Raw genomic sequence first — 85,138 nt, forward strand, 5'->3', positions numbered from 1 at the left:
ATTGGCATCTGTGCCATCTGATGATGTGCGTGCTTCGCGGCTCACGCCGCTCCCACAAAAACGAAGCTGATGCCAGAACTCTGACCACGGCTCTCCCCCTCGCAACAGGAGACAAACATGCGCAGCGCCACCCACACCACCTTCGGTGAACCGGCCGACGTGCTGGCACTGGGCGACAGCCCCATCCCGCAGCCCGGCCCCGGCGAAGTACGGATCAAGACCCTGCTCGCACCCATCCACAACCACGACCTGTGGACCGTACGCGGCAAGTACGGCTACAAGCCCACGCTGCCGGCAATCGGTGGCAGCGAAGCCGTAGGCATCGTCGAAGCACTGGGCGAGGGCGTGCAGGGCATCACCATCGGCCAGCGCGTCATGGCCGCCTCGGTGCACGGCACCTGGGCCGAATACTTCATCGCCCCTGCACGCATGGTCATTCCGGTGCCGGACGGCATCGCCGATGAAGCCGCAGCACAGCTGATCGCCATGCCGCTGAGCGCATTGATGCTGCTTGAATTCCTGCAGGCCGAACCGGGGCAATGGATCGTGCAGAACACCGCCAACGGCGCCGTCGGCAAGACCCTGGCCATGCTCGCCGCTGCACGCGGTGTGCACGTACTCGGACTGGTACGTCGCGATGCAGGTGTCGACGAACTCAAGGCACTCGGTATCAACAACGTGCTGTCGACAGCACAGCCGGATTGGAAGACGCACGCACAGGCACTGCTAGGCGACACGCTCGCACACGCCGCGGTCGATTCCATCGGCGGTCAGGCCAGCGCGGATCTGGTGTCACTGCTCGGTGACAACGGCATGCTGGTGTCGTTCGGCACCATGGCCGGCGAAGCCATGCAGATTCCCTCCGGCGACCTGATCTTCAAGCAGGCCACGGTGAAGGGCTTCTGGGGCAGCAAGGTAAGCCAGCAGATGTCGGTGGAGAACAAGCGTCGCCTTGTCGGCGAACTGCTGCAGCGTGTGTTGAGTGGTGAGTTGGAACTACCGGTGCAGGCCATCTACGAGCTGGCTGATGTTGCTGAAGCGGCTACTGCAAGCCTGCTGCCTGGGCGTAAGGGAAAAGTACTGTTACGTCCGTGAAGGGGCCAGCTTGGATCAAAAAAGCCACGCAGACATGCTGCGTGGTCTTTCCGGTTCTGAGGCCATCGGCTGTCGCTTTCGATATCCGCTGGTGGCGGTATTGCCTCTTGTCAGGGCTGAGCGGAAATGTGGCTATTCGCGGATTCTGTCGCGTAGCTCGGTGGCAATCCGATATGCGATCACATCGGCATTCTCACTCAAGGGCGGAAGATGGATGCCGCCTTCGCCGCCGACATGAGCGGGCCCTCCAATGTCTTCATCCCAGAGTGATCCATCATCGTTGATTGCAAAGTAGCGGTCCTTGCTCAGATCGTGACCCAGTAGCCGCGAAAAATGCATCCAAACCCAAGCTTGTTCTGGCGTTTGCTCATGGGTGCTGATCAGTTCCTGCATAGCGTGAATATCGCCTTCTTCTGCTGAAATGGTGAGCCAGTACTTCAACTTCGCCATATCGCCATGTTCTGCGGCGAACTCAGTCATGCTGATTGGATCCATTGACTCATCTGGATCCCGCTCGAGTATTGCTGGATTTCCATAGCGTTCAGCGGCTTGTGTGAGTGCACGGATGTCCCCGTCTCTGGCGGCAGCAAACAAGTGGTAACGGTACTTCTCTTCAACGCGCAACGGGGCGGCATCGATGTCCGAGAAGCTGACGTAAGCCACTGTCCACGTGCCTTCGCGCTTTACCTGACGCCGAAGCCGCGCTTGTTCATCACCATAGAACTCAGCCTCATCTTCGAGCAGTTTGGCTATGGCTAGATGGGCGCTGGTTACACCACGTATTGCAGCTGCCTCCAAACCGCTGCGCAAAATCGGCTGTTCTTCATTTGCGACCCTGCAGAGGTAGTTCAAAACCCATTCCAGGGGGCTTGATTCGTCCTCGTCTGGATAGCCTTGACCATCGATTGTTCTTATTAGCTCTTCAAATCGCAGCAATGCGTAGCCAGACTCAAGCAGGAAATCGGGCAGAGCTTTGGTGACTTTTGGGATGTCGACAGTAGGGACGCGAAGTTCCAAGCATCGCGCCCGCAGAAGGTTCTCACTGGGCCGAGTTCCCGTTGCACGAAAAGGGGCGTCGCACCAGATGGCGTCATGCTGGAATGCAGCAAGTGTCTTATATCCGGTCGCGGCGGCGAGAAGTTCGTGTATGTGGCTACGCTTGATCGATGAAACGCCACGCGCCTCCAAGTAGGCGTGTGCCTGGTAGGCCATTTCTTTGATGCTCATGATCCGTCCTCGTTGTCCAAGCTGAACCGGTCAGAGCGCACACGTTTAAAACACCGGCAGCTGGGCCAGAAGAAGGAGTGAACAGCATGATGTCAAACCTGTTTTTGCTCGTGTGCAAGCAAGGCGGGCGCCGCAGATAGCTTATACGTGTTCGGGTTGAGACTTTCAATCAACCAGCCGTAAGGGCAGTGGGCGGGTTCTCTAACCCCGAAACCGCTCAAGAACCCCCGCCGGATAATCCCGCTGGAACGGCAGATCCTTGCGGTGCGCGTAGCCGATGTAGCAATCACAACGCTGGTTCGGGCAGCCACGCGGTCGCAGCTGGGCCGCAAAGCTACCGTCGTACAGGTTGCCCAGCGGCTCGGCGACGAAGTGGCAGCGTTTGACGTTGCCATCGCCATCCACCGACACCACGTTCTCGCCGGTGAGGCAGGGGGCGCCCAGGCTTGCCGAGGGTTCGAGGTTGAACAGGAAGTGCGGGTCCACGCGTTGCAGCTGCTGGATCTCGGCATCGCTGTAATAACCGACAGGGCGCTCGTCGTAGGCGTTGATCCACATCGGCACCTCGTCCGGCAGCTCCTCACGCAGCAGCTGGATCTCTTCCAGATGCTCACGCATCGCCACCATGCCAACCGTGTAACGCACGCCGCGCCGGGCCAGTTCATTGCAGCGGGCGAGGAAAGCGGCGCGGGTTACCTGCCCCGGGTGGTAGGTGCACCACAGCGCGAAGCTGTCGAGATTGACCTCATCCAGCCAGCGCGTGCCGATGCACAGGTTGGTCTGAATCACCACCCGGCGGACATGCGGCATATGGCTGAGCTGCACCATCGCGTCGCGGTAATGACGGCGCACCAATCCCTCGCCCCACGGCGTGAACAGCACCGACAACTCCATCGTCTGCCGCTCCGCCCAGTCGACGAAGCGTGCAAGGTCCTCGGCGTCGCGGCGCAGGGCGGCGCGGGTGTCGTAGGTCTTGGCGAAGGGGCAGTACGGGCAGTCGTAGTTGCAACTGCTCAGGCGCCCGCGATAGAGGATGGAAAGATGCATGTGCGGCTCAATCCAATTGGTAGTCGCGCATGCGCTCGGCTACGCCGGCGGAGATCAGCCACGGACCGATGGTGTCGGCGCGGGCAAGACCAGTATCGTTCAAAGCAACCAGTGCATCCTCGCGCGTGGCCAAACCCTGCTCGAACAATTCGTCCAGCTGCGGCAGGTCGTCGAAGCACTCCGTGCCGAAGCGTTCGCGATACTGCGCGAGATCCAGGCCCGGCTGCGCCAGCAGTGACTGGATCACGAAGCGGCGGCGGCGCTCGTCCTCATCCAACCGCACGCCGTAATCGATGTGGGCGAAGGAAGCCTCATCGCGTTCCAGGTAGTGCGCAAGAATATCCGCCACCGAGCGCCGGCTGACGCCGTACTCGCTGGAGTAGTGCAGGCCGCTGGTATACGAGCGGGCGCCGCAGCCGATGCCGACCATGCCGTCGCTCTGGCAGCAGTACGCCGGTCCGCCGGAATCAGGCGCGTTGGCTGCGCGGAACATGCGCATTGATACCTGCTCATAGCCCGCGGCAAGCAGGCGCTCGCGGCCGGCTTCGTACAGGGCCAGGCGGTTGTCCACCGACTCGGGATGAATGACGAAAGCGCGCTTGCCGCCTTCCTTCGCACCGATGCGGTCCAGCCCGGTATGTGGGCGCACGTACAGCGGGTAGAGGTAGAGCTCTTCCGGCTGGAAGGCGAGGGCGCTGTCGATCGAGGTCAGGAAGCTGGCCACAGTCTGCCCCGCGATGCCGTAGATCAGGTCCAGGTTGAGCGTTGGAATGCCTGCCGCACGAATCTGCGCGATGGCTTCCTCGACCACCGCGCGTTGCTGCGGACGCACCAACGAGCGCACTTCCGCATCACTGAAGCTCTGGATGCCCATGCTGACGCGGTCGATGCCGGCGTCGCGGCAGATCTTCATCTTCGCCGCGTCCACGGTTTCCGGTGACACCTCGATGCCAGCAGGAATCGAATGCAGGTCGATGTTGGCGTGGCGCTGCACGAAGTCGAACAGCCGCTGCAGCTGCGGCGCATCCAGATAGGTAGGTGTGCCACCGCCCAGCGCGAAGCGCACGAAGCGGTGCTCGCCCAAAGCGTCGGCAGTTACCCGCAACTGCTTTTCCATCTGCGCCAGATAGGCTTCCACCTGCGCCGGCGCCGGCCGCGCCATTGCGAACAGATTGCAGAAGCCGCAGCGGTAGCTGCAGAACGGCACGTGCAGGTACAGGAACAACGCATCGCGCGGTTCACTTGCCCAGGCATCGGCAAGCAGCGGCGGCTGGGTGATCGGCCGGTACGCGGACTTGTGCGGGTAGGAGTAGGAATAGGCCTGGTAGGGTTCGAGCCGCAACAGCTCTGACAAACGATGGGCGGTCATGGGCTCAACACAAAATGCGCATAGGGGACGTTCATCACCGTCTCGTGGGCGAGGCGGTGGCCGTGGAAGCCATCCTCGCCGTAAGCGGTGCCATGGTCGGAACAGATGATCACGAAGGCCGGCCCGCGCGCGCGCAAGGCCGCGAACAACGCCGCCAACTCGCCATCGACGTAGCGCAGCGCGGCACAGTGGCTGTCCAGTCCATCCGCGTCGCAGCCGGGCAGGTAGTGCCGGTTCGGCTGGTGGATGGCCGATACGTTGATGAAGAGGAAGCAGCGCTGGTCGCCCGCTGCCTGCAGGCGCTCGCAGGCCAGTGCCACCTGGCGTTCGGTGGAGTCGACCGCGGTCACGCCGAGCTCGGGCTGCCAGTGGCTTTCCTCGAACAGGCCCGGCAGTTGCGAGCCCAGCGCATTGCGACGGTTGAAGAAGCCGACGCCGCCGATGCAGATGCTGCGGTAGCCCTGGTCACGGAAGCCACCGACGATATCGGCACGGCCGGAGAACACGAACGTCTCCGGCACGATGGTCTCGCTGCCTTCAAACTCCAACGCGAACAGGCGCGGATGCGGACCTGGCCGCGCAGGCGTGGGCAGGAAGCCGGCAAAGAACGCCGAGTGCGCCGCGTAGGTGAAGCTGCCCGGCGTATGCCGCAGCTCCCAGCCATCGGCCGGCAGGTGCGGAGCAAGCACCGGCAGCTCGCCGCGCTCGAAGCAGCGTTGGGCCGCATCGAAGCGCAGGGCGTCCAGGGTGATCATCACCACGTCATGGCTGCCGACGATGCGGTGCATGTCGGGCAAGCGGGTCTCAAGCATGGGCGTACTCGTTGATGGCAGAACGCGCAGGCGACAACAGCGCCTGGTCTTCGTAGGTGGTGCGCCCGTCATGGCGCAGGTCCAGCAGCAGGTCGCCGAAGCCATTGGCTTCCAGCACCCAGCTGCGCGTGCCGCGCACGATCAGGTCGAAGCCGATCATGCGGCTGGCGGGGAATGTAGCCGCGGCCTTCACCGTGGCAGCTTGCAGATGGCTGATGGCATTCGCATCCAACAGCGCGTCCAGCTGCGTGCGCGCATTGCCCAGGTGCAGATTGGTCAGCGCGCCCGCGCTCATCCGCGCCACCCGCTGCCGTGGCTGGCCATCGAGTGCGACCACGCGCACGTCATAACGGCGGCCATCGCTGCCCGGCACGGTCGGCTTGGGAATCCAGCGCTCGATGTAGGCGCCTTGTTCGGCCAGCAAGTCCACCAATCGTGCGATATCGCCGTGCCGGTCGTAACGGCGCTGCCGCAGCGAATTGAACACCCGCCAGCGGCCGTCCTGTTCCACCAGCTCCGCCGAGCCATAGGCCACCTCGCGGCCATCGCGGTTGCGCGCGTAAGCCAGCACGCCCGCGCCGGACGAACCGTAGCGGGCCTTGATGAAGACGCGCTCGCAGGCCACATCGCGCAGCCGCGCGCACAGATCCTCGTAGCCGCTGATCGCCCTGAACAACGGCGGCACCGCCACGCCTGCATCGGCAAGCCCGTGCTGGCAGCGGAGCTTGTCCGACATGCAGGCCAGATCGGCTGGTGCATTGAGGTAACGCGGCCCCGCTGGAAGCGACGCCAGCACATCGGCAAAGCCGGCATACCAGAACTGCTGATGCACCAGCTCGCCATGCGCGGCAGGCAAGGGCGCATCGCAGGCCGCGCCGGACAACTTCCAGCCACGCAGCACCAAGGCCTTATGCAGCGCAGGCGCTTCGCCGGGTGACTCCAGCTTGACGATGGCACCGGGCGCCTGCGCGAGTGCCTCAAGCAGACGCGCAGGCTCGGCGAGCAGGGTTTCGTAATCGAACACATGCGCGGCAGGCGCGCCCTGATCGTGCAGGGCACGCTGCAGCCACCTGATACGGCGGCTGCCGCGCGGGCCGATCAACAGCCAATTGGCCATCTTCGCCTTACTCGGACACCGCCACGTAGCGGTCGCCGTCGTCTTCTTCTTCCGGATCGTCCAGCACCACCGCGCACGGCAGCGCCTGCAGCTTCTGCTGCCAGGCCGCGGAAATGTAGTGGTGGCTCAGGTCGATGCGCTGCAGGCTGCCCAGGTTCGGGCTCTCGCACAGCGCCTGCGCGCCGACGTCGCCGATGGTGCCCAGCGACAGGTCCAGCGTCTGCAGCGTGCCCAGCCACGGCTCACCGGCCAGCCACACCGCCAGTTCGTCGCTGATCATGGCATTGCGCAGGCCCAGGTACTGCAGGCGCTCCGGCCCGATCGCCGACAACAGGCGCTGGTAGACCGCCACATCGCCATCGAAGCCGTAACCATCATCGCCAAGCCACAGCTCAAGATGGCGCAGGGTCGGCAGCGTGGAGTTGGCGATGGCAATGACGATCTCGTTCGGCAAGCCGCCGCTCTCGATCGCCAGTTCCTGCAGCGACGCATGCGTGAAGGGCTGCAGTTCAAGTTCGGAGGTGCCACGGATACGCAGCGACTCCAGGCCCGGGAAGGCCTCCAGCAGTGGGTTGTAGGAGATCTGGTTGATCCACGACATCTCGCAGTCTTCGTAGGTCATGTCGCCCACGAACAGTGCCTTCAGGTTGCCCAGCTCGGCACGGCGCGCAATCAGTCCATCGATCAGGCCCTGCGGGCCATCACTGGAAGCCTCATCCCATGCACCGATGACCAGCACTTCAATCGACTTTGGATCAACCTGCTCGAAGAAATTGGCCAGCAGTTCTTCCTGGCTCTCGTCGCTGTCGTATTCCTGCATCAAGCGGTAAGCGACATCGCCGGCTACGGCTGAGCCACCCATCTTGAAGTCAACGACTTTCTTGCCACGATAAACCTGCGTGTATTCGCCAATGGTCACGGTACGTCCTTGCCGGAATGGGTGCCGTAGCATAACCGAGAGGGTAGTGATGCTGGCAGCAACGCATCACGTTCGATGGAAGGCATACAGCCTTAGCCATTCCGTAACCATGCTGTGCTAACGCAGCAATCAAGCGCAAACAAGTGAGCAGAAGAACCAAGCGAAGCCAGCTCAACCCCCTCCCTTGCGCAAAGCGCAGGGGAGGGCCGGGGAGGGGTGCTCTACGCAGTAACCCAGCAGATCAAGCACCCCAGGTTCGCAGCTAACGCAGCTCCTACAAAAAGCCAACCAGCAAACCAGCAACTAAAAGCGAAGCCAGCTCCAGCCCCCTCCCTTGCGCGCAGCGCAGGGGAGGGTTGGGGAGGGGTGCTCTTCGCAGTAACCCAGCAGATCAAGCGCCCAAGCTTCGCAGCTAACGCACCTCCCACAAAACCAAACAACCAGCTTCAGACCTACAACGAACTACAAACAGCCACATAGTTCCCCTGGCTGATATTCAAATACTTGACCCCGTTGTAGTACTTGTACCCAACCCCCATCACCCGATGCCCACTCTCGGTAGGGAACACCACAAACTCATACTCATCCCCAAACAGCGGATCAGCAGGTGTAAAGCTCAAATTGACCTTGTCACCAAGATCATCGTGCTTCCGCTTCCAGGTCATCTTCCCCTGCAAGTCCTCGCCCAGCAGTTTCACCTGCGCCCGCTGCGTCTTGGTGTCCCAGGAAATCAATTCCGGGCCAATCGAATCACCCTCGATCTTGCAGATGGTCGTTTCGGCAAAAGCAGGCGCAGCAACGCCCAGCAGAAGAAGGGGAGCCAGGCGAGATGGTTTGAATCGCATTGAGTATGTCCAGTAGTTCGGGCCAGCGTTGCTCCGCAACGCCGTGCCGCGTTGTACCAGACACACCCAGTTGAAAGCCATCGCCAAAGCCACCGGCGCGATCACCCCGCCAGATACGCATCCGTAGCAACAACCCGCCCATACCCGAACTCAAACGACGCCATCATCGCCGCATGCACCTGGGCAGCCGGCGCCACAACGCCATTGAATTCCAGGTCACGCGTAGCGCAGGCGTCGTGCAGCACGGTGACCGCATAGCCCATGTCGGCGGACGCACGCACCACCGCATCCACGCACATATGGCTCATCGCACCAATCACCACCACGTCCTCGATCCCGCGCGCCTCAAGCTGCTGCTTCAGATCGGTATCGCGGAACGAATTGACGTGGTTCTTGACGATCACCGGCTCATCGACGAAGGGCGCGACAGCGGCCATGATCTGCACCCCGTCCGAGCCCGGCACGAAGATCGGCGCATCACTGCTGGCGGATTCATGGCGGACATGCAGCACCGGCACACCCTTGGTCCGCGCATCGGCAATCACGCGCACCGCATTGGCGGTGGCGGCATCAATGCCCACCAAAGGCAGCTTGCCGCTGGCAAGGTATTCATTCTGAAGATCGACGACGATAATGGCGCGCTTGCTCATGTACGGCTCCCTGATGGGTGGTTGAATGGTGTGGGAGAAGTTTCCGCGACCGGCCTGCCACCACGAAGAGGCGCTACCGACATTCTTGAGGGCTGTACCGACAGATGCGCACCGACGGTCACATCCAAGTGGGAATCCTGCTGTATCCCGGCGCCCAGCTGGCGGCGGTGCTCGGCCTGACCGACCTGTTCGACCTGGCCGGCCGGCTCGCCAGTGAACGCGCCGCCCCCGCCGCCCCCGAACTGCAGGTCACACACTGGTGCATCGAATCGCCCGGCCAAGCGCCGCAGGCCGTCTACAGCTCAAGCCAGTCGCCAAGCGGCACACCGCAGGTAATGATCCTGCCGCCCAGCATGCAGCCGCCGATTTCCACCGAAGCCGCCGCGCCCTACCTGGGCTGGTTGCGCGCATTGCACGACGACGGCACCACGCTCGCATCGGTCTGTGCCGGCGCATTCCTGCTGGCCGAAACCGGGCGCCTGGCCGGCCGCACCATCACCACCAACTGGCAATACGCCGAGCTGCTGGCCGCGCGCTTTCCGGACGTGACGCTGGACGTGGACCAGATGCTCATCGACGGCGGCGACATCTTCAGCGCAGGCGGCGCCATGGCCTGGACCGACCTCGGCCTGCGGCTGGTGGACCGCTACCTTGGCGCCGCAGTGATGCTGGATGTCGCACGCACGCTGTTGATCGATCCGCCCGGACGCCAACAGCGCTACTACAGCAGTTTCTCGCCACGCCTGACGCACGGCGACGCCGCAGTGCTGGCCGTGCAGCAATGGCTGCACGACACCCATGCCAAGCTGGTCGCATCCGCCGAACTCGCACAACGTGCAGGGCTGGAAGAGCGCACCTTCCTGCGCCGCTTCCAGAAAGCCACCGGCATGACCTCCACCGAATACTGCCAACGCGTACGCGTGGCCCGCGCACGCGAGATGCTGCAGACCAGTAACGTGCCGCTGGAGCGGATCGCCTGGGACGTGGGCTACAGCGACCCGGGTTCGTTCCGGAAGGTGTTCAGCAGAGTTGTGGGGTTGTCGCCGGGGGACTATCGGAGGCGGTTTGGTGGTGGGTGATTGAGGAGTGGCGAGCAGAGTAAAAAGTCCGCCCTATTTTTGATGTTTTTGGCGGTAGCTTCCTTGTGCTCCTTGGACCACTTTCGGCCAGAAGCAGCCATGCTCCCGAATGCTGGCCGGATTCAAATCGAGGCTGTTCAAAATTCCGCCTACACAAGAATCTATCCGCGCTCAACTGTGGACGCACCTTGTATTGTGCATCTAACTGATCGTTCCAGCTGAGGAATAAAAGGCGGATGAAATGGAAAATGAATCCGCCCTTCTTTCTCATCTTCCATTCCACAGGTCTTACCTGAGGGATTCCAAGCTGCACCACTCTTGCGACGAGAGGATTGCGCGATTAGCTGATGAGGCGGCGCACTCGCCGCATTACGAATGCCCGCCTCCGTGTCGGATCTACTTACTCATAGCCTGGTAGTGCTCCGCATACCCACACTCTTCAAAAATCAACCTCAGGCCTTCTTTGAAAACATTATGATCAAACTCCTTAATGTCAAAAATGTTCTGACCCAAGGAGTGTGATTCTCGGTTCATGTACCTGTAGAAGGTCGTGAATTTGTCACTCGACAGGGCTGGCTTTTGGAAAACGTTATTGAAATCTTTCTTTTGAACGAAGTTGAAGAAATACTCGACGATGTTTCGCATGCAATTAGCGATCAGCGCCGGTGGTGATGCCTGGTCCTTTATGATCGACCAATAGGATTGGTAGTCATTCTGGATCTCCTCATACTTCATTGGAACTACAGTGCTTCCGTTTGTATTCTTGAAAATTCTGAATAGTTGCTGTGTCTCCGCACGCTTCTCTTTATTTGTGTGCGTTAGCTCGTAGAAGAAGTACAGGCTATGGGTGAGAACAAACACCTGTGCGTAAATTTTATCGTTAATGAAATGCCTCTTGATCAGCTGCCCAATATTGAACACGTAGAGGTGAGAAAGGCTAGAAATGGGGTCGTCAATCACAACCACTTTTGGCTGAGGCACCGCAGTGGCGGTCTTCTGTCCTTTGCAAAGCTCCATGAAGTAAAGGAAACTAATAACCGTTTTCTCCCCCTCGCTCAGAGAGTGAAATGCATTCGCTTGATCGGTAGCCCTGGAAACTCGATAGAAATTCTCACCGTATGGCACCACAGAGAATCCATCGATACCAATCTCTACCAGCCCAGCGTTGATGTTTTCAATTGACTCTTCGATGTTGACCGTTTGCTTTCGGAGAGTAGCAATTTTGTTGATAGAGGCTGCAACATCAGCGTCGATCTTTGTGGTTTCTTGGCGTATTTTTTCAGCCTCATCTTTGAGGTCTGAAGCCGATTGGGAGCAGGTAGAAATTGTCTGATCATAATCCCAGCGCATCAGCTTCCAAAAGCGCGATCTTATGTCTTCTCGAGTTCTCTTCTTGTTCGCCAGCTTGTCGTTATGTGCTTCAATCAGCACGTTCAGGCGGCCGATCAAGTCATTGATCACGTCGACGGAGGACTGGGTGTCGGTGAGGGTAACTGATGTGCTCGGGCTTTTGATTTTGTTGCCAATGTGCAGAATATTTTCGCGGATTGATGCTTTCAAAGCCTCGCAGGCAATGCTCCAGGCCTCCACAAGTTTTTTGCTGGCAAGCGGAGAGTTTGAAATATCTTGAAGACTCAGGCCAGAGGTTAGCGCCTCATAGCGAATCTTGATTGACTCCAGCTGCTTAACATCTTGCTCATAGCCTTCATCGAAGACTTGACGGATGGAATCGATGATGTTTTTAGTTATCGTTTCTTTCTGGCAGAAAGGGCAGGCTTGAGGATCCTTATCATCAGAAATGTACTGGAGCCCTTGCTTCACCCAATCAGAATTGCGAGTTTTAGTGATGAACTCTGCAACTGAACCTTCTTGGCTGCCGACAATGATTTTCGACCAAAGGGAATCCCCTTCGATGGTCAGCCAGCCAGCCGAAAGGGTTGGAATTTTCGTGAATGGAACTGCACTCTCGCCTTCAATGGACGACGCCTCAGCCTTTAGGTCATCTATGGTGTAACTAGGTGCATTTTCCGGAAGAGGTAATCCAATAATATGTTGGAAGAGAAGTTCTGTTCTTTTGAGGCCTTCAAGGCAAAACTCCAGAACGCGATCCCCGCCCGTGAAATTCGTCTTGATCTCCCAGACTTTTCCGCTTGCTTTGATCTTTTCTTGATCGAGTCTTTCCGCGTTTTCATTGGCCCGCTTTGAATTCTCTTGCTGAACGGTCAGATGCTTCTCCAGCTCTTTCGTCTCGGCTTCGATTTGCTGGAGTGCTACCTTGTTCTCTTTGGAGAGCGTGAAAATTCCTTTTAAATTATCATCTTCGTAAAAGTAGTCGTTGAGGAAGCTTTGGTTGTATACCAAAATTTCACATGGCTGACTGGTTCTCAGGCTGCATTTAGCAAACCGAGTTTCGGTATGGTTATACAAAAATTCGGAGATGGTGCTCTTACCTGCACCATTTAGCCCGTAGATTAGAGACGTCTTGTTGGCGAGAGATAGAGTGGACTTGGATTTGTAACTGGTGACGCCATCAATGTTCAATTCCGTGATCACAACCTTGCTCCTGAGTGCTAAGTGGTTTTGCGCCATCCCTGTTGGCGAGAAGGAGTGCAGACGATCCAAGAACGGCCTGCTACACCGACCTTACCCGTCTCCTGTCAATGATGACCAAATTGCCGAAAATGCTCCCGATCCCTGCATGCCGTTCCCGTCAATCTTGACTCTGAAGACTGCCTTTGTCCCATTTGTGCCTGTTGCGACCGACAGCTATGGGTCGGCTGCGGCCCATACTACGTACTGCGACTAGGAGCAGGCTTTCGACACCTACGCTAAGCCGCACCGCGAAGCGGCGTCGGTTTGAATGAACTGTTAGAACTCACCAGAGCACCATGCCCCTGGCGCCAGAAGAAAGATTGCGAGCAAAATCCCAGAAGCGTTCAAAGCTGTGCTCGAATTCCCAGTTGATTCCATCCGCCTCATGGAAGCCACCTTCTATAAATTTGTCGAAACTAATAGCTTCAGCTCTTACAGGCTCCGAGTGAAAGACGGCTTTCGTCTGGCTAACGTAAACGTTGTGGCATCCGTTCTTTCGTAAAGTGCCGTCGGATTTAGTTGGAAGCCCAACTAAAGAAAGCGATGCCACATCCACTAACCAAGTCTGTGAAAGCAAGTCGGGGTCCTTCTTGAGTTCTGAAGTGCTCCCGACCAATGGAAAGGCGTAAAAGACAGACCGCGAGTAAGATTTGACCTGATTCCGTAGCGCGCTAAGCTGATCGTGAGGTGCGAGAAAAACTCGCTCCTTCGACTTGAGAAGGCGGTTTGATGCTTTGAACTGAAAGATCAGTAGCCGGCCGCCTAGCTTCGTGCATGCATCGAATCCTGCCTTTGCTTCCTGTTTCTGGGTGAGTCCAAACCAAAGTATCTGTTGTTTTGCGCCGAGCAGTCTTGACGCCTGAGCGCAAATGTTTAGTTCTAACGTCTTCTCGGAGAGCTTCATTTAATATCAACTTCCTTGTGAGTTCCAGTTTCGTAGCGAACGGATCTTTGACTCCGGGTATATGAATTAACGACAAGGCACACTATTGTGGCCATTCCCCCGGTACAACTCGATCTTAGTGCGGCAGGGTCTGGCTAACAAGCCAGCGTATAACCGGACCCAGCAGTAGGCTCGACGCCTGCACCGATGACCGTTATGGGTTGGAAGGGGACGTTGGTCTGAGTGCGTTACTATTGGTGCCCTTACGTTTCTGCATATTTCCTGTCTTCCTTTGGAATTCGACGCTTGCCGCATGACTTCCAAATTATTAGTAGGCAGGCCTAGCAGCGGTGGGTTGGTGGTTGCAGCCCTGATGCCCGGCTATCGCGCGCTATCAGGTCTCTTTCTTCATTTCTGCGAGATGCAGTTCCCTGAGATAAAGAAATAGAGGTAGTGCCAGGGACGGACCAATCACGATGGTGGACAGCGGCAACCACAGACGGCGTATCCCCAGCCTGCGTCCTTCGACGCAAATGAGTGCGATGGTCGCAAGTCCCGAAATGAGGACGTCCGTCCAAGCAAAAGCTGCAATGTTGCTGGATGTCGCCTGTTGCAGCAGGAGCGGAACATTGAGGCCGTTGGCGGAAAGCCATGGCACAAACTGGGCGAGGGGCAGGGCGGTGCCTGCGATGCAGAGAAGTAGGTAAACAAACCGCATGTTGCTCTCCGGCTGATTCGATTGGTTGTCTCTGGTGTCGATTATCGCTTGGACCAAGGAAACTTGGGCCTTGGTCAGCGGCGAGCTCGGGAGTTTCAGCGCGATCAAGGCGGGCCAGTCCGCAATTATTCCTGGACCCCGTAAGAGCCCAGCGACACCAGCCAGCACCTAAGCGCGCTCAGCCCGCAATCCCCCATTACCGATGGACATTCCCGCCATCCCAACTCACTGGCATTCTGTCGCCTGCTCATCAGGGGATGAAAGTCGATGTTTCGATCTGTTGTTCTTGCGGCTGCACTATTTGCAGCGCTTCCCGCGCGCGCGGAGCTGGCTTTCGAGGCGCCGGTGGCCTGCGCTGATGCGGATTCGTCTCCTGCGCTGAAGGGCAGTCTCTGTGTCACGACCCATGTTTCGCTGCGGCACGAATCGCCCGCCGATGGTTCGCTGAAGCTGTTCGTGCGGTGGTTTCCTGCCGAGACGGCGGAGCGGCGCGGGGAGGTTTGGTTGTTGGCCGGTGGGCCTGGTGAGTCCGGGGCGTCCTTGTATCCGGTGGTTGCGACGTTCCGGCGTGCGTTTCCCGGTTATGACCTGGTGATTCCGGATCACCGTGGCGTGGGTCGGTCGGCGCGCATCTGTCCGGTGCAGGAGGCGGCGGACAGTGCCGATGGTGTTGCGTTGGCTGGGGACGAGTGGGGTGGCTGCATTGGCGCGATGTATGCGGATGCGGCGCGCACGCAGGCGTTCTCGGTGACCGAGGCGGCGCAGGATCTTGCGCTGCTGATGTCGCGCTATCGCGGCAGTGGGCCGACCTATCTGTACGGGGTGTCGTATGGCACGCAGCTGGCCTTGCGTGCGCTGCAGGTGGCGCCGATGCCGCTGGATGGTTTGATCCTGGATGGGTTGGTGCCGCTGGAGACCACCGAGCAGTGGGACCTGAGCCGGCGCACGGCGCTGGTGGATGCAGTGGGGCGTGTGGTGCTGGGCGAGCAGAAGGTGGCGGTCTATCAGCGTGTGCTGGCCGCTGCGCCGACGGCGCCGTGGAAGGACGCGGTGCCGGGTGGTGATCTGCGCCGGTTGTTGGGCTCGCTGCTGAACTTCCCTGCGTTGCGTGCGCGTATTCCGGACATCGTGGATGGGCTGGCGGTGGACGATACGTCCGCGTTGCTGGCGACGGTAGCGGAGCTGAAGACGGCGATGGCCGGGATGGGGCAGGGCGGTAACAACCAGCCTTCGTTGCCGCTGGTGATGTTGATCTCGGCGTCGGAGAACAATGCGCGGCCGGGGCTTACGCGGGAGCTGGTGGAGCAGGAGGCTGCTGGGGCTTTGTTTGTCAGTGCAATCCCCGGGTTTCTGGTGGGGACGCCTGTGCCTGCTTATGCCAAGGATGCGTGGTTTGGGAAGTCGCCTGGGGTGCTACCGAGGACTTTGGTTGTGCATGGGACGCTGGATCCGAATACGGCGTATGCGGGGGCGGTGGAGCATGCGGCTGTGCTGGGGAAGGCTGGGGAGGTGAGCTTCAGTACGGTGGAGGGTGGGGCGCATTTGCTGTCTTACTTTGCGCCTGGGTGTTTTGTTGAGGCGGTTGGGGTGTTTGTTGCGGGTGGGGAGGTTGGTGGTGGGTGTGTTGAGCGGTGAGTTGGTTGGGTTTTGTTGGTGAGTTTGGTTGGGGGGCTGGAGGTTTGGGGTTGGTGGTTTTGTTCTGCCCTCACCCCAACCCCTCTCCCGCTGGCGGGAGAGGGGCTTTGGTCATGTGGGTTTGGGGCTATCCGGTTGTGTCACAGATTGCTGGGTTGGGGCGTGTTGGCTCCAGCGTTAGTCGCTGCACATCCGAGAACAACTGCTCTACCGGCATGCCGTAGGGCGCGAACAAACGCAGCCGTCCTTGGCGGTCGAATACGTAGCCGCCTGCGGTGTGGCTCATCGAGTAGGCACCGGGGTGCTTGCCTTCTTCGCGGTCGTAGAAGGCTTTGAACGATGCTGCCATTGCGGCCAGTTGCGCATCGTCACCAACCAGCGCTGTCGCAGTCGGGTCAAACGCTTTTACATAAGTCTCGGCAACAGCAGGCGTGTCGCGGGCCGGGTCTACGGTGACGAAGATCACCTGCAGTTTGTCGGCGTCCGAGCCCATCAGGTGCTTTACGCGGTTCAACTCCACCATGGTGGTGGGGCAGACGTCGGGGCAGCTGGTGAAGCCGAAGAACAAATAGGTCACTTTGCCGTTGAGGTCGGCCGGGCTGCGGCTTATGCCTGTGCTGTCTGGCATCGTCCATTGCTGGCCGAGTGCTTCGCAGGCGATGTCCTTGCCGTAGAAATCCACCTTGGGTTTTGCGGCGCAGGCGACCAGCAGCAGGGTGGCGGCGCTTATCGCGATGGTGGACAGGTGCAGTTTGCGGGCCAGTGCGGCGAGGCCGGTGGCGGGGGTGTTGGTGCGGGACATGGCTATGGTCGATGAAGGACGGACAGCCGAACTACATGCAACGGGCCGGCAGTGTGTGCCGGCCCGTTGCGTGCGTCAGTTGACCATCATGTGGAAGTGCATGCTCCAGATGATCCAGATGGAGAGCGCTACCACGATGAAAAGAATGACCAGGGTGAAAACAAAACTGGCCAGGTTCCAGCCGCCCTCCGAGGAGCGGTTCATGTGCAGGAAGTACACCAGCTGCACGATGATCTGCACGACGGCAAAGCCGACCAGCAGGGCCATCGTCAGTGGCCGCGACAGCGTTGGGTTCATCACCAGCATGAAGGGGATGACGGTGAGCACGGCGCAGATCACGAAGCCGATCAGGTAGGACTTGGTGGAGCCATGTCCGCTGCCGGCGCGGGAGGTGTCGTTGTCGGACATGTTCAGAACACTCCAATCAGATAGACAAAGGTGAAGACGCAGATCCAGACCAGGTCCAGGAAGTGCCAGAACAGGCTCAGGCAGGAGATGCGGGTGACGTTGGTCGGGGTGAGCCCGCGGCGCTTCACCTGGTGCATTACCACCGCCATCCAGATCAGGCCGCTGGCCACGTGCAGGCCGTGCGTGCCAACCAGCGCGAAGAACGCGGACAGGTAGGCGCTGGTGGTGGGGCCGGCGCCAATGTGGATCAGGTGGTTGAACTCATACACTTCCATGCCGATGAAGCCGGCACCGAGTGCGAAGGTCACGCCCAGCCAGGTCAGCACCGCGCGTTTGTCCTGGCGGTGCATCGCCAGCACGGCCTGGCCGTAGGTGATGCTGGAAACCAGCAGCAGGAAGGTCTCCACCAGCACGAACGGCAGCGAGAACAGCTCGGCACCGGTCGGGCCGCCTGCATACGCGTTGCTGAGCACCGCGTAGGAGGCGAACAGTGAGCCGAACAGCACCAGATCGGACATGAGGTAGACCCACATGCCGAAGACCTTCATGCCGCCCTGGTCGTGGCCATGGTCGTCATGGCTGTGCTCGGCCGCCTGTGCGTTGTCTACGGCGACGTTGGACATGATGTTCATGCAATCACCCTGTGCTGCTTGAGCTTGTTCTGGTGTTGGTTCTCGATGGCGGCCACTTCTTCGGCGCTGACGTAGTAATCCACGTCCTCGTCGTAGGAGCGCACGATCAAGGTGACGATCATCGCCACGAAGCTCGCACCGGCCAGCCACCAGATGTGCCAGATCAGGGCGAAGCACAGTGCCAGGATCCAGATGTTGAGGATCAGCGGCACCCCGGTGTTGCGCGGCATGTGGATCGGCGCGTAGTGCTTGGGCGGCTTGGGCAGGCCTTGCTTCTTGGCTTCGTGGAAGGCGTCCAGGGTGTCGGCCTTGGGCACCACGGCGAAGTTGTAGAACGGCGGCGGCGAGGGCGTCTGCCATTCCAGCGTGCGCGCATTCCACGGGTCGCCGGTGATGTCCTGGTTCTGCTTGCGGTCGCGGATGCTGACGTAGATCTGCACCAGCATCAGCACGATGCCTGCGAGCACGAACAGCGCGCCGACGAAGGCGGCAATCAGGTAGGGCGTCCACGCCGGGTTGTCGTACTGGTTCATGCGCCGGGTCATGCCCATGAAACCGAGCATGTACAGCGGCATGAAGGCCAGGTAGAAGCCGATGATCCAGCAGGCGAACGACCACTTGCCCAGGCGCTCGTTGAGGGTGAAACCGAACACCTTCGGGAACCAGTAGACGAAGCCGGCCAGGTAGCCGAACAGCGCGCCACCGATGATGGTGTTGTGGAAGTGGGCGACCAGGAACAGGCTGTTGTGCAGCAGGAAGTCCGCGCCCGGGATGGCCAGCAGCACGCCGGTCATGCCGCCGATGGTGAAGGTGACCAGGAAAGCGATGGTCCACAGCATCGGCACGCTGAACTCGACGCGGCCACCGTACATGGTGAACAGCCAGGTGAAGATTTTCACGCCGGTCGGGATCGCGATGATCATCGTCATGATGCCGAAGAAGGCATTGACGCTGGCGCCGGAGCCCATGGTGAAGAAGTGGTGCAGCCACACCACGAACGACAGGATGCCGATCGCCAGCGTTGCACCCACCATCGACTTGTAGCCGAACAGCTTCTTGCGCGAGAACGTGGCGGTGATCTCGGAGAAGATACCGAACGCCGGCAATACCAGGATGTACACCTCCGGGTGGCCCCAGGCCCACACCAGGTTGACGTACATCATCGGGTTGCCACCCAGGTCATTGGTGTAGAAGTTGAAGTCCAGGTAGCGGTCCAGGGTGAGCGCGCCGAGGGCGACGGTCAGGATCGGGAACGCAGCGATGATGATCACGCTGGTGACCAGCACGGTCCAGGTGAACACCGGCATCTTCATCAAGGTCATGCCCGGCGCACGCATGCGCAGGATGGTGATGAACAGGTTGACGCCGGTCAGCAACGTGCCGACACCAGAGGCCTGCAACGCCCAGATGTAGTAATCAACACCTACCCCTGGACTGAACTCGATGCCAGACAACGGCGGATACGCCACCCAGCCGGTCATCGCGAACTCGCCAAGGCCCAGCGAGATCATCATCAGCGCGGCGCCGACCACGAAGATCCAGAAGCTGAAAGCATTGAGGAAGGGGAAGGCCATGTCGCGCGCGCCGATCTGCAGCGGCACCACGATGTTCATCAGGCCCACCACGAACGGTGTGGCCACGAAGAAGATCATGATCACGCCATGCGCGGTGAAGATCTGGTCGTAGTGCTCGGGTGGCAGGAAGCCATCACTGCCCGGGCCGGCCGCGGCCAGCTGCGCGCGCATCATCAGTGCATCGGCAAAGCCGCGCACCAGCATCACCAGCGCCACCACGATGTACATGATGCCGATCTTCTTGTGGTCAACCGTGGTGAACCAGTCGCGCCACAGCACGCCCCACAGCTTGAAATAGGTCACCGCGCCGAGCAGCGCAACGCCGCCCAGCACCATGCCCAACAATGTCACCACGACGATCGGGTCGTGCAACGGCACGGCGTCCCACGTCAACTTACCGAACATGCTCATTACTCCTGGGAGGCCTTGGGTTCTGCGTTGTGGCCCGACGTGGCCGCGGTGTTCTCACCCACGCCGATGAATTGGTCGATGACCTTCTTGAACAGCAGCGGCTCGACGCTGGCGAAGTGGCGCACCGGCTCTTTGCGAGTTGGTGCGGCCAGACGCTTGAATTCGTCGAAGCTAAGTTGATCCGGCGACTGCCGCACCTGCGCAACCCAGTCATCGAACTGCTGCTGGCTCATCGCGGTGGCGACGAACTTCATGTTGGAGAAGCCATGTCCGCTGTAATTGCCAGACATGCCGTCGAACTTGCCGGGCTCGTTGGCCACCAGATGCAGCTGCGTGCGCATGCCGGCCATCGCATAGATCTGCCCACCCAACTGCGGGATGAAGAAGGTATTCATCGTCGAGTTGGAGGTGATGTCGAAGGCCAGCTGCTGCCCGGCCGGGAAGTTGAGCTGGTTGACCGTGGCGATGCCCAGGTCCGGGTAGACGAACACCCACTTCCAGTCGGTGGCGATCACTTCCACGTGTAGCGGCTCGCCGGGAATATCCAGCGGCTTGTAAGGGTCAAGCTCGTGGGTGGATTTCCACACGATGACCGCCAGCACGGCGACGATGATCAGGGGCACGCCCCAGACCACGATTTCCACCTTGGTGGAGTGCGCCCAATCGGGCATGTACCTGGCCTTGGTATTGCCGGAGCGGTAGCGCCAGGCAAACACGAAGGTCAGCACGATGGCCGGTATCACCACGATCAGCATCAAGGCGATGCAGATGATGATCAGGTCGCGCTGGGCAATGCCCACGTCGCCCTTGGAGTCCAGTAGTACCCAGTTGCAGCCAGACAGGCCCACGCATGCCAAAGCGGCCAGCGCTGGGCGGATGCGTTTCCAGCAGATATTCATTGAAGGTCGACCCTGTTGAAGGAGCTCTTGAGCGGGGACCGCCGATGCCCGGCGCATGGGCCGGGAGCGGCTACACTGTCCGTACGGCGGTGCCTACAAAAGGATTGCCGATCCAGTCAAGTCCATACAAGATACATCATTGTATGGGTTGGTGCACGTACAACGCAGGGAAGGTTCACCCGATGCAGCAGCCAGCCGCAGGCCGACGCCTGAAAAAACCGAACCGGACCTGGGTCCGTCCCTTCGCCGAGGGCAGTGGCCCGCTCTACCTGCAGATTGCCCAGCAGGTACGCGATGCCGTGGACGATGGCGTGCTGCAACCCGGCGACCGCCTGCCGCCGCAACGCGATCTGGCCCAGCTGATGGGCGTGGACCTGACCACGGTCACCCGCGCCTACGCCGAGCTGCGCCAGTCCGATCTGCTCGACGCGCAGGGCGCCGGTGGCACCTTCATCGCCATGTCCGCCGGCAACAGCGCCACCTCGGTGGACCTGAGCATGAACATCCCGCCGCTGCTGGGCAGCAGCCCGTTCGCGCAGAGCATGGAGCGCGGCTTCCAGCAGCTCAGCCAGCAGCTCGGGCAGGGCGAGTTGATGAGTTACCACGTAGGCGCCGGCTCCCGCGATGACCGTGCCGCCGCCGTGCAGTGGCTGGCGCCGATCCTCGGCAACGTCTCCGCCGAGCGGGTGGTGATCTGCCCCGGCGCGCAGGCCGCGCTATGCGCCATCGTGCTGGCCAAGACCCAGCCGGGTGAGCTGATCGCCGCCGAACAGCTTACCTATCCGGGCCTGCTGGCTGCCGCGCGTGTGCTGCAGCGGGGCATCGTCTCCATCGCCATGGACGCCGAAGGCATGCTCCCGGACGCGCTGGAAGCCGCCTGCCAGCAGCGCAAGCCGGCCCTGATCTACCTGATCCCGACCATCCAGAACCCGACCACCGCGACCATGTCGCAGGCTCGGCGTGCCGCCATCCTGGCGATTGCACGCCGCCATGGCGTGACGGTGGTGGAGGACGATCCGTACTGGCTGCTGGCCGCCGATGCGGCACCGCCGCTGGCGGTGGATAGCCACCCGGATGCCCCGGTCTACTACGTTTCCACCCTGTCCAAGTGCCTGGCGCCGGGCCTGCGCACCGCCTATCTGGTGGTGCCGCCGGGCGAGCCGATGGAGCCGCTGCTGGACGCCCTGCGCTCGATCGCGCTGATGCCGACCCAGTCGATGGTGGCGGTGGCCTCGCACTGGATCCGCAGCGGCCAGGCCGATGAGATGGTGCGCCGCTTCCAGCAGGAGCTGCGCCAGCGCCAGCAGATTGCCGCGCGCATCCTGCCCAAGCCCTATCAGGCGCACCCGTCCGGCCTGCATGTGTGGCTGCCGCTGCCACCAAGGCTTGACCAGTACCGGCTGATCCAGGCCGCGCAGGCGCAGGGCCTGGGCATCGCCAGCTCGGAGTCCTTCAGCATCGAGGAGCAGGCCGGCAATGCCATCCGCCTGTCTTTGGGCGGGGCAGTCGACCAGCACAGTCTGGCGGCGGCTTTGACCAGGCTGACCGAGGTCATCTCGGCTGCGCCTGAGACGCGGACACAGGCCATCGTTTAACCGGCCTCCGGTCATATCCATACAAAAGTGATACATTGCTTATCTTGTATGGATATGCGGGTAGCTGCTGTGCGTCGGGACAAGCTGAAGTTTCATCTGGTGATGCTGGGTTGCGCCGGTTTCGTGGTGCTGGCGCTGGCGTCGCTGGTCTATGTCTGCTCGCGGCCGCAGACCGCCGACGTGCAGGCCAGTGAGCGCGCGGCCATCGACCAATGCCTGCAACGCAGCCGCGCACCGGAGCGCACCGAGATCTACCGCCGTGCCCAGGCCGATTCCTGCGCCGAGATGCTGGAACAGTACGAGCACAAGTTCGGTGCGGACTCTGCCTCGTGAGCCCGCCCAACGGCGCATCGCCGCGCAGGCGCGGGATGCGGCTGTGGATCGCGGCGGGCTGTGTGCTGATGGCCGGTATTGCGATAGCGCTATGGCAGTACTTCGGCCTCAGTGCGCAGGCCACATTCGCCGAGCAGGCCATCGTCTTCGACGACACCCAGCTCAAGCTGCCGTCGGAACTGGCCGGCGCCAACGGCCGCATCCGCGTCGTGCATTTCTGGGACCCGGCCTGCAAGGTCTGCAACCGCGAAACCGGCGCGCATCTGAGCTACCTGATCAGCATGTACCGTCGCGCCAACATCGATTTCTATGCGGTGCGCCGGCCGGGCACGACGGGTGAGCTCCCCGAGTATCTACGTGGTCGTCTGACGGAACTGCCGACGATTGAAGGCGCCGAACATATCCCGGCCAGCCCTGCAGTTGCGATCTGGGACAGGCAAGGGCATCTGGCCTACGCCGGCCCGTACAGCATTGGCATGGTCTGCAATTCGGCCAATAGTTTTGTCGAGCCGATTCTCGACAAGCTGGTCGATGGCCAGACGGTGCGCCCACGCGGATTGCTGGCGGTGGGCTGTTACTGCCCTTGGCAAAGCAAGCCTTGATCTACTGCTGATGAATCTGCAGGCGCGCCAGCGTGCGTGGACGTTTTGTCCGCGCACAAAAAACAGCGGGCACCCGCTCCAACCGACCGATGGTTGTGAGCAGGCACCCGCCGCTGATGCAAACAATACGTGGCTACATCGTCCATACATGGTGCGACAGGATGTCGCAGTTTTTGCCGGTAAACATGGGGTTTGGCGATGAACTGGATGGACAGCGCGCTGCGCAGCAACGGCCCGATCTACCTGCGCATCGTCAACAGCATCGAGCGCAGCATGAACACCGGCGAGCTGGTGCCCGGCCATCGGTTGCCATCGCAGCGCGCATTGGCCAAGCAGCTCGGCATCGACCTGACCACGGTGACGCGCGCCTTCGATGAAGCGCGCCGACGCGGCCTGATCGAAGCGCGTGGACCACAAGGCAGTTTCATCGCACCACCGAAAGCCGCCTTCGGGCAACCGGTGGATCTGAGCATGAACGTGCCGCCGGTACCGGATGCATTGGCCTTGAACGATGCCTTGCGACGTGGCGCTGCCGCGGTGCTTGCGCGCAGCAATGCGCCCAACCTGATGACGTATCACCTGGCCGGCGGCAGCCCGACCGACAGGCATGCGGCGATCAGCTGGTTGCAGCCGATGCTGGGTGATGTTGTCGATACGGCACTGGTGGTGGCGGAGGGCGCTCAGTCGGCGCTGGCCTCGATCCTGATCAGCCAGACCCAGGAAGGCGAGGTGATTCTTTGCGATCACCTTGTGTATCCCGGTCTGCTGCAGGTCGCCAAGTCGCTGGGTCGGCGCCTGCTGCCGGTCGATGGCGATGCAGATGGAATGTGCCCGGATGCGCTTGAGCGCGCTTCACGGCAGAGCGGCGCACGCGTGGTGTACCTAAATCCCACCTGCAACAACCCAGCTGCGCTGACGATTCCGCCGCAACGTCGGGTTGCGTTGGCGCGTGTGCTGCAACGGCTGGAGCTGTTGGCTATCGAAGATGATCCTTATTGGCATCATGCTACGGAGAAGCCAACGCCGATTGCTGCGTTGGCACCGGCGCATGTGTATTACGTATCAACCTTGTCGAAGGCGATCAGCCCCGGTCTGCGTACAGCCTTTGTTCGTTGTCCGTCGGAGCGACACGCTGAAGAACTGGCGACCGCACTGCGATCGATCTGCTTGATGGGCCACCCGCTGGTGATGGCGCTGGTCAGCCAACTGCTGTTGGACGGATCGGCAACCGCATTGTTGGGGCAGGTGCTGGAAGAAGCGCGCGAACGCACTGCGCTGGCAGCACATCTGCTGGTGCCTTCGTTGAAGGTACAAGCAGCCGGCTTACATGCCTGGTGCACCGTCCCCGAACCATGGACCGATGCCAGCTTTGTGCGCGCCGCCCAGCTGCAGGGCCTGGCGATCTCGCCTTCATCGGCATTCAGACCGGATGGCGCACAGCGCAGTCGAGGCTTTCGGCTGTCACTGGGGCAAGCAAGCAATAGACGCCAACTGCAAAGCGCCTTGCGCCGCATCAACCAACTGGTCGATGCCCCAGATTCAAGCAGCGCGGCATAAACCCGTAGTGCCGAGCCATGCTCGGCAGGGGCCTTACAAGCAATGCTGCAACGGTAGTGCCGAGCCATGCTCGGCAAGGGCATTACAAGCAATGCTGCAGCTGTAGTGCCGAGCCATGCTCGGCAGGGGCATTACAAGCAGTGCTGCAACGGTAGTGCCGAGCCATGCTCGGCAAGGGCATTACAAGCAATGCTGCAGCTGTAGCGCCGAGCCATGCTCGGCAGGGGCATTACAAGCAATGCTGCAACGGTAGTGCCGAGCCATGCTCGGCAGGGGCATTACAAGCAATGTTGTAGGGGCGGCATAAGCCGCGAAGCCAGTGATGCGTCAGCCGCCGCGCAATCGCGAACTGCACCCCTCCCCAACCCTCCCCTTGCCTGCGGCAAAGGGAGGGGGCAAGAGCGCGCTTCGCTCGGTTACAGTTTGGGTTGCGGCTTAACCGCATACGCACCAAACGTGCTGCCGATGAATCCACCTGCGGTGTCGGTACTGAGCAAGCTCGCATCCAGCGCTTCGCCAACACGTTGCCATTGCCCTGGCTGTGGTGAGAACCATGCCTGCGCACGTGCTCCATCCAGGGTGAATCTCAGGCCGGTGTTATCGCCAGCGCCGCTTAGCTCCTTCTGCGCCAACAGCGTTCCTGTCTCCGGGGATTCCCGGCCAGCACGCAGATACAGAACTATCCGACGCACGCCCTTGCTGGCTTCAATGCCAAGCACATAGTGATAGCGCTCGTTCTGCAGCAAGGCCAATCCGGCCAACTCGCCGTCGGCCACAGATGCTGCAGACAACTGCATGTCCAGGGTCGCGCGGTGGTGCTGCAGACGATGTCCTAAATAGTGGGCCTGTTCTTCCGCACCCTCTACGCCCAGCGGCGTCATGCCTGCTTGTAGTTTCAAACCGCCAGCGCCCATGCTGAACCAAGCGCTCTTTGGCGGATGCAAGGTCAGCCATTGCGGCGGTAACTTCGCGTCACTGAAGTTCTCTGTCCAATTGGATACAGCGCTATCAGTGACAGTCGCGCTCGCCCCTGCAATCTGCGGCCGCGGCAGCTGTAGTGGTACGCCAGCGCCACGCGGCAGCACCTGCGGCCAGCCATCTTGCCATTGCACCGGCAGCAGGAAGGTTTCGCGGCCAAGATTGTATTGATTGCCGCGGTAGGGGCGGGTAGCGAGGAATACCGTCCACCAGCTGCCGTCGGCCAACTGCACGAACTGCGCATGTCCGGCCGAGGTCACCGGGCCGGCGCGCTTGGGATCGAGGTCGCGCTGGGTCAACACCGGATTGTTGGGGCCAGCCTGATACGGACCCGTCAGGTTGCGGCTGCGCCAGATCATCTGCGCATGCTGTTCGCCGGTGCCGCCTTCGGCGGCGGTCAGGTAATACCAGCCGTCGTGCTTGAAGATATGCGGGCCCTCTATGTGCTCGGGCTTGCTGGCGGGGTCTGCGCCGCCATCTACCAGCAGTCGCCGCTCGGCAATGGCCTTGCCACTGGCCAGATCAATCTGCTGCAGCCAGATCGCGCGATGGCCGTCGTAGCGCAGCTCGCCATCAGGAACGTCGTTGTGCACCACCCAGGCGCTGCCATCGGTATCGAAGAACAGGGAAGGGTCGATCCCGCGCACCTGCAGCCAGACCGGATCGGACCATGGCCCGGCCGGGTTGTCGGCGTGGATCAGGAAGTTGCCGCCGTCGCAGTAGAAGCAGGTGTTGACGATGTAAAACCGACCATCGTTATGACTGATGGAGGCGGCGAACAGGCCGCGGGTGAGCTCGTCCTTGCCGTAGTTGATCTGGCTGGGGCGATCGATGGCATTGCCGATCTGTGTCCAGTTCACCAGGTCGCGGCTGTGGTGAATCGGCAGTCCGGGGAAGTAGCCGAACGTGGAGTTGACCAGATAGAAGTCATCGCCAGCGCGCACGATCGATGGGTCCGGGTAAAAGCCGGGCAGTATTGGATTGCGATAGTTTCCGGCTGCAAGCGGAGCGTGCAGGTCGTTGCCCTGGTAGCTGATTGAATGCACCAGCACTTCGGCATTGCTGGCCGGTGCCAGCAGGCAGAGCAACATCCACAGCAGGCGGCTACGCATCGGCGGCTTTGTCCAAGCTTGGAGAAGCCTTGGAATCTAGCAGCTACCGGCAGCGATGGTGGCGAGGTGTCTGCGGGTTGTCTGGCAGTGCTAGGGGCGAAACCGGGGTGGGGCGGGGGGGGGTGGTGGGAGGCCACCCCCCGCCCCCCGCGGGGGGATAGCCCCCCGAGCCACCCGGGGGTGGTGGGGGGGGGGGGGGGGGGGGGTGGTGGGGGGGGGGTGGGGGCCCCCCGGGGGTTGGGGGGGGTTTTCTTACAAAACCCCCCTCTCCCACCCCGGTTTTACTCAGCCCGCCTTGAACACCTTGCGCTTGCCGGTCAATACCTTTTCCGAGGGGGTGAGCTTGGCCACGCCCGGGATCAGGAAGTCGGTGGCGGTCTGCCCGAAGCGGATCTTGGAAGCCAGCCAGAGCGGCATCTTGCCGCGGCCGGTCCAGGTGTTCCAACGGTTCTCGGGATCGCGATATTTCGGTTTCACTTTCGGCCCCTTGCGGCGGCCGGCCTTGCCCTTCGGCGCGACGGCATCTGCGCCGGGGCCGAACAGTTCTTCGATCGTATAGCCGGTCTGCTTGGCCAATGCGGTGAGTTTGCGCCTGACCTTTTCCGCAGGTTGACGTTGGGTGAGCGCTTTGTGCCTGTCCTGTGCGGCGCGGATGAGAGTGTTGAGCTCTCGAAGATCAAGGGGGGTTAGGTCGATACTCATGGCGTAAGCGTCAGTTCTTGGCCCCGGGGTGTCAAGCCGCCGCTGTAAGTTACCGGTGGCGGCAGCGCGCTGGTTGGGGTCTGGATTGCTGCCCAAAGGGGGGGCGCTGGCCGGCCCGCCCGCTGTAGTCCGGGTGAGCGCAGCGCGACCGCGGCCGTTGGCGGACTGCAGTATCGGTACACGGCTGCCCCCGGGTGCGCTGTGCTTGCCCGGGCTACCTCAATGCTGACGACGGCGCACAAAAAACCCGATGGCAGCGGTCTGGCATCGGGTTTCGAGCGACTCAAGTGCAGGTTTTGCAACGCTCAGCGGTGATTGCGAGAAAGCACCATCGAGTACGCAAACCGGCCCGGCGGGTGCAGGCTGGTCGCGACCAGCAGCAAGCGGCCGTTGGCATCGCGGTAACGGCGCTGCACGCGCATTGCCGGCTCGCTCTTCTTGATGTCGAGCAGCTTGGCGTCGCCGGCATCGAAGGACGCCGCATCGAACACCTGCTCCACCCGCGACAGCTTGGTCGGGTCTAGGAACTTGGCCAGCGCCCGCGCGGCGCCAGCCACTTCCAGCAGTTTCTCGGTCGGTACACCGGTGCGCACCGGGATCAGCATCTCGGTAACGGCGATCGGTTCGCGGCTCTGTTCTTCCAGGCGCAGGCAGTGCAGGCGCAGGTATTCCTTGCCTTCGTGGATGTCCAGGCGCTGCGCCATCAGCGGGTCGGCCAGCTTGCGCTCGGTTTCCAGTACCTGCAGGCGGGTGCTGTTGCCGTACTGCATCAGCAGGTCGACGGTGTCGATCTCGTGCTCGTAACGCATTGCCGAGTTCTGTGCGATCACCCGCGTGCCAGCGCCGGGCCGGCGCTGCACCAGGCCGGCGCTGATCAGCTGCGCCAAGGCTGCGCGCGCGGTGTGGCGGCTGACGCTGAAGCGTTCGCACAACTCCAGCTCGGTGGGTAGCAAGGTACCAACGGCGTACTCGCCCTTCTCGATTGCCGCCTGCAGTAGATCGCCCAGTTCGGCATAGCGGGGCTTGCTGCGTCGCGTACCAGTCATATGTACAGATCCTTGTTCAAAGTCTGAGCGAGAGTTCCTGCCAGCTGCGCTGCAGGGGTTCACGGTGTTTGGGTGCGGCGATGGCGATCAGGGCCTGGGCCCGTGCATGGACGTCGAGATGGCGTAGATCAGCTACGCCATGTTCGCTGACGATGCAGTCGGCATCTACGCGGGCAAGGCTTACGGGACCGGCGGCTAGCATCGGCACGATCCTGCTTTCGCCCTTGGGGGTACTGGCAGGGAGTGCAATGATGCCGCGACCAGCGGTCGATTGGCGAGCGCCTTGCAGGAAATCAGGCAGGCCGCCCACGCCACTCAGTTGGCGTCCAGACAGGAACTCACCGTTCACCTGGCCCAGCAGGTCCACCGATAACGCGCTGTTGATGGCGGTCAGGCGCGGGATACCGCCCAGTACGTTGTGGTCGTGGGTGTGGCCAACCTCGCGGAAGCTGATGCTGCGCGGGGCGATGTCGTACAGCGCCTGTGTACCCAGCGCGACACCGGCCACCACTGCATTTGGTGCCGGCGACAGTGCGCCGGATTCGAGCAGGCCCAGCAGGCCATCGGAGACCATGCCGCTGTGGATGCGCAGATTGCGCCGCTCGCGCACCGCGCGCAGCACGGCCGATTGCAGTCGGCCCAAGCCCAGTTGCAACGTCGCGCCGTCGTCTACCAAGGTAGCAACCTGCGCGGCCACTGCATCCATGGCGGCATCGGCGGGCGGATCAGGGATATCCAGCAAGGGTGCATCCTGCTCGATGGCTGCAGTAATCCGCGACAAGGGAATCGAGGGCCCGCGCGTGCGCGGCATGCGTGGGTTGATATGCGCCAGGATGCGGGTCGCGCGCGGCCACGCCGCCGGGGTGAAGTCGCAGGCAATGCCCAGCGAACAGTTGCCGTCCTCGTCCGGCGGTGCCACCTGCACCAGCACGGTGTCGAAGGCCACACTTTCGCGCAGCCAGCGCCAGGTGGCGGTATAGGTCATCGGCAGGTAATCAACGCGGCCATCCAGCCAGGAACTGCGCAGATCGCTGCTCAGGAAAATCGTGCGCTGGCGTGCCTGCGGGTGCAGCCCGGCAAAGTCGAAGGTGTTGACCGTGGGGATGTGCACGCCGGTGAAACGCAGTCCGCCGCAGCGCTCGGCGCCGCTGCGCAGCCAGTGTTCAAACAGCAGCGAATGGCCGGCACAGCCGGGCGCGAAGACTTCGGGTCCTTGCGCGAGGTAGTCGAAGAAAGTGTCGGCATCCAGAATTCGGGGCATGGGGCTGATTGCGGCGTTCGGGAAACGGATCATATGATATGTCCGGACAAAGTCGGTTATGCTCTTTTCACGCGTTTGCTGTTCCCACCACCCCGAACCCGCTGTTGCGGGCCCGCACCGAGACCTCATCGCGCGATGACCACGCCTGCTGCCAGCCTTACCGAACAGCTCGCCCAGCGCCTGCAACGGCCGGTAGATAATGCCGCCCGTGAGCGTGCCGCATTGCTGCTGGTCGACTGGCTGGGCTGCGCCTTGGCCGCCCTGCGCTATCCGATTGCGACGCAGCTGCGCGCAGTGGTGCAGGCACAGGCCAGCGGCAACGTGGTTGCCTTGGGCGCGGGCCGGCGCAGTGCCGCTGATGCCTTGCTGCTCAATGCCGCGCTCGCCAATGTGCTGGAAATGGACGATGTGCACCGCGGTGCCATCCTGCATCCCGGCCCGGTCGTCATCCCGGTCGCGCTGGCTGCGGCACAGGCTGAAGGCGCGGATGCGACGGTGCTGCTTGATGCCATCGTGCGTGGCTATGAAGCGACCATCCGGGTTGGCCGTGCGTTGGGAAAGGCGCATTACCGCTATTGGCATCCGACTTCGACTGCTGGCGCCTTTGGCGCTGCCGCAGCCGCTGCATCAGTGCTGCGCCTGCCAGCTGATTCGCTGGCCGATGCGCTGGGCAATGCCGGCAGCCGTACAGGCGGGCTGTGGCAGATGCGCCATGAGCCGGTGCCGACCAAGTCATTGCACAACGCCGAAGCCGCACGCAGTGGCTGGCTGGCGGCGCAGTTGGCGCTGGCTGGCATGCGTGGGCCGCGCAGGATACTGGAAGGCGAGCAGGGACTGTTTGCCGCCACCGCGCCGGATGCCGTGCCGGAACTGGTGGTTGCCGACGAAGATGATTGGTTGATCCACAGCACCAGCCTGAAGCCGTGGCCGGCCTGCCGCCATGCACACCCGGCAATCGATGCGATGCTGGATGCGATGGCGCAGCTCGATGTCGCAGACATTGCGCAGATTGAACGCATCGAAGTACGTACCTATGCCGAAGCCCTGCGCTTCTGCGACCGCGCCCAGCCGCAGACCGAGCTGGAGGCCAAGTTCAGCCTGCAGCACGCGCTGGCCTCGATCCTGGTCAACGGCCGGCCGCAACTTGATCACTACACCGCCGAAGCCTGCAGCGATGCCGAGTTGGCGCCGTGGCGGCAGCGCATCGAGTTGATCGAGGATGCGGCCTGTAGCCAGCGTTTCCCCGTGCATTACGGCGCCGGCGTGCAGCTGTGGCTGGCCGATGGCCGCAGCGTGCAGGCCGAGCGCATCGACGCCTGGGGCGACCCGGAATGTCCGATGTCGGCCGAGGACGTGCTGGCCAAGGCGCTGGCCTTGGCGAAGTGGGGTGGCGTATCGGCAGGTTTGGCGCAACCCCTCTTTGGGCAGGTGCAGGTGCTGGCCAATGGCGGCAGTCTGGACGCCTTGAACGCCATGTTGGCGCGGGTGGCCTGATGCGATTGACCGAAGCACTGTTGCAGCATGCAAGCACGCTGCGTTTTGAAGACCTTTCCGCCGAGGCTGTCGCGGCTACGCGGGTCTTCGTGATGGATTCGATGGCAGTGGGCATCTCGGGCTCGGGCCCGCAGGTTCCCCTGACCCAGACGGTGCGCCGCAGTGCCGCCAGCTATGGTGCTGGCAATGCCGCGCGGGTCTGGGTGACCGGCGAAGCGATGCCCGCAGCCAGCGCCGCGATGGTCAACGGCTACCAGATCCACAGCCAGGAATTTGATTGCGTACATATGCCAGCGGTGGTGCATCCGCTGGCGGTGATTCAATCGGCCTTGATTGCTGCTGCCGAGCAACGCGCAAACGTCGATGGGGTGGCGGTCGATGGCAAGGCCTTGATCACCGCGCTCAATGTCGCGGTCGATGTAGCGACTTTGATCGGCATCAGTGGCCGCGCGCCGATGCGCTTCTTCCGCCCCTCGATGTGCGGTGCCTTGGGCGCAGCTGCAGGCATCGCGCACCTGCATGGTGCAGACGAAGAACTGCTACGGCGCGCGCTGGGCCTGACCTACAGCCACCTGTCCGGCACCATGCAGGCGCATGTGGAGGGCTCGCCGACGTTGGCGTTGCAGGTCGCGCTTAACGCGCGCGCTGCCTTGAGCTGCTGGGAGTTGGCGCGCAATGGCTTTCCGGCACCGCGCGAGATGCTGGAAGGGCCCTTCGGCTACCTGCCGCTGATCGAGGGCGAATTCGACGTCGGACCATCGCTGCAGAAACTGGCCGCGCGTGAAGCGCAGATCCTCACCGTGAGCCACAAGGTGTTCCCGACCGGCGGTGCCGCGCATGCCGCGCAGGACATGCTGATGGAGCTGCGCCAGCAGCACGGTCTGAACCTGGACAACGTCGCCAGCATCGAACTGCAGGCACCGCCGCTGGTGCGCCGCCTGGTTGGCCGCAGCTATCAGACCGCGATGGAAACCAGTTACGCCCGGCTTTGCCTGCCGTTCCTGCTCGGCACCGTTTTGCTGGATGGCAAGGTCGGCTTGTCCGCCTATGCGCCAGACAAGCTCGCCGATGCGCAGCTGGCCGCGTTCGCCAACCAGGTCAGTCTGGTGCCGAACCATTGCGAAGATCCCAATGCCTTGGTGCCGCAATCGATGACGGTCACCCTGCGCGACGGCCGCGTGCTGCACAACCATCGCGATGCCGCCATCGGCTCGCCGCAACGGCCGCTGTCACGCGCCCAGCAACTGGAAAAGTTCCACCACTGCCTTGACCACGCCGCGCGTCCCTTCGATGCCGGCCACCGTGCTGCCCTGATCTCCCACTTCGACCATCTGCAGGACATCGACGATGTCAGGCAGCTGGTCGACCTGCTGATTGTCGAGACCCCATGACCTACGCCACCTATTTCGAATCCTTCGATGTCAAGGAGCTGCTTCAGCAGTTCCCGCTGGACCAGGCCTTCACCGACAAGTTCAAGAACATCAGCCGCGAGGAGCTGCGCGCCGAGCAGAACGCGATGTTCCTGCGCTGCGTGGCACGCGCCTGGCAGATTCCGTTCTATCAGCGCCTGTGGGGCAACGCTGGGATCACCCAGGACGACATCCAGAGCCTGGACGACATCACCAAGCTGCCGGTATTCGGCAAGCACGAGATCATGGCCTCGGTCGAAGCCAACCCGCCGCTGGGTGACTTCCACGGTTGGCAGGACGGCACCGAAGCCGGCAACAAGCCGCTGGTCTTCCACACCACCTCCGGCACTACCGGCCGCCCGCAGCCGCTGGTGTTCTCGCCGCATTCGCGCGAAGTGCAGAGCCTGCTGTTGGCGCGCCTGTACCGTTGGCAGGGCATGCAGCCCGGCGACGTGGTGCACTCGGTCTATGGCCACGGCATGATCAATGGCGGCCACTATGTTCGCGAAGCAGTGACGCATTACACGCAGGCACTGTTCTGCTCGGCCGGCACCGGTATCGAGATGCGTTCGGCGCAGCAGGTGCAGCTGATGAAGAGCATGGGCACCAACGTCATTGTTGGATTTGCCGACTACATCAAGAAGCTGGCCGACGTGGCCCGCGAGAACGGTCTGGTGCCGGGCAAGGACATCCCGGTGCGGATGATCTGCGGTCACTTGGGTCGCGAATCGCGCGAATCGCTGTCGGCGGCCTGGGGCGGCGTCGAACTGTACGACTGGTACGGCGTGGGTGACACCGGCGCGATTGCCGGCCAGGGCCCGGATCAGGATGGTCTGTACCTGATGGAAGACGCGCAGTACGTCGAAATCCTCGACGTGGATAGCGGTGAACTGGTGGCCGATGGTGGCACCGGCGACATGGTGGTCACCTGCCTGTACAAGGACGACATCTACCCGATTATCCGCTTCAATACCCATGACGTGACCCGTGTGCTGACCACGCCGTCGCCGCTGGGCATGAACCTGCGTCGCATCGAGGGCTTCCTCGGCCGCAGCGACAACATGGTCAAGATTCGCGGCATCAATGTATTCCCGCAGGCAATGGCGCCAGTGTTGGAAGAACACGCCTCGTTCGCCGGCGAGTTCATCTGCGTTGCCAGCCGCGACGACGGTGGCCGCGATGATCTGGCCGTGCACGTGGAAACCCGTGGTGCGCTGGATGACGCACAGCTGGCCGCGGAGTTCGCCGCGTTGCTGCGCCAGCGCCTCGGTGTTGAAATGAGCATCGTGCTTGCCGCGCCGGGCGCGCTGGCAGCGCTGACCGGTATCGAAGTACGACAGAAGCCGGTGCGCCTGATCGACAAACGTTTCGCTTGAGGAAGACCGCGTGAGCAAGGCCGATGCGCAGTTGTTGAGCTTGGATCTGACTGCGCAGGCGGCCTTGCTGGCCGCTGGTGAGGTCAGTTGTACCGAACTGATCGAGCAGCAGTTGGCAGCCATCGCTGCCAGCCAGGCGCAGATCAACAGCTATATCCATGTCGATGCGGAAGGCGCATTGGCTGCGGCCGCGCAGTCCCAGCAACGTCGCCAACGTGGCTTGGCGCGTCCTTTGGAAGGCCTGCCAGTCGCGGTCAAAGACAATATCGACGTGGCCGGTATGGTCACTACCGCCGGCATGGAAACCCGCCGTCACAGCGCGGCGGCCAGCACCGACAATCCGGCCGTGGCCGCATTGCGCGCTGCCGGTGCGGTGATCGTCGGCAAGCTCAACATGCACGAAGCGGCGATGGGCGCCGACAACGACAACCCGTTTTACGGCGCCTGCCATAATCCGCATCGGCCCGGTTATACGCCGGGCGGTTCCAGCGGCGGCAGCGGTGCTGCGGTGGCGGCTGGTTTGTGCGCGGCGGCGTTGGGCACCGACACCATGGGCTCGGTGCGCATCCCGGCCAGCTATTGCGGCGTGGTCGGGCTCAAGCCGAGCTGGGGCGCAATCAGTACACGCGGCACGGTGGCCTTGTGCCGGCGGTTGGACCATATCGGCCCGTTGACGCGTTCGGCGCGCGATCTGCGCTTGCTGCTGCAGCTGATGACTGGCTTCGATCCGGACTGCGCGCAGTCGCGCTTCGTCCAATACCTGCCCGCTGACAAGTCGGCGCTGCGCATCGGTGTGGTCGATCTGTTTGATGCCGCCGAGGTTGCGCCCGATGTGCAGACAGCATTCGAGGATGGCCTGCGCGTGCTGGTTGGTTTGGGCCATCAGTTGAAGCCTTTGCCGGCACCGGCCTTCCCATCTGCCCGCGCACGCCGCGCTGGCTTGTTGATGAGCGAGGCCGAACTGCTGGTCGAGCACGCCGATGCCTGGGCCGGCGACCGCAGCAAGTTCTCGCCACTGCTGGTCAAACTGATGTCCTGGGCAGAAGGCCGCAGCGCTGCCGAACTCGCCGCCGCTTCGCAACTGGCCGACCGTGGCCAGGTGCAGCTGCAGCAGTGGTTGGCGCAATGCGACGTAGTGGTGATGCCGACTGCGCCGCAACGCGCATTCGCATTCGGCAACCCGGCCCCGGCCAGCCAGGCCGATCTCACCGCCTATGCCAACCTGGCCGGCAACCCAGCCTTGTCCGTGCCCTTGCCGGTAGCTGCAGGCGAATTGCCTGCAGGCATGCAGCTGATCGGCAATATCGGCGACGAACTCACGCTGATTGCGCTGGCAGAGGCCTTCCAGCAAGCCATTGGCTGGCAGCCCGTGCTGCCCGATGCCTGCAAAACCTGGTGGCCGAAATGAACCTGCTCGACGGCGTTCGCGTTCTCGACCTGTCGCGCATCCTCGCCGGTCCCTGGGCCACGCAGGTGCTGGCCGACTTCGGCGCCGACGTGATCAAGGTCGAGCGCCCAGGCGTGGGTGACGACACCCGCAGTTGGGGGCCGCCGTATTTGCAGGATGCCGAGGGCAATGACAGCAGCGAGTCCGCGTACTACCTGTGCGCCAACCGCGGCAAGCGCTCGCTGGCGATCGATTTCACCACCGCCGAAGGGCAGGCGCTGCTGCGCGAGCTGGTCGTGCATTGCGACGTGCTGGTTGAGAACTACAAGGTCGGTGGCCTGAAGAAATACGGGCTGGATTTCACCAGCCTGCAGGCGATCAACCCGAAGCTGGTGTATTGCTCGATCACCGGCTACGGCCAGGACGGGCCTTATGCGCAGCGTGCCGGTTACGACGCCGCGATCCAGGCCATCGGCGGCCTGATGAGCGTCACCGGCGAGCCGGATGGTGCGCCCGGTGCTGGCCCGCAGAAAGTAGGTGTGGCCGCGACTGATCTGATGACCGGCATGTATGCGGCGACCGCGATTCTGGCGGCGTTGCGTCATGCCGAACGCACCGGCGTTGGTCAGCAGATCGATCTGGCGCTGCTGGATACTCAGGTCGCATGGCTGGCCAACCAAGCCTCCAATTACCTGATTGGCGGCGTGGTGCCAACCCGGCAGGGCACGGCGCATCCGAACATCGTGCCGTACCAGGTGATGCCGGCGGCCGATGGCTATTTCATGCTTGCAGTGGGCAACGACGGCCAGTTCGCACGTTTGTGCGAAGTAATTGGCGAGTCCGAGCTTGCGCGCGATCCGCGCTATGCCAGCAACAACGCACGGGTTGCGAACCGCGAACTGTTGGTCCCGCATCTGCAGCAGGTGCTGAGTACGCGGCCGGCAGCTGAATGGTTGGCGGCGCTGGAGAAAGCGGTGGTGCCGGCCAATCCGGTCAACCGGATTGATCAGGTGTTTGCCGATCCGCAGGTGCAGGCGCGTGGTCTGCGGATTGAACTGCCGCATGCCGGTGGCGGCAGCGTGGCGATGGTGCGTAATCCGCTGAAGTTCTCGGCGACGCCGGTGCGTTATGAGCAGGCTGCGCCGTTGTTGGGGCAGCACACGGCTGAGGTGTTGGGGGAGGTGCTTGCCCTCGATGGTGAGCGGCTGCGTGAGTTGCGTGAGTCGGGTGTGGTTGGGTGAGGCTTGTTCGCGGTCGGAGTCAGTAGTGCCGAGCCATGCTCGGCAGGGGCATTCCCGGTGCGCCATCAAAGCTGTGGGAGCGGCGTGAGCCGCGAAGCTGGCAGCACCGAAATCATCGGCATGCCCGCAATCGGATAGATCCATAGCTTCGCGGCTGACGCCGCTCCCACAAAAAATAAAAAACCCAGCTGGCGCAGTTCACGCCCCGCCAGGGAAACCCTGCTGCCGCCACGCCTCATACACCACCACGGCGACCGAGTTGGACAGATTCAAGCTGCGGTTGTTGGGCTGCATCGGCAGGCGCAGGCGGTGGCCATCGGGCAAGGAATCAAGCAGATCCTGCGGCAGGCCACGGGTTTCCGGGCCGAACAGGAAGGCGTCGCCGTCGGCGAACTGCACGCTGTCATAGCGGACGCTGGAGCGGGTACTCAATGCAAACAAACGCTTCGGGGCGATGCGCGCCAAGGCGGTTTCCAGGTCCGGATGGACCTGCATCTGTGCGTACTCGTGATAGTCCAGGCCGGCGCGCTTTAGCTGCTTGTCACTGAGGTCGAAACCCAAAGGCTCGATCAGGTGCAGCCGCGCGCCGGTGTTGGCGCAGAGCCGGATCACATTGCCGGTGTTCGGCGGGATCTCGGGCTGGTAAAGCACTACATCGAAAACAGGGGCAGAAGTCATCGGCGCAGTTTACGCCGGGTGTCGCGTCATGGCTGGCTTAATTGGAAACCATGCCCTGCGCGACGACCTTGCCGATGGCTTCAGCAGCAGCTTCTGCAGCCATGGACTGCACCTGCTCCACGTCCGGGCGGACGGTGATGGCCGGCAGCGAGACCATCCAGTTGCCGGCACGGGTGCCGATGGCGACCGGGCTGGCGGAGGCGAGTTGGCTGGCGGTCTGTTCGGCCATCAGCTCGACGATCTGGCCGACGGTCGGGCGGACCTGCACGGCTGCCAGGGTCGGGATGTTGCTGCTGGCTTCGTGCTGGGCCTGGGCCAGCTGATCAGCGGAAGGACGAACCTGCACGGTTTCCAAGGTGACGATATCCGAAGCCTGGACCGAAGAAACAAAGCCGGTGCTGGCGACGAGGGCGATGGCAAGGGCGAGAGACTTGGCGTTCATGGCGGGACCTGTTTGGTGTGTGTGGTCAGTGGTGTGGTAGTAAGGTAGTACAGTAAATTTCGTAGTGCAAGAACTTTCTTTACTTTTTTTGATCTGTTCAGCTATCAGTCATTTGTCGTCTGAAGTGATCTGGCTGCGAGTAATAGACAGCAGGATGCGTGCCAATCGCATCTTATTGATAAATAAAGAGTTGTTGTTTATGGAAAGTGTCCGCTGTCCGGACACCTGCCGCGCCCGCAGTGACCGGACGGACACCGGTACAGCTGCTTCGGTACCCATGACGCATGGCGTATGCCGATGTGACGGCGCCCGGTTAGGATCAGCGTTCACCTTCATACCCAAGGGAAATGGAATGAACGCTGCTATGCCCCGTACCGCCTTGTTGACCCTGGCCCTGAGTGCCGCCCTCGGCGGATTTGTTGGCATGCCGCTGGTTGCGGAGGCCAAGCCGGCCGCCGCCGCTGCGTCTGTGGACATTCCGTATGAAGAGTTCACCCTGCCCAACGGCCTGCGCGTGGTGGTGCACACCGACCGCAAGGCGCCGATCGTGGCGGTGAACATCTGGTACCACGTTGGTGCCAAGGACGAACCGGCCGGCCGCACCGGCTTCGCGCATCTGTTTGAACACTTGATGTTCCAGCGCAGCGAAAACCACGACGGCGAATTCTTCGAACCCTTCAAGCAGGTCGGTGCCACCGACCAGAACGGCACCACCAATACCGACCGCACCAACTATTTCCAGAACGTGCCGACCACCGCGCTGGACATGGCGCTGTGGATGGAGTCGGACCGCATGGGTCATCTGGTCGGCGCCATCGATCAGGCCGCCCTGGATGAGCAGCGCGGCGTGGTGCAGAACGAAAAGCGTCAAGGCGAGAACCAGCCTTATGGTCAGGTATGGGACAAGCTGACCCGCGCCATGTACCCGGCGGGTCACCCGTATCACCACGGCGTGATCGGCTCGATGAACGATCTCAACGCCGCCTCGCTGGACGACGTAAAGACCTGGTTCCAGACCTGGTACGGCCCGAACAATGCGGTGCTGGTGCTGGCCGGTGATATCGACGTGGCCACTGCCAAGGAAAAGGCCGCCAAGTTCTTCGGCGACATTCCGGCCGGCCCGACCATGGCGCAGCCGGCGGTGAACGTTGCGCAGCGCGCTGCCACCACCCGCGAAGTGATGACCGACAAGGTGCCGCAGGCGCGCATCTACCGTGCCTGGAATGTGGCCCAGGTTGGCACCACCGATATCGATCAGCTCGACCTGTTCTCCTACGTGCTGGGCGGCGCCAAGTCCTCGCGTCTGGACCAGCGCCTGCTGCACAAGGACAAGCTGGTCGACAACATCAGCGCGATGACCGATGCCTCGCAGCTGGGCTCCAACTTCCTGATCATGGCCACGGTCAAGCAGGGCGTGGACCCGGCCAAGGTCGAGGCGGCCATCGACGAGGAGCTGAAGCGTCTGATCGCCGAAGGCCCGACCGCCGATGAGCTGGAGCGCGCCAAGGTGCAGTCACGTGCCGGTTTCGTGCGCGGCATCGAGCGTATTGGTGGCTTCGGCGGCAAAGCTGACGCGCTCGCACAGTGCGCCGTATACGAAGGCAACCCGGGTTGCTTCCGCACCTCGCTGGCCAATGTGGACGCGGCATCCGCTGCGGACGTAAAGGCGGCCGGCGCCAAGTGGCTGGGCGTGGGCGACCACACCCTGGTGGTCGAGCCGGGCGAGCGCGTTGCCTTGGCCGAGCTGCCGTCGGTCAAGCCGGCGCCATTCAACGTGCCGGCCGTGGACAGCAAGTACAAGACCCTGCCGAGCCAGGTTGACCGCAGCGCCGGTGTGCCCAAGACCACCAGCTTCCCGGAACTGAAGTTCCCGCAGCTGCAGCGCGCCACGTTGAAGAACGGCACCCAGGTGGTGCTGGCCGAACGCCATGATGTTCCGGTGGTGCAGTTCAGCTATGAGTTCCCGGGTGGCTTCACCGCCGACCGTGGCCGCAAGCCGGGCACCGCCAACTTCACCATGGGCATGCTGGACGAGGGCGCTGGCCAGCTCGGCTCGCTGGCCTTCGCCGATGCGGTGGAACGCCTGGGGGCCAGCGTCAACGCCGGTGCGTCGCTGGATGGTTCCAGCGTGTACCTGTCGGCACTGAAGGAAAACCTCGCACCGTCGCTGGCACTGTATGCCGACGTGGTGCGTGCACCGCGCTTCGAGCAGAACGAGATCGATCGCATCAAGGCCACCTGGATTGCTGGCATCCAGCAGGAAAAGGTGCAGCCCAATGCGGTGGCGATGCGCGTGCTGCCGCCGCTGCTGTACGGCGCCGGTCACCCGTATGCGATTCCGTTCACCGGCAGCGGCAATGAAGCGGCGATCCAGTCGCTGACCCGCGACGACCTGACCTCCTTCCACAAGCAGTGGATACGTCCGGAAGGCGCCACCCTGATCGTGGTCGGCGACACCACCTTGAAGGACCTCGTGCCGCTGCTGGAGCGCAGCTTCGGTGACTGGAAGGGTGAGGGTGCACGCCCGAAGGTTGAGGCCCCGAACAATGTGGACCGTCCGCAGACCGCACGCGTGTTCCTGATCGACCAGCCGGGTGCGGTGCAGGCCAACCTGTTCGCCGGTGAAGTGACGCCGTCGACGATGGACCCGGGCACCACCCGCTTCGACATTGCCAATGGCGTGCTCGGTGGCGACTTCACCTCGCGTCTGAACATGAACCTGCGTGAGGACAAGCATTGGTCCTACGGCGCACGTTCGTCGGCCTCCAATGCCCTGGGCCAGCGTCCGTGGATGGCGGTTGCACCGGTGCAGATCGACAAGACCGGTGAGGCGATGAAGGAAATGCACGCTGAAATCAGCCAGTTCGCCAGCGGCCAGCGTCCGCCGACCGATGCCGAGGTCAATCGCATCCGCAACATCCAGACGCTGAGTCTGCCGGGTGCCTATGAAACCGCATCGGCGGTGATGAGCACCATTGGCGGCATCGTGCGTTATGGCCGTCCGGACGACTACGTGTTCAAGCGCAAGGCAGAGATCGAAGCAATGACCCCGGCACAGGTGGCCGAGGCAGCCAAGACCCTGGACCCGTCCAAGCTGACCTGGGTGGTTGTAGGCGACCTCAAGCAAACTGAAGCCCCGGTGCGCGCACTGAAGCTGGGCGAAGTGACCGTGATCGACGCCGACGGCAAGCCGGTTGAGAAGAAGTAAGCGGTAGGGCGCAGCCCACCGCTTCCGCTTAAGCCCCTCTCCCGTTTACGGGAGAACTCAGCCCACCGCTTCTGCTTAAGCCCCTCTCCCGCACGCGGGAGAGGGGTTGGGGTGAGGGCAGCTTCTAGCTTTGACCGGTAAAGCCCCTGCCGAGCATGGCTCGGCACTACACCTTTGCCCCCTCCCTTTCGCGCAGCGAAGGGGAGGGTTGGGGAGGGGTAGGTTTTGTTTTGCCGCGCACCAAATCACAGGGATCACCACCTGTTCATCCATTCCCGGCACAATCCCTGCTGATCTTCACAAGGAATAGTCCATGCGCGTCCTGCTTTTGTCCGCCCTGATCGCCAGCACCGCCGCCTGTACCTGGGTGCCGATTGAATCCAGCGGCAAGACCGTGCGCGTACTGCCCGCCGGTCCGGTTGCACCGGGCTGCGTGACCAAGGGCGAGATCGTGGTGTCGGTAAAGAGCAAGGTCGGCTTCTACAACCGCAACCCGCTGCGCGTGCAGGAAGAACTGGAAACCCTGGCCCGCAACGAGGCCCCCAGTGCAGGCGCCAATGCGGTGCAGGCTGCAGGTCTGCCGGCTGATGGCAGCCAGCGCTTTGCCGCCTTCCAGTGCCCGCCGCGCTGAGATTCCAGGCCGTCTTACGGTCCCGGCGGCTCCATACGCCGGGCCGCTGATTTGTAAAGATGCGGTAAAAAGGCGCAGGCGCTAGAATGGCGACCCCTTCGCCTGAGTCTTGGCGCTTTCTGATGCCTTTTAAAAACGTCTCGATCGCGGGACTGGCGCATATTGATGCGCCGCATACGCTGACCTCAAAGGAAATCAACGAGCGGCTCCAGCCCACGCTGGAACGCCTGGGCATTCGTGCCGACGTGCTTGGCGATATCGCCGGCATCCATGCGCGCCGCCTTTGGGACCAGGGTACTCAGGCCTCGGACGTTGCCACGCTGGCAGGCCGCAAGGCGCTGGAAGATGCCGGCATCACCGCCGACATGGTTGGTCTGTTGATCAATACTTCCGTCAGCCGTGATTACCTGGAGCCGTCCACCGCTTCGATCGTGTCCGGTAACCTGGGCATCGGCGAAGAGTGCGTCACCTTCGACATCGCCAACGCCTGCCTTGCCTTCATCAATGGCATGGACATGGCGGCGCTGATGTTGGAGCGCGGCGACATCGACTATGCGTTGATCGTCGATGGTGAAACCTCCAACCTGGTCTATGAAAAGACCCTGGAGCGCATGATGTCCCCGGACATCACCGCCCAGCAGATGCGTGACGAAGTCGCCGCGCTGACCACCGGTTCCGGTGCGGCAGCAATGGTGATGGCGCGCTCGGAGCTGGTGCCGGACGCCCCGCGTTACCGCGGTGGCGTGACCCGTGCAGCCAACCAGTGGAACAAGCTGTGCGTGGGCAACCTCGACCGCATGGTCACCGACACCCGCATGCTGCTGATCGAAGGCATCAAGCTGGCCACCAAGACCTTTGAAGCCACGCGCGTCGCGCTGGGTTGGGCAGTGGAGGAGATCGACCAGTTCGTGATCCACCAGGTCAGCCAGCCGCATACCAATGCCTTCATCAAGGCCTTCGGCATCGACCCGAAGAAGGTGATGACCATCTTTGGTGAGCACGGCAACATCGGCCCGGCCTCGGTACCGATCGTGCTGAGCAAGCTGCGTCAGCTGGGCAAGCTCAAGAAGGGCGACCGCGTCGCGCTGATGGGTATTGGCTCGGGCCTGAACTGCACGATGGCCGAGGTGGTCTGGTAACAAGGCCAGGTCTGACGCTTTTCCCTTCTCCCTTTGCGGGAGAAGGTGCCCGAAGGGCGGAAGAGGGGCAGCGTGCGCAGCACGCCTGAGCGCGGAGTCCGGTCGGCTGTTCAAGCTGTGCCACTCCGGCCAACCCTCTCCCCAACCCCTCTCCCGGTGGGAGAGGGGGCTTAGCAGTCGCATGGTGCAGACTCATGCATTCCCAGGGTCGGTTCTGCCGGCCCTTTCCGCAGGTGCAACCCGATGAACAAACTCCCCGGTTACCCCAGCAAGACCCACCGCTTCGAAGTCCGTCCAGGCTTGTCGATGAACTACATCGATGAAGGCCCGCGCGATGGCGAGGTGGTGGTGATGCTGCACGGCAATCCCTCGTGGAGCTATCTGTGGCGGCACCTGGTCAACGGCCTGAGCGACAAGTACCGCTGCATCGTGCCGGACCATATCGGCATGGGCCTGTCCGACAAGCCCGATGACAGCCGCTACGAATACACCCTGCAGTCGCGCGTGGATGACCTGGATGCGCTGCTCAAGCATCTGGGCATCACCGGCCCGGTGACCTTGGCCGTGCACGACTGGGGCGGCATGATCGGCTTCGGCTGGGCCTTGTCGCACCACGATCAGGTCAAGCGACTGGTGATCACCAACACCGCCTCGTTCCCGCTGCCGCCGGAAAAGCCGATGCCGTGGCAGATCGCCATGGGCCGGCACTGGAAGCTGGGCGAGTGGTTCATCCGTACCTTCAATGCGTTCTCCGCCGGCGCCTCATGGCTGGGCGTGAGCCGACGCATGCCGGCTGATGTGCGTCGCGCCTATGTGTCGCCGTACAACAACTGGGACAACCGCATTTCCACCATCCGCTTCATGCAGGACATCCCGCTGTCGCCGGCCGACAAGGCCTGGTCGCTGCTGGAGCGTGCGGCGCAAGCATTGCCGTCGTTCGCGGATCGCCCGGTGTACATCGCCTGGGGCCTGCGTGACTTTTGCTTCGACCATCATTTCCTGACCGGCTTCCGCAAGGCACTGCCGCAGGCTGAAGTGACTACGTTTGAAGACGCCAACCACTATGTGCTGGAAGACAAGCACGAAGTGATCGTGCCGGCAGTACGCGCGTTCCTGGAGCGCAACCCGCTGGGGTGAACCTTGAGCGGTGTGAGCCTTTGTAGGAGTGGCGTGAGCCGCGAAGCAAGGGACACATCAGCAACGGCCAGCTTCTGCCCCCTCCCTTTGCCGAAGGCAAGGGGAGGGCTGGGGAGGGGTAAGCTTTCGCGGCCTCTCCCATTGCCCCAGCTTCGCGGCTGACGCCGCTCCCACAAACGAGCAGGCGATGCATGCTTCTGTGCGAAGCTCTGTGCTTCTTTGCACAGGGAGTGAAGCATGGATTTCGACAGCCTGGACCGTCAGCTGCGTGACAGCGCGCAGGACCTGAGCTTGAGCAACGAAGAGCGCTCCGCGCTGCGCGAGCTCGGCGTGGAGCTGCCGCCCGATCGCCTGCGCTTCCTGCGCAATCGTGCCTTCGATATCGCCCGCGAGCAGGTCGCGGCCAATCCGGCTGAGGCCCTGCCGATGCTGAAGTGGGTTGAACAGGTAGTGCGTACCCTGGACGTCAACGCCGGCCCGGTTGAAACCCTGACCAGTACTTATTTCTCGCCGGGCGATGCCTGCATGCAACGGCTGCGCGCGCTGTGCGCCGGAGCCAAGCAGACGCTGGATATCTGTGTGTTCACCATTTCCGATGACCGCTTGAGCGGGGTCATCCTGGATGCGCACAAACGTGGCGTGGTGGTGCGCATCATCAGTGACAACGACAAGGTTTACGACGACGGTAATGACATCCGCCGCCTATGCGATGCGGATATCCCGGTGCGGGTGGATCACAGCGAATACCACATGCACCACAAGTTCGCGTTGTTCGACGGCAAGGTGCTGGCCAATGGCAGCTTCAACTGGACGCGCACCGCGACCGAGCACAACGATGAGAATCTGGTGGTCAGCAATGACCGCAATCTGGTGCGTAGCTTCGCGCAGCAGTTCGAAGTGTTGTGGGGGCGTTACAAGGCGCTTTGATGTTGCTGCGGCGCTTGCTCTTTTGCCTCTGACTTTTCTGCTGTCATTCCCGCGCAGGCGGGAATCGCTCCTGCTCTTGTACTTAAGCTTTGCTTTCGTTGGAGCCGAGGTAGGAGCCAGAGCCAGAGCGATTCCCGCCTGCGCGGGAATGACGGCATAAAAACCAGAGCAAGGGCCAAAGCCAAAAAATCAAAGCCCCAAAGCCCCGCAACCCTCAACTACCCACAACCCTCAAGCCGCAATCGGCGTATTCGGCGGCGAGGCCGGGCTGTTGCCGTTGTCGTCCGGATGGTCGTCGTCATTGTCAGCACCATCGCGCCAACGCCAATCGGCCAGGGTCAATGCCGGCATGCCATGGGCGATGCGCGCACGGTCGCACTGCGAGCTGGCCTTGCCGTATTCCCAGGACGCGTCCACCTCGCGGCATACGCTGGGCCGGTTGGGGTGGATGGTGCAGCGTGAGTACACGCCGATCTCCGAGTCCAGGGCCACACAGCGGATCGGGTCCGAATAGGTCCCCTGCATGCACAGCCGGTGCGGGTCCAGGCGCTGGGTCAGCTGGTGGGGCACGCCGCCTTCGGTGACTTCGTCCGATTCCATCCAGTGGAAGGCAACGCGGTATTGAGTGCAGCAGGCGCCGCAGGTCAGGCAGGGATGGGGCATGGGATACCGGCCTTGGCGGCAGGAATAGGACAAAAGGAAGGTGGGAAATTTTCCACGCTGACGGCCAGCGCGCAAGATTTTTCTGCATTGGCGACAATAGGAAGATGAACGAAATCTGCAATATCGCCGCGCGACTGCCCGAGCTGGCGCGTGAACGGCCCGACCAGATCGCCATCCGTTGCCCCGGCAAGCCCGCCGCCAATGGCATGGCCGCCTACGACGTGACCCTGGATTACCGCACGCTGGATGCCCGCAGCGACGCCATTGCCGCGGGTTTGGCGGCAAATGGTATCGGCCGTGGGGTGCGCGCGGTGGTGATGGTGCGGCCAGGGCCGGAGTTCTTCCTGCTGATGTTTGCCCTGTTCAAGATCGGCGCGGTGCCGGTGCTGGTCGACCCCGGGATTGATAAGCGCGCGCTGAAGCAGTGCCTGGACGAAGCGCAGCCGCAGGCCTTCATCGGCATCCCCTTGGCACAATTTGCGCGGGTGTTGCTCGGCTGGGCCAAGGCGGCCAGGGTCAAGGTCACCGTCGGCCGGCGCTGGGCTTGGGGTGGGATCACCTTGGCGAAGATCGAGGCAGATGGTGCCGGAGCGGGCAGTCAGCTGGCCGCAACCGCACCCGATGACGTGGCTGCGATCCTGTTCACCAGCGGCTCCACCGGCGTGCCCAAGGGCGTGGTGTACCGCCACCGCCATTTCGTCGGCCAGGTGGAACTGCTGCGCAATGCCTTCGGCATGCAACCCGGCGGCATCGACCTGCCGACCTTCCCGCCATTCGCGCTGTTCGACCCAGCGCTGGGCCTGACCTCGGTGATCCCGGACATGGACCCGACCCGGCCCGGCAGCGCTGATCCGCGCAAGCTTCACGATGCCATCGCCCGTTTCGGCGTGACCCAGCTGTTTGGTTCGCCGGCCCTGATGCGGGTGCTGGCCGAGCACGGCCAACCACTGCCGACGGTGACCCGCGCCACCTCGGCTGGCGCACCGGTACCGCCGGAGATCGTGTCCAAGATCCGTTCGCTGATGCCGGAATACGGGCAGTTCTGGACGCCGTACGGCGCCACCGAATGTCTGCCGGTCGCGGTGATCGAAGGCCGTGAACTGGTGGATACACGTGAGGCTACCGAGGCCGGTGCTGGCACCTGTGTCGGCCGCGTGGTCGCGCCGAATGAGGTGCGCATCATCACCATCACCGACGAGCCGATTGCTGACTGGAGTGGCGTGCGTGAGCTGCCGGCCGGTGAGGTGGGTGAGATCACCGTGGTTGGTCCGACCACCACTGACAGCTATTTCAACCGACCGCAGGCTACCGCCGCAGCCAAGATTCGTGAAGTGCTGGCCGATGGTGGCGAGCGCATCGTGCATCGCATGGGCGATGTGGGTTGGTTCGATGCGCAAGGGCGCCTGTGGTTCTGCGGGCGCAAGACGCATCGTGTCGAGACAGCAGTGGGGGCGCTGTATACCGAACAGGTGGAGCCGGTGTTCAACACTGTGGCTGGTGTGCGGCGTACGGCTTTGGTGGGTGTTGGTGCGTTGGGCCAGCAGGTGCCGGTGCTGTGTTACGAGCTGCTGCCTGACCAGCATTTTCAGCAGGTTGAGGCGCAGTTGCAGGCGCTGGCATTGCAGCATCCGGAGTTGGGCGGGATCGAACATTTCCTGCGTCATCCGGGCTTCCCGGTGGATATCCGCCACAACGCCAAGATCGGGCGCGAGAAGCTGGCGGTGTGGGCGCAGGCGCAGTTGGGTTGAGCTTGAAAGCTTGAAGCAGGGGCACCCCTCCCAACCCTCCCCTTCGCTGCGCGAAAGGGAGGGCTAAAGCGTTGCCCCCTCCCTTTTCCGCAGGCAAGGGGAGGGCCGGGGAGGGGGGCTCTTGCTCCCTCCCTTGCGCCGAAGGCGAAGGGGAGGGTTGGGGAGGGGTAAAGCGCAGTGTCGTTTGAGTCGAAGGGCAGCCCGAATCCAGCTAATCCCTGACAGGCTTCCATCAACAGCAATTGCAGGCGTTCCGTACGAAAGACGGAGAGTCGCGATGGACAAGCTGCGCAGACGCGCGAGGACGCTACGCAACACACCCACCGATGCCGAAGACCGCCTGTGGCAACAGCTGCGCCGGCGCCAGTTGGCGGGCTATCGCTTCCGCAGGCAAATGCCCTTGGCCGGCTATATCGCCGACTTTGTTTGTCTGGAGGTGAAGCTGATTGTCGAGTTGGATGGTGGGCAGCATCTTGAGCAAGTTGCCTATGACCAACGGCGGACCGAGGTGCTGAAGGGACTTGGATTCCGGGTGCTGCGCTACTGGAATGATGAGGTGCTGCAGCGGATGCCGGCTGTGTTGGAGGACATTTTGCGGGCGTTGGCGCACGGCGAAGAGCACCCCTCCCAACCCTCCCCTTCGCTGCGCGAAAGGGAGGGCTAAAGCCGGGCAGCTCCAACACTTCGCAGCTGCAGCTGTTGCCCCCTCCCTTTGCCGTAGGCAAGGGGAGGGCTGGGGAGGGGTGCTCTTGCCCCCTCCCTTGCGCCGAAGGCGGAGGGGAGGGCTGGGGAGGGGTAAAGCTTCCAGCCACCAACATCAATAATCCACCCGCACACCACTGCTGCGATACTGACGGACAAATCTCAATGCTTCCGCAGCAGCAGGTCGGCGCGGAAGCCCAGCAGCAGAGCGATCAAACGAATGAAGATTCTGGTTACCGGTGGTGGTGGTTTTCTCGGTCAGGCCTTGTGCCGTGGCCTGGTCGAACGCGGCCATCAGGTGCTGAGCTTCAATCGCGGTCATTACCCTTCCCTGCAGGAGATTGGCGTCGGCCAGATCCGCGGTGACCTCGCTGATGCCAATGCCGTGCACCACGCTGCCGCCGGTGTCGATGCCATCTTCCACAATGCCGCCAAGGCCGGTGCCTGGGGCAGCTACGACAGCTACTTCCAGGCCAATGTGGTCGGCACCCGCAACGTGCTTGCCGCCTGCAAGGCGCATGACATCCGCCGCTTGGTCTATACCTCCACGCCCAGCGTCACTCACCGCGCCACCCATCCGGTCGAAGGTCTTGGCGCAGATGAGGTGCCCTATGGCGAGGACTTCCAGGCGCCGTATGCCGCCACCAAAACCATCGCCGAGCAGGAAGTGCTGGCCGCCAATGGCGCCGATCTGGCAACCATTGCCCTGCGCCCGCGCCTGATCTGGGGCCCGGGCGACAACCAGCTGGTGCCGCGCCTGGCCGAACGCGCGCGCGCCGGCCGTCTGCGCTTTGTCGGTGATGGCAACAACAAGGTGGATACCACCTTCATCGACAACGCCGCGCAGGCGCATTTCGATGCCTTCGATCATCTGGTGGTGGGTGCGGCCTGCGCTGGCAAGGCGTACTTCATCTCCAACGGCGAACCGCTGCCGATGCGTGAACTGCTGAACCGCTTGCTTGCCGCTGTTGGTGCGCCTGCAGTGGAGAAGTCGATCTCGTTCAAGACCGCGTACCGCATCGGCTCGCTCTGCGAAAAGCTGTGGCCGCTGCTGCGCCTGTCTGGCGAGCCGCCGATGACACGTTTTCTCGCCGAGCAGCTGTGCACGCCGCATTGGTATTCGATGGAGCCGGCACGCCGTGATTTCGGCTACGTGCCCAAGGTCTCGATCGAAGAAGGTCTGCGCCGGTTGGCCGCTGCTTCCTGAATGGAGTGCGTCATCATCATGCGACGCTAACGCTCTTGTCACCGTATCGCGACCGGCGATTGCCGAGGATGGAACCCTGATTCCAACCGAGGACCCAGCCCATGCTGCATTACGCCGTCGTTTTCTTCGTCATCGCCATCATTGCAGCCGTGCTCGGCTTCAGTGGCATTGCCGGTGCGGCAAGCAATATCGCGTGGATCCTGTTTGTCGTGTTCCTGATCCTTGCGGTGGTGTCGATGTTCCGCAAGAAAGGCTGATCGTTTCCGACGCCAGAAACAGAACGGCCCGCATCCTCCTGGAGGGTGCGGGCCGCGTCGTTTCGGTAGTTTCGATCAGGCCGAAGTGCTGATCGAGCTGCGCAGGTTCTTGTCAGCAGCGTGACGCTCAAGCGCCAGTTCGATCAGGCGCGTGATCAGCGCGGTATAGCCCAGGCCACTTGCGCCCCACAGCTTGGGATACATGCTGATCTTGGTGAAGCCGGGCAGGGTGTTCAGTTCGTTGATGACGACGTCACCGGCTTCGGTGAGGAACACGTCCACACGCGCCATGCCGATGCAGTCCAGCGCCTGGTAGGCGCGCACGGCGATCTCGCGGATGCGCTGCTGCGCATCGGCAGCGATATCGGCCGGAATCACCGTCTCCGCGCCGCTGGCGCTGATGTACTTGGTGTCATAGGCGTAGAAGTCGTCATGCACCACCACTTCGCCGCAGACACTGGCTTCAGGCACGTCATTGCCCAGCACCGCGCACTCGATCTCGCGGCCGACAATCGCCGACTCCACCAGCACCTTGTGGTCGAACGACAGGGCCAGCGCCATCGCGGTGGCGAATTCGTCGGCATTGCGTACCTTGCTCACGCCCACCGATGAACCCTGGTTGGCCGGCTTTACGAACAGCGGCAGGCCGAGCTGTGCGACCAGTGCAGCGTAGTCAGCGCGTGCAGCGGTGACATGGTTGAAGCAGGCAAACGGTGCCACCGCCAGGCCGGCATCACGCAGCAAGCGCTTGGCCATGTCCTTGTCCATCGCCGCGGCTGCACCAAGCACGCCGGGGCCAGCGAACGGCAGGTTCAAGGTGCGCAGCAGGCCCTGCAGGGTGCCGTCTTCGCCGAGGGTGCCGTGCACGATCGGGAACACCACGTCCAGCTGCGGCACCTCGCGGCCATCGGCAGCCAGCAGCTGGCCGCGCTCGGCGCCGGGCAGCACCGACAGCACCGGGCCGGAGGTATCCAGCGCGATGCGCTTTGGATCATCGGCATTGAGCAGGAAGCCGGCCGCATCGCACAGGTGCCACAGGCCTTGCTTGTCCACGCCGATCAGGCTGACGTCGAAACGTTCCTTGTCCAGCGCATCGAAGATGTTCTTCGCCGACTGCAGCGAGACCTCGTGCTCGGCCGAACGACCGCCGAAGATGATGCCAACCCGGGTCTTGCCCATTGCCTGTGTGCTCCTGACGCTGTGTTTGGTGATGTCTGCATAGCATGAACTCAAATGCCGGGATTGGGGAATGGGGAATCGGGAATGGGTAACCGCAGCGACCAAGGACCACGAATCGCTGCAAGCCTGCTGCGTCGCCATGCATCCACAGCGCCGCAGAAAGCCACGCTACATGAACAAACCCTGTGCCGGCGAAGGCGCAGGTCGCTGGCTCCGTCCATTCTCGATTCTCCACTCGCCATTCCCGGCCCTACGGGCCAGCGCCCCTCCGGTAGAATGCCCGGCATGCCTGCATCCCCCTTCAAAATGATCAAGCCGCTGGCCGGCCGCGCGCTGGAAGTGGCCTTGAACCGCGCGCTGGCGCTGGACCCGGATACCCGCACCGCACTGGCCTCGCTGGATGGCCAACGCATCGCCCTGACCCTGGAATCGCCGTCGCTGGCGATGCAGATCGGGGTCGCCGGCGAACGCCTCACCGTGGGCCCGGTGGACCCCTCGCTGGAGCCGGACCTGGCCGTGCGCAGCACGCTGGGCGGGGTGCTGGCACAGCTTCCATTCCTGGCCAACGCACGGCGCGGCAACAGCGCGCCTGCTGGCCGGGTCAAGGTATCCGGCGATGCCGAGCTGGCGCGCCGCCTGCAGCAGCTGGCCACCCGTTTTGATCCGGATTGGCAGCAACCCTTTGTCAAAGCCTTTGGCGAGATCCTCGGCGTGCAGATCGCGCAGACCCTGCGTGCAGCTTTGCTGCAGGCCAGGCGCAGCGCCAAGGACCTGGCCGAAACCGCCGCCGAATACGTTACCGAGGAGTCGCGTGATGTCGTTGCCCGTGCCGAGCTGGATGCCTTCCATGATGATGTGGACGTGATCCGCGATGACGTCGAACGCATGGCTGCGCGCATCGCGCGCCTGCGTCAGCGCGCTGGAGGTGCTGCATGAAGCTGCTCCGCGCCATGTTCCGCGCCAGCCGCATCGGCCGGGTGATCCTGCGTTACCGCCTGGATGACCTGCTCGATGACACTCCGGTCGAACGCTGGTTGAGCGTTGCCAAGCCGTTCGTGCCGCGCGCCAGTGCCGATATCGCCTCGCAGTCGCGCGGTGCGCGCCTGCGTCTGGCGCTGCAGGAGCTGGGCCCGATCTTCGTCAAGTTCGGCCAGATCCTGTCCACCCGCCGCGACCTGGTGCCGCCGGACGTCGCCGCCGAGCTCACCCTGCTGCAGGACCGGGTCAAGCCCTTCGACGGAGAGCACGCGCTGCAGATCGTCGAGCAGGCGTTGGGCCTGCCGATCACCGAAGCCTTCGCCAGCTTCGACACCACACCGCTGGCCTCGGCCTCGATCGCGCAGGTGCATGCGGCGACCTTGGACGATGGCCGCCAGGTTGTGGTCAAGGTGCTGCGCCCGGATATCGAGAAGCAGATCGCCGGTGACATCGCCCTGCTCAAGTCGCTGGCTGCATTGGTCGAACGCACCCATCCGCGTGCCGACAAGATCCGCCCGCGCGAAGTGGTGGCCGAGATCGAGACCACGCTGGCCGCCGAGCTCGACCTGCAGCGCGAAGGCGCCAACGCCAGCGTGCTGCGTCGCTTCTGGGAAAACTCGGACGACCTGTACGTTCCGGAAGTGATCTGGAGCCACACCGCCGAGCGCGCGCTGACCCTGGAACGCGTCTGGGGCATTCCTTCGGACGATATCGTCGCGCTGGACAAGGCCGGCATCGACCGCAAGGCGCTGGCCGCCAAGGGCGTGCGCGTGTTCTACACGCAGGTGTTCCGCGACAACTTCTTCCACGCCGATGCGCATGCCGGCAACATCTGGGTCGATATCGATCCGGCGCGCCGCGACAACCCGCGCTTCATCGCGCTGGACTTCGGCATCATGGGCCAGCTGTCGGAAGAGGATCAGTTCTATCTGGCCGAAAACTTCATGGCCATCTTCAACCGTGATTACCGCCGCATCGCCGAGCTGCACCTGCAGGCGCAGTGGATGCCGAACACGGTACGCATCGACGAGCTGGAAGCCGCTGTGCGTGCGGTCTGCGAACCGTACTTCACCCGGCCGCTGTCGCAGATTTCACTGGCCGAAGTGTTGATGAAGCTGTTCCGCACCGCCCAGCGCTACCAGCTGACGCTGCAGCCGCAGCTGATCCTGCTGCAGAAGACGCTGTTGAACATCGAAGGCGTGGGCCGCCAGCTAGACCCCAATCTGGATATCTGGGAAGTGGCCAAGCCGGTGCTGGAACGCATCCTGCGCGAGCGTTACAGCCCGCGCCGCGCGCTGAAAGAACTGCGCAAGCGCCTGCCGGAAATCATGACCCAGGCCCCGGACATGCCCGCGCTGCTGCACAGCTGGCTGCGCCAGCAGGTGGAAGGCAAGCATGAGCTGGCGATGCGTTCGCAGGACATCGTCAACCTTGAAGGCACGCTGCAGCGCATGCAGCGGCGTGTGGTTACTGCCGTTGCTGGCGCCGGTTTGATGGTGGTTTCCTCATTGTTGTACGGCCTGGAAGCGGGCGGTCCGCAGTTCGCCTCGGTTCCGTTGTGGTCGTGGGTGACTGGCGTGATTGGTTCGATTGCAGTGGCGTCGGCATGGTTGCGCCGATGAGTGATGTTGTTGACGAAGCAGTGGAAGTGCCGGTTGTTTTTGAACCGCTGCCGCTGTTGTACGAAGACCAGTGGTTGGCGGTGGTCAACAAGCCTGCGGGCTTGATGGTCCACGACAGCAAGCTGGCGCGTGGTGAAGATGACTTCCTGGCTGATCGCTTGCGCGAGCAGCTGGGAAAGCCAATTTTTCTGATTCATCGCTTGGATCGCGCCACCAGCGGCTGCCTGCTGTTGGCGTTTGATCGCGAAAGCGCCAGCGTGCTGGGCAAGACGCTGATGGGCGGCGAAGTGGAGAAGGATTACCTCGCGGTGTGTCGCGGTTGGCCGGCGGAGGATGCGTTCACCGTCGATCACGATCTGGATGGTGGTCCCGGCAAGCCGATCAAGAAGCAGGCCATCACCCATTTCCAGAAGCTGCTGGAAGGCGAGTTGCCGATTCCCTCCACAGGCTTCCCGACCTCGCGTTATGCGCTGCTGCGTTGTCAGCCGCAGACCGGGCGTTTCCGGCAGATCCGGCGGCACCTCAAGCACATGTTCCACCACATGATCGGCGACACCAGCCACGGCGACGGGCGGCACAACCGCACGTTCCGCATGCAGGGCGTGCACCGCATGTTGCTGCACGCCGAGCGTCTGGCCTTCCCGCACCCGCAGGACGGCCGCCGCATCGAAGTGCGCGCACCGCTGGACCGCGAGTTCCAGAAAGCGATGGACCTGTTCGGTTGGAAGCTACCGGACTGAGGTAGTGCCGAGCCATGCTCGGCAGGGGCCTTTGGAGTGATCCATCAGCTCTTGTGGGAGCGGCGTAAGCCGCGAAGCCCAAAAATCATCAGATTGCAGAGACGTTGGTGATTCCGATATTGCCAGCTTCGCGGCTTACGCCGCTCCCACAAAAAAACGGAGCGGATGCACCTGTAAGGCCCCCTGCCGAGCATGGCTCGGCACTACAGGTCGCGCTTACTGGACTTCGCTGCTGATCTTCTCAAGGTCCTTCTGCAGATCCGCCATCAGCGGGATCATCTTCTGCTGGATGGCGACCATCAGGTTCTGCATCAGCGCCGGGGTCTTGTCGAGCAGGCTCTGGCCGGCCGGGCTCTCGTAAAACTCGGCCATCGCCAGTACGTCCTCCTTCGAGAACGACTGCTTGTACAGATCCACATACATCGGCCGCATCTGCGACCAGGCCAGGGCCTGACGCAAGGTCTGCGAGGTGCGCTGCTGGATGCGCTGCAGTCCGGCTTTCTGCTCCGCTGTCAGCGATTGCTTCTCGCCGATCTGCGCGAACTGCTGCGCCTGCATTGCTTCCATCTGCGGCAGCATCGCGTCGAGCATATTCTGTGCACGCGAGGCTGCCAGCAGGCGATTGACGTCGGCATCAGTGGCTGGAGTGGCCCATGCAGGTGCGATGCCGGCAAGCAGCAGGCTGGCGGCCATCAGCAAGGGAGCGCAACGGGTGAGGAGGGTTCGACGGCAACGCTGCATGGATCGTCCTTGTGATGGGCAGGGTTCGAGCATAACCGGAGCACCGCCAGGGTCGAAGTCAGGTTCTCTGGACCCTTCACTTGGTTATTGCGTGGCGCGCGGCACAGTTTCGGGTGTAATAAATATCTGATTTTAATGAAATATTTACATATGAATGGAGGTGCATAGCATAATCGCGTTACAGAAAACCTACTAAAATTGCGAAAAATAGAGACGCTAGTCACGTTTCTATCTATGCTTGGCATCAGGAGCTGTACCCAGGGGGGGGTACGTGGCCTCGCAAGCCACCTGCCCGCAACAAGTAGGAACTGCGATGAAAAGTCTGTTCGAGGGGCCGACCGTACTCGTCGTGGCCAGTTGGGTGGCGATTCTCACCCTGCTGTTGGCCACGGTATTGCTATTGATCATTGTCGTTCTGCGGGTAAGGGCACAGCGCAGGGAAAAGCGCGACACCCAAGCTCGTCAGTACTGGAACGATGTTCTGCAGCGCGAGCTTGCCGGTGAGACCGTGCCGGTGCACCGATTGCAACGCGATGAGGTCATAGGCTTCATCGAAGCCTGGAACAGCGTCTGCGAGAGCCTGCCGGAAGCGTCGGTACGGCGGCTGGCCCCGCTCGGTCATCGGGTCGGTCTGGAGGACGCGGCGCAACGCATGTTGCGCGGCAGCTACCACGACCGCGCCATGACCATCATTGCCTTGGGCCATCTGCGCGACCGGCATCTATACGACCTGCTGGCCAAATTCCTCAACGACCGCAGCCCGATCGTCTCGCTGTGTGCAGCGCGGGCGTTGGCGCAGGTGGATCCGCCGCGCGCCATGTCCGCCTTTGTGCCGATGATCACCGAGCGCGAAGACTGGGTGCCAGGCAGCGTGGCGCGGATCCTGGCCGAGAACGAAGACGGCAGCGCCGCCCGCGAGATCAGCAATGCACTGTTGCGCGCCAATGCCGATTCCACCGTGAAGCTGGTCCGCTTCCTTGCCGATATCGATCCGCAGCGTGCCGCGGTGGTGGTGCGGCAATTGCTGGAAGGGCATGTGGATGACCACATCATCTCGGTATGCCTGCAGCTGATCAGCGATCGCCAGGATCGCGAGCGGGTGATCGGTTTCCTCACTGCATCGCGCTGGCATGTACGCATGCACGCGGCGGCGGCGCTGGGACGCATCGGCGAACGCGGTGATGCGACACGACTGGAAGGCCTGCTTTCAGACAGCGTCTGGTGGGTGCGCTACCGCACCGCGCAGGCCTTGTTCAGCTTGCCGGGCATGGGTGCCGATGCCCTGCGTGAAGTGCAGTCGCGGCAGAGTGATGGTTATGGACGCGACATCATCGAACAGGTGCTGTCCGAGAATGCGATGAGGAGTGCGACATGAACGCTTATTGGCAGATGCTGGTGAGCTACGTGCAGCAGATTCCCTGGGTGAGTATCGCCGACTCGCTGCAGTGGTTCTTCATGGCCTACTTCGTCGCGATCAACCTGGCCTACCTGCTGCTGAATTACATCTCGGCCTATCAGATCGTGCGCTATATGCGCGAGTACCGGGCCAATTATCTGCCGGCCGGTCTGCGCGATTACCAGCCGCCGGTAAGCATCATCCTGCCCGCCTACAACGAAGAAACCTCGGTGGTCTCCTCGGTGCGCTCGCTGCTCAAGACCAGCTACCCGGCGTTCGAGATCGTGGTCGTCAACGATGGCTCCAGTGATCGCACGCGCGATGCACTGATCGAGGCGTTTGGACTGGTGCGGGTGCCCGAGGCCTACCGCACCCGCCTGCAGACCGAGCCGGTGCACGGGGTTTACGCTTCGGCAAGTTGCCCGCGCGTGCGCATGGTCGACAAGGCCAATGGCGGCAAGGCCGATGCGATCAATGCCGGTATCAACTGTGTGCGCTATCCGCTGTTCTGCGTGGTCGATGCCGACAGCATCCTGCAGCCGGAGAGCCTGTCGCGGGTGGTGCGGCCGTTCCTTGAGGACAGCCGTGTGGTTGCCAGCGGTGGCGTGGTGCGTGTGCTCAATGGCTGCACGGTGCGCGACGGCATGCTCGACAAGATCGGCCTGCCCAACCGCTGGCTGCCCAGTTTCCAGTTGGTGGAGTATTTGCGTGCGTTTCTGTTCGGGCGCATGGGCTGGTCGCCGATGAACGCGCTGCTGATCATCTCCGGCGCCTTCGGTGTGTTCTACAAGGAACGGGTGATCGCCATCGGTGGCTACCGCACCGACACCGTTGGCGAAGACATGGATCTGGTGATCCGCCTGCACCGAAATCTGCGCGAAGAGAAACGCGACTACCGCATCGTGTTCGTGCCCGACCCGGTGTGCTGGACCGAGGCGCCGACCGATCTTGCTTCACTGCGCAACCAGCGCATGCGCTGGCAGCGCGGTCTGGCCGAAAGCCTGTGGACCAATATCGGCATGTTGTTCAATCGCCGTAGCGGCGCAGCGGGCTGGGTCGCGTTCCCGTTCATGCTGTTCTTCGAGTTTCTCGGCCCGATCATCGAGGTGGTGGGCTATGTCTCGATGATCGTGCTGGCCCTGTGCGGGTTGGTGCAGCTGGACGTGTTCCTGATCTTCCTTGCCGCAGCAGTCGGCATGGGCATCCTGCTCTCGGTCAACGCGATGCTGCTGGAGGAGCTTTCCTTTGGCCTGTACTCGCGGCCAATGCAGCAGCTGCGTTTGTTCGTGGTGGCGATCCTGGAGAACTTCGGCTATCGCCAGCTGAACTCCATCTGGCGATTCTCCGCGACGATCCGCTGGATGTTCAGCCGTCGCAAGCGGCATAGCTGGGGTCGCATCAGTCGTGATGGTTCCTGGCAGCAGAGCCACAAAGAAGAAGTGCCGGTGGCGGTGGCAGTTGCATCGTCAGTGATCAGCGAATCGAGTATCAACAAATGATTTCCAGGAACCGTTCCATGACCCAGCACCATCCCCTCCGTGCTCCGCGCCATGTGCTGTCGCGTTGCCTGTTGCTCGCCCTGGCCGCTGCACCGCTGTTGGTGTTCGCTCAGGAAGCGCCGGATAGCCTGACCGTGCAGTTGCAGCAGATCCGCGAACAGTCCGACGCCAACAACCGTGCTGCAACCATTGCCCGCTACAGCGCGCTGCTGGCCGAGCATCCGGACAACGGTGACGTGCTGTTGGCGCGCGGCCGCACCTATGCCTGGGATGGCCAGTACGCCGCCGCCGAGGCTGATCTGCAGCAGGTGGTGAAGAACAGCCCGACCTATGCCGACGCCTGGTCGGCACTGGGCGATATGTACCGCTGGAGCGACCGCCCGCAGCAGGCCGCCGATGCGTACTCGCGCTGGGTGGAGCTGGCGCCGCAGGACCCGGCCGCGCGCATCGCGCGTGGTCGCGAGCTGCGTGCACTCGGCCAGACTGCTGCTGCGCGTGCTGATTTCGACGCCGCCGCCACGCTGGGTGCGGATCCCAAGGAAATCGCCGAGCTGCGCTTGAGCCTGTTGCCGCGCATGGCCAACCCGGATGCGGTGGCGGCCGATGGCTACCGTTGGGGGGCAAGCCTTGGCTGGGACCACACCCGCTTCAGCGGCGGCCGCCAGAGCTGGAACGACAACGACCTGACCCTGCGCCGCTATTTCCCGCGTGGCTCGCTGGGTCTGGAATTACTGCGCGCCGATCACTTCAATACCTCCGACACCGCCTGGGCGCTGGATGGCTACGCACCGCTATGGTCGCGCGCCTATGCAAACCTGCGTTACCAGCGCGGTCCGTCCAGCGGCGTGCTGCCCAAGCAGAGCTGGCGTGTGGAGGTATTCCAGGGCGTGGGCAGCGGTTGGGAACTGTCGGCCAGCGTCGACCAACTGCGCTTCTCCGACACCACCGAGTTCTACGGCGTCGGCGTCGGTCGCTATGTAGGCAACTGGTATGGCCGCTACAAGCTGCAGCACGTGCCGGGCGTTGGCTCGGGCAGCTGGAGCCACCGGCTGTTGCTGCGCAATTACTACAAGGGCGATGCCGACGACTATCTGGAAGTCAGCGTCAGCAGCGGTCGCAGCAGCGATCTGGATCGCTTCGGCGGCGTGGTGCGTGACAGCAACGCGGCCCTCGGCATCGCGTGGCGGCATCAGGTCACGCCCAACTGGGGCTTCAAGTTGGGTGCCGGCTATGCCGACGACGATGGTGGCTTTGAAGAGCAGCGCCTGTCGGGCTCTATCTATACGCGCTGGTAACGGAGCAGTTGACGATGATTTCCACGCATGACGGCGGCGCCTGGGCGCGCTTTTCTTCAGCCTTCCCGGTGTTGTTGCTTGCGCAGCTGGTGCTGGTCGCAATGGCGATCAGCAACGGTGTTGCAGGTGCTGGCGGCGGCTTGCAGACCGGCGCAATTGTCGGCATTGCCGGTGCACAGGCAATGCTGATGCTGCTGCGTTCGGTGCCGATCCTGGTGCTGTTTTCGCTGCCATTGCTGGCAATCAAGCGGGCCTTGCCGCGGTACATCGCCTTGGGAGTGCTGTGGTCGCTGTTCATCATGGTGCAGGTGTTGCTCGACCAGTATTTCCAGGTCGCGCACGTGCCGCTGGGTGCAGATCTGTTCGGCTACAGCCTTGCCGAGATCCGCACCACGCTGGCCGATGGCGCGCCGCTGGGCCCGCGCGGCGTGCTGGCGATGGTGTTGCCGTTGTTGGTGTTGTGGTTGGGCCTGCTATGGCTGGCACGGCGTGATGCGCGCGGCTCCACGGTGTGGAGCACGGTGTTGTTGGTGGCTGGTGGCCTCGCCTGGATCCTGCCATTGCCCAGTGGCGCGGTAGCCTTGAAGGATGTCGCCTCGCGCGATCTGGCCTGCAACAAACTGGCCTGGTTCAGTGGCGATGTGTGGCGCTGGTTCAAGGGCGAGTCGGATGTGGCTGTCGTACCCAGCGCAGTCGCCAGCGATGAAGCGCCGTTGGATCCGAACTTCCCGTTCCTGCACCAGGAGCAGACCCCGGATGCCTTGGGACCGAACTTCTCACCGACCAGCGATGGCCGTCCGCCGAACGTGGTGTTGATCGTTGTCGAAGGCCTGGGCCGCTCGTTCTCCGGTCCGCAGGCATCGCTGGGCAGCTTCACCCCGTTCCTCGATGAGCTGGCCGAGCGCAGCCTGTACTTCGACAATTTCCTCGCCAATCAGGGCCGCACCTTTGGCGTGCTGCCGACCTTGATTGGTTCCGCACCGTTTGCCGACGAGGGTTTTACCGGCCTTGGTGAACGCATGCCGGCGCATCCTGGCCTGTTCAGCGTGCTGCGCCAGCAGGGCTATAACACCGCCTTCTACAACGGCACCGACACCAACTTCGACAACGAGCGCGCCTACATGCAGGGCCAGCAGGTGCAGACGCTGGTCGACATGAACAATTTTGGTGATGGCTATCAACGCAATCCATTCAGTGCCTGGGGCTACCCGGACAAGGAACTGGTATCGCGCGTGCTTGCCGACACCGACAAAGTGCAGGCGCCGTTCCTGACCGCGATTCAGACCATCTCGATGCACACCAGCTACGAGTTCCCGGATCAGGATGTGTACCGCAAGCAGTTCGAGCAGCGTCTGCAGCAGTTGCAGGTGCCTGAGGCGGAGCGTGCCAGCTACCGCGCCAGCACCGATATCTACAGCACCATCCTGTACACCGATGAGCAGCTGCACCGCTATTTCGCCTCGGTGGAAAAGGCCTCGTGGTACGCCAATACCATCTTCGTCATCACCGGTGATCACCGCCTGCCGGAGATCCCGATGGGCGAGCACGTGGACCGCTACCACGTGCCCTTGATCGTGTTCTCGCCGCTGCTCAAACAGCCCAAGCGCATCCGCGCGGTGTCCTCACAGCTGGACGTGACGCCGTCGTTGATAGCGTTGCTGTCCAACACCTATGGACTGAAGCGTCCGGCACAGACGCCGTGGCTGGGCACCGGCCTGGACATGGCCGAGAGCTTCCGCAGCAATCAGCAATTCCCCTTGAAGCAGACCAAGACCAGTGCGCCGGAATATCTGGCCGGGCGCTGGTGGCTGCATGACGGCAAGTTGTACGAGCTGCAGGACGGTATGCATCTGGCCGAAACCGACGACGCCAGCGTCCTAGCCTGGGCCACACAGCGATTGCAGCGTTATACCCAGGCCAATGCGATCTTCATGCAGAAGAACGCACTGGCGCCAGAAGGTGCGACGCCGAAGTTGGTGGCTTACAGCGCTCCCACAGCTGCTGCCGAAGTGGCTGCGGCACCGGTGGCGCACGGTTTGTCGCTGGCCTCGGCCGAGGTTGCTGCGGTAGCCGATGGCGTGCAGCTGACGGCGGTGTTCAGCAGTGGCGATGCCAAACCCAGCCGCGTGTTCGTGCCGCTGGCGGTGATGTCCAGCGAGGACGGTCGCGAGTTGCAGGAAGTGTATGGGCAGGCAATGCAGCTGCCGCCGGGTGGCAGCCAGAAAGTGCAGTTGCAGCTGCGCCTACCGCAGGACTGTGGTGGCCGTTGCTATGTGTCGGTGTTCCCATCCGACCCGGACAGTGGCAAGGCGATCGGGCAGGGCCGTTACCACCTGCAGGTGGATACCGCCGCAGGCGTGGAGAAGTCGCAATGAGTCGGATGTTCGGCCTTGGCCTGTTGGCCGTGCTGTGTGTAGCACCAATGGCACAGGCGGCAGCGGCCAGCCGAGCGATCTGGACATGGGAAGCCGAGTCGTACGCGATGATCGAGGACCCGGCGGTCGCCGATGAGGCGGTGGCCTACCTCAAGTCGCAGCGCATCGACACCGTGTATCTGTATGCCGACGCCTACAAGGATCGCAACCTCATCGTCGAGAAGCCGGAGTTGTATCGCGCCTTCATCGAGCGCCTGCACGGCAAGAACATGAAGGTCTACGCCCTGCTGGGTTCCTGGTATCTGAGTACCCAGAAATACGTGTTGCCGGAGCACCGCAAGGAGGCCGAAGCGATGTTCCGCCGGGTGGTGGACTACAACGCTTCGGTGCCGGAAGCGGCGCGGTTTGATGGCGCCAATCTGGACATTGAGCCGCATATTCTCGACGAGTGGGACGACGACACCCGTGCCGACCTGCTCATTGGCTTTCTGGACATGAGCGCAGCGGTGATGCGCATCAAGCAGGAAAGCGGCGCGACCTTGGCGGTAGGCCCGGCGATTCCGTTCTGGCTGGACGGCATCGAGGTGGACTGGAATGGCCGCCATCGTCCGGTCAGCGAGCACACCATCAATATCTACGACTACGTCGCCTTGATGGACTACCGCGACAAGGCCGAGGGCCGCGACAGCATCCTGTCGCACGCGTCCAGCGAGATCGCCTATGCCAATGAAGTGGGCAAGAAGGTGGTGATCGGTTTGGAAGTCTCGTCCAACGACATCAACAAGGTCACCTTCCATGAAGAAGGGCCGAAGGTGTTTGAGCAGGAAGTGCGCAAGGTGGAACGTGCGCTGCGTAGCGAGCCTTCGTTTGATGGCTTCGCGATCCATCACTACCGCGCGTACCGGCGCTGGGCCGGGCAGTACTGGGAGTGAATGGAACCCTCCCTTTTGCGCAGCAAAGGGGAGGGTCGGGGAGGGGTTGCTTCTGAAGCTCCAGCCACGAAGCAAAACCCAACCCGCAAGCCCCTGTACTCAGAACCAGCGCAGGCACTCAAAGTCAGCCGCGAAAAGCACCCCTCCCCAACCCTCCCCTGCGCTGCGCGCAAGGGAGGGGGCAGATGGCTGCATTCCGCAGACCTCGCGCGAGTGCATGCTTCGCTCCCTCCCTTTTGCGCAGCAAAGGGGAGGGTTGGGGAGGGGTGACTTTGCTTGAGCTCCCTCCCTTTTGCGTAGCAAAGGGGAGGGCTGGGGAGGGGTGACTTTGCTTGAGCTCCCTCCCTTTTGCGTAGCAAAGGGGAGGGCTGGGGAGGGGTGCTTTTAAAGCTCCAGCCGCTCAGCAAAACCCAGCCGGCAAGATCCTGTAGTTGGAACCAGTGCCGGCACTCAAACTCAGCCGCGAAAGTCACCCCTCCCCAACCCTCCCCTGCGCTATGCGCAAGGGAGGGGGCAACAGCCTTTACAATGCGCCGATGGCGACGGAGCAGATCGAAATCTCGGAACACTTGGCGATACCGGAAACGGAGATCGTCGAGCGTTTCGTGCGCGCTTCCGGCGCGGGCGGGCAGAACGTCAACAAGGTCTCCACCGCGGTGGAACTGCGTTTCGACATCGCCGGCTCGCCGTCCCTGCCTGAACCCTTGCGCGAGCGCCTGCTCGCCCGCCGCGACCGCCGGGTGACCGGCGAGGGCGTGCTGGTGATCGATGCGCAGCGCTTCCGCACCCAGGACCGTAACCGCCAGGATGCGCGCGAACGTCTTGCCAGCTTCATCCAGGCCAGCCTGAGCGTGCCCAAGCCACGGGTGGCGACCAAGCCCTCGTACGGCTCCAAGCTGCGCCGGCTGGATCAGAAAAAGGAACGCGCGCAGGTCAAGCGCGGCCGTTCCACACGTAATTGGGAGTAGTGCTTGAGCAACACACCGCCGATTATTCCGGCTATTCCCGCTGCCATGCCGCAGCGCAAGGGCGCCGCCTTCAGCCGTTGGCTGGGCCGCAGCGTGCTGCGCCTGGGTGGCTGGCAGATCCGTGGACCCATCCCGGACCTGGCCAAAGCGGTGGTGATCGCCGCACCGCATTCGTCCAACTGGGATGGCCTGTGGGGCCTGGCGGCAAAGATGGCGCTGGGTCTGGAGGCGCGCATCCTCGGCAAGGACAAGCTGTTCTGGTGGCCCTTGAGCGTGGTGCTGCGGCGGATGGGCGTGGTGCCGCTGGATCGCAGTTCGCCACAGGGCACGGTCGGCCAGGCGGTGGCGATGATCCGCGACAGCGAGCAGGTCTGGTATGCGCTGGCGCCGGAAGGCACGCGCAAGCAGGTGACTGAATGGAAGGGCGGTTTCCTGAAAATCGCACGCATGGCCGATGTACCGATCATCCCGGCCTATTTCCATTACCCGGAAAAGGTCATCGGCTTTGGCCCGGTGTTCCACACCAGCGGTGACGACGCGGCTGACATGGCCGCCATCCGCCAGTGGTACCGGCAGTGGCAGGGCAAGAACCACAGCTCAAGCTGAGCCGGCAGCCGACAGATCCGGCGCCACCCGGCGCCACCATCGGCACATGTTGGCAACGCGGGAACGGAGTAGGGTAAAGGGCTGTTCGAAGCCCGTTCCCAAGGAGCCGTTTCATGTCGCGTACCGTTGTTCTGGCCGCTGCCATCAGCCTTGCGCTGGCCGCCTGTTCTGGCAAGGAGTCCACTGCCCCCGTGACCGCCAATGCACCTGCGGAGGCCGCCAAGCCGGGCGATGCCTCCACCAACCCGTTCATGACTGTCAGCTCGCTGCCGTTCCAGGCGCCGGCCTTCGACAAGATCAAGGACAGCGATTACCTGCCGGCCTTCGAAGAGGGCATGCGCCAGCAGTTGGCGGAGATCAAGCAGATCACCGACAACACCCAGCCGGCCACCTTCGACAACACCTTGCTGCCGATGGAAAAATCCGGCGCCATCCTGGACCGCGTCAGCCGCGTGTTCTTCAGCGTGGTGCAGGCCGATACCAACCCGGAGCGGCAGAAGATCCAGGAAGACGTGGTGCCCAAGCTGGCCGCGCATGGCGATGCCATCCACCTGGATGCCAAGCTGTTCGCGCGCATCAAGAGCATCTATGACGGCCGCGCCGAAGCCGGCCTCGATCCCGAGCAGCTGCGTGTGGTCGAGGAAACCTACAAGGGCTTCGTCAAATCAGGCGCCGAGCTCAGCGATACCGACAAGGAAACGCTGAAGCAGTACAACGCCGAGGAAGCCACCCTCGCCAACGATTTCCACAACAAGCTGGTCGCGGCCACCGCCGCCGGTGCGGTGGTGATCGACGACAAGGCGCAGCTGGCTGGTCTGTCCGAGGGCGATATCGCTGCCGCTGAAGACGCTGCCAAGGGCCGCAAGCTGGACGGCAAGTGGGTGCTGAGCCTGCAGAACACCACCCAGCAGCCGGCTCTCGGCTCGCTGCAGGACCGCGACGTGCGCGCCAAGGTGCTGCAGGCCTCGGAAACCCGTACCGAGCACGGCGACGCGAACGACACCCGCAAGATCATCCAGCGCCTCGCCCAGCTGCGCGCGGCCAAGGCCAAGCTGCTCGGCTTCCCGAACTTCGCCGCCTACAACCTGACCGACCAGATGGCGCAGACGCCGGAGCACGCGCTCAAGCTGCTGACTGACACCGTGCCGGCGGCCACCGCCAAGGCACGTGGCGAGCTGGCTGAAATCCAGAAGGTCATTGATGCGCAGAAGGGTGGCTTCAAGGCCACCGCATCGGATTGGGACTTCTACGCCGAGCAGGTGCGCAAGGCCAAGTACGATCTGGACGAGTCGCAGATCAAGCCCTACTTCGAGATGGACAACGTGCTGCAGAACGGCGTCTTCTACGCCGCCAACCAGCTCTACGGCCTGACCTTCAAGGAGCGCAAGGATCTGCCGGTGTATCACCCGGACGTACGCGTATTTGAAGTCACCGACGCCAACGGCCAGCCGCTGGCGCTGTTCTACGCCGACTTCTTCAAGCGCGACAGCAAGTCCGGTGGCGCCTGGATGGACGTGTTCGTCGAGCAGGATGGCCTGACCGGCACCAAGCCGGTGGTCTACAACGTCAGCAACTTCACCAAGCCGGCCGCCGGCCAGCCCGCATTGCTGAGCTGGGACGACGTGACCACCATGTTCCACGAGTTCGGCCATGCACTGCACGGCATGTTCTCCAACACCAAGTACCCGAGCGTGGCCGGCACCGGCGTGCCGCGTGATTTCGTCGAGTTCCCGTCGCAGTTCAACGAGCACTGGGCCTCGGACCCGAAGGTGTTCGCCAACTACGCCAAGCACTACCAGACCAAGGCAGCGATGCCGCAGGAGCTGGTCGACAAGATCGCCAAGGCCAAGACCTTCAACCAGGGCTATATGACCACCGAGTACCTGTCGGCGGCGCTGCTGGATCTGGCCTGGCATACGCAGGGCGCTGACGCACCGCTGCAGGACGTGGACAAGTTCGAGGCCGATGCGCTGAAGCGCTACAAGGTGGACCTGGCCCAGGTGCCGCCGCGTTACCGCAGCAGCTACTTCGACCACATCTGGGGCGGCGGTTATTCGGCCGGTTATTACGCCTATTTCTGGGCGGAAATGATCGACCACGATGCCTTCGAGTGGTTCAAGGAGAACGGTGGCCTGACCCGTGAGAACGGCCAGGTGTTCCGCGACAAGATCCTGTCGATCGGCAATACGCGTGATCTGGCGACGGCCTACCGCGACTTCCGCGGCAAGGACCCGAGCGTCGAGCCGCTGCTGCACAACCGCGGCTTGAAGTAAGCGGCCTTGAATCAAGCGCTCGCACTTGTGAGCGTGTGAAACGACGAACGGCAGGGGAAACCCTGCCGTTCGTGTTTGCGCACGTGTTTTTGCGGCAAGCCGCAGCCCGCAGAATTTACTCGCAACGCACCTTGGTGATGACGTTGTTGGCATCGGTGTAGACGCGCAGGCGATCCTGGCGGATATCGCGGGAAACAATCGTGGTCGGGCTGATCGGATTGACCAAGCCTGCGCCACTCTCCTTTTTAAGGCGTCGCACGGTGGCTTCGTCATTGATCGTGCCTACCGCCCATTGCACCGATGCATCACTGCAGCGACCGAAATCGGGATCGTCGTTGGCAACTGGCGGTGCACTCAGGCAACCGCTCAGGGCGATGCTCAGCAGGCCGCCGACCAGCAAGGGGCGGAGGATGGCGGCGGTGCGATGCGGTGTGATTTGAGGCATGGGGCAGTTCCTCCGTTCGAATATGTGCCGAGCATAGCAGCGCGCAATTGTCTGATTGCTGATTTCCGGGACTGCCAACCAAGTCGCGATCGGACAATGAATGGCTGTTAGGATCATTCCGATTGCATCACTGACCTGATCCAGCCAAGGAAGCTACCCCCATGAAATCAGCCAAGCGATCCATCATTGCCGCCTGTGCCACCGTGCTGTTTGGTATGGCCGGCATGCAGCAGGCCGATGCCTGCACCCGTTTTGTCTATCACGGCGCCGGCAATGAAATCTTCACCGGCCGTTCGATGGACTACAAGATCGACACCGGCACCCATCTGTGGATGTTCCCGCGCGGCATGCAGCGCACCGGCGAGACCGGCCCGGATACGCTGAAGTGGACCTCGCGCTACGGCAGCGTCATTGCCAGTGCCTACGACATCTCCACCACCGACGGCATGAACGAAGCCGGCCTAGTCGCCAACCTGCTGTGGCTGGCCGAGTCCGAATACCCCGAGCGCAACAGCGGCAAGCCCGGCCTGAGCATCTCGGTGTGGACGCAGTACATGCTGGACAGCTTCGCCACCGTCGATGAAGCGGTGAAAGCGCTTAGCAGCGAGCCCTTCACCCTGGTCAGTGATGCCGCTCCTGGTGAGCAGCGCATGGCAACGCTGCATCTGTCCTTGTCTGATTCCACTGGCGACAGCGCCATCATCGAGTACATCAAGGGCAAGCAGGTCATCCACCACAGCCGCGACTACAAGGTGATGACCAACTCGCCGATCTTCGAAGAGCAGCTGGCGTTGGAAAGCTATTGGCGGCAGATCGGCGGCACGGTGATGTTGCCGGGCACCAACCGCGCCTCGGACCGCTTCGCGCGTGCAGCGTTTTACATCGACGCCATTCCCAAGTCGACCGACCCGGTGGAATCCACCGCCAGCGTGTTCGGCGTGATCCGCAATGTGTCGGTTCCGTACGGCATCACTACTCCGGACCAGCCGAATATTTCTTCGACCCGCTGGCGCACGGTGTCCGACCACTCGCGCATGCGTTACTACTTCGAATCTGCGCTGGCCACCAATGTGTTCTGGGTGGATCTGAAGAAGATCGATTTCAGTGCAGGCGGCGGCAAGGTGAAGCGTCTGGACCTTGGCAACCAGCAGCGCACCATCTACGCAGGTGAAGCCAACGCCCAGTTCAAGGACGCCAAGCCGTTCCGCTTCCTGGGCATCTAAGGCGAGCAATCGGCGTGCCTGCGCTGGCGGGCACGCACCATCTGGAGCTTCAATGAAAACCCGATTCACCCGCAAAAGCCTGTGCTTGCTGTTGGCAATGGGCGGCGTGCCGCTTGCGCACGCACAGAGCAATGACAACGACGACAGCTGGCGTTTCCAGGCCACGCCTTACGTGTGGATGAGCGGCATGGAAGGGCAGGTACGGCCGTTCCGCAGCGCGCCGATGGCCGATGTGCACAAGTCCTTCTCCGAACTGATGGACAACCTTGACGCCGCCGCCTTCATCACCGGCACCGCGCGCCGTGGCAACTTCGTGCTGCAGGCTGATTTCACCCACGCATCCACCTCTGATTCGACGCCGCTGCCGATGGGCTTTGCAGCTAACGTGAAAGTGAAGCAGACCTCGGCAACGGTGACAGCTGGCTATGCCTGGCTGGCGAATGAGCGCAGCGGTATCGACCTGTTGGCAGGTGTTCGTTACTGGGACATCAACGCCGCGGTGAACGTGCCGGGCTTGGTCTCGGCGCGTTCGGATTCCACCTTCGTCGATCCGATTGCCGGCGTGCGCTGGCGGCAGACGTTGAGTCCGCGCTGGAGCAGCATTGCCTATGTGGATGTAGGCGGTTTTGGTGTGGGTTCGGATTCGACCTGGCAGCTGTTGGCACTGGCCAACTACCAGGCGACGGACAACTTGTTCGTATCGATGGGCTACCGCCACCAGAGCCTGGATTACCGCGACAAGGGCAAGCGCCTCGACGTGTCCCTGTCCGGCCCAATGCTGGGTGTGACGTACCAGTTCGGTAAGAGGCTGTAGCTTTAGTCCCCTCCCTTTCGCGAAGCGAAGGGGAGGGCCAGGGAGGGGTGCTCTTCGCCGTAGCCCCAAAAGCCCAAAGCAAAACCCACCCCCTCCCAACCTCCCCCTTGGCTACGCCAAAAGGGAGGGGCAAAGCTTCGCCCCCTCCCTTTCGCGCAGCGAAGGGGAGGGCTGGGGAGGGGTAGCTTTTGACCGTGTAGAGCCGAGCCAAGCTCGGCTGGGGCCTCACCGGGAAAGCCTCTGCCGAGCTTGGCTCAGCTCTACAGCTTCGCCCCCTCCCTTTCGCACAACGAAGGGGAGGGCTGGGGAGGGGTAGCTTTTGACCGTATAGAGCCGAGCCATGCTCGGCTGGAGCCTCAGCGGGAAAGCCTCTGCCGAGCATGGCTCGGCACTACAGCTTCGCCCCCTCCCTTTCGCGCAGCGAAGGGGAGGGCCAGGGAGGGGGGCCTTTGACCGTGTAGAGCCGAGCCATGCTCGGCTGGAGCCTCACCGGGAAAGCCTCTGCCGAGCATGGCTCGGCACTACAGCTCGTTCGGATCCGCCTTCCAATACCCGGTTGCGCGTATCCATTCCTTCGGCACCTGCAGGTGCCCCTCCACAAACTTGCGCATCATCCGCGCACGCCGCGACTCAGTGGCAATCCAATAGTGCGTATCACCATCAGGCTGCTCGAAATCCACCAGCGCATCCTCCAGCAACGTACTGCTGGCCGCATCAAAACCATTGCGCTCAAACCACGACACAGTCACCTGCGCGGAACTCTCCAGCGGCTGCCGATCACCTTCTTCCGGGATCTCGATGAACACCTCGGCCACCGCAGCTTCCGGCAACTCTTCCAAACGCCGTGCAATCGCCGGCAATGCCGTCTCATCACCAATCAGCACATAGCAGTCGAAATCATCGGCCACCACATGCGAGCCACGCGGGCCGGCAACCACCAACTCGTCGCCAACCTTCGCATTCGCAGCCCAAAGGGTCGCAGGGCCATCGCCGTGCAGCACGAAGTCCAACACCAGCTCGCCAGCATCGGCATCGTAAAAGCGCGGTGTGTAATCGCGTGCCGGTGACGGCTGCTTGCCTTCCGGGTAGCGCGGACCCTGCTCGGTGAGTTCCGGCAATACAAATTCGCCTTCGGCATTGGCGAAGAACAGCTTCACGTGATCATCCGGCGAGCGGCTGTCAAAACCTTCCAGCGCATCGCCGCCTACAACAATGCGCTGCATGTTCGGGGTCAGGCGTTCCGTGTGCGTTACCTGCAGCTGGCGGAAACGCGGGGTCATGCGGATCAATTGGGTTTCATGCTGTGACATGGGGGTACCTGGGGTCAGTGTCGGCAAGGCCGGGGTGCCCTGGCTGGATCGGTCTGGCTGGATCGCTCTGGCTGGGTCGTTGTGAATAACGGTGATGCGGATCAATCTTGCTGCGATGTCTGCTGCACCAGCGCCGTGGCTTCTGCAATCAAACCAGCAATGCGCGCGACATCGGCGTCCTGCCAATCGCCTTTGCGCAACATCAACGAATGGGTGAACTGGTGCATGGCATCGCGCAGCGGCGCCGGCAGGCTTTCCCTGGCGATGACGCGCGAGTTGTGGCGTGCACGCATGCGTGCGGTTTCCACGTCCTCGGCGCGCAGCTTGAGCTGGGCCTGGCCAAGGTTGGTGATGCTGTAGCGCTTGCGCCCGCCGTCTTCCTCGGCGCTCACCCAGCGCTGCTTCTCGAAGTCGGCCAGCAGCGGATACACCGAGCCCGCGCTGGGCGTGTAGACGCGCACGAACATCTCGCTGATCTGCTGGATCAGCTCATAGCCATGACGCGGTTGCTCGCCGATCAGCGACAGCAACAACAGGCGCAGATCGCCACGGCCCAAGGGGCGCGGGGTGGGGGAGCGGCGGGGTTCTGGGCTGGTCATTGGAGTTTTCGATATATCGAATTTGCGCAAAACGATATATCGAAAACTCTCCCGGCGCAAATGGCGTCGCCTCCCATGGGACGGTGCAGACCAGCAGGGCTTGCATTTCTCGCCAGATGCTGCATTGCAGCATGACTTCGCTGTCACCACGCTGACCTCTGCCGATGGCAACTTCGCCCGGTGTTTAGCGCCATTAAGCGCATGCACAAGGGTGCGCAGCCTGTCCCCGGCTGTCCTTGCCGGTGCATGGCAGCTGTCGCCATTTGTCTTGCAGACACTGGCTCTTGGCACTCCATACGCATGCGTAGCCAGCTTGGAAAGGTACCGGGTGCGCTAAACTCTACGGCTCAAAATAACGAAAACCGCGCGCGTGCGTGCAGTAACTGGGAGCGCTAATGAACTGGTTGAACGAGATGCTTGATAACGACACGAATCCCCTGGAAACCCAGGAGTGGATCGAGTCGTTGAAGGCCGTTATCGATGTCGAGGGCCCCGAGCGCGCACATCAGTTGCTGGAAGGCATGGTTGAACTGACCCGTCGCTCGGGCGCGTTTCTGCCGTTCTCCCCCACCACCGAATACGTCAACACCATCGAGCCGCAGCTGGAAGCCAAGAGCCCCGGCAATGCGGAACTGGAATGGCGCATTCGTTCCATCATCCGTTGGAACGCGATGGCCACCGTCGTGCGCGCCAACCGCAAGCCGGGCGACCTGGGCGGCCACATCGCCTCGTTCGCATCGGGCGCAACGCTCTATGACGTGGGCTTCAACCACTTCTGGCGCGCGCCGAGTGACAACCATCCGGGCGACCTGCTGTTCATCCAGGGCCACAGCGCCCCGGGCATCTATGCGCGTTCCTACCTGGAAGGCCGCATCAGCGAGCAGCAGCTGGACAAGTTCCGCATGGAAGTGGACGGCGGCGGACTGTCGTCGTACCCGCACCCGTGGCTGATGCCGGATTACTGGCAGACCCCGACCGTGTCGATGGGCCTGGGCCCGCTGGCTGCCATCTACCAGGCGCAGTTCCTGCGTTACCTGGAAAACCGCGGCCTGATCGAGAAGAGCGACCGCAAGGTGTGGTGCTTCATCGGCGACGGCGAGTCGGACGAGCCGGAAACCCTGGGCGCGATCGCCCTGGCCGGCCGCGAAGGCCTGGACAACCTGATCTTCGTCGTCAACTGCAACCTGCAGCGCCTTGATGGCCCGGTGCGCGGCAACGGCAAGATCATCCAGGAACTGGAAGGCGTGTTCCGTGGCGGCGGCTGGAACGTGATCAAGCTGCTGTGGGGCGGTTACTGGGATGCCCTGCTGGCCAAGGACACCAATGGCGTCCTGAAGAAGCTGATGATGGAAACCGTCGACGGCGAATACCAGAACTGCAAGGCCTTCGGCGGCGCGTATACGCGCGAGCATTTCTTCGGCAAGTACCCGGAAACCGCAGCGATGGTTGCCGGCCTGTCCGACGACGACATCTGGCGCCTGAACCGTGGCGGCCACGACCCGCACAAGGTGTACGCCGCCTACCACCAGGCCGTGAACACCAAGGGCATGCCGACCGTGATCCTGGCCAAGACGGTCAAGGGCTACGGCATGGGCAGCGCTGGCGAAGCGCTCAACCCCACCCACCAGACCAAGAAGCTGGACGACGAATCGGTCCGCCATTTCCGCGACCGCTTCAACATCCCGGTCACCGACGAGCAGCTCAAGGACGGCCAGGTGCCGTTCTACCACCCGGGCCCGGATTCGCCGGAAGTGAAGTACCTGCAGGAGCGTCGCGCTGCGATGGGCGGCTACCTGCCGCAGCGTCGCCAGAAGGCCGACAAGTCCTTCATCGCACCGAAGCTGGAAACCTACGAGCGCCTGCTCAAGGAATCCGGCGAGCGCACCTATTCCACCACCATGGCCTTCGTGCAGACGCTGAACATCAGCCTGCGTGACAAGGAGCTGGGCCCGCGCCTGGTGCCGATCGTCGCCGACGAAGCGCGCACCTTCGGCATGGAAGGCCTGTTCCGCCAGATCGGCATCTACGCCCCGTACGGCCAGAAGTACAAGCCGGTCGACGCCGACCAGCTCATGTACTACCGCGAAGACCAGAGTGGCCAGGTGCTGCAGCAGGGCATCAGCGAGCCGGGTGCCATGTCCTCGTGGATGGCGGCCGGTACCAGCTACTCGGTCAGCAACGTGCCGATGCTGCCGTTCTACATCTACTACTCGATGTTCGGCTTCCAGCGCATTGGCGACATCGCCTGGCAGGCAGCGGACATGCGTACCCGCGGCTTCCTGCTCGGTGGCACCGCCGGCCGCACCACGCTGAACGGCGAAGGCCTGCAGCACGAAGATGGCTTCAGCCACATCGTCGCTGGCGGCATCCCGAACGTGCGCAGCTACGACCCGACCTTCGGTTTCGAAGTAACCGTCATCCTCCAGCACGGCACCAAGGCCATGATGGAAGACCAGATCGACGAGTACTACTACATCACCCTGATGAACGAGAACTACGCCCACCCGGCCATGCCGGCAGGCGCAGCCGAAGGCATCATCAAGGGCATGTACCTGCTCACCGACGCCGGCAAGCCGAAGAAGGGCGAGCTGCGCGTGCAGCTGCTGGGCAGCGGCACCATCCTGCGCGAAGCCATTGCAGCGGCCGAACTGCTGGACAAGGATTTCGGCGTCACCGCCGACATCTGGAGCTGCCCGAGCTTCAACGAACTGCGTCGCGATGGTTTCGACGTTGAGCGCTGGAACCGCCTGCACCCGGAAGCCGAACCGCGCAAGCCGTACGTCACCGAGCTGCTGGAAGGCCGCCAGGGTCCGGTCATCGCCGCAACCGACTACGTGCGCGCCTACACCGACCAGATCCGCGCCTTCGTGCCGGCCACCTACTCGATCCTGGGTACCGATGGCTTCGGCCGTTCGGATACTCGCGCCAACCTGCGTCGCTTCTTTGAGGTTGACCGGTATTACATCGCCCACGCGGCCATCGCGGCGCTTGCGAAGGATGGGAAGATGACTGCGAAGGATGTTGCCCGGGCGATCAAGCAGTATGGGATTGATCCGGAGAAGGCTAATCCTGTTGGGGTTTGATTTAATTTAATAGTAAGAAAGGGGCAGCTTGGACTGCCCCTTTTTTAAAGGGAGTGGTGAGGGGGCTATGGAGTACGCCGGACGCAGTAGTTTCAAAGTAACAGAAGTTTTTACACCAACAAGACCTGCGCGCGTTGCATTTGTTGAGCGAGAAGAGGTAAATGATCGCCTGGTTAACGCTCTTGGGACGCCCGGAAAACAGCTGGTTATTTATGGGCATTCGGGAATGGGGAAGACGACCCTTCTCGTAAATAAACTCCATCAGCTTTACGAGAAGCATATTACTTCTCGTTGTATGAGGGGGATGAAATTTGAGCAGCTTATTCTTGATGCCTTTGATCAGCTTGGACCTTTCTATTCCGCTGAGTCATCGGTTGTAAATAAGAGAGGGCTTGGAGTAGATCTCAAAGCTAGCTATGAGCTCATAAAGGTCGGTATTAGTACCACCAGATCTGTTGAGTCTGGCGAGAAGCAGGTGAGAATGCTTCCACCTCAGCTAACGGCGCAAATGCTCGCTAGGCTTTTGGGGGCTCAAAATGCTTGTTGGGTTATTGAGGACTTTCATAAAATTGAAAGTGGCGAAAAGGTGGCTCTTGCCCAAATGATGAAAGTGTTCATGGATATGTCCGATGAATACGAAATGCTGAAGATTATAGCGATTGGTGCCGTAGACACGGCCCGGCAGGTGGTTGATTACGATCCTGAAATGCGGAATCGGATCTCCGAGATTCACGTCCCGCTTATGGATGAGGCGGAGCGGTCGCGCATTATCGAGAAAGGAGAAGATGCTTTAAATATCAGGTTTGAGGGAGCGGTTAAACGTCAGGTTGTTAGGCACTCAAATGGGCTTCCCTCGGTGTGCCACCATCTATGTTTGAATATGTGTAATTCAGTGGGTCTGGTTGAGACGGTTCAGGGTGATGCCCAGGTCATTGATCAAACCCATTTTGAGAAAGCGCTTAAGACTTACATCGAAGAAGCGTCTGATAGTATTAAAAGCTCTTTCTCCAAAGCACTAAAGCCGAAAAAGAATGAGAAGTACAAGAATGCGCAGTTGGTCATCGAGGCATTAAGTGCTCTTGGCGAGAATGGTGCGGCTAGACTTGATATTCTCCGTAAAATAAGGGAGGGCGAGTCCACCTATCAAGATGCCAACCTAAAAAATGTGCTTACTAAACTACTCAAGGTCGAGAATGGTGCGCTTATTCGATTTGACTCTTCAGCTGGCCTCTATTCTTTCTCTGACCCTATCTACAGGGCCTATGCCTTAGCGACATACAAGCGGAGTGGTGCTGATTCTTTGATGGAGGTCGGTTTTGATGTTGAGGACATCAATCGTATTCTGATTCGCCTTTTCAATGACGCCACAGGGAAGAAGTTTGTGGTTAAGGCGCAGACCCGGAAAGTCGCAAGTTAGGAGCTTCGACTGTCAGTGGTTCAAGAAAGCAGGAGAAAACAGAGAAAACCGGGGGTCAGAGTGAACTGCCCCGGATTCCATGGATAAGGTAGTCAGGGGACACCCCCGACCTGTTGATATTGCTGCTCGGCCTGTAAAGGTGTGGTGTAGCCGAGGGCTGAATGGAGCCGGGCTCGGTTATAGAACAGTTCGATGTACTCGAAGACGGCGGTCCTTGCTGCTTCTCGACTTGGGAACGGACGGCCATCGTTGATTTCAAGCTTCATATTGGCTAAGAGGCTCTCGATCATTGAGTTGTCGTAGGGCATGCCTGAGAAGACAGGGGTCAGAGTCGAATTAATTTCTCTCTGGTCTTTGCCGTTAAAGCGATATAGGTGGGATCTTGTTTCGGCTGGATAGGGATTCTAGGTGCCAAGCACGGTAGCCCGAAAGCTAGCTGGGTCCAGTTTAAAGTTTGCGTCTACTGAGCCAGGAACAATAAACATTTGAGGCTTTTTGCGGAAGCTAAATACCCGGTAGAGGTGGAACTGATCAGCCATGTTCTTCGAGAAGTTGACTTCATTGGGGCTGATAAAAAACGGGGTTTCCGCGTCATAGGCCGTAGTCTTTACCTCAATATAACGCTCGCGGCCATCGACCTCGAAGGAGCGGATGTCATATCCCAGTCCATCTCCCTGGGTGTTAGAGATATGATCGATTCTGTCGACGTATCGTTTGGCACCGGCCGCATGCAGGCGGTGTACCTCGTACTCCATGACTAGTAGTTCGCCGGCATGGCCAAGTGAGCGGTTGCGTGATTCGCGCTCAAGGTAGTCGCGCTTTATAGCTTTGCCTTGTATCCAAGCAGCGTTCTGCTCACTTATTCTGTGCTTTGGTGCGGGAATGCCTTTTACAAAGCTGGCAAAGTCAACGAATATATTTGGTTCGACTGGTTTTTCTACGCTTGTGATAGTGGCCTCGTCCAGGACTTTGTCCTCTGCCAGCATGTCTGCAACAACGTCGATGAGCAGATGTTGAATGTTCGGAAGTGGCTTGTAGCCGCTAACGGTCTGTACTCCAAGACCATTCAATACCGCGCTTATGTTGCGAAATTTGTACTCGATCGACTTCGTGTTTCGGGCAGGGATTTTGCTGCAAAGCTCGCGTACAAGCTGTGCCTTAACAAAGTGCTGGCCAAGCTCCTGCATCCGCAGCATGCGGAAGTATGCTGTTGTAGTTTCAGCTACTTCCGCCGCTGTCCAAGGCTTGCCGGTCTCTGCTGCTTCGTCTGCCATGATGATTCCTGTTTGTGTGACAGAGAATAGGCGAAAGTTGGCCGTGAGTGCACTGAATAGCAAATATGTCTATCAGGATGCTCCTCGTTTGGCTGTTGGTTGCGTCCTTGCTGAATCGGCATATTCAGCATCTCAGCTTCTGCGACGAGAATGGTCGAGATTCGTCCCTTTGCTGAAGCTGAGGTTTGCTTTATGGGGCAGGGCGAGGTGCACGCCGTGTTGGAGTACATGTACCGGGACGCGGGGAACTGAAAGACGCATGGCTCAGTGTTGCTGCTAGGCACCAAACGGGGCCATGAAGCGACGATTCGATCCTGCTTGGATCCGGGAGATCTGTTCGTGCCAGAGCAAGTCTTGCTGCCAGGATTGCAGCGCCGCCATTGGGAGCATTACGCCGATGGACCGAGCGATCTGGATCACGCATTTCACGAGTTTTTGGCGCTGCGGGATGCTGAAGAGGGCGAGGTGCTATCCCTCCCGCATTCGGGGTCTGTGATCCAGCGCGTATCCCTGTTCGTGGCTGCTCAGGCCCGATGGGACGTGCGGTGCTCCCGCTATGTTCTTGAAGATTGCTCAGGTTGGGTTGGGTAAATATTGGCGACTACGTTGGACTAAGTGAGTTCTCCGCTAGAACACCGCTACTGCGGACTTGTGGAGAGCAGGACCTAAGCATTTCAGTGATAGAGATTTTACGTTATCGCTCTTTTCCAGCGACGATAGATAACACCGAAGCTGCTTGAGCCAAGTTGGTCATGCTAGAAAGATGGGAACTCGCCAAAACACTATTGATCGTAAGAGTTTCAGGCGGACAGGGTTACTTGAACGGTTATTGGATTCAAATCCCGACAAGCCGACGGATTTTGTACGATACCTGCCCATTGGTGGCGCTAACCTGCGCGTGCCAGAGTTCTTGCCCTTACGTCGCAAGCCCTAATCGCCAGCTTCCATTCCGGGGCGGCCCCAAAACCACTCCGCTCCAAATTCCAAAACACCCAATGATCGCCACCCTCCTAGTCGGCATGCTCTGCGTTTACCTGCTGAGCTTCAGCTTGATGTTCCAACTCATCAGTCGTCGCCTTCAGGACGAGAAGATGGGTATGGACGTCTTTGCGGCGGCCAATCTGATGCTGGGCGGGGCCTATGTGCTGCAGCTGCTGGAAGGGCCGCCGGGCTGGAGCTGGATCAGCATGGTCAACCACACGCTGACGCTGTGCTCCTTGCTGGCGTACTGCGTGGGCGGGGCGCGTTTCTTTGGTCTCGCTACGCCGTTGGCCAGGCCACTGTTGTACTTGGCGGTCGGTTACAGCCTCCTGCAGATTCTGGTGAACTGGGCGGTGGGCCCGGTGGCGCGCTATGCGTTGCTGGCAGGTACCTGTGCTGTCTGGTTCATCTGCATGGTGGCGATGCTGCTGTACGGCGTGCGTAGCTTCGCCAAGGACTTACGCGGTGAGGTGCTGCTTTTTGCCGGTTTGATCAGCGGCATATGCGTGTTGAACGTCATCAAGCTCAGCAAGCTGCTGTCCGGCGGCTTTGTGGCGCTGAGCATGGATGGCCAGTTCTCGATGATCTTCTATGTCTACATGTGCTCGCTGGCGACCATCCTGCCGCCGTCGATCGTCTGGCTGGTGCTCCGCAGGCTGACCGACAAGTTGCGGTTCATGGCGGCGCGCGATCCGCTGACTAAGCTGCTCAACCGTCGCGGCCTGGGCACGGAGCTGAGTTCCTGCTTTCGACGCCCCGGCACTTCGGCGCGCTTGCTGCTGGTCGATGTGGACCACTTCAAGAACATCAACGATACCTACGGTCATCAAGTAGGCGATGCCGTGCTGTGCGGCGTCGCTGATGCCTTGCGTGCCTCGGTGCGCAAGGGCGACCTGGTCTGCAGGCTGGGCGGCGAGGAATTTGCCGCGATCTGCATTGGCGCCGACGACGCGCCGGCCCTGCGTGTGGCCGAGCGTGTGCGTAGCAGCATCGAGCAGGCGGTGATGGTGCAGGGCGCACGTTACGAAGGGCTGCGCTGCACGGTGACCATTGGCGTCTCGGACAGCTTTGCCAGCGCGGAAGGTTTGAGCCAGGCCATGCAGCAGGCTGATGCGGCGCTGTATCGAGGCAAGAACACTGGCCGCAATCGTGTGGAGCAGAATCAGGGTCATGCTTGGGTCAACGCAACGCTGGATACGGTTCACTAACAGCCTGCTTCGGAGCCGGATTGCTCGCACTCCTGGGCAATGCAGAATCAAGCAGTGGCAGCTCAACTTAGGGGAAGATGGCATGCGATTCGGGGTTGTACCTGCATTGAACCGGCTATCGTCTGCGGGGCGAGTTGCCGTGCGTTCGGTACTCGCGTGGCGTCCCATCCGCTTGCTGTATTCGCGTTGCAGCCCGACAAACTCAGGTCCGGTTGAAGCGTTGCTGCGTCCGTATCGCCACTGGATGGGCGGGACGGCGATGCTCCTGCTGCTGGTGTATGTGCCGCCAGCGACAGCCGCCGCACCGGGGGAAGTTCTACCCGTCCGCGTCCTCATCAGTTACCAGCACATGGGCTGGGGAACGATCGAGGAAAGCTTCGTGCTTGAGCGGCTTGCTGGGAGGCAGGACTACACCTTGCAGAGCAGCTACCAGGACCGCAATGGTGGTCGCAGGAGCGTGCGCCGTGATGTTGATGTCGCTACGGTAGCGGCCTTGGTTGACGCGGTTCGCGAGCTGGCCTGGGATCGAGGCCGCGGGATTCGGGGCGTGGCCGCGCACTATCGTCGCGGCCAGTTGATCCCTAGCGGAGACTGGGAAAGCTTTCTGTCGAACGGCTGCAGCGAAGCAACGCAGCGCTTGCTGGCTGCTCAGTACGTCAAGAGCAAGGGCGTGTCGGCGCTGGTGGCTGACCTGTATGGCAACGGCATCAGTTGTACCGATGACTATCCGTTCGCAATCATTCAATTGATCTGGGCCGACGGGCGGCGCCAGGTGCTGCACTCGGAATCACAGAAGGCACTGATGCTTCCGTGGCGCGTGGGCGAACCCGTGAATGGAAGTGATACGGCGCCGGAAAACTGGTCGATTCCCGTCAGTGAGCGTTTGAGAGCATTGTTGCCGGCCAATAGCTTCTTGTATGCGCGCCTTGATGGCGTGGAAGCGATGGCCCGGAAAATCGGCTATCGGGTGCAACACACTGTAGGGGTGAAATGCAGTGCAGACCTCGCAAAGCGTGAGGCTGCGAAATAGGGCGCAGGGTTTGAGATACGGGGGTCAAACCGGGAGCCGGGCGCAGCCCGCGGTTTTGACATATGCTCCGCCTACCAGCGGGGGCTGGATAACCAAGGAAGGGGGGGCGGTATGCGGGTCTGGTTGGCGCTTGTGCTGTGTGTTGTATCGGTGGGAATACGGGCCGCCGACACCATCGATATCACGCCGTTCGTGCAGCAGGATGTCTACGAGTGGGTGAAGATCTCGCCTGACGGCAAGCACTTTGCGGTGACCAAGCCGCTGGAAGACCGCACCGCGTTGCTGATCCTGCGGCGCGAGGACAATGCGTTCACTGCCAAGATCATGGGTGGGCCGGATTCGGTGGTCGATGACTTCTGGTGGGCCAACGACGAGCGGGTGGTGGTTTCGCTATCGAGCAAGCAGGGCTCACGTGATGAGCCGGTAGCGATCGGCGAACTGTATGCGGTGAACGTGGACGGCAAGTACAGCATGTTACTGGCCAGCCCTTACGGCGTGCGCACCCAACCCGGGCTGGTCACGGAAATGCGAAATACCTTCGAGCAGTCTGTGTACATGCTCGATCCGCTGGCCGGCGATCCGCGCAACGTGCTGGTGTCGGCGGTGCCGGTGACGAGCGATCCTGTCGTTCGTATCGAGAAGCTCGATATCTACAGCCGCAACCGCGTACGTATCGCCGAGGTGCCGGTACAACGCGCCAGCTTTGTGTCCGATCAGGCCGGCGAGGTGCGCTTCGCGGTGGGTTCCAAGGCCGACAACATCTCCAAACTGTTCTACCGCGAGGCGCGTGGGCAGGACTGGCGTTTGATCAACGACGCCGGCAGCAGCGGCCAGCGTCGTTTCCCGCTGGGCTTCAGTGCAGATGGCAAGCTCGCCTACCTGCAGGTCGAGCATGCCAGTGGGCCGGACAGCATCGTGTCCTGGGACCCGGCCAGCGGGCAGGAAGTGACACTGCTGCGTGACCCGCTGGTCGATCCGTATCAGATTCTCTATGACATGGACGGCAAGACGCCTATCGGCGCTTCGTTCATGAACGAACGCATCAGCAACCGCTTCTTTGATGATGCTGCGCGCACGCCGCGTTTTTACCGTAGTCTGGAAAAGGTGTTCGGCACCGACGCGGTGCGCATGACCTCGGCCACCAGCGATGGTCGCTATGTGCTGTTGTTTGTATGGAGTGACCGCAACAACGGTGACTACTTCCTGTTCGACACGCAGGAGCGCAAGGCTGATCGCATGTTCAGCCGCCGCGAATGGTTTGAGCCGCAGCAGGTGCCGCCATCACGCTACGTCAGCTTCCGTGCACGTGATGGCATGCAGTTGCATGGCTATCTGACCGAGCCGCTGCAGCCGGCGAGTGGACCGCGGCCGATGGTGCTGCTGCCGCACGGCGGCCCGTTCACCGTATTCGACCAATGGCAATTCGATGACGACGCCCAGCTGTTGGCGGCTGCAGGCTACGCGGTACTGCGGGTCAATTACCGTGGCTCGGGCAACTACGGCCGTGCCTATACCGAAGCAGGTAGCCGCGAATGGGGCGGGCGCATGCAGGACGACCTTGCCGATGCCACGCGCTGGGCAATCGCAGAAGGGGTGGCTGACCGTGAGCGTATCTGCATCTACGGCGCAAGTTACGGCGGCTATGCCGCCTTGATGGGCGCGGCGCGCGACCCCGACCTTTACCGCTGCGCCGCCGGCTATGTAGGTGTCTATGACCTTGAACTGATGCATCGCAATGCCTCAAATCGCAGCAGTTCAGGCCGCACCTGGGCCAGCGACTGGATGGGCGACCGCGCCGACCTTGGGGCGCGATCGCCGGTGAATCTGGCCGACCGTATCAAGGCACCGGTGTTCCTTGCCGCAGGCGGCAAGGATGAGCGCGCACCCATCGAGCACAGCAAACGCATGGAGCGTGCGCTGAAGAAAGCCGGTGTACCAGTAGAAACCCTGTACTACCCAAACGAAGGCCACGGCTTCTATACCGAGCCGCACCGACGCGAGTACTACGCGCGGCTGCTGTCCTTCCTTGGGCAGCACCTGGGCGGGGCGACGGCGGCGAAGTAAGGGCGAGGACGGACTCTGCAACAGTGGAGAAGATGGACTGAGGTTGGCTGCTGAGGTCGGTGATGATCGCCGATGCGCCTATTGCCGCGGGCATCCGAGTTTGCATCGCAACCGGTGACGAGAGCAACGCCAGTGAGTTGGTACATAGGCTTCCCGTGCTATTGAGAGGCTTGGCTTGCTGGCGCAACTGATCCGGGGTGTATGGGCGCTGGCGGTGAAGTGGGTGCTGGCCGCGCTGAGGCTGCTGGGGGTTTGTCTGACCGGTGCTGGCATCGGATGGTCGATTTTCTCGCACGAAGTTGTTCTGATCGAGGTGGCGCTTTCCTGCGAAGGGAGTTTCTGTAATCTTCGCGACCGGGACAGTGCTAGCCGTCCCGGCCTTTGCGACCGATTTCGAGAGGGGCTACCGTACTGCGCAGCGGATGGTCCGGCCATCCCAGGTGCACAACAAGCGATTTCGGTCCCTGGTTTCGCCGGTGATGGGGATGCCGTAGCGACGAGCAGAATCGATCCACCGCCCTAGGTTGCGGTTGCCCTGACTGCCCTCGCCGAAGTAGTAATCTCCTACGTAGCCAGGAGCGGTGACGGGGGTGGAGATGGTTGTGTCGGGGAATTTGTTACCTTCGCTGTCTCTGCTTTCTCCCTCTACGTACTTTGCTTCGGTGACGTTGTCGGTTGTGACCTTGTAGACTGTTTGCGATCCATCCCGCCATTTGACAACCACGATTATCGCGCCGGCGCCGTGCTTCGCCCCCCAGGAAAGTGCGAGCTCCTGTACAGAGAATGCTACCGAGTTCCAGGCGGCGCTGCCTGTGTCTGCACCTGCAAGACCTGCAGCCAGATACTGTCCGAATTTTGCTTTTGATGTTGCTGAAAGAACGATATCGCTGGCGCTGAAGTCTTTGTAAGCATTCGGGAATGTGAAGCCAGTTGGATTGGAGTACTGCGGGTTGTCGGGATGCACGGTGACGGTGAGCCCACCCTTGCTCTTGTCGGACTTCGGGATGGCAGCTGCACCGTTCTTTGCTCGGTTTCGATCATGGTTGGCAGGTGCTGTCGGCTGTGCTGATGAAGATTCCAAGGAGGCGGAATCCATCACCCGATAGAACGCTGCCGATATCTGTGATGGTATGGCCGTGCGCATGGCTCGCCAGCGCTTCAGTTCTCTGTCGTATTCAACCTCGTAGGCTGTCAGCTCAGCACTTTCGAAATCTACAACGACGGTGAGTCCGTTGCCATTTGATATGGCTGCGTTTGAAGTCGATGGACAGCGGTTGCATTCAACAACTCCGCCGGCGATAGCCGGTAGCGAGATCGGGGCCAGTAGAAGCGCGAGGATTGTGGTTATGAGGATATGTGGCTTGCTTTTCATCGCTTTCCCAGATTGAGCAGCTTGTGCTGCAAGGAAGTTTTAGGCCAGATCCTCTGCAGATTCTGTCGGTATTGCGGTTCCGGAATGCGGCTGTTTCGCTAAGGCAATGCTGGGAATAGGCGCGATTTTGCTTCAGGGGATGGTCGCGGCGGGAAGCTGGTTTTTCCTTGCTGCTACAGATGCCCTTTACGGCGTTGTCTCCAGCACGTTACCTGCTGGCATCATTCACATATGAACCTTACCCTCGATCATCTCCGTCGCTACGCCGTCGCCCGTTCACTCTTCAAGCCAACAAGCTTGATGCGGGCGATCGGCAAACTGGGCTTTGTCCAGGCCGATCCGATCCGCGCCCCGGCGCGGGCGCAGGATCTGACCTTGCGGCATAGGGTTGTGGGTTATCGGGCCGGTGACCTGGAACGGCGCTATCCGCGGCTACCGTTGGAAGAGGACTTCTTCGTCAACTATGGCTTCCTGCCGCGAGCGCATCATGCGCTGATGCATCCGCGGCAGGCGCGGATGGAATGGACGCCTGCGCGTTGGAAACAGGCGCAGGCGGTGCAGGCCTTCATAGCCGAGCGTGGAGCGGTACACCCGCGTGAGGTGGATGCACATTTCGCGCACGGCAAGACCACCAATTGGTTCGGTGGCTCGTCCAACGCCAGTACCCAGCTTCTCGATGGAATGCACTATCGCGGACTGTTACGGGTGGCGCGACGCGATGGCGGTACGCGCGTGTATGCGGCACGCGAAGCGACTCCGCCGGTGCACAAGAGTGATATCGATGCGCGCATGGATGTGCTTATCGATCTGATTGTCGGCAAGTACGCGCCGCTGCCGGATGCCAGCCTCGGTCAGTTGGTGGCCTATCTGGGCAATGGCGTTCCGCAGTGGAAAGACGCGCGCAAGGCTGCGCTGGTGCGTGCGCGGCAACGTTTGCAGCGGGCGCGGGTGGATGGCGTTGATTGGGTTTGGCCGGCTGATGAGCGCGCGGAAAGCCGCCGCTGGAAGCCGGATGCACAAGTGCGGCTGCTGACGCCGTTCGACCCGGTGGTATGGGACCGTCGCCGCTTCGAGCTGTTTTGGGGCTGGGCGTATCGCTTCGAGGCGTACACACCTGCGCCCAAGCGCAAGCTGGGTTACTACGCTTTGCCGCTGCTGTGGGGTGATCGGGTGATTGGCTGGGGCAATCTGTCGGTTGCTGGCGGGGCGTTGAACGCCGAGTTGCACTACGTCGCAGGGCGAACTCCGCGGGACGTTGCTTTTGTCCAAGAGTTGGATGCGGAGTTGGCGCGCATGCGGGTGTTTCTTGGAGTGGAGTAGTGAGTTGAATTTTCTGGTGGTTGCGGTGCCGTCCTTGCGTATGCACGGCCTTTGGAGCTGAAACGGTCTCATCTCCAAGATGTTCACAGTTTCGCTGTGGTTGTTGTCAGCTGATCCGGGTGCCGGGTCGGTATCGCCAGTTTTTTCCTGGCGGTATTCCAGCTTGGCGGTGCGGCCGAGTTGAACCATGGCTACTGCATCCGTCATGCTGCAGCGCAGTTCTACTGCTCCGCCCATAGGATCAAACGCGTGTCGCCAACTACTGCCGCAGCAGCTCGCAATAGTGCCTTGCATATGGCTGTGGCCTTCATCGCCATGGGCAGCTGGGCTACCTTCGCCAACCTGGCGCATCCGATGCCGCGGCCGTTGATTGCGGGAGTAGTGCAGGGCACGTTGTCGGCGCTGATCACTTTGTTCCTGAAGCGCATGATCGAGGCGCTGTCGGCCCGCTTGCCGGGTCGGTCTGGCTATTGGGTGCCGCCGTTGCTTGCTGTCATTGCTTCGTTGAGCCTGCTCAGCAGTATCCATTGGGTGGCTGGTACGCCGGAGATTCTGCGTACGATTGTGGTGCCGTTGTCGGTGACTGCCATCTATGCGACCACGTATAACCTCGCGCTGCGGCGTGCGTTGGTGGCGGGAATCTAGGAGCGGCTTTGGCCGCGAAGCCGTTGCTGTGCCAGGTAGCGAAGAGCCTACCCCTCCCCAACCCTCCCCTTCGCTGCGCGAAAGGGAGGGAGCTGTAGTGGGGGGGGGGGGGGGGGGGGGGGGGGGGGGGGGGGGGGGGGGGGGGGGGGGGGGGGGGGGGGGGGGGGGGGGGGGGGGGGGGGGGGGGGGGGGGGGGGGGGGGG

The 85,138-nt window shown here is 61.9% G+C and carries 72 protein-coding genes; 41 read left to right on the top strand and 31 right to left on the bottom strand.

Annotation, left to right across the window (positions count from 1 at the left end):
- Positions 1-117: 117 nt before the first annotated feature.
- The gene (locus tag ACVOLZ_RS08910) at positions 118-1,095 is read left to right on the top strand and encodes a zinc-binding dehydrogenase (protein ID WP_481515835.1); all 978 of its coding nucleotides are present in this window, start codon (positions 118-120) and stop codon (positions 1,093-1,095) included.
- Between the two features lie 132 nt (positions 1,096-1,227).
- Here ACVOLZ_RS08910 and ACVOLZ_RS08915 read toward each other — a convergent pair whose 3' ends face one another.
- The 8 genes from ACVOLZ_RS08915 to ACVOLZ_RS08950 all read right to left on the bottom strand — a co-directional run bounded on the left by ACVOLZ_RS08915 (position 1,228) and on the right by ACVOLZ_RS08950 (position 9,081).
- Entirely contained in the window at positions 1,228-2,322 is a 1,095-nt protein-coding gene (locus ACVOLZ_RS08915; protein ID WP_481515836.1) for a hypothetical protein, read from the bottom strand.
- 201 nt (positions 2,323-2,523) lie between these two features.
- Complete coding sequence (locus ACVOLZ_RS08920) at positions 2,524-3,369, bottom strand: STM4011 family radical SAM protein (protein ID WP_481515837.1); 846 nt, start codon at positions 3,367-3,369, stop codon at positions 2,524-2,526.
- A gap of 7 nt (positions 3,370-3,376) precedes the next feature.
- Positions 3,377-4,738, bottom strand: a complete 1,362-nt coding sequence (locus tag ACVOLZ_RS08925; RefSeq protein WP_481515838.1) for an STM4012 family radical SAM protein — start codon at positions 4,736-4,738, stop codon at positions 3,377-3,379.
- Complete coding sequence (locus ACVOLZ_RS08930) at positions 4,735-5,550, bottom strand: STM4013/SEN3800 family hydrolase (protein ID WP_481515839.1); 816 nt, start codon at positions 5,548-5,550, stop codon at positions 4,735-4,737. Before ACVOLZ_RS08930 ends, ACVOLZ_RS08925 begins: the two co-directional genes overlap by 4 nt.
- Entirely contained in the window at positions 5,543-6,652 is a 1,110-nt protein-coding gene (locus ACVOLZ_RS08935) for an STM4014 family protein (RefSeq protein ID WP_481515899.1), read from the bottom strand. The genes ACVOLZ_RS08930 and ACVOLZ_RS08935 overlap by 8 nt, the downstream gene beginning before the upstream one ends.
- 22 nt (positions 6,653-6,674) lie before the next feature.
- Positions 6,675-7,586: an STM4015 family protein gene (locus ACVOLZ_RS08940; protein ID WP_481515840.1), complete on the bottom strand. Its 912-nt coding sequence runs from the start codon at positions 7,584-7,586 to the stop codon at positions 6,675-6,677.
- 452 nt (positions 7,587-8,038) lie between these two features.
- Entirely contained in the window at positions 8,039-8,431 is a 393-nt protein-coding gene (locus tag ACVOLZ_RS08945; RefSeq protein ID WP_481515841.1) for a hypothetical protein, read from the bottom strand.
- 101 nt (positions 8,432-8,532) lie between these two features.
- A complete protein-coding gene (locus ACVOLZ_RS08950; protein WP_481515842.1) occupies positions 8,533-9,081 on the bottom strand; it encodes a cysteine hydrolase family protein in 549 nt (182 codons plus the stop codon).
- A 104-nt stretch (positions 9,082-9,185) separates the two neighbouring features.
- Between ACVOLZ_RS08950 and ACVOLZ_RS08955 the strand changes: the two genes are divergently transcribed.
- Positions 9,186-10,160 carry a GlxA family transcriptional regulator gene (locus tag ACVOLZ_RS08955; protein WP_481515843.1) on the top strand — a complete coding sequence of 325 codons (975 nt, stop codon included), beginning with the start codon at positions 9,186-9,188 and terminating at the stop codon, positions 10,158-10,160.
- Between the two features lie 396 nt (positions 10,161-10,556).
- Here ACVOLZ_RS08955 and ACVOLZ_RS08960 read toward each other — a convergent pair whose 3' ends face one another.
- The 3 genes from ACVOLZ_RS08960 to ACVOLZ_RS08970 form a co-directional block, all read right to left on the bottom strand.
- Positions 10,557-12,782, bottom strand: coding sequence for an AAA family ATPase (locus ACVOLZ_RS08960; RefSeq protein ID WP_481515844.1), 2,226 nt, complete (start codon positions 12,780-12,782; stop codon positions 10,557-10,559).
- A gap of 253 nt (positions 12,783-13,035) precedes the next feature.
- Positions 13,036-13,656, bottom strand: a complete 621-nt coding sequence (locus ACVOLZ_RS08965; RefSeq protein WP_481515845.1) for a hypothetical protein — start codon at positions 13,654-13,656, stop codon at positions 13,036-13,038.
- Between the two features lie 373 nt (positions 13,657-14,029).
- Positions 14,030-14,461 (bottom strand): DUF2834 domain-containing protein, encoded by a 432-nt coding sequence (locus ACVOLZ_RS08970; protein ID WP_481515846.1) that lies wholly within the window; start codon positions 14,459-14,461, stop codon positions 14,030-14,032.
- A gap of 159 nt (positions 14,462-14,620) precedes the next feature.
- Here ACVOLZ_RS08970 and ACVOLZ_RS08975 point away from each other — a divergent pair, with 159 nt between their 5' ends.
- Complete coding sequence (locus ACVOLZ_RS08975; RefSeq protein ID WP_481515847.1) at positions 14,621-15,988, top strand: alpha/beta hydrolase; 1,368 nt, start codon at positions 14,621-14,623, stop codon at positions 15,986-15,988.
- 127 nt (positions 15,989-16,115) lie between these two features.
- Here ACVOLZ_RS08975 and ACVOLZ_RS08980 read toward each other — a convergent pair whose 3' ends face one another.
- From ACVOLZ_RS08980 to cyoA, 5 genes are all read right to left on the bottom strand, one after another.
- A complete protein-coding gene (locus ACVOLZ_RS08980) occupies positions 16,116-16,790 on the bottom strand; it encodes an SCO family protein (RefSeq protein WP_481515848.1) in 675 nt (224 codons plus the stop codon).
- A gap of 75 nt (positions 16,791-16,865) precedes the next feature.
- Positions 16,866-17,198: a cytochrome o ubiquinol oxidase subunit IV gene (gene cyoD, locus ACVOLZ_RS08985; protein WP_057627619.1), complete on the bottom strand. Its 333-nt coding sequence runs from the start codon at positions 17,196-17,198 to the stop codon at positions 16,866-16,868.
- A 2-nt stretch (positions 17,199-17,200) separates the two neighbouring features.
- Complete coding sequence (gene cyoC, locus ACVOLZ_RS08990) at positions 17,201-17,830, bottom strand: cytochrome o ubiquinol oxidase subunit III (protein ID WP_282271767.1); 630 nt, start codon at positions 17,828-17,830, stop codon at positions 17,201-17,203.
- On the bottom strand, positions 17,827-19,809 hold the full coding sequence (gene cyoB / locus ACVOLZ_RS08995) for a cytochrome o ubiquinol oxidase subunit I (protein ID WP_481515849.1): 1,983 nt from the start codon (positions 19,807-19,809) through the stop codon (positions 17,827-17,829). Before cyoB ends, cyoC begins: the two co-directional genes overlap by 4 nt.
- 5 nt (positions 19,810-19,814) lie before the next feature.
- The gene (gene cyoA, locus ACVOLZ_RS09000) at positions 19,815-20,714 is read right to left on the bottom strand and encodes a ubiquinol oxidase subunit II (RefSeq protein WP_481515850.1); all 900 of its coding nucleotides are present in this window, start codon (positions 20,712-20,714) and stop codon (positions 19,815-19,817) included.
- A 182-nt stretch (positions 20,715-20,896) separates the two neighbouring features.
- Between cyoA and ACVOLZ_RS09005 the strand changes: the two genes are divergently transcribed.
- From ACVOLZ_RS09005 to ACVOLZ_RS09020, 4 genes are all read left to right on the top strand, one after another.
- Entirely contained in the window at positions 20,897-22,309 is a 1,413-nt protein-coding gene (locus ACVOLZ_RS09005; RefSeq protein WP_481515851.1) for an aminotransferase-like domain-containing protein, read from the top strand.
- 54 nt (positions 22,310-22,363) lie between these two features.
- Positions 22,364-22,642, top strand: coding sequence for a hypothetical protein (locus ACVOLZ_RS09010; protein ID WP_481515852.1), 279 nt, complete (start codon positions 22,364-22,366; stop codon positions 22,640-22,642).
- Positions 22,639-23,244 carry a DUF6436 domain-containing protein gene (locus tag ACVOLZ_RS09015; RefSeq protein WP_481515853.1) on the top strand — a complete coding sequence of 202 codons (606 nt, stop codon included), beginning with the start codon at positions 22,639-22,641 and terminating at the stop codon, positions 23,242-23,244. Before ACVOLZ_RS09010 ends, ACVOLZ_RS09015 begins: the two co-directional genes overlap by 4 nt.
- A 198-nt stretch (positions 23,245-23,442) precedes the next feature.
- A complete protein-coding gene (locus tag ACVOLZ_RS09020) occupies positions 23,443-24,801 on the top strand; it encodes an aminotransferase-like domain-containing protein (RefSeq protein ID WP_481515854.1) in 1,359 nt (452 codons plus the stop codon).
- Between the two features lie 416 nt (positions 24,802-25,217).
- On the opposite strand, the gene ACVOLZ_RS09025 is transcribed toward ACVOLZ_RS09020, so the two are convergent.
- From ACVOLZ_RS09025 to ACVOLZ_RS09040, 4 genes are all read right to left on the bottom strand, one after another.
- Positions 25,218-26,891 (bottom strand): glycoside hydrolase family 43 protein, encoded by a 1,674-nt coding sequence (locus tag ACVOLZ_RS09025; protein ID WP_481515855.1) that lies wholly within the window; start codon positions 26,889-26,891, stop codon positions 25,218-25,220.
- Between the two features lie 285 nt (positions 26,892-27,176).
- Positions 27,177-27,593 (bottom strand): H-NS histone family protein, encoded by a 417-nt coding sequence (locus tag ACVOLZ_RS09030; protein ID WP_481515856.1) that lies wholly within the window; start codon positions 27,591-27,593, stop codon positions 27,177-27,179.
- Positions 27,594-27,898: 305 nt separating this feature from the next.
- Positions 27,899-28,639, bottom strand: a complete 741-nt coding sequence (locus ACVOLZ_RS09035) for a GntR family transcriptional regulator (RefSeq protein WP_481515857.1) — start codon at positions 28,637-28,639, stop codon at positions 27,899-27,901.
- A gap of 16 nt (positions 28,640-28,655) precedes the next feature.
- Complete coding sequence (locus ACVOLZ_RS09040; RefSeq protein ID WP_481515858.1) at positions 28,656-29,900, bottom strand: acetyl-CoA hydrolase/transferase family protein; 1,245 nt, start codon at positions 29,898-29,900, stop codon at positions 28,656-28,658.
- 135 nt (positions 29,901-30,035) lie between these two features.
- Between ACVOLZ_RS09040 and ACVOLZ_RS09045 the strand changes: the two genes are divergently transcribed.
- Genes ACVOLZ_RS09045 through ACVOLZ_RS09065 form a run of 5 tightly spaced genes read left to right on the top strand, consistent with a single transcriptional unit; the run spans position 30,036 to position 36,807 of the window.
- Positions 30,036-31,394 (top strand): MmgE/PrpD family protein, encoded by a 1,359-nt coding sequence (locus ACVOLZ_RS09045; protein WP_481515859.1) that lies wholly within the window; start codon positions 30,036-30,038, stop codon positions 31,392-31,394.
- The gene (locus ACVOLZ_RS09050; protein WP_481515860.1) at positions 31,394-32,785 is read left to right on the top strand and encodes an MmgE/PrpD family protein; all 1,392 of its coding nucleotides are present in this window, start codon (positions 31,394-31,396) and stop codon (positions 32,783-32,785) included. The genes ACVOLZ_RS09045 and ACVOLZ_RS09050 overlap by 1 nt, the downstream gene beginning before the upstream one ends.
- Positions 32,782-34,179: a phenylacetate--CoA ligase family protein gene (locus tag ACVOLZ_RS09055; protein WP_481515861.1), complete on the top strand. Its 1,398-nt coding sequence runs from the start codon at positions 32,782-32,784 to the stop codon at positions 34,177-34,179. The genes ACVOLZ_RS09050 and ACVOLZ_RS09055 overlap by 4 nt, the downstream gene beginning before the upstream one ends.
- 10 nt (positions 34,180-34,189) lie before the next feature.
- Positions 34,190-35,587 (top strand): amidase, encoded by a 1,398-nt coding sequence (locus ACVOLZ_RS09060; protein WP_481515862.1) that lies wholly within the window; start codon positions 34,190-34,192, stop codon positions 35,585-35,587.
- Entirely contained in the window at positions 35,584-36,807 is a 1,224-nt protein-coding gene (locus tag ACVOLZ_RS09065; protein WP_481515863.1) for a CaiB/BaiF CoA transferase family protein, read from the top strand. The genes ACVOLZ_RS09060 and ACVOLZ_RS09065 overlap by 4 nt, the downstream gene beginning before the upstream one ends.
- 198 nt (positions 36,808-37,005) lie before the next feature.
- Here ACVOLZ_RS09065 and trmL read toward each other — a convergent pair whose 3' ends face one another.
- Both trmL and ACVOLZ_RS09075 read right to left on the bottom strand, forming a co-directional pair.
- Positions 37,006-37,485, bottom strand: coding sequence for a tRNA (uridine(34)/cytosine(34)/5-carboxymethylaminomethyluridine(34)-2'-O)-methyltransferase TrmL (gene trmL, locus ACVOLZ_RS09070; RefSeq protein ID WP_481512403.1), 480 nt, complete (start codon positions 37,483-37,485; stop codon positions 37,006-37,008).
- Between the two features lie 37 nt (positions 37,486-37,522).
- The gene (locus ACVOLZ_RS09075) at positions 37,523-37,927 is read right to left on the bottom strand and encodes a hypothetical protein (protein WP_481515864.1); all 405 of its coding nucleotides are present in this window, start codon (positions 37,925-37,927) and stop codon (positions 37,523-37,525) included.
- Positions 37,928-38,279: 352 nt separating this feature from the next.
- Between ACVOLZ_RS09075 and ACVOLZ_RS09080 the strand changes: the two genes are divergently transcribed.
- From ACVOLZ_RS09080 to ACVOLZ_RS09100, 5 genes are all read left to right on the top strand, one after another.
- A complete protein-coding gene (locus ACVOLZ_RS09080) occupies positions 38,280-41,135 on the top strand; it encodes a M16 family metallopeptidase (RefSeq protein WP_481515865.1) in 2,856 nt (951 codons plus the stop codon).
- Positions 41,136-41,448: 313 nt separating this feature from the next.
- The gene (locus ACVOLZ_RS09085; protein ID WP_481512406.1) at positions 41,449-41,766 is read left to right on the top strand and encodes a DUF4156 domain-containing protein; all 318 of its coding nucleotides are present in this window, start codon (positions 41,449-41,451) and stop codon (positions 41,764-41,766) included.
- A gap of 122 nt (positions 41,767-41,888) precedes the next feature.
- Entirely contained in the window at positions 41,889-42,905 is a 1,017-nt protein-coding gene (locus ACVOLZ_RS09090; protein WP_481515866.1) for a 3-oxoacyl-ACP synthase III, read from the top strand.
- 243 nt (positions 42,906-43,148) lie between these two features.
- Positions 43,149-44,042: an alpha/beta fold hydrolase gene (locus ACVOLZ_RS09095; RefSeq protein WP_481515867.1), complete on the top strand. Its 894-nt coding sequence runs from the start codon at positions 43,149-43,151 to the stop codon at positions 44,040-44,042.
- A gap of 237 nt (positions 44,043-44,279) precedes the next feature.
- Positions 44,280-44,969: a phospholipase D-like domain-containing protein gene (locus tag ACVOLZ_RS09100; RefSeq protein WP_481515868.1), complete on the top strand. Its 690-nt coding sequence runs from the start codon at positions 44,280-44,282 to the stop codon at positions 44,967-44,969.
- A 231-nt stretch (positions 44,970-45,200) separates the two neighbouring features.
- Here the strand turns inward: ACVOLZ_RS09100 and ACVOLZ_RS09105 are convergent, their stop codons facing one another.
- Positions 45,201-45,632 carry a YkgJ family cysteine cluster protein gene (locus tag ACVOLZ_RS09105; RefSeq protein WP_481515869.1) on the bottom strand — a complete coding sequence of 144 codons (432 nt, stop codon included), beginning with the start codon at positions 45,630-45,632 and terminating at the stop codon, positions 45,201-45,203.
- Positions 45,633-45,736: 104 nt separating this feature from the next.
- Between ACVOLZ_RS09105 and oleC the strand changes: the two genes are divergently transcribed.
- The 4 genes from oleC to ACVOLZ_RS09125 all read left to right on the top strand — a co-directional run bounded on the left by oleC (position 45,737) and on the right by ACVOLZ_RS09125 (position 49,546).
- Entirely contained in the window at positions 45,737-47,380 is a 1,644-nt protein-coding gene (gene oleC / locus ACVOLZ_RS09110; protein ID WP_481515870.1) for an olefin beta-lactone synthetase, read from the top strand.
- 277 nt (positions 47,381-47,657) lie between these two features.
- The gene (locus ACVOLZ_RS09115; protein ID WP_481515871.1) at positions 47,658-48,044 is read left to right on the top strand and encodes an endonuclease domain-containing protein; all 387 of its coding nucleotides are present in this window, start codon (positions 47,658-47,660) and stop codon (positions 48,042-48,044) included.
- A gap of 258 nt (positions 48,045-48,302) precedes the next feature.
- A complete protein-coding gene (gene oleD / locus ACVOLZ_RS09120) occupies positions 48,303-49,289 on the top strand; it encodes a 2-alkyl-3-oxoalkanoate reductase (RefSeq protein WP_481515872.1) in 987 nt (328 codons plus the stop codon).
- A gap of 101 nt (positions 49,290-49,390) precedes the next feature.
- The gene (locus ACVOLZ_RS09125; RefSeq protein ID WP_282269396.1) at positions 49,391-49,546 is read left to right on the top strand and encodes a DUF1328 domain-containing protein; all 156 of its coding nucleotides are present in this window, start codon (positions 49,391-49,393) and stop codon (positions 49,544-49,546) included.
- A 75-nt stretch (positions 49,547-49,621) separates the two neighbouring features.
- Here the strand turns inward: ACVOLZ_RS09125 and ddlA are convergent, their stop codons facing one another.
- A complete protein-coding gene (gene ddlA / locus ACVOLZ_RS09130; RefSeq protein ID WP_481515873.1) occupies positions 49,622-50,725 on the bottom strand; it encodes a D-alanine--D-alanine ligase in 1,104 nt (367 codons plus the stop codon).
- A 285-nt stretch (positions 50,726-51,010) separates the two neighbouring features.
- Here ddlA and ACVOLZ_RS09135 point away from each other — a divergent pair, with 285 nt between their 5' ends.
- Genes ACVOLZ_RS09135 through ACVOLZ_RS09145 form a run of 3 tightly spaced genes read left to right on the top strand, consistent with a single transcriptional unit; the run spans position 51,011 to position 54,065 of the window.
- Positions 51,011-51,661 carry a ubiquinone biosynthesis accessory factor UbiJ gene (locus tag ACVOLZ_RS09135; RefSeq protein WP_481515874.1) on the top strand — a complete coding sequence of 217 codons (651 nt, stop codon included), beginning with the start codon at positions 51,011-51,013 and terminating at the stop codon, positions 51,659-51,661.
- The gene (ubiB, locus tag ACVOLZ_RS09140) at positions 51,658-53,325 is read left to right on the top strand and encodes a ubiquinone biosynthesis regulatory protein kinase UbiB (protein ID WP_481515875.1); all 1,668 of its coding nucleotides are present in this window, start codon (positions 51,658-51,660) and stop codon (positions 53,323-53,325) included. The genes ACVOLZ_RS09135 and ubiB overlap by 4 nt, the downstream gene beginning before the upstream one ends.
- Complete coding sequence (locus tag ACVOLZ_RS09145) at positions 53,322-54,065, top strand: pseudouridine synthase (protein ID WP_481515876.1); 744 nt, start codon at positions 53,322-53,324, stop codon at positions 54,063-54,065. Before ubiB ends, ACVOLZ_RS09145 begins: the two co-directional genes overlap by 4 nt.
- A 216-nt stretch (positions 54,066-54,281) precedes the next feature.
- On the opposite strand, the gene ACVOLZ_RS09150 is transcribed toward ACVOLZ_RS09145, so the two are convergent.
- Positions 54,282-54,758: a DUF2059 domain-containing protein gene (locus ACVOLZ_RS09150; RefSeq protein ID WP_481515900.1), complete on the bottom strand. Its 477-nt coding sequence runs from the start codon at positions 54,756-54,758 to the stop codon at positions 54,282-54,284.
- 361 nt (positions 54,759-55,119) lie between these two features.
- Here ACVOLZ_RS09150 and ACVOLZ_RS09155 point away from each other — a divergent pair, with 361 nt between their 5' ends.
- The 8 genes from ACVOLZ_RS09155 (at position 55,120) to dcp (ending at position 66,150) form a co-directional block, all read left to right on the top strand.
- Positions 55,120-56,181 (top strand): HEAT repeat domain-containing protein, encoded by a 1,062-nt coding sequence (locus ACVOLZ_RS09155; RefSeq protein WP_481515877.1) that lies wholly within the window; start codon positions 55,120-55,122, stop codon positions 56,179-56,181.
- The gene (locus tag ACVOLZ_RS09160) at positions 56,178-57,701 is read left to right on the top strand and encodes a glycosyltransferase family 2 protein (protein WP_481515878.1); all 1,524 of its coding nucleotides are present in this window, start codon (positions 56,178-56,180) and stop codon (positions 57,699-57,701) included. Before ACVOLZ_RS09155 ends, ACVOLZ_RS09160 begins: the two co-directional genes overlap by 4 nt.
- Positions 57,702-57,718: 17 nt before the next feature.
- Positions 57,719-58,996, top strand: coding sequence for a YaiO family outer membrane beta-barrel protein (locus tag ACVOLZ_RS09165; protein WP_481515879.1), 1,278 nt, complete (start codon positions 57,719-57,721; stop codon positions 58,994-58,996).
- 14 nt (positions 58,997-59,010) lie between these two features.
- On the top strand, positions 59,011-61,371 hold the full coding sequence (locus ACVOLZ_RS09170; RefSeq protein ID WP_481515880.1) for an LTA synthase family protein: 2,361 nt from the start codon (positions 59,011-59,013) through the stop codon (positions 61,369-61,371).
- Positions 61,368-62,303, top strand: a complete 936-nt coding sequence (locus ACVOLZ_RS09175) for a hypothetical protein (protein WP_481515881.1) — start codon at positions 61,368-61,370, stop codon at positions 62,301-62,303. The genes ACVOLZ_RS09170 and ACVOLZ_RS09175 overlap by 4 nt, the downstream gene beginning before the upstream one ends.
- Positions 62,304-62,839: 536 nt before the next feature.
- On the top strand, positions 62,840-63,271 hold the full coding sequence (gene arfB, locus ACVOLZ_RS09180; protein ID WP_481515882.1) for an alternative ribosome rescue aminoacyl-tRNA hydrolase ArfB: 432 nt from the start codon (positions 62,840-62,842) through the stop codon (positions 63,269-63,271).
- Positions 63,272-63,274: 3 nt separating this feature from the next.
- Positions 63,275-63,877, top strand: a complete 603-nt coding sequence (locus ACVOLZ_RS09185) for a lysophospholipid acyltransferase family protein (RefSeq protein WP_481515883.1) — start codon at positions 63,275-63,277, stop codon at positions 63,875-63,877.
- Positions 63,878-63,990: 113 nt separating this feature from the next.
- Positions 63,991-66,150, top strand: coding sequence for a peptidyl-dipeptidase Dcp (gene dcp, locus ACVOLZ_RS09190; RefSeq protein WP_481515884.1), 2,160 nt, complete (start codon positions 63,991-63,993; stop codon positions 66,148-66,150).
- A 115-nt stretch (positions 66,151-66,265) separates the two neighbouring features.
- On the opposite strand, the gene ACVOLZ_RS09195 is transcribed toward dcp, so the two are convergent.
- Positions 66,266-66,595: a hypothetical protein gene (locus ACVOLZ_RS09195; protein WP_481515885.1), complete on the bottom strand. Its 330-nt coding sequence runs from the start codon at positions 66,593-66,595 to the stop codon at positions 66,266-66,268.
- 215 nt (positions 66,596-66,810) lie between these two features.
- Between ACVOLZ_RS09195 and ACVOLZ_RS09200 the strand changes: the two genes are divergently transcribed.
- Entirely contained in the window at positions 66,811-67,818 is a 1,008-nt protein-coding gene (locus tag ACVOLZ_RS09200; protein WP_481515901.1) for a linear amide C-N hydrolase, read from the top strand.
- Positions 67,819-67,870: 52 nt separating this feature from the next.
- Entirely contained in the window at positions 67,871-68,632 is a 762-nt protein-coding gene (locus ACVOLZ_RS09205) for a porin family protein (protein WP_481515886.1), read from the top strand.
- Between the two features lie 521 nt (positions 68,633-69,153).
- Here the strand turns inward: ACVOLZ_RS09205 and ACVOLZ_RS09210 are convergent.
- Together ACVOLZ_RS09210 and ACVOLZ_RS09215 are read right to left on the bottom strand one after the other, a co-directional pair.
- Positions 69,154-69,942 (bottom strand): siderophore-interacting protein, encoded by a 789-nt coding sequence (locus ACVOLZ_RS09210; RefSeq protein WP_481515887.1) that lies wholly within the window; start codon positions 69,940-69,942, stop codon positions 69,154-69,156.
- 101 nt (positions 69,943-70,043) lie between these two features.
- Positions 70,044-70,541: a PadR family transcriptional regulator gene (locus ACVOLZ_RS09215; RefSeq protein WP_481515888.1), complete on the bottom strand. Its 498-nt coding sequence runs from the start codon at positions 70,539-70,541 to the stop codon at positions 70,044-70,046.
- A 395-nt stretch (positions 70,542-70,936) separates the two neighbouring features.
- On the opposite strand from ACVOLZ_RS09215, the gene aceE reads away from it, so the two are divergent.
- A complete protein-coding gene (aceE, locus tag ACVOLZ_RS09220; protein WP_481515889.1) occupies positions 70,937-73,624 on the top strand; it encodes a pyruvate dehydrogenase (acetyl-transferring), homodimeric type in 2,688 nt (895 codons plus the stop codon).
- 67 nt (positions 73,625-73,691) lie between these two features.
- Entirely contained in the window at positions 73,692-75,041 is a 1,350-nt protein-coding gene (locus ACVOLZ_RS09225) for an ATP-binding protein (RefSeq protein ID WP_481515890.1), read from the top strand.
- 92 nt (positions 75,042-75,133) lie between these two features.
- Here ACVOLZ_RS09225 and ACVOLZ_RS09230 read toward each other — a convergent pair whose 3' ends face one another.
- Together ACVOLZ_RS09230 and ACVOLZ_RS09235 are read right to left on the bottom strand one after the other, a co-directional pair.
- On the bottom strand, positions 75,134-75,349 hold the full coding sequence (locus tag ACVOLZ_RS09230) for an integrase core domain-containing protein (protein WP_481515891.1): 216 nt from the start codon (positions 75,347-75,349) through the stop codon (positions 75,134-75,136).
- Between the two features lie 96 nt (positions 75,350-75,445).
- Positions 75,446-76,315: a protein NO VEIN domain-containing protein gene (locus ACVOLZ_RS09235; RefSeq protein WP_481515892.1), complete on the bottom strand. Its 870-nt coding sequence runs from the start codon at positions 76,313-76,315 to the stop codon at positions 75,446-75,448.
- A 995-nt stretch (positions 76,316-77,310) separates the two neighbouring features.
- On the opposite strand from ACVOLZ_RS09235, the gene ACVOLZ_RS09240 reads away from it, so the two are divergent.
- The 3 genes from ACVOLZ_RS09240 to ACVOLZ_RS09250 all read left to right on the top strand — a co-directional run bounded on the left by ACVOLZ_RS09240 (position 77,311) and on the right by ACVOLZ_RS09250 (position 81,598).
- Positions 77,311-78,504, top strand: a complete 1,194-nt coding sequence (locus ACVOLZ_RS09240) for a GGDEF domain-containing protein (protein WP_481515893.1) — start codon at positions 77,311-77,313, stop codon at positions 78,502-78,504.
- Positions 78,505-78,763: 259 nt separating this feature from the next.
- Positions 78,764-79,534, top strand: a complete 771-nt coding sequence (locus ACVOLZ_RS09245; protein WP_481515894.1) for a hypothetical protein — start codon at positions 78,764-78,766, stop codon at positions 79,532-79,534.
- Positions 79,535-79,645: 111 nt separating this feature from the next.
- A complete protein-coding gene (locus ACVOLZ_RS09250) occupies positions 79,646-81,598 on the top strand; it encodes an alpha/beta hydrolase family protein (protein WP_481515895.1) in 1,953 nt (650 codons plus the stop codon).
- A 403-nt stretch (positions 81,599-82,001) separates the two neighbouring features.
- On the opposite strand, the gene ACVOLZ_RS09255 is transcribed toward ACVOLZ_RS09250, so the two are convergent.
- Positions 82,002-82,970, bottom strand: coding sequence for a hypothetical protein (locus tag ACVOLZ_RS09255; protein WP_481515896.1), 969 nt, complete (start codon positions 82,968-82,970; stop codon positions 82,002-82,004).
- Between the two features lie 231 nt (positions 82,971-83,201).
- On the opposite strand from ACVOLZ_RS09255, the gene ACVOLZ_RS09260 reads away from it, so the two are divergent.
- Both ACVOLZ_RS09260 and ACVOLZ_RS09265 read left to right on the top strand, forming a co-directional pair.
- Positions 83,202-84,290: a DNA glycosylase AlkZ-like family protein gene (locus ACVOLZ_RS09260; RefSeq protein ID WP_481515897.1), complete on the top strand. Its 1,089-nt coding sequence runs from the start codon at positions 83,202-83,204 to the stop codon at positions 84,288-84,290.
- A gap of 249 nt (positions 84,291-84,539) precedes the next feature.
- Entirely contained in the window at positions 84,540-84,935 is a 396-nt protein-coding gene (locus tag ACVOLZ_RS09265; RefSeq protein ID WP_481515898.1) for a hypothetical protein, read from the top strand.
- Positions 84,936-85,138: the final 203 nt, after the last annotated feature.

This window comes from Stenotrophomonas sp. STEN020 (assembly GCF_056760195.1).

Coding starts and splice junctions, on each gene's coding strand:
- ACVOLZ_RS08910 (WP_481515835.1), top strand. CDS start 118: ATGCGCAGCGCCACCCACACCACCTTCGGTGAACCGGCCGACGTGCTG.
- ACVOLZ_RS08915 (WP_481515836.1), bottom strand. CDS start 2,322: ATGAGCATCAAAGAAATGGCCTACCAGGCACACGCCTACTTGGAGGCG.
- ACVOLZ_RS08920 (WP_481515837.1), bottom strand. CDS start 3,369: ATGCATCTTTCCATCCTCTATCGCGGGCGCCTGAGCAGTTGCAACTAC.
- ACVOLZ_RS08925 (WP_481515838.1), bottom strand. CDS start 4,738: ATGACCGCCCATCGTTTGTCAGAGCTGTTGCGGCTCGAACCCTACCAG.
- ACVOLZ_RS08930 (WP_481515839.1), bottom strand. CDS start 5,550: ATGCTTGAGACCCGCTTGCCCGACATGCACCGCATCGTCGGCAGCCAT.
- ACVOLZ_RS08945 (WP_481515841.1), bottom strand. CDS start 8,431: ATGCGATTCAAACCATCTCGCCTGGCTCCCCTTCTTCTGCTGGGCGTT.
- ACVOLZ_RS08950 (WP_481515842.1), bottom strand. CDS start 9,081: ATGAGCAAGCGCGCCATTATCGTCGTCGATCTTCAGAATGAATACCTT.
- ACVOLZ_RS08955 (WP_481515843.1), top strand. CDS start 9,186: ATGCGCACCGACGGTCACATCCAAGTGGGAATCCTGCTGTATCCCGGC.
- ACVOLZ_RS08965 (WP_481515845.1), bottom strand. CDS start 13,656: ATGAAGCTCTCCGAGAAGACGTTAGAACTAAACATTTGCGCTCAGGCG.
- ACVOLZ_RS08975 (WP_481515847.1), top strand. CDS start 14,621: ATGTTTCGATCTGTTGTTCTTGCGGCTGCACTATTTGCAGCGCTTCCC.
- ACVOLZ_RS08980 (WP_481515848.1), bottom strand. CDS start 16,790: ATGTCCCGCACCAACACCCCCGCCACCGGCCTCGCCGCACTGGCCCGC.
- cyoD (WP_057627619.1), bottom strand. CDS start 17,198: ATGTCCGACAACGACACCTCCCGCGCCGGCAGCGGACATGGCTCCACC.
- cyoC (WP_282271767.1), bottom strand. CDS start 17,830: ATGAACATCATGTCCAACGTCGCCGTAGACAACGCACAGGCGGCCGAG.
- cyoB (WP_481515849.1), bottom strand. CDS start 19,809: ATGTTCGGTAAGTTGACGTGGGACGCCGTGCCGTTGCACGACCCGATC.
- cyoA (WP_481515850.1), bottom strand. CDS start 20,714: ATGAATATCTGCTGGAAACGCATCCGCCCAGCGCTGGCCGCTTTGGCA.
- ACVOLZ_RS09005 (WP_481515851.1), top strand. CDS start 20,897: ATGCAGCAGCCAGCCGCAGGCCGACGCCTGAAAAAACCGAACCGGACC.
- ACVOLZ_RS09010 (WP_481515852.1), top strand. CDS start 22,364: ATGCGGGTAGCTGCTGTGCGTCGGGACAAGCTGAAGTTTCATCTGGTG.
- ACVOLZ_RS09020 (WP_481515854.1), top strand. CDS start 23,443: ATGAACTGGATGGACAGCGCGCTGCGCAGCAACGGCCCGATCTACCTG.
- ACVOLZ_RS09025 (WP_481515855.1), bottom strand. CDS start 26,891: ATGCGTAGCCGCCTGCTGTGGATGTTGCTCTGCCTGCTGGCACCGGCC.
- ACVOLZ_RS09030 (WP_481515856.1), bottom strand. CDS start 27,593: ATGAGTATCGACCTAACCCCCCTTGATCTTCGAGAGCTCAACACTCTC.
- ACVOLZ_RS09035 (WP_481515857.1), bottom strand. CDS start 28,639: ATGACTGGTACGCGACGCAGCAAGCCCCGCTATGCCGAACTGGGCGAT.
- ACVOLZ_RS09040 (WP_481515858.1), bottom strand. CDS start 29,900: ATGCCCCGAATTCTGGATGCCGACACTTTCTTCGACTACCTCGCGCAA.
- ACVOLZ_RS09045 (WP_481515859.1), top strand. CDS start 30,036: ATGACCACGCCTGCTGCCAGCCTTACCGAACAGCTCGCCCAGCGCCTG.
- ACVOLZ_RS09050 (WP_481515860.1), top strand. CDS start 31,394: ATGCGATTGACCGAAGCACTGTTGCAGCATGCAAGCACGCTGCGTTTT.
- ACVOLZ_RS09055 (WP_481515861.1), top strand. CDS start 32,782: ATGACCTACGCCACCTATTTCGAATCCTTCGATGTCAAGGAGCTGCTT.
- ACVOLZ_RS09065 (WP_481515863.1), top strand. CDS start 35,584: ATGAACCTGCTCGACGGCGTTCGCGTTCTCGACCTGTCGCGCATCCTC.
- trmL (WP_481512403.1), bottom strand. CDS start 37,485: ATGACTTCTGCCCCTGTTTTCGATGTAGTGCTTTACCAGCCCGAGATC.
- ACVOLZ_RS09075 (WP_481515864.1), bottom strand. CDS start 37,927: ATGAACGCCAAGTCTCTCGCCCTTGCCATCGCCCTCGTCGCCAGCACC.
- ACVOLZ_RS09080 (WP_481515865.1), top strand. CDS start 38,280: ATGAACGCTGCTATGCCCCGTACCGCCTTGTTGACCCTGGCCCTGAGT.
- ACVOLZ_RS09085 (WP_481512406.1), top strand. CDS start 41,449: ATGCGCGTCCTGCTTTTGTCCGCCCTGATCGCCAGCACCGCCGCCTGT.
- ACVOLZ_RS09090 (WP_481515866.1), top strand. CDS start 41,889: ATGCCTTTTAAAAACGTCTCGATCGCGGGACTGGCGCATATTGATGCG.
- ACVOLZ_RS09095 (WP_481515867.1), top strand. CDS start 43,149: ATGAACAAACTCCCCGGTTACCCCAGCAAGACCCACCGCTTCGAAGTC.
- ACVOLZ_RS09100 (WP_481515868.1), top strand. CDS start 44,280: ATGGATTTCGACAGCCTGGACCGTCAGCTGCGTGACAGCGCGCAGGAC.
- ACVOLZ_RS09105 (WP_481515869.1), bottom strand. CDS start 45,632: ATGCCCCATCCCTGCCTGACCTGCGGCGCCTGCTGCACTCAATACCGC.
- oleC (WP_481515870.1), top strand. CDS start 45,737: ATGAACGAAATCTGCAATATCGCCGCGCGACTGCCCGAGCTGGCGCGT.
- ACVOLZ_RS09115 (WP_481515871.1), top strand. CDS start 47,658: ATGGACAAGCTGCGCAGACGCGCGAGGACGCTACGCAACACACCCACC.
- oleD (WP_481515872.1), top strand. CDS start 48,303: ATGAAGATTCTGGTTACCGGTGGTGGTGGTTTTCTCGGTCAGGCCTTG.
- ACVOLZ_RS09125 (WP_282269396.1), top strand. CDS start 49,391: ATGCTGCATTACGCCGTCGTTTTCTTCGTCATCGCCATCATTGCAGCC.
- ddlA (WP_481515873.1), bottom strand. CDS start 50,725: ATGGGCAAGACCCGGGTTGGCATCATCTTCGGCGGTCGTTCGGCCGAG.
- ACVOLZ_RS09135 (WP_481515874.1), top strand. CDS start 51,011: ATGCCTGCATCCCCCTTCAAAATGATCAAGCCGCTGGCCGGCCGCGCG.
- ubiB (WP_481515875.1), top strand. CDS start 51,658: ATGAAGCTGCTCCGCGCCATGTTCCGCGCCAGCCGCATCGGCCGGGTG.
- ACVOLZ_RS09145 (WP_481515876.1), top strand. CDS start 53,322: ATGAGTGATGTTGTTGACGAAGCAGTGGAAGTGCCGGTTGTTTTTGAA.
- ACVOLZ_RS09150 (WP_481515900.1), bottom strand. CDS start 54,758: ATGGCCGCCAGCCTGCTGCTTGCCGGCATCGCACCTGCATGGGCCACT.
- ACVOLZ_RS09155 (WP_481515877.1), top strand. CDS start 55,120: ATGAAAAGTCTGTTCGAGGGGCCGACCGTACTCGTCGTGGCCAGTTGG.
- ACVOLZ_RS09160 (WP_481515878.1), top strand. CDS start 56,178: ATGAACGCTTATTGGCAGATGCTGGTGAGCTACGTGCAGCAGATTCCC.
- ACVOLZ_RS09165 (WP_481515879.1), top strand. CDS start 57,719: ATGACCCAGCACCATCCCCTCCGTGCTCCGCGCCATGTGCTGTCGCGT.
- ACVOLZ_RS09170 (WP_481515880.1), top strand. CDS start 59,011: ATGATTTCCACGCATGACGGCGGCGCCTGGGCGCGCTTTTCTTCAGCC.
- ACVOLZ_RS09175 (WP_481515881.1), top strand. CDS start 61,368: ATGAGTCGGATGTTCGGCCTTGGCCTGTTGGCCGTGCTGTGTGTAGCA.
- arfB (WP_481515882.1), top strand. CDS start 62,840: ATGGCGACGGAGCAGATCGAAATCTCGGAACACTTGGCGATACCGGAA.
- dcp (WP_481515884.1), top strand. CDS start 63,991: ATGTCGCGTACCGTTGTTCTGGCCGCTGCCATCAGCCTTGCGCTGGCC.
- ACVOLZ_RS09195 (WP_481515885.1), bottom strand. CDS start 66,595: ATGCCTCAAATCACACCGCATCGCACCGCCGCCATCCTCCGCCCCTTG.
- ACVOLZ_RS09200 (WP_481515901.1), top strand. CDS start 66,811: ATGGCCGGCATGCAGCAGGCCGATGCCTGCACCCGTTTTGTCTATCAC.
- ACVOLZ_RS09205 (WP_481515886.1), top strand. CDS start 67,871: ATGAAAACCCGATTCACCCGCAAAAGCCTGTGCTTGCTGTTGGCAATG.
- ACVOLZ_RS09210 (WP_481515887.1), bottom strand. CDS start 69,942: ATGTCACAGCATGAAACCCAATTGATCCGCATGACCCCGCGTTTCCGC.
- ACVOLZ_RS09215 (WP_481515888.1), bottom strand. CDS start 70,541: ATGACCAGCCCAGAACCCCGCCGCTCCCCCACCCCGCGCCCCTTGGGC.
- aceE (WP_481515889.1), top strand. CDS start 70,937: ATGAACTGGTTGAACGAGATGCTTGATAACGACACGAATCCCCTGGAA.
- ACVOLZ_RS09225 (WP_481515890.1), top strand. CDS start 73,692: ATGGAGTACGCCGGACGCAGTAGTTTCAAAGTAACAGAAGTTTTTACA.
- ACVOLZ_RS09230 (WP_481515891.1), bottom strand. CDS start 75,349: ATGCCCTACGACAACTCAATGATCGAGAGCCTCTTAGCCAATATGAAG.
- ACVOLZ_RS09235 (WP_481515892.1), bottom strand. CDS start 76,315: ATGGCAGACGAAGCAGCAGAGACCGGCAAGCCTTGGACAGCGGCGGAA.
- ACVOLZ_RS09240 (WP_481515893.1), top strand. CDS start 77,311: ATGATCGCCACCCTCCTAGTCGGCATGCTCTGCGTTTACCTGCTGAGC.
- ACVOLZ_RS09245 (WP_481515894.1), top strand. CDS start 78,764: ATGCTCCTGCTGCTGGTGTATGTGCCGCCAGCGACAGCCGCCGCACCG.
- ACVOLZ_RS09250 (WP_481515895.1), top strand. CDS start 79,646: ATGCGGGTCTGGTTGGCGCTTGTGCTGTGTGTTGTATCGGTGGGAATA.
- ACVOLZ_RS09255 (WP_481515896.1), bottom strand. CDS start 82,970: ATGAAAAGCAAGCCACATATCCTCATAACCACAATCCTCGCGCTTCTA.
- ACVOLZ_RS09260 (WP_481515897.1), top strand. CDS start 83,202: ATGAACCTTACCCTCGATCATCTCCGTCGCTACGCCGTCGCCCGTTCA.